87 protein-coding genes and 2 tRNA genes (1 of these 89 cut by a window edge) are annotated in these 88,990 nt (G+C 57.0%); 51 read left to right on the forward strand and 38 right to left on the reverse strand.

What is annotated here, in order from left to right; all coding sequences use genetic code 11:
* The 16 genes from nuoG to dnaE form a co-directional block, all read left to right on the forward strand.
* A protein-coding gene (gene nuoG, locus ACQZ5M_RS15325; RefSeq protein WP_296074893.1) for an NADH-quinone oxidoreductase subunit NuoG crosses the window boundary here: on the forward strand, positions 1 to 1,005 show its 3' end. 1,077 nt of this gene lie to the left of the window's left edge; the window shows 1,005 of its 2,082 coding nt (coding positions 1,078-2,082); its start codon lies beyond the left edge, outside the window; the stop codon is at positions 1,003 to 1,005.
* 12 nt (positions 1,006 to 1,017) lie between these two features.
* Positions 1,018 to 2,061: an NADH-quinone oxidoreductase subunit NuoH gene (nuoH, locus tag ACQZ5M_RS15330; RefSeq protein ID WP_296020962.1), complete on the forward strand. Its 1,044-nt coding sequence runs from the start codon at positions 1,018 to 1,020 to the stop codon at positions 2,059 to 2,061.
* Positions 2,062 to 2,100: 39 nt separating this feature from the next.
* Positions 2,101 to 2,592 (forward strand): NADH-quinone oxidoreductase subunit NuoI, encoded by a 492-nt coding sequence (nuoI, locus tag ACQZ5M_RS15335; RefSeq protein ID WP_296074890.1) that lies wholly within the window; start codon positions 2,101 to 2,103, stop codon positions 2,590 to 2,592.
* A gap of 137 nt (positions 2,593 to 2,729) precedes the next feature.
* On the forward strand, positions 2,730 to 3,344 hold the full coding sequence (locus tag ACQZ5M_RS15340) for an NADH-quinone oxidoreductase subunit J (protein ID WP_296038170.1): 615 nt from the start codon (positions 2,730 to 2,732) through the stop codon (positions 3,342 to 3,344).
* 29 nt (positions 3,345 to 3,373) lie between these two features.
* Entirely contained in the window at positions 3,374 to 3,682 is a 309-nt protein-coding gene (gene nuoK, locus ACQZ5M_RS15345; RefSeq protein WP_296020959.1) for an NADH-quinone oxidoreductase subunit NuoK, read from the forward strand.
* Positions 3,683 to 3,689: 7 nt separating this feature from the next.
* Positions 3,690 to 5,687: an NADH-quinone oxidoreductase subunit L gene (gene nuoL, locus ACQZ5M_RS15350; protein WP_296020957.1), complete on the forward strand. Its 1,998-nt coding sequence runs from the start codon at positions 3,690 to 3,692 to the stop codon at positions 5,685 to 5,687.
* Positions 5,687 to 7,198 (forward strand): NADH-quinone oxidoreductase subunit M, encoded by a 1,512-nt coding sequence (locus ACQZ5M_RS15355; RefSeq protein ID WP_296020955.1) that lies wholly within the window; start codon positions 5,687 to 5,689, stop codon positions 7,196 to 7,198. The genes nuoL and ACQZ5M_RS15355 overlap by 1 nt, the downstream gene beginning before the upstream one ends.
* An 18-nt stretch (positions 7,199 to 7,216) precedes the next feature.
* Positions 7,217 to 8,659: an NADH-quinone oxidoreductase subunit NuoN gene (gene nuoN / locus ACQZ5M_RS15360; protein WP_296020953.1), complete on the forward strand. Its 1,443-nt coding sequence runs from the start codon at positions 7,217 to 7,219 to the stop codon at positions 8,657 to 8,659.
* Positions 8,660 to 8,670: 11 nt separating this feature from the next.
* A complete protein-coding gene (locus ACQZ5M_RS15365) occupies positions 8,671 to 9,426 on the forward strand; it encodes a biotin--[acetyl-CoA-carboxylase] ligase (protein WP_449080250.1) in 756 nt (251 codons plus the stop codon).
* A 192-nt stretch (positions 9,427 to 9,618) separates the two neighbouring features.
* On the forward strand, positions 9,619 to 11,286 hold the full coding sequence (locus ACQZ5M_RS15370; RefSeq protein WP_449080193.1) for a ribonuclease J: 1,668 nt from the start codon (positions 9,619 to 9,621) through the stop codon (positions 11,284 to 11,286).
* A 94-nt stretch (positions 11,287 to 11,380) separates the two neighbouring features.
* Positions 11,381 to 11,785, forward strand: coding sequence for a methylmalonyl-CoA epimerase (mce, locus tag ACQZ5M_RS15375; protein ID WP_296074906.1), 405 nt, complete (start codon positions 11,381 to 11,383; stop codon positions 11,783 to 11,785).
* A 227-nt stretch (positions 11,786 to 12,012) separates the two neighbouring features.
* Positions 12,013 to 12,282, forward strand: a complete 270-nt coding sequence (locus ACQZ5M_RS15380; protein WP_449080194.1) for a DUF1467 family protein — start codon at positions 12,013 to 12,015, stop codon at positions 12,280 to 12,282.
* Between the two features lie 597 nt (positions 12,283 to 12,879).
* A complete protein-coding gene (proS, locus tag ACQZ5M_RS15385; RefSeq protein ID WP_449080195.1) occupies positions 12,880 to 14,202 on the forward strand; it encodes a proline--tRNA ligase in 1,323 nt (440 codons plus the stop codon).
* Positions 14,203 to 14,222: 20 nt separating this feature from the next.
* Complete coding sequence (locus ACQZ5M_RS15390; protein WP_296020942.1) at positions 14,223 to 15,530, forward strand: lipoprotein-releasing ABC transporter permease subunit; 1,308 nt, start codon at positions 14,223 to 14,225, stop codon at positions 15,528 to 15,530.
* 16 nt (positions 15,531 to 15,546) lie between these two features.
* A complete protein-coding gene (locus tag ACQZ5M_RS15395) occupies positions 15,547 to 16,230 on the forward strand; it encodes an ABC transporter ATP-binding protein (protein WP_296020941.1) in 684 nt (227 codons plus the stop codon).
* 409 nt (positions 16,231 to 16,639) lie between these two features.
* On the forward strand, positions 16,640 to 20,137 hold the full coding sequence (dnaE, locus tag ACQZ5M_RS15400; protein WP_296020939.1) for a DNA polymerase III subunit alpha: 3,498 nt from the start codon (positions 16,640 to 16,642) through the stop codon (positions 20,135 to 20,137).
* Positions 20,138 to 20,179: 42 nt separating this feature from the next.
* On the opposite strand, the gene ACQZ5M_RS15405 is transcribed toward dnaE, so the two are convergent.
* The 4 genes from ACQZ5M_RS15405 to ACQZ5M_RS15420 form a co-directional block, all read right to left on the reverse strand.
* On the reverse strand, positions 20,180 to 20,470 hold the full coding sequence (locus ACQZ5M_RS15405) for a hypothetical protein (RefSeq protein WP_449080196.1): 291 nt from the start codon (positions 20,468 to 20,470) through the stop codon (positions 20,180 to 20,182).
* A gap of 163 nt (positions 20,471 to 20,633) precedes the next feature.
* A complete protein-coding gene (locus ACQZ5M_RS15410; protein WP_449080197.1) occupies positions 20,634 to 21,857 on the reverse strand; it encodes a L,D-transpeptidase family protein in 1,224 nt (407 codons plus the stop codon).
* Positions 21,858 to 22,006: 149 nt separating this feature from the next.
* On the reverse strand, positions 22,007 to 23,290 hold the full coding sequence (locus tag ACQZ5M_RS15415) for a DNA polymerase IV (protein WP_449080198.1): 1,284 nt from the start codon (positions 23,288 to 23,290) through the stop codon (positions 22,007 to 22,009).
* A gap of 82 nt (positions 23,291 to 23,372) precedes the next feature.
* Entirely contained in the window at positions 23,373 to 23,681 is a 309-nt protein-coding gene (locus tag ACQZ5M_RS15420; RefSeq protein WP_449080199.1) for a DUF3572 domain-containing protein, read from the reverse strand.
* Positions 23,682 to 23,810: 129 nt separating this feature from the next.
* On the opposite strand from ACQZ5M_RS15420, the gene ACQZ5M_RS15425 reads away from it, so the two are divergent.
* Together ACQZ5M_RS15425 and ACQZ5M_RS15430 are read left to right on the forward strand one after the other, a co-directional pair.
* Positions 23,811 to 24,182 carry a response regulator gene (locus tag ACQZ5M_RS15425; RefSeq protein WP_034854043.1) on the forward strand — a complete coding sequence of 124 codons (372 nt, stop codon included), beginning with the start codon at positions 23,811 to 23,813 and terminating at the stop codon, positions 24,180 to 24,182.
* 18 nt (positions 24,183 to 24,200) lie between these two features.
* The gene (locus ACQZ5M_RS15430) at positions 24,201 to 25,568 is read left to right on the forward strand and encodes a PleD family two-component system response regulator (RefSeq protein ID WP_296020925.1); all 1,368 of its coding nucleotides are present in this window, start codon (positions 24,201 to 24,203) and stop codon (positions 25,566 to 25,568) included.
* A gap of 581 nt (positions 25,569 to 26,149) precedes the next feature.
* Here ACQZ5M_RS15430 and rpmG read toward each other — a convergent pair.
* From rpmG to ACQZ5M_RS15480, 10 genes are all read right to left on the reverse strand, one after another.
* Positions 26,150 to 26,317, reverse strand: a complete 168-nt coding sequence (rpmG, locus tag ACQZ5M_RS15435; protein WP_003496403.1) for a 50S ribosomal protein L33 — start codon at positions 26,315 to 26,317, stop codon at positions 26,150 to 26,152.
* A gap of 89 nt (positions 26,318 to 26,406) precedes the next feature.
* Positions 26,407 to 27,579 (reverse strand): MFS transporter, encoded by a 1,173-nt coding sequence (locus ACQZ5M_RS15440; RefSeq protein ID WP_296082889.1) that lies wholly within the window; start codon positions 27,577 to 27,579, stop codon positions 26,407 to 26,409.
* A gap of 9 nt (positions 27,580 to 27,588) precedes the next feature.
* Positions 27,589 to 28,242, reverse strand: coding sequence for an NUDIX hydrolase (locus tag ACQZ5M_RS15445; RefSeq protein WP_449080200.1), 654 nt, complete (start codon positions 28,240 to 28,242; stop codon positions 27,589 to 27,591).
* A 31-nt stretch (positions 28,243 to 28,273) separates the two neighbouring features.
* Positions 28,274 to 28,708: a DUF983 domain-containing protein gene (locus tag ACQZ5M_RS15450; RefSeq protein ID WP_296020923.1), complete on the reverse strand. Its 435-nt coding sequence runs from the start codon at positions 28,706 to 28,708 to the stop codon at positions 28,274 to 28,276.
* 75 nt (positions 28,709 to 28,783) lie between these two features.
* Positions 28,784 to 31,138, reverse strand: coding sequence for a ribonuclease R (rnr, locus tag ACQZ5M_RS15455; protein ID WP_449080201.1), 2,355 nt, complete (start codon positions 31,136 to 31,138; stop codon positions 28,784 to 28,786).
* Positions 31,135 to 33,825, reverse strand: a complete 2,691-nt coding sequence (topA, locus tag ACQZ5M_RS15460) for a type I DNA topoisomerase (RefSeq protein WP_296074867.1) — start codon at positions 33,823 to 33,825, stop codon at positions 31,135 to 31,137. The genes rnr and topA overlap by 4 nt, the downstream gene beginning before the upstream one ends.
* Positions 33,826 to 34,068: 243 nt before the next feature.
* Positions 34,069 to 35,220: a DNA-processing protein DprA gene (gene dprA / locus ACQZ5M_RS15465; RefSeq protein WP_449080202.1), complete on the reverse strand. Its 1,152-nt coding sequence runs from the start codon at positions 35,218 to 35,220 to the stop codon at positions 34,069 to 34,071.
* Positions 35,221 to 35,252: 32 nt separating this feature from the next.
* Positions 35,253 to 35,870: a glycerol-3-phosphate 1-O-acyltransferase PlsY gene (plsY, locus tag ACQZ5M_RS15470; protein ID WP_449080203.1), complete on the reverse strand. Its 618-nt coding sequence runs from the start codon at positions 35,868 to 35,870 to the stop codon at positions 35,253 to 35,255.
* A 44-nt stretch (positions 35,871 to 35,914) separates the two neighbouring features.
* Positions 35,915 to 37,207 carry a dihydroorotase gene (locus ACQZ5M_RS15475; protein ID WP_296100645.1) on the reverse strand — a complete coding sequence of 431 codons (1,293 nt, stop codon included), beginning with the start codon at positions 37,205 to 37,207 and terminating at the stop codon, positions 35,915 to 35,917.
* Positions 37,204 to 38,145: an aspartate carbamoyltransferase catalytic subunit gene (locus ACQZ5M_RS15480; RefSeq protein WP_449080204.1), complete on the reverse strand. Its 942-nt coding sequence runs from the start codon at positions 38,143 to 38,145 to the stop codon at positions 37,204 to 37,206. The genes ACQZ5M_RS15475 and ACQZ5M_RS15480 overlap by 4 nt, the downstream gene beginning before the upstream one ends.
* Before the next feature lie 129 nt (positions 38,146 to 38,274).
* On the opposite strand from ACQZ5M_RS15480, the gene ACQZ5M_RS15485 reads away from it, so the two are divergent.
* From ACQZ5M_RS15485 to ACQZ5M_RS15505, 5 genes are all read left to right on the forward strand, one after another.
* Complete coding sequence (locus tag ACQZ5M_RS15485; protein ID WP_449080205.1) at positions 38,275 to 39,927, forward strand: acyl-CoA dehydrogenase family protein; 1,653 nt, start codon at positions 38,275 to 38,277, stop codon at positions 39,925 to 39,927.
* Positions 39,927 to 40,541, forward strand: coding sequence for a GNAT family N-acetyltransferase (locus tag ACQZ5M_RS15490; protein ID WP_449080206.1), 615 nt, complete (start codon positions 39,927 to 39,929; stop codon positions 40,539 to 40,541). The genes ACQZ5M_RS15485 and ACQZ5M_RS15490 overlap by 1 nt, the downstream gene beginning before the upstream one ends.
* 130 nt (positions 40,542 to 40,671) lie before the next feature.
* The gene (locus tag ACQZ5M_RS15495) at positions 40,672 to 41,322 is read left to right on the forward strand and encodes a TetR/AcrR family transcriptional regulator (RefSeq protein ID WP_296037930.1); all 651 of its coding nucleotides are present in this window, start codon (positions 40,672 to 40,674) and stop codon (positions 41,320 to 41,322) included.
* Positions 41,323 to 41,524: 202 nt separating this feature from the next.
* Positions 41,525 to 41,701, forward strand: coding sequence for a hypothetical protein (locus ACQZ5M_RS15500; protein ID WP_296020901.1), 177 nt, complete (start codon positions 41,525 to 41,527; stop codon positions 41,699 to 41,701).
* Positions 41,698 to 42,024: a DUF6105 family protein gene (locus ACQZ5M_RS15505; protein ID WP_296084338.1), complete on the forward strand. Its 327-nt coding sequence runs from the start codon at positions 41,698 to 41,700 to the stop codon at positions 42,022 to 42,024. The genes ACQZ5M_RS15500 and ACQZ5M_RS15505 overlap by 4 nt, the downstream gene beginning before the upstream one ends.
* Here ACQZ5M_RS15505 and ruvX read toward each other — a convergent pair.
* Positions 41,967 to 42,455 carry a Holliday junction resolvase RuvX gene (gene ruvX, locus ACQZ5M_RS15510; protein ID WP_449080207.1) on the reverse strand — a complete coding sequence of 163 codons (489 nt, stop codon included), beginning with the start codon at positions 42,453 to 42,455 and terminating at the stop codon, positions 41,967 to 41,969. The genes ACQZ5M_RS15505 and ruvX overlap by 58 nt on opposite strands.
* Before the next feature lie 10 nt (positions 42,456 to 42,465).
* A complete protein-coding gene (locus tag ACQZ5M_RS15515) occupies positions 42,466 to 42,768 on the reverse strand; it encodes a zinc ribbon domain-containing protein YjdM (RefSeq protein ID WP_296074840.1) in 303 nt (100 codons plus the stop codon).
* Positions 42,769 to 42,848: 80 nt separating this feature from the next.
* Here ACQZ5M_RS15515 and ACQZ5M_RS15520 point away from each other — a divergent pair, with 80 nt between their 5' ends.
* From ACQZ5M_RS15520 to ACQZ5M_RS15540, 5 genes are all read left to right on the forward strand, one after another.
* Positions 42,849 to 43,553, forward strand: a complete 705-nt coding sequence (locus tag ACQZ5M_RS15520) for a metal-dependent hydrolase (RefSeq protein ID WP_296020894.1) — start codon at positions 42,849 to 42,851, stop codon at positions 43,551 to 43,553.
* A gap of 125 nt (positions 43,554 to 43,678) precedes the next feature.
* On the forward strand, positions 43,679 to 43,966 hold the full coding sequence (gene gatC, locus ACQZ5M_RS15525; protein ID WP_449080208.1) for an Asp-tRNA(Asn)/Glu-tRNA(Gln) amidotransferase subunit GatC: 288 nt from the start codon (positions 43,679 to 43,681) through the stop codon (positions 43,964 to 43,966).
* Between the two features lie 57 nt (positions 43,967 to 44,023).
* Positions 44,024 to 45,505 (forward strand): Asp-tRNA(Asn)/Glu-tRNA(Gln) amidotransferase subunit GatA, encoded by a 1,482-nt coding sequence (gene gatA, locus ACQZ5M_RS15530; RefSeq protein WP_449080209.1) that lies wholly within the window; start codon positions 44,024 to 44,026, stop codon positions 45,503 to 45,505.
* On the forward strand, positions 45,499 to 45,987 hold the full coding sequence (locus tag ACQZ5M_RS15535; RefSeq protein WP_449080210.1) for a GNAT family N-acetyltransferase: 489 nt from the start codon (positions 45,499 to 45,501) through the stop codon (positions 45,985 to 45,987). Before gatA ends, ACQZ5M_RS15535 begins: the two co-directional genes overlap by 7 nt.
* 65 nt (positions 45,988 to 46,052) lie before the next feature.
* On the forward strand, positions 46,053 to 46,523 hold the full coding sequence (locus tag ACQZ5M_RS15540; protein ID WP_449080211.1) for an SRPBCC family protein: 471 nt from the start codon (positions 46,053 to 46,055) through the stop codon (positions 46,521 to 46,523).
* Between the two features lie 36 nt (positions 46,524 to 46,559).
* Here the strand turns inward: ACQZ5M_RS15540 and ACQZ5M_RS15545 are convergent, their stop codons facing one another.
* Positions 46,560 to 46,817, reverse strand: coding sequence for a YjhX family toxin (locus tag ACQZ5M_RS15545; protein ID WP_296074828.1), 258 nt, complete (start codon positions 46,815 to 46,817; stop codon positions 46,560 to 46,562).
* A 278-nt stretch (positions 46,818 to 47,095) separates the two neighbouring features.
* Between ACQZ5M_RS15545 and ACQZ5M_RS15550 the strand changes: the two genes are divergently transcribed.
* Positions 47,096 to 47,605 (forward strand): GNAT family N-acetyltransferase, encoded by a 510-nt coding sequence (locus tag ACQZ5M_RS15550; protein WP_296020881.1) that lies wholly within the window; start codon positions 47,096 to 47,098, stop codon positions 47,603 to 47,605.
* A 13-nt stretch (positions 47,606 to 47,618) separates the two neighbouring features.
* On the opposite strand, the gene ACQZ5M_RS15555 is transcribed toward ACQZ5M_RS15550, so the two are convergent.
* On the reverse strand, positions 47,619 to 47,903 hold the full coding sequence (locus tag ACQZ5M_RS15555) for a DUF1294 domain-containing protein (RefSeq protein WP_449080212.1): 285 nt from the start codon (positions 47,901 to 47,903) through the stop codon (positions 47,619 to 47,621).
* Positions 47,904 to 48,012: 109 nt separating this feature from the next.
* Between ACQZ5M_RS15555 and gatB the strand changes: the two genes are divergently transcribed.
* From gatB to ACQZ5M_RS15580, 5 genes are all read left to right on the forward strand, one after another.
* Positions 48,013 to 49,515 carry an Asp-tRNA(Asn)/Glu-tRNA(Gln) amidotransferase subunit GatB gene (gene gatB / locus ACQZ5M_RS15560; RefSeq protein ID WP_449080213.1) on the forward strand — a complete coding sequence of 501 codons (1,503 nt, stop codon included), beginning with the start codon at positions 48,013 to 48,015 and terminating at the stop codon, positions 49,513 to 49,515.
* A 137-nt stretch (positions 49,516 to 49,652) separates the two neighbouring features.
* Positions 49,653 to 50,150, forward strand: coding sequence for a GNAT family N-acetyltransferase (locus tag ACQZ5M_RS15565; RefSeq protein WP_296100673.1), 498 nt, complete (start codon positions 49,653 to 49,655; stop codon positions 50,148 to 50,150).
* A gap of 6 nt (positions 50,151 to 50,156) precedes the next feature.
* Positions 50,157 to 50,618, forward strand: a complete 462-nt coding sequence (locus tag ACQZ5M_RS15570) for a GNAT family N-acetyltransferase (protein WP_449080214.1) — start codon at positions 50,157 to 50,159, stop codon at positions 50,616 to 50,618.
* Between the two features lie 105 nt (positions 50,619 to 50,723).
* Positions 50,724 to 51,122 (forward strand): NADH:ubiquinone oxidoreductase subunit NDUFA12, encoded by a 399-nt coding sequence (locus ACQZ5M_RS15575; protein ID WP_296020873.1) that lies wholly within the window; start codon positions 50,724 to 50,726, stop codon positions 51,120 to 51,122.
* A gap of 140 nt (positions 51,123 to 51,262) precedes the next feature.
* Positions 51,263 to 51,700 carry a DUF2155 domain-containing protein gene (locus tag ACQZ5M_RS15580; RefSeq protein ID WP_296020872.1) on the forward strand — a complete coding sequence of 146 codons (438 nt, stop codon included), beginning with the start codon at positions 51,263 to 51,265 and terminating at the stop codon, positions 51,698 to 51,700.
* A 144-nt stretch (positions 51,701 to 51,844) separates the two neighbouring features.
* Here ACQZ5M_RS15580 and aat read toward each other — a convergent pair whose 3' ends face one another.
* From aat to ACQZ5M_RS15605, 5 genes are all read right to left on the reverse strand, one after another.
* On the reverse strand, positions 51,845 to 52,456 hold the full coding sequence (aat, locus tag ACQZ5M_RS15585; RefSeq protein WP_449080215.1) for a leucyl/phenylalanyl-tRNA--protein transferase: 612 nt from the start codon (positions 52,454 to 52,456) through the stop codon (positions 51,845 to 51,847).
* Positions 52,457 to 52,459: 3 nt separating this feature from the next.
* On the reverse strand, positions 52,460 to 53,803 hold the full coding sequence (gene accC, locus ACQZ5M_RS15590) for an acetyl-CoA carboxylase biotin carboxylase subunit (protein WP_449080216.1): 1,344 nt from the start codon (positions 53,801 to 53,803) through the stop codon (positions 52,460 to 52,462).
* 10 nt (positions 53,804 to 53,813) lie between these two features.
* Positions 53,814 to 54,296 carry an acetyl-CoA carboxylase biotin carboxyl carrier protein gene (gene accB, locus ACQZ5M_RS15595; RefSeq protein ID WP_296100628.1) on the reverse strand — a complete coding sequence of 161 codons (483 nt, stop codon included), beginning with the start codon at positions 54,294 to 54,296 and terminating at the stop codon, positions 53,814 to 53,816.
* A gap of 27 nt (positions 54,297 to 54,323) precedes the next feature.
* Positions 54,324 to 54,761: a type II 3-dehydroquinate dehydratase gene (gene aroQ, locus ACQZ5M_RS15600; RefSeq protein ID WP_296037971.1), complete on the reverse strand. Its 438-nt coding sequence runs from the start codon at positions 54,759 to 54,761 to the stop codon at positions 54,324 to 54,326.
* A gap of 146 nt (positions 54,762 to 54,907) precedes the next feature.
* Entirely contained in the window at positions 54,908 to 55,675 is a 768-nt protein-coding gene (locus tag ACQZ5M_RS15605) for a DsbA family protein (RefSeq protein WP_449080217.1), read from the reverse strand.
* A gap of 163 nt (positions 55,676 to 55,838) precedes the next feature.
* On the opposite strand from ACQZ5M_RS15605, the gene ACQZ5M_RS15610 reads away from it, so the two are divergent.
* The 5 genes from ACQZ5M_RS15610 to ACQZ5M_RS15630 all read left to right on the forward strand — a co-directional run bounded on the left by ACQZ5M_RS15610 (position 55,839) and on the right by ACQZ5M_RS15630 (position 61,262).
* Entirely contained in the window at positions 55,839 to 57,002 is a 1,164-nt protein-coding gene (locus ACQZ5M_RS15610) for a pyridoxal phosphate-dependent aminotransferase (protein ID WP_449080251.1), read from the forward strand.
* 25 nt (positions 57,003 to 57,027) lie between these two features.
* Positions 57,028 to 57,732 carry an SDR family oxidoreductase gene (locus ACQZ5M_RS15615; protein WP_449080218.1) on the forward strand — a complete coding sequence of 235 codons (705 nt, stop codon included), beginning with the start codon at positions 57,028 to 57,030 and terminating at the stop codon, positions 57,730 to 57,732.
* A gap of 146 nt (positions 57,733 to 57,878) precedes the next feature.
* A complete protein-coding gene (locus tag ACQZ5M_RS15620; RefSeq protein ID WP_449080219.1) occupies positions 57,879 to 59,897 on the forward strand; it encodes a GAF domain-containing protein in 2,019 nt (672 codons plus the stop codon).
* Positions 59,898 to 59,900: 3 nt separating this feature from the next.
* Entirely contained in the window at positions 59,901 to 60,278 is a 378-nt protein-coding gene (locus tag ACQZ5M_RS15625) for a response regulator (protein ID WP_296018942.1), read from the forward strand.
* A 147-nt stretch (positions 60,279 to 60,425) separates the two neighbouring features.
* The gene (locus ACQZ5M_RS15630) at positions 60,426 to 61,262 is read left to right on the forward strand and encodes a response regulator (RefSeq protein WP_296018944.1); all 837 of its coding nucleotides are present in this window, start codon (positions 60,426 to 60,428) and stop codon (positions 61,260 to 61,262) included.
* An 80-nt stretch (positions 61,263 to 61,342) separates the two neighbouring features.
* On the opposite strand, the gene ACQZ5M_RS15635 is transcribed toward ACQZ5M_RS15630, so the two are convergent.
* Positions 61,343 to 62,899, reverse strand: coding sequence for a phospholipase D family protein (locus ACQZ5M_RS15635; protein WP_449080252.1), 1,557 nt, complete (start codon positions 62,897 to 62,899; stop codon positions 61,343 to 61,345).
* 69 nt (positions 62,900 to 62,968) lie between these two features.
* The gene (locus tag ACQZ5M_RS15640; RefSeq protein ID WP_449080220.1) at positions 62,969 to 63,202 is read right to left on the reverse strand and encodes a hypothetical protein; all 234 of its coding nucleotides are present in this window, start codon (positions 63,200 to 63,202) and stop codon (positions 62,969 to 62,971) included.
* Between the two features lie 188 nt (positions 63,203 to 63,390).
* Between ACQZ5M_RS15640 and ACQZ5M_RS15645 the strand changes: the two genes are divergently transcribed.
* The 3 genes from ACQZ5M_RS15645 (at position 63,391) to recJ (ending at position 67,447) form a co-directional block, all read left to right on the forward strand.
* Complete coding sequence (locus ACQZ5M_RS15645; protein ID WP_449080221.1) at positions 63,391 to 64,650, forward strand: glycerate kinase type-2 family protein; 1,260 nt, start codon at positions 63,391 to 63,393, stop codon at positions 64,648 to 64,650.
* A 33-nt stretch (positions 64,651 to 64,683) separates the two neighbouring features.
* Complete coding sequence (locus ACQZ5M_RS15650) at positions 64,684 to 65,124, forward strand: YqaA family protein (RefSeq protein ID WP_449080222.1); 441 nt, start codon at positions 64,684 to 64,686, stop codon at positions 65,122 to 65,124.
* 520 nt (positions 65,125 to 65,644) lie between these two features.
* Positions 65,645 to 67,447 carry a single-stranded-DNA-specific exonuclease RecJ gene (gene recJ, locus ACQZ5M_RS15655; protein WP_449080253.1) on the forward strand — a complete coding sequence of 601 codons (1,803 nt, stop codon included), beginning with the start codon at positions 65,645 to 65,647 and terminating at the stop codon, positions 67,445 to 67,447.
* Positions 67,448 to 67,537: 90 nt separating this feature from the next.
* Here recJ and ACQZ5M_RS15660 read toward each other — a convergent pair.
* The 5 genes from ACQZ5M_RS15660 to ACQZ5M_RS15680 form a co-directional block, all read right to left on the reverse strand.
* Positions 67,538 to 67,612 (reverse strand) — tRNA-Glu (locus ACQZ5M_RS15660).
* A 25-nt stretch (positions 67,613 to 67,637) separates the two neighbouring features.
* Positions 67,638 to 67,907, reverse strand: a complete 270-nt coding sequence (locus ACQZ5M_RS15665; RefSeq protein ID WP_296076856.1) for a hypothetical protein — start codon at positions 67,905 to 67,907, stop codon at positions 67,638 to 67,640.
* 92 nt (positions 67,908 to 67,999) lie between these two features.
* A complete protein-coding gene (locus tag ACQZ5M_RS15670) occupies positions 68,000 to 68,203 on the reverse strand; it encodes a DUF3126 family protein (RefSeq protein WP_296018955.1) in 204 nt (67 codons plus the stop codon).
* A gap of 184 nt (positions 68,204 to 68,387) precedes the next feature.
* Complete coding sequence (gene cysE, locus ACQZ5M_RS15675) at positions 68,388 to 69,212, reverse strand: serine O-acetyltransferase (protein WP_296037990.1); 825 nt, start codon at positions 69,210 to 69,212, stop codon at positions 68,388 to 68,390.
* A gap of 141 nt (positions 69,213 to 69,353) precedes the next feature.
* Complete coding sequence (locus ACQZ5M_RS15680; RefSeq protein ID WP_449080223.1) at positions 69,354 to 70,133, reverse strand: alpha/beta fold hydrolase; 780 nt, start codon at positions 70,131 to 70,133, stop codon at positions 69,354 to 69,356.
* Positions 70,134 to 70,287: 154 nt separating this feature from the next.
* Between ACQZ5M_RS15680 and ACQZ5M_RS15685 the strand changes: the two genes are divergently transcribed.
* Positions 70,288 to 70,533: a zinc-finger domain-containing protein gene (locus ACQZ5M_RS15685; RefSeq protein ID WP_296018961.1), complete on the forward strand. Its 246-nt coding sequence runs from the start codon at positions 70,288 to 70,290 to the stop codon at positions 70,531 to 70,533.
* Positions 70,534 to 70,556: 23 nt separating this feature from the next.
* Complete coding sequence (locus ACQZ5M_RS15690; RefSeq protein ID WP_449080224.1) at positions 70,557 to 71,726, forward strand: FAD-dependent monooxygenase; 1,170 nt, start codon at positions 70,557 to 70,559, stop codon at positions 71,724 to 71,726.
* Here the strand turns inward: ACQZ5M_RS15690 and ACQZ5M_RS15695 are convergent.
* Complete coding sequence (locus ACQZ5M_RS15695) at positions 71,723 to 72,910, reverse strand: cystathionine beta-lyase (protein WP_296018964.1); 1,188 nt, start codon at positions 72,908 to 72,910, stop codon at positions 71,723 to 71,725. The two genes, ACQZ5M_RS15690 and ACQZ5M_RS15695, sit on opposite strands and share 4 nt — an antisense overlap.
* A 339-nt stretch (positions 72,911 to 73,249) precedes the next feature.
* Between ACQZ5M_RS15695 and ACQZ5M_RS15700 the strand changes: the two genes are divergently transcribed.
* The 4 genes from ACQZ5M_RS15700 (at position 73,250) to ACQZ5M_RS15715 (ending at position 77,524) form a co-directional block, all read left to right on the forward strand.
* A complete protein-coding gene (locus tag ACQZ5M_RS15700) occupies positions 73,250 to 74,272 on the forward strand; it encodes an amino acid ABC transporter substrate-binding protein (protein WP_296084287.1) in 1,023 nt (340 codons plus the stop codon).
* A 107-nt stretch (positions 74,273 to 74,379) separates the two neighbouring features.
* Positions 74,380 to 75,576: an amino acid ABC transporter permease gene (locus ACQZ5M_RS15705; protein WP_296037999.1), complete on the forward strand. Its 1,197-nt coding sequence runs from the start codon at positions 74,380 to 74,382 to the stop codon at positions 75,574 to 75,576.
* Positions 75,577 to 75,581: 5 nt separating this feature from the next.
* Entirely contained in the window at positions 75,582 to 76,739 is a 1,158-nt protein-coding gene (locus ACQZ5M_RS15710) for an amino acid ABC transporter permease (RefSeq protein ID WP_449080225.1), read from the forward strand.
* An 11-nt stretch (positions 76,740 to 76,750) separates the two neighbouring features.
* Complete coding sequence (locus ACQZ5M_RS15715) at positions 76,751 to 77,524, forward strand: amino acid ABC transporter ATP-binding protein (protein ID WP_296018970.1); 774 nt, start codon at positions 76,751 to 76,753, stop codon at positions 77,522 to 77,524.
* 97 nt (positions 77,525 to 77,621) lie between these two features.
* Here ACQZ5M_RS15715 and ACQZ5M_RS15720 read toward each other — a convergent pair whose 3' ends face one another.
* Positions 77,622 to 78,467 (reverse strand): universal stress protein, encoded by an 846-nt coding sequence (locus ACQZ5M_RS15720; RefSeq protein WP_449080226.1) that lies wholly within the window; start codon positions 78,465 to 78,467, stop codon positions 77,622 to 77,624.
* 121 nt (positions 78,468 to 78,588) lie between these two features.
* The gene (locus ACQZ5M_RS15725) at positions 78,589 to 79,362 is read right to left on the reverse strand and encodes a competence/damage-inducible protein A (RefSeq protein ID WP_449080227.1); all 774 of its coding nucleotides are present in this window, start codon (positions 79,360 to 79,362) and stop codon (positions 78,589 to 78,591) included.
* Between the two features lie 406 nt (positions 79,363 to 79,768).
* Between ACQZ5M_RS15725 and wrbA the strand changes: the two genes are divergently transcribed.
* On the forward strand, positions 79,769 to 80,368 hold the full coding sequence (gene wrbA / locus ACQZ5M_RS15730) for an NAD(P)H:quinone oxidoreductase type IV (RefSeq protein WP_296038010.1): 600 nt from the start codon (positions 79,769 to 79,771) through the stop codon (positions 80,366 to 80,368).
* A gap of 572 nt (positions 80,369 to 80,940) precedes the next feature.
* Here the strand turns inward: wrbA and ACQZ5M_RS15735 are convergent.
* The 4 genes from ACQZ5M_RS15735 to ACQZ5M_RS15750 all read right to left on the reverse strand — a co-directional run bounded on the left by ACQZ5M_RS15735 (position 80,941) and on the right by ACQZ5M_RS15750 (position 82,127).
* Positions 80,941 to 81,186 (reverse strand): DUF982 domain-containing protein, encoded by a 246-nt coding sequence (locus tag ACQZ5M_RS15735; protein ID WP_296038014.1) that lies wholly within the window; start codon positions 81,184 to 81,186, stop codon positions 80,941 to 80,943.
* Positions 81,187 to 81,257: 71 nt separating this feature from the next.
* The gene (locus ACQZ5M_RS15740) at positions 81,258 to 81,542 is read right to left on the reverse strand and encodes a hypothetical protein (RefSeq protein WP_296018993.1); all 285 of its coding nucleotides are present in this window, start codon (positions 81,540 to 81,542) and stop codon (positions 81,258 to 81,260) included.
* A 192-nt stretch (positions 81,543 to 81,734) separates the two neighbouring features.
* A tRNA-Cys gene (locus tag ACQZ5M_RS15745) sits at positions 81,735 to 81,808 on the reverse strand.
* A 166-nt stretch (positions 81,809 to 81,974) separates the two neighbouring features.
* Positions 81,975 to 82,127 carry a DUF3309 family protein gene (locus ACQZ5M_RS15750; protein WP_082447214.1) on the reverse strand — a complete coding sequence of 51 codons (153 nt, stop codon included), beginning with the start codon at positions 82,125 to 82,127 and terminating at the stop codon, positions 81,975 to 81,977.
* Positions 82,128 to 82,370: 243 nt separating this feature from the next.
* Here ACQZ5M_RS15750 and ACQZ5M_RS15755 point away from each other — a divergent pair, with 243 nt between their 5' ends.
* Both ACQZ5M_RS15755 and ACQZ5M_RS15760 read left to right on the forward strand, forming a co-directional pair.
* The gene (locus ACQZ5M_RS15755) at positions 82,371 to 83,042 is read left to right on the forward strand and encodes a protein-L-isoaspartate O-methyltransferase family protein (protein WP_449080228.1); all 672 of its coding nucleotides are present in this window, start codon (positions 82,371 to 82,373) and stop codon (positions 83,040 to 83,042) included.
* Positions 83,043 to 83,326: 284 nt separating this feature from the next.
* Entirely contained in the window at positions 83,327 to 84,304 is a 978-nt protein-coding gene (locus ACQZ5M_RS15760) for a PopZ family protein (protein ID WP_449080229.1), read from the forward strand.
* 554 nt (positions 84,305 to 84,858) lie between these two features.
* Here ACQZ5M_RS15760 and ACQZ5M_RS15765 read toward each other — a convergent pair.
* Positions 84,859 to 88,990, reverse strand: a 4,132-nt coding sequence (locus tag ACQZ5M_RS15765; RefSeq protein ID WP_449080230.1) for an apolipoprotein A-IV repeat region-like domain-containing protein, incomplete at its 5' end; no start/stop codon positions are given.

The raw sequence follows: 88,990 nt of genomic DNA on the forward strand, positions 1-88,990 counted from the left end.
GCCAGCTACATCTTCAATACGACGATCCAGGGCATCGAAAAGGCAGATGCGCTGCTGATCATCGGCTCAAACCCCCGCTTCGAAGCGGCTGTTCTCAACGCTCGCATCCGCAAGCGCTGGCGCCGTGGCGGCTTCCCGATCGGCGTGATCGGTGAAGCAGGCGAGCTGCGTTACGAGTACGAGTACCTGGGTGCCGGCACCGATACGCTGACCGATCTGGTTAATGGCTCAGGAAGCTTCGTTGAGAAGTTGAAGGCTGCCAAGAACCCGATGATCATCGTTGGTCAAGGCGCTCTGACACGCGAAGACGGTGCAGCAATTCTGGCTGATGCTGCAAAGCTCGCCGGAAACATCGGTGCAGTCTCCGAAGGCTGGAATGGCTTCTCGGTTCTGCATACTGCAGCCTCGCGCGTCGGCGGTCTCGATCTCGGCTTCGTGCCTGCGGATACCTCCGCAAACGCCGCTTCCATCGTTGCGTCTTCCGACGTGCTCTTCCTGCTCGGTGCGGATGAACTCGATCTTTCGGCCAAGGCCGCAAAGCTCACCGTCTACATCGGTTCGCATGGTGACAGTGGCGCGATGAATGCCGACGTCATCCTGCCGGGTGCTGCCTATACCGAAAAATCAGGTATTTGGGTCAACACAGAAGGCCGCGTTCAACTCGGTAACCGCGCAGGCTTTGCCCCTGGCGAAGCGCGTGAAGACTGGGCGATCCTGCGTGCCCTTTCCGATGTTCTCGGCAACAAGCTGCCATTCGACAGCCTGTCCGGCCTGCGTGCGCAGCTTTACATCGCGCACCCGCACTTTGCGGATACCGATGAGATTGCTGCGGGCAATGTTCACGACCTGACGGCGTTGTCCGGTAAGACCGGCACTCTTAACAAGGCGGCCTTCGCGACGCCGGTTAAGGATTTCTATTTGACGAACCCGATTGCGAGAGCGTCCGCCGTAATGGCCGAATGTTCCGCATTGGCCCGCAACAATTTCAAGGCTGCGGCAGAGTAAGGGTAGGGGATTATGGACTCGTTTTTCTGGAGCTATGTCTGGCCAGCGCTGATTATTGTGGGCCAGTCTCTGCTGCTTCTCGTTATACTTCTGGTCGCGATCGCGTTCCTGCTTCTGGCGGACCGCAAGATCTGGGCTGCCGTGCAGCTGCGCCGCGGCCCGAACGTCGTGGGCCCTTTCGGTCTCTTCCAGTCCTTCGCCGACCTTTTGAAGTTCATCCTCAAGGAGCCGGTTATTCCATCCGGCGCCAACAAGGCCGTCTTCCTGCTGGCACCCCTTGTCGCTGTGACGCTGGCACTTGCCACCTACGCTGTCATCCCCTTCAACCAGGGCTGGGTTGTCGCCAACATCAATGTCGGCATTCTTTATATCTTCGCGATTTCGTCGCTTGAAGTGTATGGCATCATCATGGGTGGCTGGGCGTCTAACTCCAAATATCCGTTCCTCGGCGCGCTTCGTTCCGCGGCGCAGATGGTATCCTACGAAGTCTCGATTGGTCTCGTGATCGTCACTGTTCTGCTCTGCGTCGGTTCGCTGAATTTGACGGACATCGTCAATGCGCAGCATTCCGGTATCGGCACGTCGCTCGGTTTGCCGGCGTCGTTCCTGGACTGGCACTGGCTGCCGCTCTTCCCGATGTTCATCGTCTTCTTCATTTCGTCGTTGGCCGAAACCAATCGTCCACCGTTCGATCTGCCGGAAGCGGAATCGGAACTTGTAGCCGGTCACATGGTGGAGTATGGCTCCACCCCGTACATGATGTTCATGCTGGGCGAATACGCCGCCATCGTTCTGATGTGCTGCCTAACGACCATTCTCTTCCTTGGCGGCTGGCTGCCGATCGTCGATGTGTGGTTCCTGAACTGGGTGCCGGGCATTGTCTGGTTCGTCCTGAAGGGCGTCATGGTGTTCTTCATGTTCGGTCTGGTGAAGGCATTCGTCCCGCGTTACCGCTATGACCAGTTGATGCGTCTTGGCTGGAAGGTCTTCCTTCCGCTGTCGCTTGCCATGGTCGTGATTGTTGCATTCGTACTCAAGCTGACGGCAGGGGCATGATGATGTCCGAACTCCTCGCTTGCAGATTTGGAGGTTGAGATGGCCAGTTTTTCCCAAGCCGTCAATTCGCTGTTCCTAAAGGAATTCGTTGGCGCGATCTTTTTGACCATGCGCCACTTCTTCAAACAGAAGGCAACGGTGAACTATCCTTTCGAAAAGGGTCCGGTAAGCCCACGCTTCCGCGGCGAGCACGCGCTGCGTCGCTATCCGAACGGTGAAGAACGCTGCATCGCCTGCAAGCTGTGTGAAGCGATCTGTCCTGCTCAGGCAATCACCATCGAAGCCGGCCCACGCCGCAATGATGGTACGCGCCGCACGGTTCGTTACGACATCGACATGGTAAAGTGCATCTATTGCGGCTTCTGCCAGGAAGCCTGCCCGGTGGACGCGATCGTTGAAGGCCCTAATTTCGAGTTTGCGACGGAAACCCGAGAAGAACTCTATTTCGACAAGCAGAAGCTTCTCGACAATGGTGATCGCTGGGAGCGCGAAATCGCGCGCAACCTCGCTTTGGATGCGCCTTATCGCTAAGGCTTACTCCATGTCTTCGGAGTTTCACTCCGGGGATGGCAAAAGATGAAATGCCTGTCGGCGATCGCTGGCGGGAACGAAACGGGCAGGGCGGTCTGGAGGCCGCTTTTGCCCGGTGAGGACAAAAAGGCACCAACATGGGTCTGCACGCTGTATTCTTCTACATATTCGCTTTCGTCGCCGTGGCGTCTGCATTTCTGGTCATCGCTTCCAAGAACCCGGTTCACTCGGTTCTTTTCTTGATCCTGACCTTCTTCAACGCGGCCGCGCTCTTCCTGCTGACGGGTGCCGAGTTCCTTGGCATGATTCTGCTGGTCGTTTATGTCGGCGCTGTGGCGGTGCTGTTCCTCTTCGTCGTCATGATGCTGGATGTCGATTTCGCCGAGCTGCGTTCCGGCGTGCTGCAATACGCTCCGATCGGCGCTCTTATCGGTGTGATTCTTGCGGCAGAACTGATCATTGTCATCGGGGGCAGCGTGCTCAACCCGCAGGCGGCCAAGTCCATCACCATGCCGATCCCCAATCCTCTTGAGCGCGCCAATACCGCAGCCCTGGGTGACGTGCTTTATACGAACTACGTCTACTTCTTCCAGCTGGCAGGTCTCGTACTGCTGGTGGCCATGATCGGCGCCATCGTGCTGACGCTGCGTCACCGCACCGACATCAAGCGTCAGGACATTTCAACCCAGGTCGCCCGCAATCCTAAGACCGCCGTTACGACGGTCAAGGTCAAGCCGGGTCAGGGCCTCTGAGGCGCGAACGGATCCAAGGAATATAGAATATGGAAATCGGTCTTTCCCATTACCTGACGGTCAGCGCGATCCTCTTTACGATCGGCATCTTCGGTATCTTCCTCAACCGCAAGAACGTTATCGTCATCCTCATGTCGATCGAGCTCATCCTTCTGGCTGTCAATCTTAACATGGTGGCCTTTTCCTGGGTGCTGAACGATATCGTCGGCCAGGTCTTCGCCCTGTTCATTCTGACTGTTGCGGCTGCTGAAGCGGCCATCGGTCTTGCAATACTCGTAGTCTTCTACCGCAACCGCGGATCGATCGCCGTGGAAGACGTCAATATGATGAAGGGCTGATAAGGCTATGATCTACAAGGCTATCGTCTTTCTTCCGCTGATCGGCTTCCTGATCGCTGGTCTTTTCGGCCGGTCCATCGGCGCCAAGGCCTCGGAGTATGTCACCACCGGCCTGATGATCGTGGTCGCGGTTCTCTCCTGGATCGTCTTCTTCGACGTCGCGCTTCTGACCCATGAGGCCGGCGAGGTCATCAAGGTGCCGGTACTGCGCTGGATCCAGTCCGGCGGCATCGACGTCGAATGGGCGTTCCGCATCGACACGCTGACCGCGGTTATGTTCGTCGTGGTCAACACGGTGTCCTGTCTCGTGCATCTGTACTCCATCGGGTACATGCATCATGATCCGCATCGTCCGCGTTTCTTCGCCTATCTGTCGCTCTTTACCTTCGCCATGCTGATGCTGGTGACCTCCGACAACCTGCTGCAGATGTTCTTCGGCTGGGAAGGAGTTGGTCTGGCGTCCTATCTGCTGATCGGTTTCTGGTTCAAGAAGCCGTCTGCATCGGCTGCTGCCATGAAGGCTTTCATCGTCAACCGCGTCGGTGACTTTGGCTTCATCCTTGGCATCTCCGGTCTCTTCGTTCTGTTCGGTTCGATCAATTTCGAAACGATCTTCGCAACGGCCGGTTCTTATCTGCCTGCCGATGGCGCGGCCGCCACGGAAACGGTGATCAACCTCTTCGGCATGCAGCTGGACAAGGCCCACGCAGTTACCGCCGTCTGCCTTCTGCTGTTCATGGGCTCTATGGGTAAGTCTGCGCAGTTCCTGCTGCACACCTGGCTCCCTGACGCCATGGAAGGCCCGACCCCCGTTTCGGCTCTTATCCATGCTGCAACCATGGTGACCGCGGGCGTCTTTTTGGTGGCGCGCATGTCGCCGATCTTCGAACTGTCTCCGACCGCGCTCACCTTCGTCACGCTGATTGGCGCAATTACCGCCTTCTTTGCCGCGACCGTCGGTCTGGTGCAGAATGATATCAAGCGCGTTATTGCCTACTCGACCTGCTCGCAGCTCGGCTACATGTTCGTGGCGCTTGGCGTTGGCGCATATGGCGCCGCCGTCTTCCACCTCTTCACCCACGCCTTCTTCAAGGCGCTGCTGTTCCTTTGCGCCGGTTCGGTCATCCACGCTGTGGATGGAGAGCAGGACATGCGTTACATGGGTGGTCTTCGTAAGCACATCCCAATCACCTTCTGGACGATGACCGTTGGCACGCTTGCTCTGACGGGCGTTGGTATTCCTGGAACGATGATCGGCTTTGCCGGCTTCTTCTCCAAGGACGTGATTATCGAATCCTCCTTTGCGTCGCATAGCCCGCTTGCTGGTTTCGCCTTCACGCTTCTGGTCGTCGCAGCGCTCTTCACCAGCTTCTACTCCTGGCGTCTGGCCTTCATGACATTCTTCGGCAAGCCGCGCGCTTCTGCGGATGTCATGCATCACGTCCATGAATCGCCGATGGTAATGCTGATCCCGCTCTTCGTCCTGACGGTGGGTGCGATCTTTGCCGGTGTCGTGTTTGAAGGCTACTTCTTCGGCCCTGAATATTCGGAATTCTGGAAGGGCGCGCTCTTTACGCTTCCGTCCAACGAAATACTCGAAGAGTTCCACCATGTGCCACTTTGGGTTAAGTGGAGCCCCTTCATTGCCATGCTTCTCGGCTTCGTCACCGCCTGGTACTTCTACATCAAGTCGCCACAGACGCCGAAGCGTCTGGCAGAGACCCATCGCGGCCTCTACCAGTTCCTTCTGAACAAGTGGTACTTCGACGAACTCTACGACTTCCTCTTTGTTCGCTCCGCGAAGGCGCTTGGCCGCTTCCTGTGGAAGAAGGGCGATGTGGCTGTCATTGATGCCTATGGCCCCAACGGTATTGCAGCGCGCGTGGTTGATGTGACCAACCGTGTCGTCCGTCTGCAGTCCGGTTACCTTTATCACTATGCTTTCGCGATGCTGATCGGCATCGCAGCACTAGTCACCTGGATGATGCTCGGGAGTGCCCTCTGATGACCGATTGGCCCATTCTTTCAACGGTCACCTTCCTGCCGCTCGTCGGCGTGGTGCTCCTGCTTCTGACGAATGAAAACGGCCCGTTCGGGCGCCGCAACATTCTCAACGTCTCGCTTCTGACGACGGTGTTCACCTTCATCGTCTCGCTCTTGATCTGGGTCGGCTTCGACAATTCGAACCCCGGCTTCCAGATGGTCGAGAAGCACAACTGGTTCGGCAGCATCGCTGCCTACCATCTGGGCGTTGACGGCATCTCCATGCTCTTCGTCATCCTGACGACGTTCCTCATGCCCTTCTGCGTTCTTGCAAGCTGGGATTCGATCGAGAAGCGCCTTAAGGAATACATGATCGCCTTCCTTCTTTTGGAAGTCGTCATGATCGGCGTGTTCGTGGCGCTTGATACCGTTCTCTTCTACGTGTTCTTCGAAGCAACGCTGATCCCGATGTTCATCATCATCGGCGTATGGGGCGGCAAGGATCGCGTCTATGCTTCCTACAAGTTCTTCCTCTACACGCTTTTGGGTTCCGTTCTGACCATGCTCGCCATCATGGCGATGTACTGGCAGGCTGGCACGACAGATATGACCGAGCTTCTGAAGCACGGCTTCCCGGCTGGCATGCAGACCTGGCTCTGGCTGGCCTGCTTCGCAGCCTTCGCGGTGAAGATGCCGATGTGGCCTGTTCACACCTGGCTTCCCGATGCGCACGTTCAGGCGCCGACCGCAGGCTCTGTCATCCTGGCTGGCGTCATGCTGAAGCTCGGTGGCTACGGTTTCATCCGCTTCTCGCTGTCGATGTTCCCGCTGGCATCCGAACACTTCGCACCCTTCGTCTTCACGCTGTCGGTCCTTGCCATCATCTACACCTCTCTGGTGGCAATGATGCAGGAAGACATCAAGAAGCTGATCGCCTACTCCTCGGTCGCCCATATGGGTTACGTGACGATGGGTATCTTCGCCGCCAATGTGCAGGGTCTGCAGGGTGCGATCTTCCAGATGTTGTCGCACGGTATCGTATCGGGTGCGCTCTTCCTCTGCGTCGGCGTCGTCTATGACCGTCTCCACACCCGCGAGATCGCGGCTTATGGCGGCCTCGTCAACAACATGCCTAAATATGCTGTGGCCTTCATGGTCTTTACGATGGCCAATGTCGGTCTGCCTGGCACCTCTGGCTTCGTCGGCGAATTCCTGACGATCGTCGGTGTCTTCCGCGCCAACACCTGGGTGGCACTCTTTGCCGCAACCGGCGTCATTCTCTCTGCATCCTATGCTCTGTGGCTTTACCGCCGCGTCATCTTCGGTGCGCTTGAGAAGGAAAGCCTGAAGGCGATGCTCGATCTCAACACCCGTGAGAAGGTAATCCTTTATCCGCTCGTGGTGCTGACGATCTTCTTCGGCGTCTACCCGGCACCGGTCTTCGATGCGACGGCGGCATCGGTAGATCTCGTGATCAATAATTATACAGCCGCATTGCAGGCAGCGCAGAATGTTGCGCTTTCTCTGAACTGACGACAGGACCCGTGGGATATGACCGCTGAACTTCTTTTTGCCAGTCTGCGCATCGCGACGCCCGAACTGATCCTTGCGATCGGTGCGCTGGCGCTGCTCATGATCGGCGTCTTCTCCGGCGACAAGTCGACCAACACTGTGACGGGTCTTGCCGTCGCGCTTTTGGTTGTCGTTGGCCTGTGGATCATCTTCGCCCCTGCAAGCGGCCTGGCCTTCGGCGGCGTTTACGTCGCCGATGCCTTCGGCAACTTCATGAAGATCCTGGCGCTGATCGGCTCGATCGTCGCCATGATCCTTTCGGTCGGCCACAGCCGCGTTGAGCCGATCGGACGCTTCGAATATCCGGTGCTTCTGGTTCTGGCGACGCTCGGCATCCTGCTGATGATTTCCGCCAACAACCTGATTTCGCTTTATATGGCACTCGAGCTTCAGTCGCTGGCGCTCTACGTCATCTGCGCGATCAACCGCGAAAGCCTGCGCTCGACAGAGGCCGGTCTGAAGTACTTCGTTCTCGGCGCACTGTCTTCCGGCATGCTGCTTTACGGCATGTCGCTGGTTTATGGCTTTACCGGCAACACCGGCTTCCAGGAAATCGCAACCGTTCTTTCCTCCGAAACCCGTTCGCTCGGCCTCGTCTTCGGTCTGGTCTTCGTGCTGGCCGGTCTGGCGTTCAAGATTTCCGCCGTGCCGTTCCACATGTGGACGCCGGACGTATATGAAGGCGCGCCGACCCCTGTGACTGCGTTCCTTGCCGCAGCTCCAAAAATCGGCGCCATGGCGATCTTCGTTCGCATCGTCGTTGACGCGTTCCAGCCTGTCTTCACCGACTGGCAGCAGATCGTCGTCTTCGTGTCGATCGCCTCGATGCTGCTTGGCTCGTTCGCTGCCATTGGTCAGAAGAACATCAAGCGCCTGATGGCCTACTCGTCGATCGGTCACATGGGCTATGCTCTTGTCGGTCTTGCCGCAGGTACGCAGGATGGTGTTGCAGGCGTGTTGATCTACATGGCTGTCTACATGGGCATGACGCTCGGTACCTTCGCCTGCATTCTGGCCATGCGTCGCAAGGAAGTCGGCAATGTCGAGAATGTCGATGATCTGGCTGGTCTGTCATCGACAAACCCGTTCATGGCTCTGGTGCTGACGGCTCTGATGTTCTCACTGGCAGGTATCCCACCGCTCGCAGGCTTCTTCGGCAAATACTACGTCTTCCTGGCTGCCATCGAAGCGAAGCTCTATGCCCTGGCCGTGATCGGCGTGATCGCATCCGTCGTCGGTGCCTATTACTATCTGCGCATCGTCAAGGTCATGTGGTTCGACGAGGCCAAGGGTGGGTTTGAAAAGGCTGCGGGCGAGCTACGGATCGTTTACGCACTATCGGGTCTCTTCGTCGTTGCCTTCATCTTCTTCGGTGGCATGCTCGGTAACGCCGTGACAGCTGCGGCGAAGACGTTCTTTTGAGCGAAAACCTTATGAAACAGCGCCGGTTGTCGCTCGATGACTTCCGGCACGAGGCATTGGTGGAAACATCTTCCACCAATGTCGAATGCCTCGCCCGGGCGCGCTCGGGCGACAGCGGCAATCTCTGGATAACCGCTATTCGCCAGACTGGCGGCAAGGGCCGCCGCGGTAGGCCATGGGTCTCTGAAGCTGGCAATCTCTACGCGTCTCTTCTTTTGATCGATCCCGCACCGATGGAACAGCTCGGTTCATTGCCGCTTGCCTTTGCGCTCGCCGTCCATCGTGCGATCCGCGTCGTTTTGCCGTTTGGTGGCGCTTCACTGGAAATCAAATGGCCGAATGATATTCTCATTGGCAGAATGAAGACCTGCGGAATTCTCATGGAGGCCGAGCAGTTGTCAGATGGTCGCCGCGCGATCGTCATCGGCATCGGCATCAACATTGCCCATAAACCGGATAACCCTCTTTATCCCGTCACCATGCTTTCCGAGCATGGCGCGTCCTGCGGACCGGACGAACTGTTTGCCCACCTCTATCGTGAGACGGCTGAGGTTCTCGCCCTCTGGAACGAAGGCCGTGGCGTGACCGAGGTCATGCGGGATTGGCGTGCAGCCGCTTGCGGAATTGGCGAACACATCACCGTCAACTTTCCCGACCGCTCCATCGGCGGGCGCTTTGCAGGAATAGATGATCAAGGTTTTCTGTTGCTGGATGAGGATGATGGCCCCAGACGGGCGATCGCCGCTGGCGATGTATTTTTCGGCTGAAGTAGCGCGCGCTCGATGCGTGCCACTTTGGTCTTCGAGTTTGGAGCATCCCTGTTGCTCGTGAAATCAGGGCGTTCATCCGGTCCGCGTCGGCCCGGTATTTCGACGTTTCGATAAGTCCGGCGCGGTCAGTGCAATCGGGAGCGCGGTCTTGAACCCGCGCCCGTTGCACATTGCAGATTGGATAAAGACATGTCTCAACAAGACGAACTGGTTTTCCTGCCGCTTGGCGGCGTGGGCGAAATCGGCATGAACCTCGCCCTTTATGGTTATGGTCCTGCTGCCAAACGGCAATGGATCATGGTCGACTGCGGCGTGACCTTTGCAGGCCTCGATCTGCCTGGCGTCGATCTCGTGCTGCCCGATATCCGCTTCATCGAAGCGCAACGGGAAAACCTCAAAGGTATCATAATCACCCACGCCCATGAGGACCATTACGGCGCGCTGAACGATCTGCGGCCGGGTCTCAATGTGCCTGTTTACGCCTCCGGCTTCACCGCGGGTATGCTGGAAGCCAAGCGCAACTATGAGGGCACGCGCGCGGAAATCCCGATTTCGCCATTCAAAGCGGGCGATCGCATCAATCTCGGTCCGTTCGAGATCGAGGCCATCGGCGTCAACCACTCGATCCCTGAGCCCATGTCACTCGTCATCCGCACTCCGCTTGGCAATGTCGTCCATACCGGTGACTGGAAGATCGATCATGCGCCGTCGTTGGGGCCGCTGACAGATGAAGCTCGTTTCCGCGCCATCGGGGAGGAGGGCGTGCTGGCGCTGCTCTGCGACAGCACCAATGCTGTTCGTGACGGTGTTTCTCCCTCGGAAGAGCAAGTTTCAGAAGGGCTTCGTCAAATCATCGAGAATGCCGAGGGCCGCGTCGCAATCACGACGTTCTCCTCCAATGTCGGCCGTATTCGATCTATTGCGCAGGCGGCGGAGCGCGCTGGTCGGGAAGTACTGCTCCTCGGCTCGTCACTCAAGCGGGTCGTCAACGTTTCGCAGGATCTGGGCATTATGGAAGGCATCAAGCCGTTCCTGGCTGAGGATGAATACGGCTATATTCCTCGGGACAAGGTTGTGGTCATCCTCACCGGCTCGCAAGGTGAGCCGCGTGCAGCGCTTGCCAAGTTGTCCCGCGATGAAATGCGCAATGTAGCGCTCGCCAAGGGCGACACGGTCGTCTTTTCCTCGCGTGCTATACCTGGCAACGAAAAGGCCATTCTCGATATCAAGAACGGTCTGATAGAGCAGGGCATCCACATCATCACCGATAACGAGGCTCTGGTTCACGTCTCTGGCCACCCGCGCCGCAACGAGCTTTTGCGCATGTATGAGTGGACCAAGCCGAAGATCCTCGTGCCTGTGCATGGCGAAGCAGCACATCTCGTGGCCCAGAAGGAACTGGCAGAGCAGGCCGGTATCAAGCAGGTTCCGAAGGTGCGCAATGGCAATATTCTTCGCTTGGCACCTGGACCGGCGGAGGTGATCGACGATGCGCCGCACGGACGCATTTTCAAGGATGGTCGTCTTGTCGGCGACTTCGAGGAAATGGGTATCGGTGATCGCCGCAAGCTTTCCTTCGCAGGTCACGTCTCGGTCAATGTCGTTCTGGACAGCCGCTACGATTTCCACGGCGATCCGGACGTGGTTCCTTTCGGTCTTCCTGAATTTGACGACGAAGGCGAGGCAATGGAAGACACGCTCTACGATGCCGTCCTCGGTGCCATTGAAAGCATCCCGCGCGCTCGCCGCAAGGATCTGGACCTGCTGCGCGAAGCGGTCCGTCGCGCCGTGCGCGCCGCCGCCAATCAGACATGGGGCAAAAAGCCGATCGTCACGGTATTCGTGACGAAGATTTGACGATAAGTTCGGTGATGCGCGCTGGGATAGACGCGCATCACCGACGATGTCAGCGTCTTAGATGATGTTCGGCCAGGAAATTGGGAGGATGACCATGCTCGGACGGATCAATCACATTGCGATCGCTGTCCCCGACCTTGCGGCGGCAACCACCACCTATCGCGATGTCCTGGGCGCTGCTGTCTCGCAGGTGCAGACTTTGCCCGAACATGGGGTGCGCGTCGTGTTCGTCAACCTGCCCAACAGCAAGGTCGAACTGCTTGAGCCATTGGACGGCAACTCGCCCATCGCAGCATTTCTGGAAAAGAACCCGTCCGGCGGCATGCACCACATCTGTTACGAAGTGGAAGATATCATCGCTGCCCGCGACAGTTTGAAGTCCGCCGGCGCACGCGTTCTAGGCGATGGAGAACCGAAGATAGGCGCCCATGGAAGGCCTGTGCTCTTCCTTCACCCGAAGGATTTCTGCGGTACGCTGGTGGAGTTGGAAGAGAGTTGAACTAGGGTTTGTTTCGAAAACTAACGTCTGCGCCGGGAGTACCAAGCGCATGATGAGATCCACAGAGGACGCTCTATCCTCTTCAAGCTGACGATGCCCCCGAAAATCGATTCCGATTCTGGGGCTTGTGTTGTAGGAATCGTTTACCAGCTCCTCCGTCTGCTTCCAGCGTGTTTCCAGCACCGTGAGGAGACAAGGAACGCCGGTTCTTCAAGGGGAGGTTCCACATGCCGTGGTTGTCGGTCGTTGCTGTTTTTTTCATCGTCTGGTGGACGGTTCTGTTTGTCGTGCTGCCGATTGGCCTTAGAACCCAGATGGATGACGGCGACGTGACGCTGGGCACGGTGGCGAGCGCGCCTACTCGTTTCCAAGGCGCCAAAATCCTGATCCTCACGACCCTGATCTCGTTATTGCTCTGCGCACTCTGGTACGGCGTCACCTTGTACTTTGGTGTCAGTCTTGACGATTTGCCACGTATCATTCCCGTTTATGATTGATCTTATCAGATCGAGCGGGGGGCTGGTGTCCCTATAGGCGTTAGTGTCCGTCATACGAATGTTACATTTCTGTGGGCGAGATTCGCACATCCGCCAAAAGCAAAAGCTGTGTGATCAGGTCTCGGCAACCAACTCGCTGAAATAACACGGATTTTAGGGCAAAAAAAAACAAGGCGGTTAGGCCTTGTTTTTCAGTTTCGCGTGATCTGTTTCCGTTTCCGGGGCAGCGAACAAGCGCGCCTAAGATCTAATCCTCCCAAGACTGACCGCGAAGACGGCAGAAATTTAAACTTCCTGCCTCTTTTGTGAGCTGAAACTAGCCCAAAGATTCCACTTTGTCACCACGTTTTTTGCAATTTTGTTACAGTCGGCAAAAAATTTCCCCACGAACATTATGTCGCAGGTCACCCGCAAAATTATTTCGCCTGAAACCGTGCAGTGACGAAAGACCTATTCTCACGTTCATGTGAATGCTGTGTAGAGCGCCCCGATCGAGCGGGTTTCCTTCTGATGGAGAAACGGTTATGTACGGCGGAAATATCCTTTAATTCTGGCGATTCCCAGTAGATGGCGGGTCGCCGCACCCAGGAAATAGTCATGCGTCTCAGCCGTTATTTTTTGCCCATCCTGAAGGAAAATCCCAAGGAAGCTGAAATTGTTTCTCACCGCCTCATGTTGCGTGCAGGGATGATCCGTCAGCAGAGCCAGGGCATCTATTCCTGGCTGCCGCTGGGCAAGCGGGTGATGGACAAGGTGAACCGCATCATTCGCGAGGAGCAGGACCGGTCCGGCGCAGTAGAGCTGTTGATGCCCACGCTGCAATCGGCTGAGCTCTGGCAGGAGAGCGGTCGATATGACGATTACGGCAAGGAAATGCTGCGCATCAAGGACCGCCAGGACCGTCAGATGTTGTATGGCCCCACGAACGAGGAGATGATCACGGACATCTTCCGCTCCTATGTGAAGTCCTACAAGAACCTGCCGCTGAACCTCTACCATATCCAGCTGAAATTCCGCGACGAAGTGCGTCCTCGTTTCGGCACGATGCGTTCGCGCGAGTTCTTGATGAAGGATGCCTATTCCTTCGATTTGACGAAGGAAGCCGCGATCCACTCCTATAACAAGATGTTTGCAGCCTATCTGCGCACCTTCTCGCGCCTTGGCCTGCGCGCAATTCCGATGCGCGCCGATACTGGACCGATCGGCGGCAATCACAGCCACGAATTCATCATTCTGGCAGACACCGGTGAATCGGAAGTCTTCTGCCACAAGAGCTTCCTGGAGCAGTGCATTCCCGGAGATGATACCAATTTCGATGACGTTGCCGGTCTGCAGAGCATTTTCGATACATGGACGGCAGACTATGCCGCAACGTCCGAAATGCACGACGAAGCTGCCTTCAACGCAATTCCCGAGAGCGACCGTCTTTCTGCTCGCGGCATCGAAGTTGGCCACATCTTCTACTTCGGGACCAAATATTCCGAGCCGATGGGTGCCAAGGTTCAGGGGCCTGACGGCAAGGAACATCCCGTCCACATGGGATCCTATGGCATCGGACCGACACGCCTTGTTCCCGCCATCATTGAAGCATCGCATGACGAGAACGGAATCATCTGGCCGGCGTCGGTTGCGCCTTTCGATGTCGTCATCATCAATATGAAGGCGGGTGATGCGGCCTGCGACGCGGCTTGCGAAAAGCTTTATTACGCGCTGTCCAATGCCGGTAAGGATGTTCTTTACGACGATACGGATGACCGCGCGGGCCAGAAGTTCGCAACGGCCGATCTCATCGGCGTGCCTATGCAGATCATCGTCGGCCCACGCAGCATTGCTGCCGGCGAGGTCGAGGTGAAGGACCGCAAAACCGGCGCACGTGAGAACGTGACGGTGGAAGCCGCAATGAACAGAGTTCTCGGCTGAAAGGCCGACAAGGAGTAGACATGGCAAAAGCCGAGGCTGACAACGGTGCTGTGGCATCCGTGAAGGATGGAGCGGCACGGCCGTTTTCGGCTTTCGAGCGCATGGTGGCCTGGCGCTACCTGCGTTCGCGCCGTAAGGAAGCATTCATATCTGTCATTGCAGGCTTCTCTTTCGTCGGCATTATGCTCGGCGTTGCGACGCTGATCATCGTCATGGCCGTCATGAATGGTTTCCGCACCGAGCTGATTTCCCGTATTTTGGGAATCAACGGTCACATGATCGTTCAGCCGATCGACCAGCCCTTCAACAATTATGATGAACTGGCGAAGAAGTTTGCCGGAGTGCCGGGCGTGACGATGGCCTTGCCGCTCGTGGAAGGCCAGACGCTGGCATCTGGTCGCAACGGTGCGGGCAGTGGCGCTTTGGTCCGGGGCGTGCGGCCCGAAGATCTCGAAAAGATCAAGGAAATTTCTACCAACGTCAAAGCTGGCGATCTCGTCGGCTTCATGTCAGGGCAGGGTGTTCTGGTTGGTTCAAGGCTAGCCGCGCAGCTCGGCGTGACAGTAGGGGACCAGATTACGCTCATTTCACCGGAAGGTGACGTGACACCCATGGGTGTCAATCCTCGCGTGAAGTCCTATCCGATCTCCGGTGTTTTCGAGATCGGCATGTCGGAATATGACGCCTCGATGATCTATATGCCGCTTTCGGAAGCGCAGCTCTATTTCAATTCGGAAGGCATCGTCCAGTCGATCGAGCTTTTCGTCAGCCATCCGGACGATGTCGATGGTATCCGACCTCTGGTGGAGGCTGCTGCCGGTCGCCAAGTCTATATCACCGACTGGCGACAGCGGAACCAGACTTTCTTCTCCGCCCTGCAGGTGGAGCGCAACGTCATGTTCATGATCCTGACACTGATCGTTCTGGTCGCCGCGCTCAACATCATTTCCGGCCTTATCATGCTGGTGAAGGACAAGGGCAGCGATATCGCCATCCTGCGCACAATGGGTGCGACTTCGGGCGCTGTCATGCGCATCTTTTTCATGACAGGTGCGGCTATCGGTATCGTCGGCACATTTGCGGGCGTGGCGCTTGGCGTTGTCGTGTGTCTCAATGTGGAATCGATCCGCCAGTTCTTCTCGTGGATCAGCGGCACGGTTCTGTTCGATCCGCAGCTTTATTTCCTCAGCCAGCTTCCAGCTGAGATGGCTTTGAGCGAGACGATCACGGTCATCGTCATGGCGCTGACTTTGTCCTTCCTGGCAACGATCTTCCCCGCTTGGCGCGCGTCGAAGCTAGATCCTGTCCAGGCCCTGAGATATGAATAAGGACCGGCCTCGCACCATGGCAAAAAAAATGGCTTTACAGCTCTCCGGCGTGGAACGGACCTACGGTCAGGGGGAGACGAGTCTCTCCATTCTGAAAGACGCAAATTTCGAGCTGAGAAGCGGTGAGATCGTCGCGCTTGTCGCGCCCTCCGGAACGGGGAAATCGACGCTTCTGCATCTGGCCGGTCTGCTCGAACATCCGGATGCGGGCGAGGTATTCATCAATGGCAAGCCATGCGGCACGCTGTCTGATGAGGAGCGCACGTCGATCCGCCGCAGCGACATCGGCTTCGTCTATCAGTTCCACCACCTGCTGCCGGAATTCTCGGCGCTTGAAAACATCATGATGCCGCAAATGATCGCGGGTCTCGCTCCGAAGGAAGCGCAGGTTCGTGCCAAGGCGCTGTTGGACTACATGCGCATCGGCCACAGGGCGGAACATCGCCCGGCTGAACTGTCGGGCGGCGAACAGCAGCGTGTGGCGATCGCGAGAGCGGTTGCCAACGCCCCGCTTCTGCTGCTGGCAGACGAGCCGACAGGCAATCTCGATCCTGAAACGGCATCCTATGTCTTCGATGCTCTGGAAGCACTCGTGCGCCAGTCCGGTCTTGCCGCGCTGATTGCAACGCACAATCACGATCTGGCCGCACGCATGGACCGCCGCGTTACCTTGAGCGAAGGCAAGATCGTCGAATTCTAACACTCAAAGTATCTGTCAACCGCACAGGCTGATTCATGACAGGAACCCCGTCTGACCCTTCAGGCGGGGTTTTGTTTTGCCAATGATTCGATCGGCGGAACCCGGACGAGTCTGCGCACGTTGGCAATAGGACAGTCCGAAGAAAGCTGTTGACATGGAAACAAAATGAGAACAAAATTGGAACATAACAAGTAAGGAGAGACAAATGACTGATTTCATCCGTGACCTTGCCGCCTTCACGTCCATCGCTGTCTTCGTTGCCAGCTTCTCGGTTATCCTCACATCCATGTGAGTTTCGACCCTTCGGTATCTTTACGATTGCAGTGTACGGACACCCGTTCGCGGTGGACTTTGCCGCCCGAAGGCACCAAAATAAGCCCGATTCAGAAATGACAGGAATGCGGGCAAAATGGGCGATAATCTTGACGGGCAGAACCTTTCGGGCGTGCTCTTGAAATCTCCCGGCTTCGTCCATCTTCGCGTCCATTCTGCCTATTCGCTGCTTGAAGGCGCGCTTCCTCTTAAAAAGATCATGGCAAAAGCTGTTGGTGATTCTCAGCCCGCTATTGCCATCACTGATACAAACAATCTTTTCGTTGCGCTGGAATTCTCGGAGAAGGCGCGAGATGAAGGACTGCAGCCGATCATCGGGTGTCAGCTTTCCATAGATATGCAGGACGTCGTCGAGGAGAGGCGAGGTGGCAACAGTCTGGTCAAGTTGCCGTCTCTTGTTCTCCTGGCCGCCGATGCTGACGGCTATGAGCGATTGGTTGATTTGATCAGTCGCGCCTATCTCGACGGTGAAGGCAGTGGCCATGCGGTCAATATCGCCAAGTCCTGGCTGGAAGAAGCAAGCAATGCCGGCTTGATAGCACTAACAGGCGCATCCGGCGGTCCTATCGACATGGCAATGAAAGAAGGGCATGCCGCTCAGGCAAAGAGCCGGCTTCTCGCGCTGAAGGAGATCTTTGGCGATCGGCTATATATAGAGCTTCAACGTCAGGGCAATTACGATCGTGCGCATGAGCGCCGCATGATAGCGCTTGCCTATGAGCACGATATTCCTCTGGTTGCCACCAATGAGGCCTTCTTCCCTTCCAAGGCGGATTATGAGGCCCATGACGCCCTTTTGGCGGTTGCTCATAATGCGATCGTTTCGGACGATAGCCGTTTTCGTCTGACTCCCGATCATTATCTAAAGAGCCGCGATGAGATGGTGGCACTCTTCAAGGATATCCCCGAAGCCATCGAAAACACGGTCGAGATCGCCCAGCGTTGTTCCTATGTTCTCAAGAAGCGTGGGCCCATTCTGCCGCGCTTTACCGGCGCCAGTGACGATCCGGAAGAGGCCGAACGCGCAGAATCGCTGGAACTTCGCCGCCAGGCCGTCGAAGGTCTTGACATGCGTTTGGCAGCGCTCGGCATGGCGCCCGGTTATACGGAGCAGGAATACAGGGATCGGCTGGATTTTGAACTCAGCGTCATCGAACGCATGAGGTTTCCTGGCTATTTCCTCATCGTTGCCGACTTCATCAAATGGGCAAAGCAGCAGGATATTCCGGTCGGCCCCGGTCGTGGCTCGGGTGCGGGATCACTCGTCGCCTATGCATTGACAATTACAGATGTGGATCCGCTCCGCTTCTCGCTACTTTTCGAACGTTTCCTTAATCCCGAACGCGTTTCGATGCCCGACTTCGATATCGACTTCTGCCAGGATCGCCGCGAAGAGGTGATCCGCTATGTGCAGCGTAAATATGGTCGCGAGCAAGTGGCGCAGATCATCACCTTCGGGTCGCTGCAAGCCCGTGCAGCCTTGCGCGACGTCGGTCGCGTGCTGGAAATGCCCTACGGTCAGGTGGACCGCATCTGTAAGCTGGTGCCGAACAACCCGGCCAACCCCACGCCACTCTCCAAGGCGATCGAAGAGGAGCCGCGTCTGCAGGAGGAGGCGGACAAGGAACCGGTCGTCGCAAGGCTTCTGGATATCGCCCAGAAGATTGAGGGTCTTTATCGCCACGCCTCTACCCACGCCGCCGGTATCGTTATCGGCGACCGTCCTCTGTCGAAGCTCGTGCCGATGTATCGTGATCCGCGATCCGACATGCCTGTCACCCAGTTCAACATGAAGTGGGTTGAAAGCGCCGGGCTGGTGAAGTTCGACTTTCTCGGACTGAAAACGCTGACGGTCCTGAAGGTTGCGGTCGACTTCGTCGCCAAGCGCGGCATCCATGTCGACCTTGCCGCCATTCCGCTGGATGACCAGAAGACCTATGAGATGCTGTCGCGCGGCGAGACGATCGGCGTCTTCCAGGTGGAAAGTGCCGGCATGCGCAAGGCGCTCATCGGAATGCGTCCGGACTGCATTGAGGACATTATCGCGCTGGTCGCGCTCTATCGTCCTGGCCCGATGGAAAATATTCCGGTCTACAACGCCCGCAAACATGGCGAAGAGGAAATCGAGTCGATCCATCCGACCATCGACCATCTCTTGAAGGAAACGCAGGGCGTTATCGTCTATCAGGAACAGGTGATGCAGATCGCCCAGGTTCTGTCTGGATATTCTCTCGGTGAAGCCGACCTCCTGCGTCGCGCCATGGGCAAGAAGATCAAGGAAGAGATGGACAAACAGCGGGAGCGCTTCGTTGAAGGCGCGATCCGCAATAATGTCTCCAAGGCCCAGGCCGACACGATCTTTGATCTACTCGCCAAGTTCGCGAATTATGGCTTCAACAAGTCTCACGCCGCCGCTTACGCCATCGTTTCCTACCAGACCGCCTATATGAAGGCGCACTACCCGGTGGAGTTCCTTGCCGCTTCGATGACGCTTGATATGGCGAATACCGAAAAGGTCAATGATTTCCGCCAGGATGCTGCGCGTCTGGGAATCGAGATCGTCGCACCATCTGTCCAGACATCCTTCCGTCGTTTCGAAACGGGTGAGAACCGCATCTATTATTCGCTGGCAGCCTTGAAGGGCGTGGGCGAGGGTGCCGTCGATCATATCGTCGAAGTGCGCGGCGATACGCCTTTCGCAAGTCTCGAAGATTTCTGCCTCCGGATCGATCCCAAGCAGATCAACCGCCGCGTTCTGGAAAGCCTGATCAATGCGGGCGCATTCGATTGCTTCGGCAAAGACCGCGCCGAACTGATCGGCGGTCTTGATCGCATTATTGGCTACTCCCAACGCGCCCAGGAAAGCCGTGTTACCGGCCAACATGACATGTTCGGCTCAGGCGCGGCAACCGGTCCGGAGAAGCTGGTGCTGCCCGCCTACCAGCCGTGGCTGGCCTCCGAAAAGCTACTGCGCGAATATCAGGTGCTGGGCTTCTATCTCACTGCCCACCCGCTCGATACCTACCGGACCGTGCTCGACAAACTTCGTGTTCAGAACATCGCTGATTTCTCCGCAGCGGTGAAACAGGGAGCAACGGTTGGTCGTCTTGCAGGTACAGTCACTGGCAAGCAGGAGCGTAAGACCCGCACCGGCAACAAGATGGGAATCGTGACTTTCTCCGATGCATCCGGCCAGTACGAGGCCGTGCTGTTTTCAGAAGGACTTGGCCAATATCGCGATCTGCTAGAGGTCGGAAAATCGCTGGTCATTACCGTTCAAGCGGAAGAGCGACCGGAAGGTATCGGGCTGCGCATACAGACGGCGCAATCGCTCGAGGAAAAATCCGTGCAGATGCAAAAGGCGTTGCGCGTCTATGTTCGGGATTCCGGCCCGCTTAAAACCGTGGCGCGACATCTGAATGCCAGAGGTGACGGGTCGGTCTACTTCATTGTGATAAAGGATGAAGGGCAACGTGAAATCGAAGTCGAACTGACCGATAAATATCGCATTTCCCCGGAGATAGCAGCTGCTTTGCGCTCCGCTCCCGGTGTCGTCGATGTCGAACTCGTGTGAGGTGATGAGGGAGCGGGTGAGATACGTTCACCCGCTTTCCCATCAAAACAGGCTGTTTGCCGGATAGGCATAGGCACCGTTATCGATAAATCCGTGCCGCGACAGGCATGCGCGCAAGGCTGCGTTATAATAAAATGAGTTGGTGAACGTGGTGCCACGTTGCGGTACGCTTGCCTCGACGCTGCAGCGCGCGAGCGCATGGTCGAACACGTTCAGGATGATGGGATCGCTCTCAACCGCCGGTCCGCCATAGACGCTATAATTTTTCGGCGCTTCCGCGGCGGAAACGCAGGCCAGCGCAACAATCGCTGCTGCAAGATATTTCATGTTCATAGTCACGGCTCCCCAAGCGAATTGATGAGCTTCTAAACGTTGCCGGGGCAGAAGTGGTTCCTAAGCATGGTCGCACGCAAAGGTGCGCAGCCGTTTTGCGAGGACGACACGCTTCAGATTGTTACGCCCGCCTGTACTGCTGTCCGAACTCGGAGCCGGCGTGTCAATCACGCGTAACGGTGACGAAGTCCGTGCCCTGACCCGTTTCAAGTCCGTGGCTTAGATCGGATACCGTGATCGAGCTTCCGACGGAAAGCTGCTCTTCCAATCTCTCGCGGATATCTGCCGGAATATCGATGCGATCGAGTGCTGCCGTCAGCTGGTCGTATCCGCCCGGTGCGTCGGAAACGTCAATACCAAGGCGCTTGCGTGCTGCATTTGGAAGATTGTTCTCGAGTGTCAGGCCGTTCCACTCTGCTTTCTCGCCGTCGATATCGATGACCTCGAAGAAATGCGTGCCGAGCGCGACCTGCGGATCTTTTATGTGGATAGGGGCTTCGAAGAGCGGCTTGAAATTCTGCCGCACCATCAATTGTCCATTAGCTGGCGTATCCGCGCCAGCCGATGCATAGACAGCATCGACAAACTCGGCGGTCAGAAGCGGGCCAGTGGTTTTCATCCCCTTCCACCGCTTGTAGCCATTCACGGCATTGATGGTCATCTGTCCCGCGTATCCGTCTGCCGAACCGGCGTCAAAACCCAGGCTCGTCAAGAGGCGCTGCACATCCATGGTTTTCTCCCGGTCACCGCGACGGGTGATCAGGATGCGCAAAGGCGCTCCGGTTGACTTTCGTTGCGTGACCGACGCAGGAACAGAACTGGTCTTTTCATTCACCGCAACTTCGACCAGCTTTAGCGAGGTATCGAAAGTGGCGGGGCGCATCTCGACATCGGAGAGTAGGCGCCCTTCATCGGCAGACTTTGGCTGGAGAAGGGCAGGGTGGTCGATCCGACGCAGGGCAACATCCTTACTGGAGACAATCACGTGGACGCCCCTGCCGGTCATGCCATAGAGCGACTTTGCGAATTTGGCCGGCAGGCGAATACAGCCGTGAGAGGCCGGGTAGTTGGGGACGTGGCCTTCATGCAACGCAATTCCCGACCAAGTCAGCCGCTGCATGAACGGCATGGGAGCTGCCGAGTAAATATTGGACTCGTGATATTTGCGCTTGTCCAGGATAGAGAAGATGCCGCTCGGCGTTTCGTGTCCGGACTTGCCGGTAGACACAAGCGATGTAGCGATGACGTTGCCATCCTCGTAAAGGGACAGCGTCTGCTCGTTCTTCGAAACGACGACTTGTAAGCTACGCGCATCACCGGCAATCGCCGCTTGCACGAGGACGGAGGAGGAGAGGAGGCAGGCTCCTACAAGGCTACGCAACATCATGTTTGCTCCAACGCGATACACAACATGCCGCCAATTGACGGCGGGCAAGGGAGACTTGAAGCGCACGATCCGCGCCAGTCAGATCGTTACATTTAAGGCAGCTCATTTAAGGAAGCTTTTAACCGCGATCACGAAGTCGTGTAGCGGAGTCATTTTTTGGCGCCGAAGGTATAGCCGGTTTCCACCGTGCCCTTTCCGAACTTCTCTCTCAGCTTGTCCATCGCCGCCTCCGCTGCTGCCCGTCTGCCAGCCGATTTGTCCACGAGGTCGGGAGGGTCGGCTTGAGCCGGATCACACAGATCGGTCACGCCGATACCGATGAGACGAAATTTTGTCCCGTCAGTTTCCTTTTCGAGAAGGGAAAGCCCTGTTCTGAAAATTTTGTCGGCCAGTTGCGTCGGATCTTCCAGCCGCTTGTTGCGGCTGCGGGACTTGAAGTCCGCCGCCTTCATCTTCAGCACGACCGTCTGTCCGGCAGTGGCGTTCTTCTTCAATCGCCAGGCGACTTTCTCTGAAAGCGCCCGCAAGATAGGCACAAGATCGTCGTACCGCGATATGTCATTGAAGAAGGTCGTCTCTGCCGAAACGCTCTTTGCCGGGTCGTTGGTGTGGACGTCACGATCATCGATCCCGCGGGCAAGCCGGTACAGGCGTTGCCCCATGCTGCCGTAGCGGCGCATCAGCTCCGTTTCTTCCATGTCCTGCAGCTGGGAGATCATCCGTATACCATCTGCCTCCAGCGTGGCGGCGAAGGCCTTGCCGACGCCCCATATTGTGGTGACTGGACGTGTGGCGAGAAAGCGCGTTGCTTCCTTCTCGCCCACTACAGAAAAGCCGCGTGGCTTTTGAAGATCGGATGCCACCTTCGCCAGGAACTTGCAGTAAGAAAGGCCGACCGAAACCGTGATGCCGATTTCTTTTTCGACCCTACGAGCGAAATGCGCCAATACGCGTGCGGGTGGATCGTGATGGAGCCGCTCTGTGCCGGAGAGATCGAGAAAGGCCTCATCGATCGACAGCGGTTGGACCAGCGGCGTCAGATCCTGCATCATGGCGCGGATCTGGCGACCGACCTGGCTGTACTTCTCCATGTTCGGCTTGACGACCACGGCGTCAGGACAGGCTTCCAGCGCCTTGAACATAGGCATAGCGGAGCGCACGCCATGGATACGGGCAATATAGCAGGCGGTCGATACCACGCCGCGTTTGCCGCCGCCGATAATCACTGGCTTGTCGATGAGCTCCGGATTATCGCGCTTTTCCACAGAAGCATAAAAAGCGTCGCAATCGATATGGGCTATTGTGAGATCGTAGAGTTCGTCATGATAGAGCAGCCTCGGGCTGCCACATGCGAGGCAACGCCCTATTCTCTCCGGCTGACCAGCCAGGCAGTCACGACAAAAACCGGGATGGTCGCTCGAAATCAAAGGCATGGCCACGAAACAAAAAGAGAACGGCCCTGACTTTAGTCGTGGATCTCTTGAATCTCAAGAGCGCGGTCTGTCGCTTTGGATGTCAATAAACGCCGGAATCGAGACCGGGACCGGAGTATCTGTGCCAGGCAGCCTGAACATCTTCCGGGTTGAACCCGGACGCTTCGCAGAACGCCATCAGATCAGGCTCGTGATTCATGACGAAGTCGGTCAGGCCAGCCAGAAATCCTGGATCTTGTATGGCGGCGCGCAGCATGTTGGGCTGCAGGCCGCTCAATGCCAGAAACCGGGCAAGAATATCCGGTGCGTTCGCCAGCCATCCCAGTATGGCCGCGACTGTTTCCTCGGGGTCCTTGACCAGTGACTTTCCGTTTTTCATCGAGCGCTGCATTTCTTTCCGGAAGTTACCTATTTTTCAACCAAATCGCATTAGCCTCCCTCGGCAGGGGATAATGGAATCGGTTCTGTGGCAACTTATATGCCCAGGGGAAGGTTTCAAAGCGTAACAAGGACTGCGGCCATGCCCAAGCAGGTCATGATAGTTGAAGACAACGAGCTCAATATGAAGCTCTTTCGTGATCTGATCGAGGCATCCGGTTACACGACCATACAGACGCGTAACGGCATGGAAGCTCTCGAGCTTGCCCGCAAGCACCGTCCTGATCTCATTCTTATGGATATTCAATTGCCCGAAGTCTCGGGACTTGAAGTCACCAAATGGCTCAAGGAAGATGACGAACTGCATGTGATTCCCGTGATTGCCGTCACGGCTTTCGCCATGAAGGGAGACGAGGAGCGCATTCGCCAGGGCGGTTGCGAGGCCTATGTTTCCAAGCCAATATCCGTTCCGAAGTTCATAGAGACGATCAAGACCTATCTCGGCGATGCATAAGGCAACAGGGGCGACCGAATGACTGCTAGAATACTGGTCGTCGACGACATAGAAGCTAATCTGAAGTTTCTTGAGGCCCGCCTTCTGGCGGACTATTTCGATGTGGTCTGCACCGATAATGGTCGCGATGCTTTGGCAATCTGCGCGGGCGGCCAAGTCGACGTCATTCTTCTCGACGTCATGATGCCGGAAATGGACGGCTTCGAGGTATGTGAGCGGCTGAAAGCCGATCCGGCGACAGCGCATATCCCTGTGGTGATGGTGACAGCGCTGGATCAGCCAGCGGACCGCGTGCGAGGACTGAAGGCGGGAGCAGACGATTTTCTGACGAAGCCCGTCAATGACCTGCAGCTGATTTCCCGCGTCAAAAGCTTGGCACGTCTCAAGACCATGAGCGACGAGTTGCGTGACAGGTTGAAGACAGCAGGATCGATCGATATTCAGGAATCCATCGGCGCAGACGGTCACATAGAAAAGCCTGGCCGCATCTTGTTGATCGATGGACGAGCCAGTTCGCAAGAGCGGATCGTCAAGGCATTGAAGCCGGTTGCCGAGGTTTGCGCTTGGAGCGATCCTTCAAACGCGATTTTCGAGGCGACCGAAAATCCCTACGATCTCGTGATCATCAACTCCAATTTCGACGACTTCGACCCGTTGAGGCTTTGTTCTCAACTGCGCTCGCTCGACAGAACGCGCTTTCTGCCGCTTCTGATCGTCACCGAACAGAACGACGATGCCATGGTGGTCCGCGCGCTTGATCTCGGTGTCAACGACTATATCATTCGCCCCATCGATCCAAACGAACTCGTCGCACGCACACTCTCGCAGATCAAGCGAAAGCGCTTCAATGACAGGTTGCGTGAAGATCTGGCACAGACCATGGAGCTTGCGGTCATCGATGGACTGACGGGTCTTAACAATCGCCGCTATCTCGATCTTCATCTGAAGACGCTTTTCAACCGCGCAGCGCTTCGTGGACGAGACATATCCGTTTGCATGACGGATATTGATTGCTTCAAGCAGGTGAACGATCTCTACGGCCACGAGGCAGGCGACGAAGTGTTGAAGGAATTTGCCAGCCGATTGCGCTCAACAGTGCGCGGTGCCGATCTTGCCTGCCGCTATGGCGGCGAGGAATTCGTCGTGGTGATGCCGGATACGTCGCTGGAGACCGCTGCCGTGGTCGCAGAGCGTTTGCGTTCGATTATTGAGGATCGCCCCTTCGTTCTGCGTTCGGGACAGCACTTGCAGATTACCGCATCCATGGGCATTGCCTCAAACCTTGCCGGTGTCGACAGTCCCGAGCAATTGATGCGTCAGGCAGATCGTGCGCTCTATGAAGCGAAAAGAAGCGGTCGCAATCGCGTCGTTGCTGCCGCCGCCTGAGCGGAAGGCATGATGTATAGATCAAAGCCGATAGAGCATTGGTAGTGCGTCAACAGTAAGCGCGGCGCGCTGTACCTCGCACTGCGCCAATCGCAGTTTGTATCAGCACGCTACATTTAACCATATTTCAAAGCGGAAATTGTCTCGCATTAATAAAGTGTTGAACTTTTAGGTCGCTTGAGCGAGTATTTGTTCAGACAGATAATTTTACGCCAATGCATTCAATGGGAATGCAGAGCGCGAAAATTAGTCATGACGCGGTCAGTCTTACGGTAGGCCGTGTATGGATACCCCTTGATGCTCAGGTCCGCCGCATCTCCTGGGTCTTGGGGTCGGTCGGCCGGCGATACCAATAGACGGTTCCTCGTGCCGTCGTGGAAATCTCGGCCGACCCCATCCTTCCGATCTTTTAGTCTCATATGTTTTGATCTGATGCGCCATGGTGCGCAGCACTTTTGGCGCGCACGCTGAGGTGGGTATGTGACGCACCGAAGCGCTTTGGCAAACTCTATTCAGCGTACCGCTCAAAACAAAAAAAACGCGCCTCGAGGGCGCGTTCTTTAAGGTCGAGATCTAGCCGATTACTTGATCTTGGTTTCCTTGAATTCAACGTGCTTGCGAACGACCGGGTCGTACTTGGTCTTCGTCATCTTGTCCGTGAAGGTACGGCTGTTCTTCGTGGTGACGTAGAAAGTACCTGTGTCGGCCGTCGACAGCAGCTTGATCTTGATTGTTGTAGCTTTCGCCATGGTCGTCCTGCCTTTAACAAGTAAGTGAGCCGCGGACCTGTTCGATCCCGGCTAAATCTGGCGCGAAACTACGGATCGCGCCCGAAAAGTCAAGCATGTTTTGAGCCGAAAACCGAACGCCCAATGGAAAGAACGACATAGAAGCCGAAAAACAGCGCTAATGCCCAGGCAAAGCCATGGCTTCCTGAGATATCCATGGCGATACCCACCGTCTGCGGCCCCGCGATCGTACCCGTCGCGTAGCAGAATATAAAGGCTGCATTGGCGGCAACGAGGTCGGAGCCGGTGAGTCGCGAGCCAAGATGGGTCAAGCCTACCGTATACATGCCTGACACGAGCCCGCCCCAGAGGAGCAGCAGAATCGCCACCAGCATCCAGTTGCTAACGAGGAGCGGCAGCGCAAGCGTGCCGCACAGACCAACGAACGCCATCAGGCCAAGAAGAAGGCGTCTGTTGGTCATCCTGTCCGATAGCAGTCCGATAGGGATCTGGAACGCCATGTTGCCGATCGCCATTACTGTCAGCAGGAGCGCCGCTTGCGATTCATTGAAGCCTTCACGCGTGGCATAGATTGGGAAGAGCGAGAGCCCGCCCGCCTGCACGGAGCCGAAGACGAAAGCTGCGGCAGAAGCCATAGGAACAAGCCAGATGTAGCGCACGAAGTGATGGGCCGGCTTTTCATCGAGCGCGGGACTTTCCTTGCGCGCCAGAAAGATGGGGATGGCAGCAAGAAGGATAATGCCGCAGCCGACAAGGAAGGGTGTAATTCCCTCGCTTCCAACCGTGGAGAAGAGGAGAGGCCCCACGGCGAAGCCGACCGCAAGGCCGGTCGCGTAAACCCCGAGTACAAGCCCGCGCTTGCGCGGTGGCGCCGCCGCATTGATCCAGAATTCCGAAAGGATGAAGAGCGTGGTGGTTGCCCCGTGAAAGACGATTCTGAGCGGAAACCACATCCAGAAGTCGGCTGCGTAGTAAAAACCCATAGCGCTGACTGAGGAGATGAGCACCGCCGTCATCATGGTGCGAGCAACACCGAAATCATGCGCAAGCTTGCTGGTTATGGGCGCTGCGATCATGGCGGCCACGCCGGCCATGGCCGAGTTGAGGCCGATCATGCTCGACGAAATACCGCGTCGCTCCAGAATGAGGCTCAACAGCGGCAGTCCGAGACCGATGGCGATACCAACGGCGCTAATAGCGGATATGGCAGCGACAAGTGAAGGCCAGTGGATATTGTCGGCGTCGCAATTGGGATGTGACATGAAGACCTTTTAAAGAAAGCCGCGTATGAATGTGCCGCGACGCTCGAAATACAGTCGCACCGGGCTTTCAAATTTTATTGGCTGATCACCTATCATGAAGTTTGTGACATCTTCGAGAACCATCCGTGTAATCGCAGCCATGTTCACACCGGAATAGTCGCGAATGTCAAGCCATTGGAGGTTTTGCAACTCCTCGGAATCCTTGACTGCCACGGGATCTATGCCAACTTCATCGGCGAAACAGAAGAAGAAGCGCGTATCGAAGCGTCTCACGCGCCCGGGCGGCGTGATTGCCCGTGCCACATAGCGCAGTGCAGCCAGGTCCGGCCGCTGATGCCCTTCAGTGCCGAAGGTCAAGCCGGTTTCTTCTCGCAGCTCGCGCACTGCCGCCAGCGCCAGCGCGCGCGCTCTCGTATTGGTTATGGGGCTTGACGCCGATTGTCTGAGTTTTTCAAGGACGACCGGATTGAGATCGTCACCAAATGGCAATGCGTAATCGCCAGGATCTCGACGTCCACCGGGAAAGACATAAACATCCGGCATAAAGACGTGCTGGCTGCTGCGCTGACCCATCAGAACGCGCGGACTGCTGTTCGAGCGGTCCGCGATGATCAGGCACGCTGCATCCTTCGGGCGCAGATAGGATATTTTTTCGGCGTCCACGTGAGCACACAAGAGAGCAGCGACCCGCCCGTCAGTGGGACGAGCCGTCGATCTGCGGCTTGTCCGGCTCGCTGCCAAACCCGTGCATCCTGAGCGCCCATTGCAACCCGATTACGCCGCCCTTGATTGGCTGGATCGTCAGAAGCGCTACCAGGATGGTGATCGGCACCCATATGGCGAAATGTACCCACATCGGTACCATCAAGACGAGATCGGTCATCATGAAGCCACCGACGGCGACGTGGCCGAGGATCATGATCGAAATATAGGGTGGCAGGTCGTCCGAGCGTTGATGATGCAGATCCTCGCCGCAGGCGGCGCACTGGTCCACCGGCTTCAGCCAGGCTTTGAACAGACGACCGCTGCCGCAGGCCGGGCATCGGCAGGAGATTCCGCGCATGATCGAGCGACCCAGCGGACGCTCCTGCTTTTCGCCGCCATATTGCACTGTCTGTATATCGCTCATACCAATCCCTCCAAGACGTTCTAACCGAACCATTCAACCGCGATATCGTTGCCGATATTGCTATTCGAAAATGCTTCAGCGTTTCCTGCGCGGCGGCCTTGTTCCCGGTGCCGCCGTACGCCCTCCACTCCGGCGCGCCGTCTTGTGGAAGGATCGTGTGCCTGCCGGCATCTTGCGCCCTTCGCTCAACATCTCGAAGCGAAGCGCGCCCGCCAGCGGTACGGCTTCGGCCAGACGAACCTGAACGGTATCGCCAAGCTGGAAGCCAAGACCGGTCTTCTCACCCGTTAGTGCCTGATGCGCTTCGTCATAGATGAAATAATCGGTTCCGATCGTAGATATAGGAACGAAACCGTCTGCGCCAAACTGTGGAAGCGCGACAAATAGTCCCGCCTTGGTGACACCGCCAACCCGGCCTTCGAATTCCTCGCCGACGCGCTCGGAAAGATGGTGCGCTATCAGCCGGTTGATGGTGTCGCGCTCGGCTGCCATGGCGCGCCGCTCGAAAGTGGAAATCTCAGCGGCGATATCGTCGAGTGTGGCTTCCTCCTGTGGCGTGATACCACCTTCACCAAGTCCCAAAGAGCCAACCAGCGCACGATGCACGATCAGGTCCGCATAGCGGCGAATGGGCGAGGTGAAGTGTGCATACTTCATGAGATTGAGGCCGAAGTGGCCGATATTCTCTGGGCTGTAGATCGCCTGGCTCTGCGAGCGCAACACCATCTCGTTGACCATGATCTGATGCGGCGTATCTTCCGCCCGCGCCAGGATGCCGTTGAAGGAGTTGGCGCGCACCTGACCGCCCTTGGCCATAGTGATGCCGAGCGTTGCGAGGAATTCGCGCAACGTCTCCTGCTTTGCAAGTGTGGGGGCATCGTGAACGCGATAGACAAGCGGCTGCTTCTTCTTTTCCAGCGTCTCGGCCGCGGAAACGTTCGCCTGGATCATCATTTCCTCGATCAGCTTATGAGCATCGAGGCGTTCTGGAATGATGACCTTGTCGACAGTGCCATCGTCGCGCAGAACGATCTTGCGCTCCGGCATGTCGAGTTCAAGTGGCTGGCGACGATCGCGCCCGCGCTTCATCACCTCATAGGCGTGCCAGAGTGGCTTCAGAATCGGCTCCAGCATCGGGCCGGTCTTGTCATCGGGCTTGCCGTCGATGGCCGCCTGCGCCTGTTGGTAGGAGAGCTTGGCCGCACTCTTCATCATGATGCGATGGAAAGTATGCGACGCCTTGCGGCCCTCCTTGGAAAACACCATCCTCACCGCAAGAGCAGGGCGGTCGACGCCTTCCTTGAGCGAGCAGAGATCATTGGAAATTCGCTCCGGCAGCATCGGCACGACGCGGTCTGGAAAATAGACGGAATTACCGCGCTTCAGCGCTTCGCGGTCGAGCGGCGCGCCGGAGCGGACATAATAAGACACATCTGCAATCGCCACGGTGACGATCACGCCATCGGGATTGTCAGGCGATGTATCGGGTTCGGCATAGACGGCATCGTCGTGGTCCTTGGCATCCGCCGGGTCGATCGTGATCAGCGGCAGATCGCGCCAGTCTTCACGGTGCGCCATAGTAGCGGGCTTTGCTGCATCCGCTTCCGCCAGAACATTCTGCGGGAAGATGTGCGGAATACCATGTCCATAAATCGCGATCATGGATATGGCTTTTTCAGACGCCACCGAGCCAATGACGGAAAGGACCTTGGCACGCTTGAGGCCGTAGCGCCCACTATTGCGCGAAACTTCCACCTCGATCAGATCGCCATCCTTGGCGTCGCCAACGCCATCGGGATCGATCACCAGCTCTTCGCCGCGCCGATCGACCGGCATCAAGCGCCCACCAGCGCCGGGCTGCTCCTTGAAAACGCCGATCAGCGCGCTCTGGCGGCGATCGATCAGCTTGATGACGCGAGCGGTATAAGCAGGGCCGCTACGGTCCTTGGAGGGGAAAATCTTGGCCAGCACGCGGTCATTCAAGCCAGCTGCCGGTCCCTTTTTGCCACGGTCCTGCGACGACTGGCGGATCAGCACGGCGGGTGCTGCGCCTTGATCTTCCGGCCATTCGGCGGGACGGCCGATCAGTTCGCCATCCTTGTCGCGGGTTGTAATATCCAGAACCGTCACGGGAGGCAGGCCACCGGGTCGCATCAGCGACTTGCGGTTCTTCTGCACCATGCCGTCAACTTCCAATTCCTTTAGTAGAGCTTTCAGCACCACGCGGGTGTCGCCCTTCAGGCCGAACGCCTTGGCGATTTCGCGCTTGGACGCCTGTTGCGGATGTTCGGCAATGAACTTCAGCAACACTTCGCGCGAAGGCACTTCCCCATGGACGATGCCTTCGCTTTCATTCACGCGCTTTGAGCGGGCGGTGCGTCCGAAACCGTCATTGGCGGAATTCTGTTTCTGACGCGGTGCTTTGCTCACGATTCTGCCTTTTTGGTTTTCGCTGCTGTCTTGGGCTTCGCCGCAGCCTTAGGCTTGGCGGCCGCCTTCGTCTTGCTTGCCGCTTTCGCCTTTGCGGGCTTGGCGTCTGCCTCGCCTTCGGTCTTCTTTTTTGCCGGAGCCTTCTTGGCCTTGACCGGCTTGCCGCCGGTCTTGGCAATGCGCTCGGCAATCAGTACCAGCGCCTCATCCAGCGTCACCGTATCCGGAGACTGTGCCTTGGGGATCGTCGCATTGACCTTGCCCCAGTTCACGTAAGGACCAAAGCGACCATCGCGAACGGTAATCGCGCCACCATCCGGGTGATCCCCCAACGACTTCAGCGCGGCAGGCGTCGCGGCGCGGCCACGACCGGGCGCTGCTTTCTTTTCCGCAATCACGGTCACGGCGCGGTTTAGGCCGATGGAAAACACGTCTTCGACGCTCTCCAGATTGGCATAACCACCATCATGCATCAGGAACGGACCATAGCGACCGATGCCGGCAGAAATCATCTTGCCGGTTTCTGGATGCTTGCCGATATCGCGTGGCAAATTGATCAGTGCCAATGCCTTCTCATGGTCGATCTCTTCCGGCTTCCAACCCTTTGGCAGTGAGGCCCGCTTGGCTTCCTTGCCATCGCCACGTTGAATATAGGGTCCGAAACGGCCAGAACGAAGCGTCAGTTCTTCGCCGGTCATTGGATCGGCGCCAAGCGCCTTCGGCTCATTCAGCGCTGCGGCTTCGGCTTCCGCGCCATCGGAGGTCAACTGACGGGTGTAGTTGCAGTCCGGATAGTTGGAGCAGCCGACGAAAGCGCCGTATTTTCCGAGCTTCAGCGATAGGTTGCCGGTGCCGCACACCTGGCAGATGCGCGGATCGGAACCATCTTCGCGCTTGGGGAAGACCAGCGGTGCCAGCACCTCGTTCAGAGCGTCCAGAACGTTGGTGACGCGCAGTTCCTTGGTGTCTTCGATCTGGGCGAAGAAGTCCTTCCAGAAGTCGCGAAGAACCTGTTTCCAATCGAGTTCACCTGCCGAGATCCGGTCGAGCTTCTCTTCCAGATCGGCAGTGAAATCATATTCCACATAGCGGGTGAAGAAGCTTTCCAGGAAGGCCGTCACCAGCCGGCCGCGCGAATGCGGGATCAGTTTGCGCTTGTCGACGACGATATACTCGCGGTCGCTCAGTGTCTTCAGCGTCGCCGCATAGGTGGAGGGTCGGCCGATACCGAGCTCTTCCATCTTCTTGATCAGCGATGCTTCCGAGTAACGCGGTGGCGGCTCGGTGAAATGCTGGCTTGCATTGATCTTCTGCCTGGCAAGATTTTCGCGGGCATTGATCTGCGGCAGGCGTCCACCGTCTTCGCTATCGTCGCTCTGCTCGCCATCTTCCTTCTGATCCGTATAGGCGGCAATGAAGCCATCGAAACGGATGACGGAGCCGACAGCGCGCAGACCTGCCTTCTCGCCCTTGTTGTCGGCAAGAATTTCAACTGTCGTGCGTTCGATCTCTGCGGAGGCCATCTGGCTCGCAATGCCACGTTTCCAGACCAGATCGTAGAGACGAAGCTGATCTGAATCGAGATAACGCTTTACCTTGTCCGGAGAGCGATTGAAGTCCGTCGGACGGATAGCCTCGTGGGCTTCCTGAGCGTTTTTGGCCTTGGTGGAATAGAAGCGCGCCTTTTCCGGCACATAGCGCTCGCCGAACTGCTCGCCGATCGCGCGCCGTGCGGCGTCGATCGCTTCGGGCGCCATCTGCACGCCATCGGTACGCATATAGGTAATGAGACCGACTGTCTCACCGCCGATGTCGATACCTTCATAAAGTCTCTGCGCTACCTGCATCGTGCGCGATGCCGAAAAGCCAAGGCGTGAAGAGGCTGCCTGCTGAAGCGTCGATGTCGTGAAGGGAGGGCCCGGATTACGCTTGACTGGCTTTGCTTCGACCGTATCGACGACGTAGCTTGCGCCTTCCAGCAATGTCTTCAGCCGCGTTGCATCGTCACCGGTCTTGATCGACTTGCCCTGAAGGCGCTTGCCATCGGCCGAAACGAGCTTCGCTTCGAACTCGTCACCGCGTGGTGTCTTCAAGAGTGCGGAGATGTTCCAGTATTCCTCCGAGACGAAGCGCTCGATCTCCGATTCGCGGTCGCACACCAGCCGGAGCGCCACAGACTGCACGCGCCCGGCGGAACGAGCGCCCGGCAGCTTGCGCCAGAGAACCGGCGACAGGTTGAAGCCAACGAGATAATCCAGAGCGCGGCGAGCGAGATAGGCATCGACAAGCGGAACATCGATATCGCGGGGTTCTGCCATAGCATCCAGAACGGCCTTCTTGGTGATCGCGTTGAACACCACGCGCTTGACCGGCTTGTCGCCTAGAACCTTCTTCTTTTTCAGAAGGTCCAGAACGTGCCAGGAAATCGCTTCCCCCTCGCGATCAGGGTCGGTCGCCAGAAACAGGCCATCGGATGCCTTCACGGCATCGGCGATATCCTTCATGCGTTTCTGCGACGCAGGATCGACCTCCCAGGACATTTCAAAATCCTGGTCTGGAAGAACAGAACCATCCTTGGCGGGAAGGTCCCGCACGTGGCCGAACGATGCAAGGACCTGATAGCCGGGGCCAAGATACTTGTTGATCGTCTTGGCTTTTGCCGGAGACTCTACGACGACGACATTCATATTTTTTTCTCTGGGAACATGTCCGTTAACCGGCATCGTCGCTTCTTGCGCATGCAACGACGCCATCCTTTTATTTCGACATGGACAGGTAATGCGCTCCGGTCAAGGGGGAGAGCCCCTTTTTCTGTCTTCGCAGACGCATGCAACTTCTACAATTTTCATCAGAAGGAGACAATTTCAGATAGGCGTGATGCCGTCGCTTGCAGCTCCGCAAGTCCTCCGCTTTAGCGGTGCTTCGATGCGTCACTCTGCCATGATCATGGAAATGCGCCCGCCTGAATGCCGGTTCAATTTACCAGCGATATCGAGTTCGAGTAGCAGAAGATAGACGGTTGCCGCCGGCAGGCCGGTGTGGCGAATGATGTCGTCGGTTTCTACCGGTGAGGGGCCAAGCGCTTGTGCGAGGATGGCGCGCTCATTGTCTCCGGCTCCGGACATCGAGTGGGTGGGGGGACCGCTACTGTCTTCTCTCGCCACCTGCTGAAGATTGAGCCTCGGCTCAATCATCGGTGAAATTGAATCCAGAATATCGGCGGCTTCAGTAACCAGTGTCGCGCCGTCCTTGATGAGGCGGTTGGTGCCATGGCAGCGAGAGTCGAGCGGTGAACCTGGGACTGAAAATACGATGCGGCCGAACTCGCCTGCAAGTCTGGCAGTGATCAGAGAGCCGGAGCGCTCGGCAGCCTCCACGATCAGCACGCCAAGCGAGACGCCGGCAATCAGCCGGTTTCGCCTCGGAAAATCGCGCGCACGCGGCTCCCAGCCAAAAGGCATCTCGCTAATGGTCGCGCCGCCATTGGCATAGATGTCATCGAGGAGGCGGAAATTCTCAGATGGGTAAGGCTTATCCAGACCACCTGCCAGCATGGCAACGGTGCCGGTCGAAAGACTGGCGGCGTGAGCGGCTGCGTCGATGCCGCGAGCAAGACCCGAGGCAATTGTATAGCCAGCCTGTCCGCACTGGCGTGAAAGCATCGCGGCGAATTTCGTCCCGTTGATCGAGGCATTGCGAGAGCCGACTACTCCGAGCGAAGGACGGATAACCGTGGCACTGTTGCCTTTCATAGCGATCAGCGGCGGAGCACCATCGATCTCTCTCAAGGCGGGCGGATAGTCCGGTTCTCCAATGCCGACAAAGCGTGCGCCAAACCGTGCCGCAATCTCCATCTCGCGTTCGGCTTGATCGAGCGTGGTGATGCGTGGGCTGCGCGCCGCTCCACCGCGGCGGGAGAGATCGGGGAGGGCCTCCAGTGCCACTTCAGCACTACCGAAGTGATTGATCAGGTCGCGGAAGGTAACGGGGCCGATATTGTCACTGCGGATCAGCCGCAGCCAGGAAAGCTTTTGCTTCTCCGACAGGACAATGCCGCGTTTCGTTTCTTCATCACGCGACATCGCTTCCTCCAAACTTGCCGGACGATCCTGTCTCAGCCCTTCTTGCCGATCTTGCTTTCGGTGCCTGCCAGCAGCCGCTTGATGTTTTCGCGATGCATATACCAGGAAATGATGCTGAGGACCGTCACCAGCAGTGCTGTCTTCTCCGGTCCCAAGATCCAAAGGACGATCGGGATGATAAGCATGGCGACCAGCGCCGAAAGTGACGAATACTTCGTGACGAAGGCGGTGATCAGCCAGATGGCGGCGAAGGCCAGCATTATGAGAGGAGCTGCACCGAGCAGTACGCCGATATAGGTCGCGACACCCTTGCCGCCCTTGAAGCCGAGCCAGACCGGGAAGAGGTGGCCGAGAAAGGCGAAGAAGCCCGCCACCAGCGATGCTTCATATCCCCAGAGTGCATTGGCGATCAGCACCGCAGCCGTGCCTTTCAGCGCGTCGCAGAGAAGCGTGGCGGCGGCCAGCTTCTTGTTGCCGGTTCGAAGCACGTTGGTTGCGCCGATATTGCCGGAGCCGATCTGGCGAACGTCGCCCAGCCCCGCGGCCCGCGTCAGAAGCAGGCCGAAAGGAATGGAACCGAGGAGGTAGCCGATGATCGCCGCAAGAGCGAGAAATGCGGGCGCTGTGTCCCAAACGGTCAATGCAGTCATGTCTTAGGTCCCCTCTCTATGTGCGTCTTTGCGCACTAACATTTCTACTGCAGTGAATGAACGAGCTTGCCCGCAACATAGGTCGCAACGGCTCGCCCGCTGAAACGCGCATCCTCGAATGGCGTGTTCTTCGAACGCGAGACCAGACCCTTTTCCGAAACCAGCCACGGCTCATCAAGATCGATCAGGGTGATATCGGCCTTGGCACCAGGCTTCAGCGTTCCGGCCTCCAGTCCGAAGATCTGCGCCGGTCGCGTCGATAGCGCATCGATCAACCGCATCAGCGGCACCTGATCGCTGTGATACAGGCGAAGCGCTGCAGCCAGCATCGTTTCCAGTCCGATTGCGCCACTCGCCGCATCCGAGAATGGCAGACGCTTGGTATCGACGTCCTGCGGATCATGCGAGGAGACGATGATGTCGATCGTGCCGTTTTTCAACGCCTCGACCATGGCGACGCGATCGTCTTCGGCGCGAAGTGGCGGCGAAAGCTTGAAGAAAGTGCGATACTCGCCGATATCGTTTTCGTTGAGCGTCAGATGATTGATCGAAATCCCGCAGGTTGCCTTCGCGCCACGGGCCTTGGCAAGCTTGATGGCTTCCGCCGATTCCGGCACGGAAATCTTGGCGGCGTGGTAGTTGGCGCGCGTCAGCGCCGCGATGCGCAGGTCTCGTTCCAGCGGAATGACCTCGGCTTCCTTGGGGATGCCGGGAAGGCCGAGCCAGCTCGCGAGCAGCCCTTCATTCATATCGCCATTGCCGATATATTTGTCGCGGGTTTCAAGCGAGATGACCGCACCAAGTTCGCGGGCATAGGTCATGGCGCGGCGTAGCACCAGTGTATCGGACAGCGCCTTGCGGCCATTGGTAAAGGCCACCGCACCCGCTTCCTTCAGCATGCCGAACTCGGTCATCTCTTCGCCGAGCAGACCTTTCGTCAGAGCCGCGGCCGGGTGCACGTTGACGACGGCCTTATCGCGCGCAGTCTTCTTGACATACTCCACCAGCGCGATGTCATCGATAACTGGGTCGGTATCCGGCATCATGATGAAGCTGGTAACCCCACCTGCGGCAGCGGCACGCGAGGCCGACTCGATCGTTTCGCGGTGTTCGGCGCCGGGTTCTCCGACGAAGACGCGGGCATCCACCAGCCCGGGAACGGCAACGAGGCCTTTGGCGTCACGGACCGTTGCGCCATCCGGCGTCCCTTGGTTCTGCGCATTCTTGCCCGCAGCCAGAATGGTGCCATCGGCACCGATGATGATCGTTCCGGTCTCGTCAAGATTGCGCGACGGGTCGATGATGCGGACATTGTTGAGGACGGTCGCGGCACTCATACGCGCTCTCCCATATTCTGCGAAAGAAGAAGGGTTTCCATCACCGCCATGCGCACGGCAACGCCCATTTCCACTTGGGCTTCGATGACGCTCTGTGGACCATCTGCCACTTCTGAGGCGATTTCCACGCCGCGATTCATCGGGCCGGGATGCATGACAAGCGCGTCTTCCTTGGCAGCCTTCAACTTTTCCGCATCAAGACCGTAATAGTGGAAATATTCGCGCACCGAAGGCACGAAAGAACCTGCCATGCGCTCGCGCTGGAGGCGCAGCATCATCACCACATCGGCACCTTTCAGGCCTTCTTTCATGTCGTGATAGACTTCCACGCTCATATCGGCAATGCCGGAGGGTAGAAGCGTTGGTGGCGCGACGACACGCACACGCGCGCCCATCTGGTTCAGAAGAATAATGTTGGAGCGAGCAACGCGCGAATGCAGCACATCGCCGCAAATAGCAACGGTCATTCCGGAAATGGTGCCCTTGGCGCGGCGGATCGTCAGCGCGTCAAGCAGCGCCTGCGTCGGGTGCTCATGCTGTCCGTCGCCGGCATTGACCAACGAGCAGGCGACCTTTTGTGCCAAAAGCGCTGCCGCACCGGCGGACGAGTGACGCACGATAAGAACATCTGGGCGCATCGCATTCAGCGTCATTGCCGTGTCGATCAGCGTCTCGCCCTTCTTCACCGAAGAGTTACCGACGGACATGTTCATCACGTCCGCGCCCAGGCGTTTTCCGGCCAGTTCGAAGGAGGATTGCGTGCGGGTTGAGGCTTCGAAGAACAGATTGATCTGTGTCAGCCCACGAAGCGTGGACGTCTTCTTTTCACGCTGGCGGCTGATCTTTACGGCCTCATCGGCCTTGTCGAGAAGAAGCGTGATATCCTGATGGGAAAGCCCCTTGATGCCAAGCAGATGGCGATGGGGAAAATAGACCATGGAACTGTCCTCCGGGCCGGAATAGTCAGTCGCGGTCTATAAAGACAGGTGGCTTTGTCGGCAAGCATGGGATAAGCCGGGAACGAGCCTATATAGGCAATTAATTGCAAATCCCGACAAAAGTACACGATGACAGATATGAACCGGACTGAAGAACAGCTTGCCGAATTAAACCAGCCTAGCCTCTGGTCCGGGATCAATGCCTATCGGTCCGACCCGCTCATCGTCGATCTGACCTCAAATCTCTCGCGCCCGCTTCGCGACGAACTGGATCAGATCGGTCGCTATGTTACCTCGGCGGAAGCCCAGGAGCTGGCTCGCATGGCAAATCGCAGCACGCCGCAGCTTCACACCCACGGTCCTCGCGGCGAACGTCTCGATCAGGTGGAGTTTCATCCCGCCTGGCATGCGCTGATGCGCCGTTCCATGTCGTCCGGCCTGCACAGTGCTGCCTGGGAAAACTCCGCCGATACGCGCGGCAACGAACACAAGGCGCGCGCCACGAAATTTTATCTCACGGCGCAGCTGGAAGCCGGCCATCTCTGCCCGCTGACCATGACCCACGCGTCGATCGCAGCGCTGATGGCATCACCCCGCGTGCAGAATGAATGGGCGCCGAAGATCCTCTCGCGCAAATATGATTCGTCGCAGAAACCCGCTATGCAGAAGACAGCCGTCACGGTCGGCATGGGCATGACGGAGAAGCAGGGCGGCACGGATGTGCGCGCCAACCGCACCACGGCAGAGCGGGTGGGCGAAGGTATCTATCGCCTCTCCGGCCACAAGTGGTTCCTGTCGGCCCCGATGAGCGACGGCTTCGTCATGCTGGCGCAGATGGGCGATGGCATGGGCTGCTTCCTCGTGCCGCGCTTCCTTGAAGACGGCTCGGCGAACGGTTTGCATTTCCAGCGCTTGAAAGACAAGCTTGGCAACCGCTCGAATGCGTCTGCCGAGGTCGAATTCACCGACGCCTTCGGCTATTTGCTGGGTGAACCCGGTGCCGGCGTCCGCACCATTCTCGACATGGTGACATTGACGCGGCTCGATTGCGCCCTGGCATCTTCGGGCATGATGCGCGCTTCGCTCGCCGAAGCGGTTCACTTTGCCCGCGGTCGTTCGGTCTTCGGCAAGCCGCTCGTCAACCAGCCGGTGATGACACGCGTGTTGGCGGACATGGCGCTGGATGTTGCTGCTGCAACCGCATTGTCCTTCCGCCTCGCCAGCGCCTTCGACAGCGCCCGCAGCAATCCGGCGGAAGCGGCCTATGCCCGCGTCATGACACCCATCGTCAAGTACTGGTGCTGCAAGATCGCGCCGGCCTTGATCTATGAGGCTATGGAAAGCCTCGGCGGCAATGGGTACGTCGAAGAGCGTCCGATTGCTCGCCACTACCGCGAAGCTCCGGTCAACGCCATCTGGGAAGGCTCCGGCAATGTCATGGCGCTCGACGTGCTGCGCGTGCTTCAACGCGGCAAGGATCTCTTCGATCTCGTTTTCGAAACACTGGAGCGCGACCTCGGACCGTCCGGCAAAAAGACCACCGACGTTCTGCGTGCAGCGATTGCGCTTTGCGAGCGCGACGAAGGTGCCGCCCGCCTTCTGGTGGAGCAGTTTGCACTTGCTGCTGCCGCCGCCGAACTCTGCCGCATCGGGGCAGGGCGCATTGCAGACGCCTTCCTCGAAACGCGCCTGGCTGGCGGCTGGCGACATACCTACGGCATGCTAGACAGCCGCTTCGACCCAACCTACATCATCGATCTACTTTATCCGCCGGTGTCGTGATGCTGACCTTCCGCAAAGCCGTTCCACAAGACGAAGATGCGCTTTACGCCATCTGCCTTGCAACGGGCGATTCGGGGAAGGATGCAACGCATCTCTACGCCGACGACAAGATCGTCGGTAACATCTATGCCGTTCCCTATCTCCATCTTTGTCCAGACAGCGCTTTCGTTGCCGAAGACGGAGAGGGCGTCTGCGGCTACATCGTCGGCGCTACTGACACCGCAGCCTACGAAAAACTGCTGGAGCAGGCTTGGTGGCCGAAGCTGCGCGAACGTTATCCAATCGCGGAAGAAGAGGGTAATCTTCTGCCCGAAGAACACCGCAAGCGCGTTGCCTTCATTCACCAGCCGTCGCAAATGCCGGCTGCGGTGCTTCAGAATTATCCCGCTCATATCCACATGAACCTGTTGGAGAGGGCTCGCGGTACCGGTGGCGGTTCTCGTCTTTTGTCGATGTGGGTAGAGATGGCGCGGGGCAGGGGTACTCCCGGCATTCACCTCGGCGCCAATCCTGAAAATCACACTGGCATCGCTTTCTGGCAATCACGTGGCTTCGCACCGCTTGCCGGGATGCCAGCCGGCACCGCATGGTTTGGCATGTCCTTGGGGGACTGAGCCCAAGAAACAGCCGTCTTTTCCACCATCCACAGGAAAGCCACGGCTGCTAGGTTTCATCTCGATTGTCGCGTTGTTAACTCTTTGCTAACCGCGCAAGATAGTCATCAATCGGAGATTCGGAAAAGCCATGCTCGCCATCGATGGCACTGCCGCCCTTATGTCGCCCGCGCCGGAAAAGCGTATCAAGGATCGCGCAGCGACGGAGAAGGCGATCTTTGCTGCGGCGAAGTCCCTGCTGGCGGATGAAGGCTTTCAGGGTTTCGGTATCAATGCCGTGGCGCGTCGCGCAGGTTGCGACAAGCAACTGATCTATCGGTATTTCGGCGGTCTCGAAGGGCTGGTCTCGGCCATTGGCGAAGATTTGGCATCCTGGGTGCAGGAGCGCATTCCGCAAGATACGGGCGGCATGTTCCTGCTGACCTATGGCGATCTGATGGAGAGACTGATGCTCTCCTATCTCGATGCGCTGCGCGCCGATCCGCTGGTTTGCAAGATAATCGCCTGGGAAGTCTCCGAGCAGACGCCGCAGGTCAAACAACTGGCAGAAGCGCGTTCCAAGGCTCTTGCAAAATGGATAGACCGCATGCGCGGTTCGCTCCAGCCGCCGAAGGGCGTCGACGCTTCGGTGATGAATGCCATGCTCTTCGCCGCGATCCAGCATCTCGTAATTGCAGGTGGCACGAATGGCCAGTTTTCCGGTGTGTCGCTGAAGAGTGACAAGGACTGGGACAAGATCGCAACTGCGGTAAAGCGCGTGGTTCGAGCGCTTTACGGTTGATCCAGGTCTCCTGAAACCAGTTTCTGCATCAAACCGGTTCCGGCTTTACCTGTGCGCTGCGCGTGGTGGGCATTTCATTATCCACAACGTTTCTCTCTCGTTAACCATAGATGCAGGTTTCGTTTGCAAGGCGTTAACGACAGGATCATTCTGTTAATGATTTGTTAACCACGAAATCCGAGCTGGATGAGAAGGAAGCGCTGTGAGCCGCTGGATACCTTTGAGCGTCATGATGACGTTTTTCGCCCTTCTACCACTGGATCTGAACGCCCCGACGCTGAACCTTTGCATCATGGCGTTGGTCCGGTGGAGTGTCATTTCGGTTCTTCCTGATGGCGAGTTCGCCGGAGCCAACCTGGCAGGGGAGCGGATGGCATGAAGTGGTTTCTGATATTGTGGGCGGGTCCCGTGCTTTTTCTCGGAACCTGGTATGGTCTGTCCTATTACGACATGAGCTTTGGCTTCTTCATGCTGACGCGGCAGAGTCATGATCTGGTTTTCCAGATTTACGGCAACGTGCTCGGCATCCCGCCCGAGACGATACCGCCGCTTGTCGCGCGCGCCATCATGGTCGATAGCCTGCTCGTCTTTGCGCTTATCGGGTTTCGTAAACGCAAAGCGATTGCAGCGTGGTGGCGGTTGCGTCAGCCGTCCGTAGACGCCTCTCTTGCGAGCATGGAGAGCCGGTCCAAGGCGCCCTGAAGGATGAAGCTCGCGGCGGCGGAATCGATCCGCTCGGCGCGCTTGGCTCGAGAGACGTCCATTTCCAACAAAGCTCGCTCGGCAGCGACCGTGGACAGCCTTTCGTCCCAGAAGATAAAAGGAATATCTGTCTTCTCGCTCATGGAGCGCACGAAGGCGCGGGTGGCCTGAACACGTGGACCGGCGGAGCCGTCCATGTTCATCGGCAGGCCAATGACGAACGCCGCAACCATTTCTTTCGCGGCGAAATCCAGGAGAAGTGCAGCATCCTGGGTAAACTTGATGCGCTTGAGAACCGGGCGAGGGGTGGCAAACCGCCGGGACAGATCCGACATGGCAAGACCAATCGTCTTGGTCCCGAGATCGAGACCGGCGATCGCCTGTCCGGACCCCAAGGTCTCAGCGAGTTCTTCTATCGTCAACGTCGCCATTCGGTGACCTTTATCTTTTGCGGACGAATTCCGTGCGCAGCACCAAGCCCTTGACCGCATCGCTCTTGCAGTCGATTTCTTCAGGGTTTTCGGTCAGCCGGATCGACTTGATCACGGTGCCCTGCTTCAATGTAGTGCTGGTACCCTTGACTTTCAGGTCCTTGATCAGCGTGACAGAATCGCCATCTGCAAGCAGGTTGCCTGCGGCATCGCGAACCTCATTGGCCTTGGCCGCTGCGGCTGCGACTTCCGAGGCAGGGCGCCATTCGCCGGTTGCCTCGTCATACACATAGTCGTCATTATCTGCGGCCATCCTATCACTCCAAAGTAAGGTTTTGGGTTTTATGGGTGGTCCTATCTCATAAGATCGCAGGAACACAAAGGAGAACTTCGATGAAAATCACCTGGCTAGGCCATTCCGCTTTCCGTCTTGAAACAGGCCACGCAAAGATCCTGATCGATCCTTTCTTCACCGGAAATCCGGGCTTTGCCGGACAGGACGCCAAGGATGCGGCAAGCGGCATCACCCATATTCTCCTCACACACGGTCACGGGGACCACGTCGGTGACACGGTGCGACTTGCGGCAGAGACCGGCGCAACAGTGCTGGCCAATGCGGATCTTGCCGCATGGCTCGGCTCCAAGGGCGTTCAGAAGCTTGAGATGGGCAATACCGGCGGCACGGTGGGTTTTGAAGGATTTTCCGTCACCTTCACCAATGCGCTGCACTCCTCCGCGCAAATTACCGAAGATGGCGTGTCCCATTCGCTTGGTAACGCCAATGGCCTGATGCTGCATTTCGAAGACGGCCCATCGGTTTATCATATGGGCGACACGGATATCTTCTCCGACATGGCCCTGATAAACGAGTTGCACGAGCCGGAAGTCGGCCTTGTTCCCGTCGGCGATCGCTTTACTATGGGCGGTGCGGTGGCAGCTCTTGCCTGCCAGCGCTTCTTTAAGCTCCGCCATGCAATTCCCTGCCACTACGGTTCGTTCCCGATCGTCGACCAGACTGCCGACAAGTTCGTGTCCGGCATGGACGGTTCGCAGACGCGGGTGGATGTCCCCAAGGTTGGACAAGTCCTGTCGTTCTGATGACCCGGCATCAGCGTGTCACGGCCCAAAACTGCGCCGCAGAGGGCCGCGACACGCTTTCTACCGTTGCGAAGGGCGGATATGGTCATTATAGCGGGTAGAAAATTCTTGACTGGAGTAGAACCATGTCCGTCGATCTTGCCACCGTGAAGCGCGTCGCACGCCTTTCCCGCATTGCCGTCAGCGAAGAAGATGCCAACACCATGCTTGGCCAACTGAATGGCATTCTCGGTTTCGTGGAGCAACTGTCGGAAGTGAATGTGGATGGCGTAGAGCCGATGACATCGGTAACGCCGGTTGCCATGAAAAAGCGCGCCGATGCGGTGACCGACGGTAACAAGGCCGATGACATCGTTGCCAATGCGCCAGCTACCGAGCGCAACTTCTTCATGGTTCCGAAGGTGGTCGAGTAAGCGCTCGCCGTTTGCTCCCACATTGAAAATTCAAAAGTTTCGAAAGCCGTTGCCGATATGACCGAACTGACAAGCCTCACCATTGCCGAAGCGCGTGACAGACTGAAATCCAAGGATTTCTCCGCCGTCGAATTGACGGATGCCTATCTGACTGCCATCGATGCCGCCAACGAGAAGCTCAACGCCTATGTCGTGACGACGCATGACAAGGCGCGTGACATGGCGAACGCCTCCGATCAGAAGCTGGCAGCCGGTAATGGCGGTGCGCTCGAAGGCATTCCGCTTGGCGTGAAAGACTTGTTCGCGACCCGCGACATCCATACCCAGGCCTGCTCGCATGTGCTCGACGGCTTCAAGCCGAAATACGAGTCCACCGTGACCCAGAACCTGTGGGATGACGGTGCGGTGCTTCTTGGCAAGCTCAACATGGACGAATTCGCCATGGGCTCGTCGAATGAGAGCTCCTATTACGGTCCCGTCGTGAACCCCTGGCGCGCTGAAGGCTCCGAAAAGAGCCTCGTTCCCGGCGGTTCCTCCGGCGGTTCTGCTGCCGCGGTCGCGGCGCATCTCTGCGCCGGCGCTACCGCAACCGATACCGGTGGCTCCATCCGCCAGCCAGCAGCCTTCACCGGCACGGTCGGCATCAAGCCTACCTATGGACGCTGCTCGCGCTGGGGCATCGTCGCTTACGCCTCCTCGCTCGACCAGGCTGGTCCAATTGCCCGCGATGTACGCGATGCTGCAATCCTGCTGAAGTCCATGGCAAGCGTCGATGCAAAGGACACCACCTCCGTCGATTTGCCTGTGCCGGATTATGAAAAGGCCATCGGCCAGTCGTTGAAGGGCCTGAAGATTGGTATTCCGAAAGAGTATCGCGTCGAGGGCATGCCGGAAGAAATCGAAAAGCTTTGGGCACAGGGAATTGCCTGGCTGAAGGATGCCGGCGCGGAGGTCGTCGATATCACTCTGCCGCACACCAAATACGCGCTGCCGGCCTATTACATTGTGGCGCCTGCCGAGGCTTCGTCAAACCTCGCCCGCTATGACGGCGTTCGCTATGGTCTGCGCGTCGATGGCAAGGACATTGCCGACATGTACGAGAAGAGCCGAGCTGCCGGTTTCGGCTCGGAAGTGAAGCGCCGCATCATGGTCGGCACCTATGTTCTTTCTGCCGGCTATTACGACGCCTATTACCTCAAGGCGCAGAAGGTCCGCACGCTGATCAAGCGCGACTTCGAAAACGTCTTCCATGACGGTGTCGATGCCGTTCTCGCTCCTATCACGCCGTCTTCGGCCTTCGAAATTGGTGACAAAGAACTGGCCGCAGATCCGGTCAAGATGTATCTGCAGGACGTGTTCACCATCACGGTGAACATGGCAGGTCTGCCGGGTCTTTCCGTTCCTGCCGGTCTGGACGGCAGGGGCCTGCCACTCGGCCTTCAGCTGATCGGCAAGCCGTTTGAGGAAGAAACGCTGTTCAAGACTGCGCACGCCATCGAGCAGGCAGCGGGCAAGTTCACGCCCGCCAAGTGGTGGTAACGGGTCTTATCATTAGAGCCATGGCCGAGGCCGATCGCGATGCGGTCGGCCTCATCGGTTTTTGCGCCTGGCAATCGAGCAGCGCGTTCGAAGATACCTATCTCGACCCGGTCGTGATCGAACGGGTGCGCGGTGAATTTGAGGTTTTCGCAAAAGAGACCACCTGTGATGTCGTCGTGGCTGAGGTCGATGGCGTGACGGTTGGCTGGGGTGCCCGCGCTGGAGAGCCTGACTATATTTCCGACATCTGGATTGATCCTGATTATCAGGGCAGAGGCATTGGTCGGATGCTAGTCGAGCATTTCCTTGGGGAGATGCGCCGCTCGCATATCTCGACAGCCAAAATCTCGACCCATGCTAGAAACGTCTACGCTATTCGCGCCTATGAACGTTGCGGTTTTCGCCTGATTTGGCAGGGCAAGCAGTGGTCCGAAACTATGAAGGTTGAGCTTCAAAAGGTCCGCCTGGAAAAAGTCATCTGAAGCATCTCTCGCAAAGCGGTGACGCTCTGCTATGCTGCAGCCCGGCTCGATAAAGGGAGGCAAACATGGCAGCGGATAATGCACGACATGAACTGTTCCTGATGCGCGAAATCGATGCGCCAACAACGAAAATCTACCGCGCCTGGACTGATCCTGAATTGTTGAAACAATGGTTCTGTCCAACGCCCTGGGGCGTGTCTCACGCTGAACTTGACGTTCGTGCAGGCGGTTCAAGCTTCATCGTCATGAAAGGACCAAATGGCGAAGAGGTTGAAAACCGCGGCGTTTATCTCGAAGTCGTGCCAAATGAGAAGCTCGTCTTTACTGACGCTTTCACAACGGCCTGGGTACCGTCGGAAAAACCCTTCATGACGGGCATCGTCGTACTGGAGCCATTGGGCGACGGCAGGACTAAATATACGGCGATCGCACGACATTGGACTGAGGAAGACAAAAAGACCCATGAAGCGATGGGCTTTCACGAGGGCTGGGGCGCCGCGACGGATCAGTTGGTTGCATTGTTAGCCAAGATATAAGGTGCGGCGGCCAAGTCTGACCGCCGCATCTAATTGTCAGCGATTGTCGAGTTCGCCTCTCACCAGCTCCAGCCCGCGTGTGGTGATGCGGTAGGGCTGGCTTCTGGACGAGGAGATAGCCCTTTTGCGCTTCAGCTTGCGAAACGTGATGAGGTCGAGGCCGCTGAACACCCAGCCGTCGCGCGTGTACAGCACGAGGGTTTCAATTCTGCGGTTTTGGTCTCGGATAAGTTCGATTCTGCCGCCCTGGGCGAGCAGATGGAGAATGCGCTGTTCCGCGCGGGAAATGTCCATGATTTGGAATCCGGCTTGCATCCAGATGGACGCGTGAAAACAATCCGGTTGCCAGTGGCATCCGGTTCGGTTTCAGTATGGCCCGGCGCGCAAGACACTTGCGGGCAGGGCCTTTACCGGGACTCCGATTGAGAGAACATAAAAACTCCAAAGATCACATCTTTTGCTTAAAAGCTCGACGCGTTACGGTCAAGAAGAGGCGGAGCCTTGCTACCGTGGACAAACTGGCCGGAAGGACCGGCCAAAGCTTTTCACGTTCGCCATTATGGAGGTTGAACTTGGTCGTCATTCGCAATGCGCAGGAACAGGAGGCCTCCCATCTCGCAGCCATCGGTCTGGAGGCATGGCGGGTGGCAAGCTCTGCGCTGGGTCTGACAGCAGTTCTGGAATCCAATGCCCAGGAAGCCTTTGCGGGTTTCACCGAGTCGTCTTGGCACCGTATCCTGGTGGCGGAGAAACACGGTATTGCTGTCGGCTGGTCGGCAAGGGAAAATTCTGGTGACATGATCTCGGATTTTTGGGTTGATCCGCGCCTTCATGGACAAGGGATTGGCGGCGCTCTACTCAAAGCGGTTGAGGAGCAGGTGTTAGCGGCTGGCTTTCCCTCCATAAAGCTCGAAAGCCATGCTGATAATGAGAGAGCAATTTCCTTCTTTCGCAAGCATGCCTACGGCGTCAGCTGGCTGTCGATGAAATATGCGCGCAAGCTCGATCGCGAAGTGCAGACCATCGGCCTTCGCAAGCAACTGAAGGATGTTGAGCTGATGACATATGGCCCCTCATTCTGATGGCGCGCCGCTATCAGAACAGTTGCGTCAGAAACATAAGCGAAGCGACGAGTCCGACTTGAGCGATGACAATGCCTAAAAGCAGGCTGCGAAACGGCTCTTTGCGTGTCTTGTGCCGCAGGAGATCTTGCGCTGTCACCGCTCCGAGACTTCCACCCAGCAAGGCCAGTAGGAGCAACTTGCGTTCACGAATGCGCCGATCGCCTTTTCTGGCAGCTCGCTTGTCCTGCCAGAAGGCGATGAAGACAATGAGGTTGAGCGCGAGATAGGCGATTAGCGCGATAACGATGAATGTCATGACCGCCTCTCTGATCCAAACAGACACGAAGCGCCTCAGAAGTCTTGCACCTCCGGGCCATTTGCTCTACCTCACCACGAATAGAAATTCCGTATCGTATGAGCTTGATATGACCCTTGTAGACGTTCGCACACCCGACCCGAAGCGTTTCATCCCCGGCGCCACTGGCGACTGGGAAATCGTCATCGGCATGGAGGTTCACGCACAGGTTCTGTCCAATTCGAAGTTGTTCTCCGGAGCTTCCACGACCTTCGGCAATGCACCCAATTCCAATGTGTCTCTGGTCGACGCGGCCATGCCGGGCATGTTGCCCGTCATCAATGAAGAGTGCGTGGCGCAGGCGGTACGTACTGGTCTCGGGCTGAAAGCCAAAATCAACAACCGCTCCATCTTCGACCGCAAGAACTACTTCTATCCCGACCTGCCTCAGGGTTATCAGATCTCGCAGTTCAAGGATCCGATCGTCGGCGAGGGTACGATTACAATTTCGCTCGGGCCTGACCGTCAGGGCAATTTCGAGGATATCGAAATCGGCATTGAGCGTCTGCATCTGGAACAGGACGCCGGCAAGTCGATGCATGACCAGCATCCGACGATGTCCTTCGTCGATCTGAACCGTTCAGGCGTTGCCCTGATGGAAATCGTCTCGAAGCCGGACATGCGCTCTTCCGATGAGGCGAAAGCCTATCTGACCAAGCTGCGCTCCATCGTTCGCTATCTCGGTACCTGTGATGGCAACATGGATGAAGGCTCCATGCGCGCTGACGTTAACGTGTCGGTGCGCCGCCCCGGCGAAGGTTTTGGCACGCGCTGCGAAATCAAGAATGTCAACTCCATCCGCTTCGTCGGCCAGGCCATCGAATATGAAGCCCGCCGCCAGATCGCCATTCTGGAAGATGGTGGCGCAATTGACCAGGAAACCCGTCTCTTCGATCCTGGCAAGGGCGAAACGCGCTCCATGCGCTCCAAGGAAGACGCCCATGACTATCGCTACTTCCCCGATCCCGATCTGCTGCCGCTGGAATTCGACGATGCCTTCGTGGAACGCCTGAAGGTCGGTCTGCCGGAACTGCCCGACGACAAGAAGGCACGTTTCGTGGCTGAACTCGGCCTTTCCGTCTATGACGCCTCCATCCTCGTTTCGGAGAAGGCCATTGCGGATTATTATGAGGCCGTCGCGGCGGGCCGCGACCCGAAGGCTGCCGCCAACTGGGTCATCAACGATCTCCTTGGTGCGCTGAACAAGTCCAGCAAGTCCATCGAGGAAACGCCCGTTACGCCGGACCAACTTGGCGGGATCATCGACCTCATCAAGGCGAACACCATCTCTGGCAAGATTGCCAAGGATCTGTTCGAAATCGTCTGGAACGAAGGCGGCAACCCGGCAGACATCGTCGAAAGCCGTGGCATGAAGCAGGTGACCGACACGGGCGCCATCGAAAAGGCCGTGGACGAGATCATCGCTGCTAACCCCGACCAGGTGGAAAAGGTCAAGGCAAAGCCAACGCTTGCCGGTTGGTTCGTTGGCCAGGTGATGAAGGCAACCGGCGGCAAGGCCAACCCGCAGGCCGTACAGGAATTGGTCAAGGCCAAGCTCGGCCTCGAGGAATAAAGTCTCATCGCTTTTCAATAAAAGAGGCGGAAGACAGTCTCCTCCGTCACTCCGATCTCAATCGAGGTTGACGTCGAGATAACATGAGCAACGCCGGGATCGCTCCCGGCTTTTCTTTTTTGATGGGAGTCACAATGGTGTTCTTCATTCGCACCGCAAGCGAGCGCGATATCGAGCCAGTCCGGTCTTTGCTGATGAAGACCTGGCACGCGACCTACGATCCAATCTACGGCACGGACAAGGTCAACGACATGATTGCTCTGTGGCACACGCCGGCGGCCTTGAAGGAGCGCGTGGAGAAAAAGGGCGGCGAGTTTTTGGTGGCAGACGATGGAAAGCGTATAGGCGGCATGGCCTATGCCGTCATGTCCACTAGCATGGCTAAAACCGCGTTGCTCTATCAGCTTTATGTCGATCCGCAGTTCCAGCGTCAGGGGGTGGGGCGGGATCTCTTCGCCGAACTGGAAACCTGCTTTCCCGACGCGGAAATCATGCGCCTTGAGGTCGAACCTAAAAATACTGTCGCAATTGCCTTCTATGAAGGCGTAGGCTTTTCCGAGGTAGATCGAATCGAGCGCATGGCTGGCGTAGAGGGGATGCCCGGAATTGTAATGGAGAAGAGCCTGAGGCGGTAAAACACAATGGACGGTCTGATCATTCGTGAAGCGCGCGAAGAGGACGTTGCAGCAATTGCTGCGATGTTCGCCGCTGACGATGTGGGTGGGCACGGTGATACGGCCGATGACGTGGCCATGCCCGATTATCTCAGGGCTTTCAGGGCGATCGCCATGTCACCGCTTGAGAAGTTGTACGTCGCTGAGTTTGAAGACCGAGTGATCGGTACGTTCCAGACCGTGGTTCTCACCAAGCTTGCCGGGCGCGGCGCCGTATGGATGGTCGTCGAAGGTGTGCAGACCAGGGAGGATATGCGAGGCAGAGGTATCGGTGCGACGATGATCCGGTACTGCATCGCTGAGGCTGAAAAGCTTGGCCTCGCTGGGGTCCAGCTCACCTCCAACATGGCGCGCACCGATGCTCATCGCTTCTACGAGAGGCTTGGTTTCGAGAAGCGCCATTTCGGCTTCCGGCTGAAGCTTAAATAATCGCCGGCACGTTGGAAAAGCTGGACAATCGTTGGTGAGAACGTCATAAGCTTGTGGCCGTGCGAGTGCGAAAGCGACGCATGTGAAAAGCCCGAGGAACGGATAATGAAGACTCTTCTGCTGCAAATCTTCACCTGGTGGAACGGCCAGACGATCGGAACGCGCTTCCATACATGGCGCTTCGGAAAGAAGGTGGGGCAGGATGAGTTTGGCAACACCTACTACGAAGGTGGCACCACCTCCTGGGGCATGCCGCGTCGTTGGGTGATTTACAACGGTTACGCTGAAGCGTCTGCAATTCCGCCCGGCTGGCACGGCTGGATGCATTATCGCACCGACACGCCGCCGAGCAAGGAAAGCTATGTCGCACGCGACTGGCAGAAGCAGCATCAGCCGAACCTGACGGGTTCTGCCCAGGCGTACCGTCCTCAAGGCTCGCTGGCCGTTCCTGGTGAGCGCCCCCGCGTCACCGGCGACTATGATGCCTGGACGCCTGGCGGCTGATTCACTTCGCTTCGTGCTCCTTGCATGTAGGAGCAAAAGGGGCGGGCATTCATCATGGCCGCCACCCGCTTTTGCCACATTCGATCTTTAGGCGTGATGGGCGCTTTGATGAGCGGGCAGTTTTCTGGAGACGGTTTGATATGAGAACATTCACGCGGGATCTATCTTTGCGTGCACTGGCGGTTTCGCTTCTGGCGCTTCTTCCGGCAGTGGGTCTCGTGTCACCGGTGTCTGCGGCCCGCCTTGAAAATAAGGTTGCGGTCTTTTCCGGCATCGACAAGATCACCGGTCGCATTACCTCTTTCGACGTCTACATCAACGAAACGGTTCAGTTCGGCGCGCTGCAGGTCACGCCGAAGGTCTGCTACTCGCGCGACGATACCGAAGCGCAGAAAATCGATTCTTTCGTCGAAGTGGATGAAATCACCCTCGACAGAAAAATCCGCCGCATCTTCACGGGCTGGATGTTTGCCGATAGCCCCGGCCTGAACGCTGTCGAACACCCGATCTACGATGTCTGGCTCACCGGTTGCAAACAGGATTCGGACGTTCCGCCTCCATCGACGGCAAGTAAGTAAAAGAGCCTGATTCGGCGCACACAAGCCTTTCCATGCGTTGCCGATGTCTGGCTTGATGCAGGTGGTGGTTTAACCTGTAGTGCTGGTTTGCGGCGAGTTGAACCGCAATGATCCCGCATGCAAGCGAAACTCTTTATCGCGAAATCAGAATTCCAAATCCGGCTGGTTCACTGCCCGGTCCAGCATCTTTGAGTATTCATCCTTTGGAACGTCGATCGCGCCGAAGGTTTTGAGGTGGTCCGTTGTGAACTGCGTGTCGAGCAGGATGAAGCCACTATTGCGCAATCGCTCCACCAGATGAACCAGGCAGATTTTTGAAGCATTGGTGCGACGGGAGAACATGCTCTCGCCGAAGAAGGCAGCGCCTAGCGACACGCCGTAAAGACCGCCGACCAGTTCATCACCCTGCCACGCCTCCACGCTATGAGCGTGGCCGATCTCATGCAACTCGGTATAGAGCTTGCGGATCGTCTCGTTGATCCAGGTGTTCGGGCGGTCCGGCGCTTCTGCGGCACATCCGGCCATGACGGCGGTGAAAGCAGTGTCGAAGCGAATATCGAAGGGTTTCTTTCGAATGGCTTTTGCGAGACTTTTTGAGACGTGAAAATCGTTCAGCGGGATGATGCCCCTGAGGTCCGGCTCGACCCAGAATAACTCCGGGTCGTCAGCCGCCTCGGCCATCGGGAACAGGCCGATGGAATAGGCGCGCAGCAGCATATCGACGGTGATATCGCGATCTCTGCTGCGCCGACCCATTCCTTAGTGCGCGTCGCCGGCCAGATATTTTTCCAGCCAGTGGATGTCATAATTACCGTTCAGGATATCTTCGTTCTGAAGCAGGTCCTGGAACAGCGGAAGCGTCGTTTTGATGCCATCGACGACGAATTCGTCGAGCGCACGGCGCAGGCGGCGAATGCATTCGTCACGGTCGCGACCATGGACGATCAGCTTGCCGATCATGCTGTCGTAGTAAGGCGGGATCTTGTAGCCTTGATAGGCACCCGAATCCACGCGCACCCCCAGACCGCCGGGTGTGTGGAAGTAAGTGAGCGTCCCGGGCGAAGGCACGAAAGTCCGTGGATCTTCGGCATTGATGCGGCATTCGATGGCGTGACCATGGAATTCGATATCGGCCTGCGTAACCGAAAGACCTTGGCCGGAGGCGACTCTGATCTGTTCCTGCACGAGGTCCATTCCTGTGATCGCTTCCGTGACCGGATGCTCCACCTGAAGACGGGTGTTCATTTCGATGAAATAGAACTCTCCGTTTTCATAGAGGAACTCGATGGTGCCGGCACCACGATATTTGAGCTTGCGCATGGCGTTTGCACAAATTTCGCCGATCTCCATGCGCTGCTCAACGGTGAGAGCAGGGGAGTTGGCTTCTTCAAGAACCTTCTGGTGGCGACGCTGCAGCGAGCAATCGCGCTCGCCAAGATGGACGGCATTGCCTTCGCCATCACCGAAAACCTGAACCTCGATATGGCGCGGTTTTCCGAGGTATTTTTCCATATAGACGGCGTCGTTACCGAAAGCGGCAAGTGCTTCGGAACGGGCTGTGGAAACGGCTTCGTCCAGATCGGCTTCGGTCTTGGCAACTTTCATACCGCGGCCGCCACCACCTGCTGTTGCCTTGATCAGGACAGGAAAGCCGATTGAACGCGCGATTTCCATCGCGTTTTCAGGCTTCACCTCGCCATCGGAACCGGGAACGACAGGAATGCCGAGTTCCTGCGCCGTCTGCTTGGCGGTGATCTTGTCACCCATGATGCGGATATGATCGGCAGTCGGTCCGATGAAGGTGATTCCGTGGGCGTCGAGAATATCGGCAAACTTGGCATTTTCCGAAAGAAAGCCGTAGCCGGGGTGAACCGCGTCCGCGCCGGTGATTTCGCAGGCTGCAACAATCTGATGAATGTTGAGGTAGCTGTCACGCGACGGCGGTGGGCCGATGCACACGCTCTCGTCGGCGAGGCGCACATGCATGGCATCCGCGTCAGCCGTGGAGTGAACGGCAACCGTCGGAATACCGAGTTCCTTGGCGGCGCGAAGCACGCGAAGGGCGATTTCGCCGCGATTGGCAATGAGGATCTTGGATACCATGGGAGCCGCCTTATTCGATGACCACGAGGGCTTCACCATACTCCACGGGCTGCGCGTCATTGACGATGATTTCCGTCACCTTTCCGGACTTGGGCGCCGGAATCTGGTTCATGGTCTTCATCGCTTCGACGATAAGGATGGTCTGGCCTTCCTTGACGGTGGCGCCGACTTCGACGAACGCGCGCGCGCCTGGTGCTGGAGACAGATAGACCGTGCCGACCATCGGGGAGGTTACGGTATTTGCCGGGTTGCGCGCCGGAGCAGCCGGTGCAGCGGAAGCGGCAGGCGCTGCTGCGGGTGCTGCAGGCGCTGCGGCTGGCGCGGGGGCATACTGCGGAGCCGCGGCATAAACGGTTGCAGGCGGTGCGGAGCGCGAAACGCGGATACGCAGGTCGTCCTGCTCGACTTCGATCTCGGAAAGATCGGTGTCGTTGAGAATGTTCGCGAGGTCGCGGATCAGTTCCTTGTCGATACCGTTTTTCTTTTCAGACATGACAAACCCTATTCTGATTGTTTCTTTTTATGCCGTGATGTTCTTCAAGGCGTTGAGCGCCATGATGTAGCCATATGGCCCGAAGCCGCAGACCATGCCTTTTGCAGCGGGCGCTATCATCGATTTGTGGCGGAATTCTTCGCGGGCGTGGATGTTGGAAATGTGAACTTCCACAACGGGAACGGAAATCGCGCGAATGGCATCGTGCAGAGCAATGGATGTATGGCCATACGCACCCGGATTGATGACGACACCTGCAGCGCGTTCGCCCGCCTCGTGCAACAGGTCCACGAGAACGCCTTCATGATTGGACTGATGGCACTCGACGCTGAAGCCAAGCCCTTCACCTGCCGCCATGCAGTCGTTCTCGATATCCTTCAGCGTCTTGCCGCCGTAGATGCCCGGCTCCCGCTTTCCCAACATATTGAGATTGGGGCCGTTCAGGACGAAGATCGTGTTGCTCATTCGCTGTTCCGTCAAAAATCAGCGACACCTATAGACTGCGCGACTGACGAGGAAAAGCCCCCGGAGCTTCGAAAGAGCCCATGGAGTGGGTTAAGCCGCAGTTATTCAGCAGCTTTTTGGGCGTCGTGACTGTGATATCTTCCAACTTAGGAGCAGCTTGCCTTGCCGCAATTGCGCATATTGGCAATCTTTTCCTTCAAAGGTTCGGCGCCGACTGCACCAAACACGGCCTCGTTGCCGATGACATAGGAAGGCGTGCCGGAAATGCCGAGGTTCGTGGCAAGCGTATAGGCTTCCTGGACCTGTGCATCATTCGGATTCTCCGCCATGGATTTGCGGATATCGGCTTCTTTGAGGCCAAGCGAGGTCGCCACTTCGATCGCTTTCGCTTCATTGGCGCGACTGCGGCCGCCGAGAAGCGTGCGTTGGAATTCCGGGTACTTCTTCGGTGCGAGGAGTTTAACCGCGTTGGACACCTTGTGTGCCTCAACCGACTCCGGTCCAAGGATCGGGAACTCCTTCAACACGACACGAACGTTTTTGTCCTCTTTGAGGATCTTGTCCATATCCGCCATGGCGCGTTTGCAGTAACCGCAATTGTAATCGAAGAACTCGACCAGGGTCACGTCGCCGTCGGGATTTCCGATCGCGAGATCGTATTTCGAATCGAAGATGGCTTTGGTGTTGTCGGTCACGGCCTCCGCCGCTTTCGCGTTGCGTGCCGCATATTGTTTCTTCTCCAGCGCATCCTGAACCTCCAGCATGATTTCTGGATTTTCGATCAGATACTCCTTGATGAAGGCACCGATTTCTTTTTTCTGGTCGGCATCCAGCGCATGAGCTGGAAGGCTTGCGCCGAACGTGGAGAGGGCCGTGACACAGGCGAATGCGGCTGATCGGATGGAAAGTGCCATTTCGGTCCTCATTGGGTTTTGTGGTGATTCATGTTGCAGGCAATTACCCTAATTTAATTCAATTGCCATACCGGAAATAAATTGCGTGCGTTGCTCTCGCGTCATTGTGAAGAGCGCAACAATGCGGCAAATCTCCGTCATAGCATATAGAAAGACCATGCCTTTGATCACACTGTCCAAGCGAAGCGCCGTCGAGCCCTTTCACGCCATGGATATTCTAGCGGAGGCCAATCGGCGCAAACAGGCGGGGCGGCCCGTCATTTCCATGGCAGTTGGGCAACCTTCCCATCCTGCGCCGAAGGCTTCGTTGGAGGCTGCCGAGGCTGCTCTCAAACACGGCAGGATCGGTTACACCGACGCGCTTGGATTGCGGGAATTGCGTGAGGCGATCTCCTCGCATTACCGCTTGCGCCATCAGGTCATTGTCGATCCGGCCCGTATCGCAGTAACGACCGGATCGTCCGCGGCGTTCAATCTTGCTTTTCTTGCGCTGTTTGATGCAGGCGACGCGGTAGCGATCGCCAGGCCTGGCTATCCTGCCTATCGCAACATCCTGAAAGCCCTCGGTCTCACCGTGGTTGAAGTGCCGGTCACGGCGGAAACGGGTTACACGTTGACGCCAGCAAGCCTTGAACGGGCTGAGGCCAAGGCAGGCTGCAAGCTCAAGGGCGTGCTCCTTGCAAGTCCCGCCAATCCGACCGGAACAGTCACAAGCAGAGATGCGCTGAAGCGCCTTGCAAGTTATTGCGACGGGCGCAACATCGCCTTCATCTCTGACGAGATCTATCACGGACTGACTTTCGTCGGCGACGAGTCGAGTGCCGTTGAAGTGACCGACAACGCCATCGTCATCAACTCTTTCTCGAAATATTACTGCATGACCGGATGGCGCATCGGTTGGATGGTGCTGCCGGAGACACTGATCCGTCCGGTCGAATGTCTTGCGCAAAGCATGTATATTTCAGCGCCTGAACTGTCGCAACTCGCAGCGATGGCCGCGTTTACTGCGGAGGAAGAGCTCGATATCTACAAGGAAAGCTACCGCACCAATCGCGACTTTCTGATGAGCCGTCTGCCGGAGCTTGGCCTCCCGTTGGCATCCCCCATGGACGGCGCATTCTACGCTTATGTCGATACCAGCCGCTACTCCAATGACAGTATGGAGTTTGCCAGACGCATGCTGTCGGAAATCGACGTCGCGGCCGCACCGGGCCTGGACTTCGATCCACTGGAAGGACATCGTGCCATGCGCTTTTCTTATGCTGGCTCGGTTTCCGATATTGCCGAGGCCGTCGGACGCATTGCAGGGTGGCTGAAACAGGACTGAGATTAAATCGCCGGGGAGAGAGGCTATGACGATGAGCAAGGTAGCGGTAGTGACGGCGGGTGGAAGCGGCATGGGTGCCGCCGTTGCCAGGCGCTTTGCCGAAGATGGCTATGGGGTCGCGATCCTGTCCTCCTCGGGTAAGGGCGAGGCCCTGGCGAGTGAACTCGGCGGTGTCGGTATCACAGGCTCCAACCAGTCGAATGACGATATCCACAAGCTGGTTGATCTCACCCTGGAAAGCTTCGGCCGCATTGATGTTCTGGTCAACAGTGCCGGACACGGTCCGCGCGCACCCATTCTCGATATCACGGATGAGCAGTGGCATACCGGGCTCGACGTCTATCTCATGAACGTCATTCGTCCCACACGCATCATCGCCCCTATCATGGCCGCGCAAAAGAGTGGCGCCATCGTCAATATCTCAACGGCCTGGGCTTTCGAGCCAAGCGATATGTTTCCGACGTCTGCCGTCTTTCGCGCCGGTCTGGCGGCGTATACAAAAATCTTTGCCGATAAATATGCAGCCGACAATGTCCGCATGAACAATGTTCTGCCGGGTTGGATCGACAGCCTTCCAGCGACCGAACAACGCCGAGAGATGGTTCCGATGCAGCGTTACGGCAAAAGCGAGGAGATCGCTGCGACAGTGGCCTTCCTCGCATCTGAAGGCGCCGGCTACATTACCGGGCAGAACCTTAAGGTGGATGGCGGTCTGACCCGCTCCGTATAAGTTTTCTTGATCGCTTGGAACCGATCCATCTCTCGAGCGTTGCATGAGGGCGGGGGAGTGCCTTTTTTTATGTTGGTGCGCATCTCGATGGCGCAGGACACCGAGGGGTCTACCCTTCGATACCTTGGGGAATGGACTTGGTTCACATGACGAGCGATCCCGAGTCTGACGTGTTCGTCTTCTCGGCGTCGGACATGGAGCGGCTGGAGGCTCTGGAAGAACTGCAGATCATCGACACCGGCCCTGAGCCGGTCTTCGATGATATCGTCCAAGTGGCAAGCACAGTTTGCAAAGCACCGGTCGCCCTCATAAGCTTCGTTCAGGAAGAGCGCCAATGGTTCAAGGCGCGTGTTGGTTTTCAGCCCTGCGAAACGCCCATTGATCAGTCTGTCTGCCGCTATTCGCTCGGCTGCGACGATCTTCTTGTTATTACGGACCTGACGAAAGATCCACGCACGGCGAGGAACGCGCTCGTCACCCAGGAGCCGTTCATCCGCTTCTATGCGGGCGCACGCCTCATTCTGTCTGACGGTGTTGCCGTTGGCGCAGTGTGCGTCATCGACCACGTTCCGCGGCCAGAGGGGCTCACCCAAGAGCAGCGCTCCGTGTTGAAAGCGCTCGCCGGCCAAGTCTGTGCGCATCTTGAACTGCGGCGGACCGTGAACAGGCAGCGTGAGGTTATCGAGCGACAGAAGCAGATCAATGAAATGATGCGCGACGGCGTTCGCACCGCACTGACTGCGCAGGAGGCTGGCCATATCGGTACCTTCGAACTCGATATCATAACGGGCAAGATCAAGGTGTCGGCTGAGTTCTGCAGGATCTTCGACGTGCCGCAGACAGGGCAATACCACGCACGCGATTTCGAGCGGATGCTTCACCCCGATGATCGTGGACAGGAATCGTCCGAGAGCACCCGCAAGAATGGAACGGCGGTCATGGCGGTGCAATATCGCATCGTAACGCCGACGCGAGGTATAAGGTGGGTTTCTCGCAAGGCAACCTTTGAGCGGGATGAAGAGGGCAATCCTGTCAAGCTTCTCGGCACTGTCCAGGATATCACCGTTCAAAAGCGCGCCACCGAGCGCATAAAGGTACTGTTGGAACTCGGCGATCGACTGCGTGACCTTACCAATGTCGAAGATATCGCTTTTACGGCTGCCGAGCTCATGGCGCGGGCGCTTGACGCTACGCGGGCGGGTTTTGGCGTTGTCGATCCCGCACAGGAAACGGTGATATTACAACCCGAATGGCGCGCCCCTGGCGTCTCATCGGTCGCAGGAAAACATTATTTTCGCGACTACGGCTCCTATATCGATGACCTGAAGGCAGGTATGAGCGTCGTAATTTCGGATGTGATGACGGATCCGAGAACGACAGACAAGGCAGATGCCTTGATTTCGCTTGGCATTCGTCAGCTCGTTAACGTTCCAATCTTCGATCAGGGCAAATTTGCGCTCGTCGTCTTCGTTCACCATAGCGATCTGTTCGAATGGATGGAGGATGATCTCGCATTTGTCAGGAGTTTTGGTGATCGCATTCAAAGCGCGATTGGTCGCCTCCGTGCGGAGGCGGAGCAAAATCTGCTCAACCGTGAGATTGGCCACCGATTGAAAAACGCTTTTGCCATGGTGCAGGCGCTTGCGAAGCAGACACTAAGGCCTGTCCAAGAGAGAGGAGCCGTTTTGAATTTTGAACAACGGCTTCAGGCCCTCAGTTCAGCTCACGACATTCTCCTCGGCAACAATTGGGCGAGCGCCGATGTGCGCACGGCGCTCATGCGTGTTGTCGATACACTGGGTATGAAGGAGCAGGTCGATATTGAAGGAGAGGATATTTCTGTCAATCCCAAGGGTGCCCTGTCGCTGTCGCTCCTGCTGCATGAACTGACCACCAACGCGGTAAAGTACGGCAGTCTCTCGTCTGTCCAGGGCCGTGTGCTGGTGTCGTGGGAGGTGCAAGGAGACAGGGAAGATGCCGTTTTCCGCTTGATATGGAGGGAAACTGGCGGACCGGCTGTCCTGCAGCCACAATCGAAGGGCTTCGGATCACGCCTTATTTCCATGGGGCTTTTAGGAACCGGCGGTGTATCGACGCGTTACTTAGATCAAGGACTGGAGGTCGAAATGACTGCGTCTCTGGTTCAATTGCAACAGGTATCGTGAACCATGGCTCAAGAACAACTGGTCGCCAAACAGGTCGTCCTCGTCGTGGAAGACGATCCGCTTCTGCGCATGATGGCAGTGGATATGGTCGAAGATGCGGGGTTCAGTGCAATAGAGGCTGGCGGCGCCGATGAAGCGCTGACGATCCTACGTGCCCGGCCAGACGTTGGGGTTCTGTTCACCGATGTCGACATGCCGGGCAGCATGGATGGCGTTCAACTCGCGCGAATAGCCTGTCAGACTGACAGGCAACTCGGAATTCTACTGACGTCCGGCCATCACCGCCTCGAGAACGACGCGTTGCCGCCGCGGAGCGTTTTCTTTCCGAAGCCTTACGATACACAGATTGTTACTGAAGTGCTGAGGAAGTTCGCAGCATAGAAATGTGTCGGCGTTAGATCGAATTCTGTGGGCGACTTAATTTCAATTCATCTTTCATAAACCAAGATAATTGTGGCTCATTCTTATTAATTTTTCAGAAAATAAAATTTTCTATTGTCTTTCCATGATTTGGCTCTGGGGGACTACATGAATTTTCTTGGCATTACGGGCATGCAATATTCCGGCGTTCCATTCCACGATACGAGAATATTGCTCGCGGAGGACTCCAATGTCTTCACCCAGATGATCGGTGCCCGTCTGATGGAATTGCTTGGCCTTACCGTGGAAGTCTGCCGCAATTTCGAAGAGCTTCAGGAATGCTATGAGCATTCGACTGAAAAGGTTACGCTCGCGATCTCGAACATCAATCTGCCCGGTGCAGAGAACGGCGAAGCGCTTGAATATCTCATCGATCTTTCCATTCCTACAATCGTCTTCACCAGCACCTTCCATGAAGACACGCGAGAGAAACTGATCACCAAGGAGGTGGTCGACTATATTCTCAAGGACAACGTCTTCGCAGTCGATATGTTGACGGAATCGGTTTGCCGTTTCCTTACCAATCACCGCCATCATGTTCTGATCGTGGACGATAGCCCAACCGCTCGAGCGCTGCTCTCCAGTCGTTTGAAGCGCTATAATTTCCGTGTAAGCCTTGCCGATAGTGGGGCGAAGGCCCTGGAAATCCTTCGCAACAATCCCGACATCGGTCTAGTCGTGACTGATTACAACATGCCCGATATTGACGGGTTTGAGCTTACTCGGCGCATTCGCACAATGCGCGGCTCCCATGAGTTGCGCATCATCGGCGTGTCATCATCCAATAACCGGTTGCTGTCGGCACGCTTCCTGAAGGCTGGTGGAAACGACTTCATGCTGCGCCCCTTCATCGAAGAGGAGTTTTATTGCCGCGTGAACCAGAACCTCGACACGCTGGTCCAGATCAAGAGCGCGCGCGGCGCCAGTTCGAAAGCGGCGGCCTGACACCCGACTACACTCTGTCCGAGCGTGCTGTTTTCATACGGAGGCAACGTCAAACCGCCTGCGCTCCGCAGGCGGTTTGTCTATAGCTGGGACTCCAGCGGCAAAATGCCCAAGATCAACGAAACGCAGCGGCGGGACAGGCTTGCATAGGGTTCCTTGCCGTAAAAGCGAGGTCTTCCTTTTACCAATCCATTCCAGATCAACCGCTTCTTCGGACTCAATGCCAATTCAAAACTCATCTCGCGGCTGGTTTCCTGGGTGAAGATCTCGTCCATCTGTACGGCAAGCGTTTCGGACGTGAACAGCACCCCCATCTCAGTGTTGAGAGACATTGAACGCGGGTCGAAGTTCAGCGAACCGACAAAGCCCGTTTCACCGTCGCAGGTAAATGCTTTGGTATGGAGACTTGCCTGCCCGGAGCCACGTAAGGACAGTGCGTTGTGCTGATCGGCCAGTGCGCGTAACTCGTGGATCTTGATTCCATTTAACAGAAGAGGGCGTCGGTACCGCGCGTAGCCGGCATGAACGGCGGCCACATCGGTCGCTGCCAGCGAATTGGTAAGAACCGATACGCTGACGCCATCGGCAGAAAGCCGCGATAGCGTTTCGACACCCTTTTGTCCGGGGATGAAATAGGGAGACGTGATCTTCAGTCTCACCTTAGCGCCCTCCATGATGGGCAAAAGATTTTCCATCAGGTAGTTATGGCCGCTACGACGCTTGCCCGCCGCCTTTTCAGGAGGGTCGGCGAGCACGCTCGCGGACGCCACCCACTCAAGTCGGTCGGACATAAGAAACCCACCGTGATGATGCAGACTTTCCACTTTCTGAAGATACGGTCGCGCAGCCTCGCTTGTAGCCAGACGATCTAGCTTCCGACGAAGCCGCGCCAACTTGCTCGGCCGTCGCGCAATGAGTGAGCGAACGGGGATGGCAACCGCACTGTTCCAATAGTCGTCGAATATGTCTTCGGCATCGCTGACCGATTTGCCATGTGCCAGTACATCGAAGTCGCGGAAGTTCGCTGCCTCTGCCGCGTCGAAATAGGCATCCCCGATATTGCGTCCGCCAATGATCAATGCCCGACCATCTGCAATCCAGGCCTTGTTATGCATCCGCCTGTTGACGCTGCGAAACCGCAAGACGAGTTCGATGCCGCGCCGAAAGATGTTTTCCCGCGCCTTGGTGGGATTAAAAAGACGCAATTCGATCTGGGGATGGCTATCGATAGCGTGATAGATTCTGTCCGACATAGTCACGCCGAGGTCGTCCAGCAACAGACGAACCCTCACGCCACGATCTGCGGCGGCCAAGACCTCACGCATCATCAATTGCCCGGTCAGATCGGCGTTCCACATGTAATACATGAGGTCGAGGCTGCGGCCAGCAGCGCGAGCCGAAGAAACTCTGAGTGCGAAGGCATCCATGTTCGACTGGACCAGCGCAAGAGCCGTATAATTACTGTGGTGATCGTTGCCGATATCAGACCAGTGCCGGTCGAGCGCTGTGCTATCTATGCCTTTAGGAAGCGCCGTAGAAGCGATCTTCGTTATTGCGCGTTCCTGGCGACGGGAAAGAATGGCAAGCGCGAAAACACCGCAGACAATGAGGACGATTGCTATCAGAATGGTACCGATCACTTCGCCTCATGCCCCCAACATAGTTTCGCTCGTGCGTATCGTGCGTTTGCCGTCTTAGGCCGCTTTTTAAGGCGTGGTCTGCGTTTCAATTCCAGGATTTGGCTCCGGCATACCCGGATGCGAGGTCACTAGATAGGTGATGGCAATGGCGCTTGCGGCCACGATTAGTGTTCCGATCACAGCGATTGTCAGTCCCCACGGCTTGGACTTGCGACGCGACCATACGAAAGGCCTTCTGCGAAGAAGGTTCTTTTTGCTGTGGTGATGATACTCTGGGCCAAGATTTTCGGTATTGGTCATCGTTCAACTCCCCGCGCCTGTCAAAATGCAAGCTCTAATTTACCGAACGCTTCAACCTCGCTTGAAGTTTCATCAGGCTTCAAAGATGCCCAAATAGGGACTGCTTTTGTCGCACATGGCCTTGTCGCCGTAGCCCATAGAAGACATTGTCGGCGGTAATGGAGCCTTTCGCTCCACCGGAGTAAGTGATGACTGCCACGTCGCGTGCATTTTTAGAAGATCTGTTTTTTGCAGCTGTTCGCGCAGCAGACCCTTACGAGGCAATCCGCGCACATCTTCCGCGAAGGCCGAAAGGTCGCACTGTCGTGATAGGGGCTGGTAAGGCTGCGAGCCAGATGGCGGCAGCCTTCGAAAGGGCTTGGCATCATCCGCTCGAAGGAGTCGTGGTGGCCCGTCACGGGCCTATCGCTCAATGCCAGTCCATCAAAGTGTTGCAGTCTGCGCATCCCGTTCCGGATGCGGCAGGATTGGCCGCCTCACAGGCATTGATCAGCGCCGTGGAGGGGCTGAATGAGGATGATCTGGTGATCGCGCTCATTTCCGGTGGCGGCTCGGCGCTGTTGCCTTCGCCACCGCACGGTTTTTCGCTGGCCGACGAGATAGCGCTGAATGAAGCACTCCTTGCATCTGGTGCGCCGATCTCTGCGATGAATGTGGTGCGAAAACACTTTTCCCGGATAAAGGGCGGGCGTTTGGCGGCTCTTGCCCATCCGGCCCGCGTCGTCAGTCTGATCGTGTCCGACGTGCCGGGGGATCATCCTGCCTTTGTCGCTTCCGGCCCAACCGTGCCTGATGAAAGCCGTTCGGAGGAGGCATTACGGGCAATCCGCGATTATCGCATTACGCTTCCGCAACACGTCATCGACTCCATCACCCGCGAGGCGGCTCCGATGCCGTCCGATCCGTCATTTTCCTCAGATGAAGTTCATGTCATCGCCTCTGCCCGCGTGTCACTGGAAGCTGCTGCACAGCGCGCCAGGGAGCGGGGAGTTGACCCCCTCATACTGTCGGACTGCATCGAAGGCGAAGCCAAGGATATCGGAAGGATGCATGCCGCATTGGCGCGGGAATTTTCAAGCCGTGCTGCCAGACAAAGGCCTATGGTCCTTCTCTCGGGAGGGGAAACGACGGTGACGATTGGCTCTGGAAGCTACGGCAAAGGCGGGCGTAATTCCGAGTTGCTGCTATCTGCCGCGCTCGACTTGCAGGGAACTGACGGTATAACGGCGCTGGCAGCGGATACGGATGGAATTGATGGATCGGAGAACAATGCGGGTGCTTTCTGTGATGGGAAGACTGTTGCCCGTATTCGCGCATCTGGCGGGGACGCTCGCTCGCTTCTTGCCGGTCACGATGCGTGGTGGGCTTTTCATCTGGCTGGCGATCTTTTTACACCCGGCCCGACCGGCACCAACGTCAATGATTTTCGGGCCTTCCTGCTGGAATAGGCCGGCGTTGCAAGCTATGCCGAAAGCGCACTGATGGGGGGCGAGCTAGGCGCATATTTCGGGTTGTTTGCATCTGCCTTTCTGGCTGCAACGCTTGTTCCGGCGCAGTCTGAATCCGTTCTGGTCTATCTGACGATGACAGGACAATATTCGCCTGTCCTGCTCGTTACCGTGGCCAGTCTTGGAAATATATTGGGCTCCGTCGTCAACTGGTATCTGGGGCGAGGGGTGATGCTGTATCGTCACCGGCGATGGTTTCCCGTATCTTCCCAGAACCTCGACAAGGCCCAGAACTGGTATGCGCGCTATGGACGATGGTCGCTGTTGGCGAGCTGGCTACCGATCATTGGCGACCCCTTGACGGTCGTTGCTGGCGTCATGCGCGAGCCGTTCGCATCCTTCATCGCCATTGTCACACTCGCCAAGTTCGGGCGTTATCTGGTCCTGGCCTTGGCGACGCAAGGTATAGGTTGAGCGACATCTATGTCGCTTGGTGGTGATACGCCATCCGAAACCTCGGCTCAGTGTGAGGCCTTTGCAAAATCCATCGTGCTGATGATATGATTCTTATGAATTCACCAGGCGAAGGGAGGCGCTGCCGTGAAATCGAAGATCAGTTTCAAAAGCGATCATCGGCAAGGGCTCGGTTCGGGCCGCAGGATTCGCCGATCTGGAGCAAACGATAATTTTCCTGGATTGGAATTTGAAACGACGAGCGAGACACGTGACTGGCGTCTCGTCTGCCTCATTGCAGCGATTGTGTGCGGGCTTGCAGCTTTCATCTTCCTGCCGCTTTGGTAGGGCGAACGCGTTTGTGTCGCGAGTAAAAAGCCTGATCGCCTTGTCAGAACGCCGTGCCCTGGAACGCCCCGAGGAGGCTGAATTTTTAAAGCTGTGAATGGCGCTTTGCATAAAATCGATTCCGATTGCAGGTCCGATGCTATAGGCCGTTAAGGTATGGCGAAAAAAAACACGATATGGGCTGGCAATGGCAATGATTGAAACGGTCGATACCGTTCCAAGGGCGTTTCTTGGAGTGGAGCGGTCAGCGACAGAACAGCGATGGATGTCACGGCTCGATCAGGCCGCTCAGAACCGTGCGCTCGCCATGTCGCAGGTCCATGGAATTCCGGAGCTGATTGCACGCGTTCTAGCAGGACGCAATGTCGGCGTCGATGACGCACTGGCTTTTCTGGATCCGACGATAAGATCGCTGATGCCTGATCCCCGCACGCTTACCGATTGCGAGAAAGCCGCCCAGCGTATTGCCGATGCCATCGAAAAGCATGAGAAGATCGCAATTTTCGGGGATTACGATGTGGATGGAGCTGCGTCTTCGGCGCTGATGTATCGCTTTCTCCATCATTTTGGCCTCGAGCCGGAAATCTACATTCCCGACCGCATTTTCGAAGGATACGGCCCCAATCCCGCTGCGATGCAGCAGCTTGCTGCTAAAGGCGCGACCTTGATCATCACGGTCGATTGCGGCTCCACCAGCCATGAGTCGCTTGGCGTCGCGCGCGATGCCGGAACAGATGTACTGGTCATCGACCACCACCAGGTTGGAACCGAACTTCCTCCTGCGGTCGCTCTCGTGAACCCTAACAGAGAAGACGATCTGTCGGGGCAGGGACATCTCTGCGCTGCCGGCGTGGTGTTCCTCGTTCTTGTCGCAACACTCCGCGTCCTGAAAGAGCGGCACAACCGTCAGGCTTTCATGCTGGATCTGTTGACCTATCTGGACATCGTGGCTCTTGCGACGGTTTGCGATGTCGTGCCGTTGGAAGGCCTCAACCGCGCCTATGTGGTAAAAGGACTGGTTGCGGCGCGGCATATGAATAACGTGGGGTTGGCCGCACTTTTCAAGAAGGCGGGTCTTGGCGGTCCGGTGACGCCCTATCATTTCGGCTTTCTCATCGGGCCGCGCATCAACGCCGGTGGACGTATTGGCGATGCCGCCCTGGGCAGCCGGCTCCTCACCCTCGACGACAGCACGCAAGCCGAAGTCATTGCGGAAAAGCTCGACGAATTGAACCGAGAGCGTCAGGCCATGGAAGCGGCAATGCTTGCCGAGGCTGAAGCGGAAGCGCTGTTCGAATATGGCGATGGCTCTGGCGCAGGCGTCATCGTGACAGCCCGCGAGAACTGGCATCCCGGTATTGTCGGTCTTCTGGCGTCGCGGCTGAAGGATCGCTTCCGCCGCCCGGCTTTCGCCATAGCATTCGATTCGCAAGGGCGAGGCACAGGCTCCGGTCGTTCCATCAACGGTTTCGATATGGGGCGCATGGTGCGCAACGCTGTCGAAGCGGGACTGTTGGTGAAGGGTGGCGGTCATGCCATGGCTGCGGGCCTCACGGTAGAACGCGCCAATCTCGGACGGCTCCGTACCTTTTTTGAAGAGGCGGCACAGAAGACCGTCTCGCAACTGGTCGAAAACAGCGTCCTCAAAATCGATGGCGCCATCGGCGCTTCTGGCGCAACGCTGGAACTGATCGACCAACTCGAGCAGGCGGGGCCGTACGGTTCGGGCCACTCGCAGCCGATTTTCGCCATCCCTTCGCACAGGCTGCGTGATGTCCGAATCGTCGGCACGTCGCATATCAAGATCACGCTGGAAGCACTGGATGGTTCACGCCTCGACGGCATAGCCTTTCGCGCAGCGGATGCACCACTTGGGCAGATGCTGATGAATGCTCGTGGACGTCAGATTCATGTGGCGGGCACGCTGGGTGCGGAGCATTGGCAGGGGCAGAAAAGGGTGCAACTGCGCGTCCTGGATGCTGCTTTCGCGCCGTAGGCAAAAGACATCACACCGTAAAAAAGTGCAAGGCCTACCTATTACGGTACTTCAATAAAGACTTGTAAAACACTGATTTAAGAAGGGAAGTGGCACGCCCTAGGGGAGTCGAACCCCTCTTTTCAGAATGAAAATCTGACGTCCTAACCGATAGACGAAGGGCGCGTGCGCTGTGGTGGGGGCCTTATAGTCAGGCATCGGATTCTCCGCAAGCGCCAATTTGGGTTTTTTTGAATTTATGCGAAATTTTTTGGATCAAGCGGTCGCTGCCCAGGGGAGAACTCTGTAAATCCGTCGATGTCGCGGAAATGAGAGGGGGAAGCGTGAGGTGGCGTGGGATCAGGGGTTCCCGTTTGATCGCCGCCTCACGCTTCATCGGGGGGACAGCGAAGAAACGAGCGGCGCAGATTTTGGTTCCAGCGATCAAAAAGAACTGTGAAAAATCAAGTCCGCGGGTCATGCGCTAATGCACGCAGCATAAAAAACGCCCGGTGACGGATGTCCCGGGCGCCAATATCGTCAGGCTTCGATCTTGATTATCGAGCAGTGCGATCAGAGATCGACGTCGAGGATCGCCATGGAGAAGTTGTAAGAACGATCGCCGTCTTCATCGTCGATGTAAACGACTCCGAGGAACTCATCGCCCATGTACACTTCGGCAGAATCGTCCTTGCGGGGACGTGCCTTGACGACCATCTTGTCGTTAAAAGTGCGCTTGAAATAGGCGTCGAGCTTTTTGATTTCGTCGGCTTTCACCAGTCTTCTCCTGTGCGGTTCTCACGGCGTCGGTCGACCTTCGGGGCCAACCATCGGGACGTCGTGATTTTCAATCTGCGCCGCTTTTGGCACGGGTTAAAGGCGAAAGTAAAGTCGAAGCAGCAAATCCCCCGCGTGACGCATTATGCGATCCACGCAGGCTACGTTTTTGCTTTCGAAAGTGTCAGATATCGGCTCCGATGATTTGGTCCATGATCCGGGACGGCTCGTTGCAACCGCCTTCGCCAACGATCCGCGCTGGTACGCCTGCAACGGTGGTATTGGGCGGAACAGGCTTCAGAACCACCGATCCCGCCGCGACGCGAGAGCAACTTCCCACCTCGATATTACCAAGAATTTTTGCGCCCGCGCCGATCAGCACGCCGCTTCTGATCTTGGGGTGCCGGTCTCCGGTTTCCTTGCCTGTGCCACCCAGAGTGACACCCTGAAGAATGGAAACGTTGTCGCCGATGACAGCGGTCGATCCAACGACGAGACCAGTTGCGTGATCGAGAAACAAACCTTTTCCGACGGTGGCCTGCGGGTTGATGTCGGTCTGGAACACGCTTGAGGATCTGCTTTGCAAGTAAAGGGCGAAATCCTTCCTGCCCTTTGACCAAAGCCAGTGGGCGAGGCGGTGCGTCTGGATGGCGTGGAAGCCTTTGAAGTACAAAACCGGCTCCATGAAACGCGTGCAGGCCGGATCCCGGTCGTAGACGGCCTGAATATCGACGCGCAGGATTGCGCCCCATTCCGGCCAGTCGTGAAGCATCTCCGAAAACGTCTGGCGCAAGAGGACGGCCTGCATATCAGGATGATCGAGACGCTCGCAAATGCGATAGATGACGCTATCTTCCAGCGAATGATGATTGAGGATCGTGGAATAGAAGAACGCCGACAGCAGCGGATCCTGAGCAGCAGCCGTGCGCGCTTCGTTCAACAAACTGCCCCAGATCGGATCGACGACTGCGATCTGATCATTCTGGCGGGTCTCTGTGCGTGCGACCATGTCAGCTGTCCTTAAAACCGGTTTGCGTCACTATATCGAAAAATACGTTGCACAGAAATAGGTATCCGCCCATGCCGTTAAAGGCGGTAAAGCATCAGTTTTTCTGAAAGCTTTGTGGAACGAATTTTCTTGATCAGCCAATCATGTGAGATCGGCGTAGAACTCCAGAACCGCTGCCTTGAAGACACGGTCGCCGACCGCCAGCATGTGATCGCGATTGGGAATGTCGATGGCTCGTGCGTCGGGCATCAGATCTGCCAGTTCCTGGCCGGAGCCGGCGATATCGTCTTTGGTTCCGACGGCAATCAGAGTAGGGGCGTCGATCTTTCTGGCCTCGTCCCGTGTCAAGAGGACACGCGAGGTCTCGATGCATGCAGCAAGCGCCACGCGGTCGCTCTTGGTCTGTTCGGCAAAGGCGCGAAACATGCGGCCTCGTTCATGTGTGACCACGTCGAGGGATGGCGCCCGAAGCGCATCCGCGATCGGATCCCAGTCTCCCACACCATCGACCATGCCGATACCGAGACCACCGAACACCAGCGATCGAACACGCTCCGGATGAGCCACCGCCATGAAAGCGGAGATGCGTGCGCCCATGGAATAACCCATAATATGCGCTTCCGGGATGCCGAGGTGATTGAGCAGTCCGACCGCGTCTTCAGCCATCACCGCCGGATAGTAGGCCTCCGGATCATGCGGCTTGTCGCTGGCTCCGTGGCCGCGATTATCGAGTGCGATAACGCGATAACCGGCATCGCCAAGGGTCTTTACCCAACCTGGATGAACCCAGTTCACCGCGGCGCTGGAAGCAAAGCCGTGAATCAGCAAGACGGGTGCGCCGGACGGATCACCCTCATCGAAATAGCTCAGTTGCAGTCCGTCGCGCTGGAAGGACAAAAATTGCGGCAGGTTGAGATTCATCAAGGACCTCCTGTTTTGCCGACCATATGTCAGGAAATGGACGTGTTGGAAATATTCCGCGCTCTTTTCTATGGAGGTTCGACCGATTTAACGCTACATACTCGAACAATTAGAGCGTTGGCTCAGAGACGATTTTGCATTCTTGGAGAAGAACATGGCTGGCCACACAATTCCTCACTTCCAGAACGACGGCGGACACCGCATGATCGAAATCGGCGTCAAGGAATTCATGTGTACCGGAGCATCGGTGCCTTTTGATCACCCTCACATTTTCATCGATATGGGCGACGAGAACGAAAAGGTTTGCTCCTACTGTTCAACGCTCTATCGCTACAATCCGTCGCTGAAAGCCACGCAGACCAATCCTCCCGGCTGCGTCTTCCATGTGAAGGCAGCGTAACCCCTTAGAAATCGGGGCTCTACATGCCCATCAAAACAGTGGCGATCATCGGTGCTGGCATAGCTGGTCTCACCGCAGCTCTTTCTTTCGCCCGATATGGCATCGCAACTGATATCATCGAGCAGGCGTCCGAACTCGCTGAGGTCGGCGCCGGGCTACAGATTTCGCCCAATGCAGCGCATATCTTGTTGGCGCTGAATGTCCTGCCTCAGATTGAAGACATGTGGCTGGAGCCGCTGAGCGTCGATCTTTCCTCCGGTCTGTCTCTCAAGACGCTCATGTCCCTGCCTATGAAAAGCGTGGCAAAAGCGCGCTGGGGCGCGCCTTATGGCGTTCTTCACCGGGCAAGTTTGCAGCGGGCGCTTCTTGCCGCCGTTAGTTCCAATCCACTGTGTCGTTTGCATCTGGGAAAGAGGCTGGATAACGTCGACACGCACACGATCGCACGCACGATTTTCACGCAACCGGATATGATTGTCGGTGCCGATGGAGTTTGGTCAGCCACGCGCTATTGCGTGCCGAATGCACCGGCCGCGACCTTCTCAGGCAATGTCGCATGGCGATTTACGTTGCAGGAACGAGATGCACCCGGTTTCCTCAACCGTCATTCGGTGACCGCCTTCCTCGGGCCGTCTGCCCATATCGTCGCCTATCCTCTGACGGAAACCGGCGATTTCAACATCGTCGCCATCTCCGTTGGCGCAAATCCCGGCGACACCTGGAAGGCCGAAGCGCAACGCCAGCAAAAGGCGTTTCTCTTGCAGCAGTTTCGCCACTGGAATCCGGCCTTTGCACAATTGCTGGACGGCGCTGCAAACCCGACCTTCTGGCCGCTGTTCCAAGCCGGTGCAGGTCAGTGGCAAGATGGCCGCCACACGATACTGATCGGAGATGCCGCTCATGCCATGATGCCTTTTGCCGCACAGGGCGCCGCTATGGCCATCGAGGATGCTTTTGAACTCGCGACTTTTGTGTCGCGTAGGGAAATCCTTGGCGCATCGCTAGACAGTTTCGCAGCACATCGCATGTCCCGTGTCGATAAGGCAAGAAAGCGGGCGAAGCTCAACAGCTTCGCCTACCATGCACGCGGCCCCATGCGCATTGGGCGCGACATCCTTCTCTCTTTGCGGCCGCCAGAGCAATTCCTGGCGGACTTCGATTGGCTCTACGGCTACAAAGCGGAAGGGCTTTAGGCTTTCGCCGCGGCAGCGAAACCCGCTTCCAGATCGCGTTTAATGTCTGCTACATCCTCAAGCCCGATCTGAAGCCGGATGACGGGGCCTTCGGTAGGCGCTTTCGCGATCGTCCGGTCGGCAAGATTGACGGGGATCGCGAGGGATTCGTAGCCACCCCACGAGAAGCCCAGACCAAAGATAGATAAGGCATCAAGGAAGGCGTGCGCCTTTGCCGTGGACTTGGCGTTGTCCGCCTTCAGGACAAAAGAGAAGACACCGCTCGAACCCTTGAAATCGCGCTTCCAGATGTCGTGTGTCGGGAAACTTGGCAGGGCAGGGTGCAGTACACGGGCGACATCGTCTCGCGCCTCGAGCCATTGCGCAATGTCGAGGGCGCTCTTTTGGTGATGCGCGAGCCGGATGCCCATCGTTCGCATGCCGCGCAACACCTGATAGGCGTCGTCGGACGTCACGCACATGCCGAGATTGGTATTGGCGTCATATAGCTTTTTCCAATGCTTTTCATTGGCGGACACAAAGCCCATCAAAATGTCGGAATGGCCCGCAGGATATTTCGTTGCGGCATGGATCGAGACATCCACGCCGTGGTCTAGGGGCCGAAAATAGAGCGGCGTCGCCCAGGTGTTATCTATTGTCACGACGCAGTCATAGCGGTGGGCGATGGACGAAATCAGGCCGACATCCTGCATTTCGAACGTGTTCGAGCCTGGCGCCTCAAGATGAACGAGCCGGGTGTTCGGTCGGATCAGAGCTTCTATTCCCGCGCCGATCGCCGGATCGTAATACTCGACCTCGACGCCATATTGCTTCAGCATCGTGTTGCAGAAACGCCGAGTGGGGAAGTAGACCGAATCGACGACGAGCGCATGATCGCCAGCGCTTAGATAGGCGAGAAATGGCACGGTCACCGCCGCAAGGCCTGACGACAGAAGGATCGTACCGGCGGAGCCCTCCAAGCTATCGATCATGCTGCAAAGCGCAGCCGTCGTTGGCGTTCCGTGCGTGCCATAGGTGTAGGGCTGATCGCCTGACATCAAGGTTGCAGCATCCGGGAACAGAACGGTAGAGCCGCGGGCGATGGGGGGGTTGACGAAGCCGAAGAACTCGGTCGGATCATTTCCAAGATGCGCGAGGCGCGTGTTTACACCCGAGCCGCCGAGGATCTCGTTCTTGTCTTTCATGCTGCAAGTCTCTCATTATTGTGATGCGCGAAGATGCCGAGGATTTGCTCTTAAGGTCAAGCCGCTTCTCCGGACATAGGAAAAACCAGTCTACCTGCCTGACAGGATGAGTAGATTTTGAGCGAGTTTCGCGCAAAAAATAGTCATATGCTCACTTAAAGGACGGAAATTTGAAAATTCCGTTTTTTAGACACAATTGCTTCGCGAAAGTCTTGACCATGGCAGCAATTGCGATTGTGATAGGGACGCACACCGGGAGGTGAAGCGGAGAGACTGTTGCAGGCCACGGCGGGTGCCAGTCCTCTCCAATCGAGAAAAAAGAGACAAAGGTTGGGAAAAATGAAAAAGGCACTTCTGTCAGCCGCTATTGGCGCAGCAGTCTTGGGAGCTGCAACGGCTGCATCTGCCGGTACTCTTCAGGATGTGAAGGCAAAGGGTTTCGTCACCTGTGGCGTCAGCTCCGGCATTCCGGGTTTCTCGAACCCTGATGACAAGGGCGAATGGTCCGGCATCGACGTCGACTATTGCCGCGGTATCGCTGCCGCCGTGTTCGGTGACGCTTCCAAGGCGAAGTACGTTCCGCTGACCTCCAAGGATCGTTTCCCGGCACTTCAGTCCGGCGAAATCGACGTTCTGACGCGTAACACCACCTGGACGATCAGCCGCGACACGTCTCTCGGCTTCAACTTCCGCACCGTCAACTATTACGACGGCCAGGGCTTCATCGTGAAGAAGAGCCTCAACGTGAAGTCTGCTCTTGAGCTTTCCGGCGCTGCCGTCTGCGTTCAGCAGGGCACGACGACCGAACTCAACCTCGCCGACTACTTCAAGACCAACAACCTTCAGTACAACCCCGTCGTATTCGAAAAAGAATCCGACGCAACCTCCGCTTATGACTCCGGTCGTTGCGACGTCTACACCACGGACCAGTCCGGCCTCTACGCTATCCGTCTGAAGATGAAGAACCCTGATGAAAACATGGTTCTGCCTGAAATCATCTCCAAGGAGCCGCTCGGACCAGCCGTTCGCCAGGGTGACGACCAGTGGTTCGACCTCGTCAGCTGGGTTCACTACGCCATGGTCAATGCTGAAGAACTCGGTATCACCTCCAAGAACGTCGATGAGCAGAAGGCTTCTGCCAACCCGGACGTCAAGCGTCTTCTCGGCACGGAAGAAGGCACCAAGATCGGTACAGATCTGGGCGTCGCCAACGAGTGGGCCTACAATATCATCAAGAATGTCGGCAACTACGGTGAAGTCTTCGACCGTAACGTCGGTCCTGGCTCCCCTCTCAAGATCGAGCGTGGCCTGAACTCTCTGTGGAACAAGGGCGGCCTGCAGTACGCACCTCCGGTTCGCTGATTGCTTTAAAGCCTAAAAAGCTTTTGCAGGAGGCGGGGATATTCATCTCTGCCTCCTTCTTCTTCATAAAATAAGCTCGAAAAGAGCATATAGAGGGAAAGGTGCCTATGGCAGGCAAGACGATCCGTTCTGGACCGTCCGGCGCATCCGGCGCGACGTCCATGATCAACGATCCGCGCATGCGGTCCATCTTCTACCAGACCGTTACGCTCATCATCCTGGTGCTGGCCGTCTGGTTCATCACCAACAACACGATCCAGAATCTTCAGCGCGCCAATATCGCCTCTGGCTTCGGCTTTCTGAACGGTCGCGCCGGTTTCGATATCGGCCAGACGCTGATCGATTACAATAACGACAACACCTTCGGTCGCGCGCTGATCGTCGGTATTTTGAACACCTTGCAGGTGGCGGTTCTTGGTATCATCACCGCCTCGATCATCGGCTTCCTCGTCGGCATTGCCCGGCTTTCCAGAAACTGGCTCGTATCGAAGCTCGCGCAGGCTTATGTGGAAATCTTCCGCAATCTGCCGCCGCTTCTCGTCATCTTTTTCTGGTACAAGGGCGTCATCACAATTCTTCCGCAGGCACGTGAATCGCTTGCCTTGCCGTTCGATACCTACTTGAACAATCGCGGTTTCTTCTACCCTAAATTCGTTTGGGGTGAGGGCACCTGGATGGTTCCGGTGGCTTTTCTCGTCGGTATCGTCATCACCTTCTTCGTCTATCGATGGGCGAAGGCACGCCAGATGCGCACCGGCCAGCCGTTCCGCACTGGTCTCGTGGGAGCTGCGATTATCATCGGTTTGCCGCTTGCCACGTTCCTGGCGCTCGGCGCACCGCTGACCTTTGATCTGCCAGTTCTTGGCCGCTTCAACCTGGCTGGTGGTTCGGTCATTGCGCCAGAATTCATGTCGCTTTATCTGGCTCTGTCCTTCTACACCGCCTCATTCATCGCTGAAATCGTCCGCGGTGGTATCAAGGCTGTGCCGAAGGGGCAGACAGAAGCCGCCGACGCGCTTGGTTTGCGTTCCAGCACCACGACGCGCCTGATCGTCGTTCCTCAGGCAATGCGCATCATCATCCCGCCGCTCACCAGCCAATATCTCAACCTGACGAAAAACTCGTCGCTGGCTGTTGCTGTCGGCTTCTCCGACCTGGTTGCGGTTGGCGGCACCATCCTCAATCAGACGGGTCAGGCTGTCGAAGTCGTGGCGATCTGGATGATTGTCTATCTGACATTGTCTATCACCACCGCGCTGTTCATGAACTGGTTCAACGCGAAGATGGCATTGGTGGAGAGATAAGAGACATGGCTACTACTCCCGTTTCCTATATCCGCCGCGAATTGGTGCCGGCTCAGCCGGCGCCATCCAGCCAGGTCGGCGTGGCGCATTGGCTCCAGACGAAACTCTTCGCCACGCCGAAGGATGTCGTGATGACCGTGCTGTCCATAGCGCTGCTCGCCTACATCATTCCGCCGCTGCTGCAGTTCCTGTTCGTCGATGCCGTTTGGACCGGTACCGACCGATTGGCTTGCCTCACTGTCACTCAGGGTGGTGCCTTGCCGGACGGCCAGGCAGGCGCCTGCTGGGCGTTTGTTGGTGCCAAGTTCCAGCAGTTCATGTTCGGACGTTATCCGTTCGATGAGCGCTGGCGGCCGCTTCTGGTCGCAGCAATGTTCGTCATTCTGCTGATCCCGATGTTGATCCCGAAGGCACCGTTCAAGACGGCCAATGCAGTGTTGCTCTTCCTGGTTTTGCCCTTCGTCTCCTTCTTCCTGCTGGTCGGCGGATACTTCGGCCTGCCACGGGTGGAAACGCAGCTCTGGGGCGGGTTGATGGTGACGCTGATCCTGTCTTTCTTCGGGATCACCGTGTCGCTGCCACTTGGCATTCTCCTGGCGCTTGGTCGTCGCTCGACAATGCCGGTGATCAAGACGCTGTGCGTGACGTTCATCGAAGTCATTCGCGGCATCCCGCTGATCACGGTGCTGTTCTTCGCCAGCATCATGCTGCCGCTGTTCCTGCCCGAAGGTGTTACCTTCGACAAGTTCATGCGTGCTCTGGTCGGTGTGTCGCTATTTGCCTCTGCCTATATGGCGGAAGTCGTTCGCGGCGGTCTTCAGGCCATTCCGAAAGGACAGTATGAAGGTGCCGACTCGCTCGGCCTTAATTATTGGCAGAAAACCCGGCTGATCGTTTTGCCGCAAGCGCTGAAGCTGGTCATTCCAGGTATCGTCAACACCTTCATTGGTCTTTTCAAGGATACCTCGCTCGTGTCGATCATCGGCATGTTCGATCTTCTTGGTATCGTCAACCTCAACCAGTCAGATGCGAACTGGGCGACACCGGTGACACCCGTCACAGGCTATATTTTCGCTGGGTTCATATTCTGGATATTCTGCTTCGGCATGTCGCGTTATTCCTTGTTCATGGAGCGCCATCTCGACACCGGACATAGAAAATAAGGGAAAATCTCATGGCAGAAACCCAAGCAAAGAAGCTGGAAGTTTCCGCGACCGATGTCGCGATTGAAATCACCGGCATGAACAAGTGGTACGGCGATTTTCACGTGCTGCGCGATATCAATCTGAAGGTCATGAAGGGCGAGCGCATCGTCATCGCCGGTCCATCTGGTTCCGGCAAGTCGACGATGATCCGCTGCATCAACCGTCTGGAAGAGCACCAGTCTGGTAGCATCGTTGTCGACGGCATCGAGCTTACCAACGACCTGAAGAAGATCGATGAAGTGCGCCGTGAAGTCGGCATGGTGTTCCAGCACTTCAACCTCTTCCCGCATCTGACGATCCTGGAAAACTGCACGCTGGCTCCAATCTGGGTTCGCAAGATGCCCAAAAAGGACGCCGAAGAAATCGCGATGCATTACCTGAAGCGTGTCAAAATCCCTGAGCAGGCGCACAAGTATCCGGGCCAGCTTTCTGGCGGTCAGCAGCAGCGCGTGGCGATTGCCCGCTCGCTTTGCATGAAGCCGAAGATCATGCTCTTCGACGAGCCGACATCCGCGCTCGATCCGGAAATGGTCAAGGAAGTGCTCGATACGATGGTGAGCCTTGCCGAGGACGGAATGACTATGCTCTGTGTGACGCACGAAATGGGCTTTGCCCGTCAGGTCGCCAACCGCGTCATTTTCATGGACCAGGGCCAGATTGTTGAGCAGAACGCCCCGCAGGAGTTCTTCGACAATCCGCAGCATGAGCGCACCAAGCTCTTTCTAAGCCAAATCCTGCACTAGAAAGCCTTTGTGTCTTTCGTCGACGCGAAACATGGCTTGAAAACACAAAAACCCGCCGGGCGACCGGCGGGTTTCTTTTTGCATTGCATCCAAGTGGTCAGCGAGACATCAGCGTCATTGCCGTCATAGAGTCCAGCAGAGTGCGGGTGACGCCGCCGAACAGCATTTCCCACCAGCGGGAGTGCCCATACGCGCCCATAACCAAAAGATCGATGCTATTATCCGCCAGCCGATTTTCGATTGCTGTGTGTGGAGCGATGCCTTCGATCTTTTCCTGTGACGTAACAGTTACGTTGACGCCGTGGCGCGCAAGCGTTGCGGCAATCTCGGACCCCGCCAGCGCTGCCTTCTCCGAATCGTTGTCCTCCATGTCGACAGAGAACACCTCCACGCTTTCTGCCGCCTGGAGGAAGGGCAGGGCATCGAAAGTGGCGCGTGTGGCCTCCCTGGATCCATTCCACGCAATCAACACCCGACGGATCGGGGCTGGTGCTTTCAGGATGTGAGGAATGAGAAGCACCGGGCGTCCGCTTTCATAGAGAAAATTGTCGATATCGGCGCGGCTGTCGGACAGAGCGGATGAATTGTGCTGTCTTGCGACGATGAGATCGGCGCAGCGCGCGCTCTGAAGCGATGATTGGGACGAGTAACCGACAGACGAAACGAAGCTGCGCCATTCACTGGAAATTCCATTGGCCGCCATGCTGTCGGAAAAAATCCGGCCAGCTTCTGTCGTTTCCTTGTGAGCCACATCCTGCACGGCTTGGATGGTCGCTGGATCGGGCATTTCCATGGGGGCAATCAAAGGAACCGCCGCTAGGGCCTCCATATGAAGACCAACGACGTGCGAAGAGAACTGCTGCGCCAATGCCGCAACGAAAGCGTCCAGTTGACGTGTGTTTTCAGCGGTATCGACAACAGCGAGGATGGTTTTATAGGCCATGGCCTTTCTCCTTGTGACGCATCAGTGGCAGGACTAAACATGTCCCCGTCATTTGCCCGCCGCCTTGATCTCTATCAAGGCGATGGGTTCAAGAGATAAAACGTAGTTGGGCCTGAGGAGTTCATGCAACCGTCGAGGTGGCCTTTGCTTTCGCGATGTTTTCTATCATGGCAGTGACATCGCGCGTTGCAGCCGCAAGAAGCTCGGCATCACGCGCGCGAACAACGATCTCGGTGGAAAAACGCTGTCCGTCATACTTCGGATAGGAGCCTATGCTGGTTTGAGGGTGTGCCTTCTGCACCTCGCTCAAGGGCGTGCCGATGTCGCCTTCCCCGTAGGGTGAGCGTACCGACTGCGACATCATCTTAGTGCCGACCTGCAGCGTTGGAACGACGTTGTCCAGCATCGCCTGGAAGACCTGCGGCACGCCTGCCATGACATAGACGTTCTCCACAATAAAACCCGGCGCAACCGAGACGGGATTGGCTATGTGCTTCGCCCCGCGTGGCATACGGGCCATGCGCTTGCGTGCGTCAGTAAACTCCATCTCACGGGCATGATACATCTCACTGAGAAGGCGCATTGCCTCGCTGTCATGTTCGCAAGGAAGGCCGAAAGCAGCAGAGACCGCATCTGCGGTGATGTCGTCATGGGTCGGACCGATCCCGCCCGAGGTGAAGACGTAATCGTAGCGCGCACGCAGGGCGTTCACCGCTTCAACGATTGCCGGCTCTTCGTCGGCAACGATTCGCACTTCCTTCAAGTCGATCCCGGACATCGTCAGAACATCGGCAAGATGTCCGATATTCTTGTCCTTCGTGCGACCCGATAAAAGTTCGTCGCCAATGGCGAGCATGGCGGCAGTGACCGAAGATGGAGAAGGGGATAATGACATGGGAAACTCACGCGATGCAGGGTAGACAGACGTTAAACCCGCTGACAGCGAATGCAATACGCGCGATGAGAAAATACGACGGCTGTTGGATGAACTCGAAATGGCTAAAAGCGATTTTTGTGTTGAACGGGACGCACGGTTTTCAGTCCATTGCGTAAAGCGTGCCGCGATCCTTGAGATTTGCATCACACGCGTCGGCCTCTCGTTTTGCAGGTCTTGATCACAAAACCGCTGCACATTTTTTGCGTGGATCATGCGTTAGCGTAGTTGTTCGCTATTCGCGAACGGTCCGTCTTTTCTCCTTCTATCGCTCTAATGCAACTCCTCTGTTAGCCTCCCGTTACATCGGCGGCGTATACTGCGCTGTATCGTGATGATCAAAGAAAAACATGAGGAAAAACCAACGATGGCAAAAGTTCTGGTGCTTTACTATTCGTCTTACGGTCACGTGGAAACAATGGCTTATGCCGTTGCAGACGGTGCGAAGTCCGCAGGTGCGGACGTTGTCGTGAAGCGTGTTCCTGAACTCGTTCCCGAAGACGTCGCCAAGTCGTCTCATTTCAAGCTGGATCAGCAAGCCCCGATCGCGACCGTCGACGAGCTGGAAGAATACGACGCGATTATCGTTGGCGCAGGCACGCGCTTCGGTTCCGTTGCATCGCAGATGCGTAATTTCTGGGATCAGACTGGCGGACTGTGGTTCAGTGGCAAGCTCGTCGGCAAGATCGGCTCTGCCTTCACCTCAACTGCTACCCAGCATGGTGGTCAGGAATCGACGATCCTCAGCTTCATCCCGACTTTCCTGCACCACGGCATGGTCGTTGCTGGTCTGCCTTACGCGTTTCAGGGTCAAATGGGCGTAGATGAAGTCAAGGGCGGCTCGCCTTATGGCGCCTCGACCATTACCGATGGTGACGGCTCTCGCCAACCGTCTGCCATCGAACTCGAAGGTGCGAAGTTCCAGGGCGCGCACGTCGCGAAACTGGCAGCCAAGCTTTCGGCTTGACCTTGTAGTCAAAACGAAAATGCGGCCCTTGAGGCCGCATTTTCATCACCTCCATTGAAGGCGACTTATTCGTAAATACTTTTTTGGCTTTAGACCGGCGGGTTGACCATAATCAGGCAGGTCACAACAACAAAGCCCAGAAGCGATATTTCAAGCAGACTGTTCAGGCCGTCACGCATTTTATTACCCTCCAGATTTCCGTGCCAGGAAAACGTGGAAAACATAACGTAGTTCCGCGACAACGATGCAAATCTTAATGGATGGTAACGAGAATCGCTTATCCGATATTTTTGTCAGCCCGTGATGACAAAGGCAATGATGAGATGGCCGACAATGCCCACAATAAGGCATGTCATCAAAAGCAGGAGCAGGGGCTTCTTCATCGTCTCTTGCACTTTCTAAAGAGGAGTGGCGATCAATCAGAAACGACCGTCGCGCTTGATTAACCGTTCCCTCGGCACGGTATGATCACGCAACCGACCAAGCAACGGCCGACGAGCCTTGGTCAAACGCTTGCCATCTTTTACACAGCGGAGGCGTACAGGTTAACCCGTATCTTCGCTGTTGCGACATTATGCCTTGATGTCGAGGCCAGCTTCGACTGCAGCGGCAATGAAAGCCCGTCTGGCGTCTTCTGGTTTCTTCTTGCCTGCACCGACGGCGGCACAGACGAGCAGGGCGTGGTCGAGCGCAGCTCCGTCTTCCGCAGGCCAGTCCTCGATCATCGCCCAGGATGCGGCCTGTGTTGTTTCAATGCTGGTGTAATTGCCCGGCTCTTCCAGCGCCACAAGAACCGGCTTGGTCCATTTCGTATCCATCTTCGCGCTTACTCTTCATTAGATCGAAAGATGCCTCTAACCTGAGAGCGTGCATCATTCAATGTTCTGGATCAGTCGTCGCTTCCGAATGTCAGCCAATCGCGGATGATGCGACGATCAATGATTTTCAGCGAGCGATCCGGCTGTATCTGATAGGTTTCGATTACCCGGTCGCCGTTCCATCGCCGGAAGTTATGCGTGAACGTGCTGCCAACCGGCGATTTCGTCAGCTTGGTACGCGGCTGTCCATTATAAGTGATGCTACCTGGAATCGGCTCGAGGTTGGCATTCGAAAGCCCCGTCGTACAGCCTGCGAGCGCCAGAGCAACAACGGTTACTGCGATGACGGACTTCATTTTCATGATGTGCTCCATAGAATCAGACGGGAAATCGTCACGATGTCATCGCCGTAAACTATAAGCCTGGGAGGCGGTTCCTGTGCCTTTTGATATCCGGGTGAGCCTGGTCGCAACAGAGCCTTGCGCGCAAAGCTCTAAGGCTCACGCCGGCGTCACATAAAGCGTAACTTTACATCGTGGAGAATTTTTTGGAGGCCTCGCCCGGAATTGAACCGGGGTACAAGGATTTGCAGTCCTCTGCGTCACCACTCCGCCACGAGGCCTCACACGCCCGTCTGTTTGAGCGATGGCGGGGATTTAGAACGAATCCATTTTCCACGCAATAGGAGAGTTTGAAAAACACCCGATAAGTTTGTGTGAGCGACTTAATGCTCATGAAAAATCCCCGCCAGACCAGTGATCTCAGCGGGGATTTTTTTGTCTGTGTGATCAAATTCGCCCAAGCAGTACGAGGATCAGGACGATCACAAGCACGAGGCCCAGGCCGCCCGACGGGCCCCATCCATAATTGTGGTAACCCCAGTTCGGAAGAGCGCCGACCAGGAAGAGAATAAGAAGGATGACGAGGATTGTACCGAGCATTTTTACCTCCAGCCGTTGATGACGTCTCAGTAACTCAATAATGATTAGGCGGATAAAAAAGTTCCCGAGCCCGGTATCAGAGGATGTAATCTGGTGAGCTCTGAGTGCTGGGGCGCAGCACCGTTTCTTTTTAGCTTCGCTGATGCATGCTTGTGCTTGAAAGCGCAGGCGGAGCCGATTAAGACGATTAGCAAAAAGCGGACACACCTGTGTTCGTAGGCTTTTACGTGAGGCAAGCACGACATGATGGATTATGAAACCGCACGCGCGAAAATGGTGGACGGCCAAGTGCGCACCACCGACGTAACGTCCCATTCGGTGCTCAAGGCGTTTCTCTCCGTTCCTCGTGAGGCTTTTGTCCCGCAAAGTGTCAAGCAGGTAGCGTATATGGACGAAGACCTGCAGATCTGTCCTGCAAAAGATGGGCTTGGCGCTCGCTACCTGTTGAAAGCGTCGCCGATTGCCAAGATGCTGCAGCTTGTAGCCGTCACCAAGGATGATCTCGTTCTGGAGGTCGGTGGAGCAACTGGATATCTCTCGGCCATTCTGTCAGAACTCGCGGGCTCTGTGGTTTCTTTGGAAAGTGATCGCGAACTATCCGCCAAAGCGACTGAGACGCTTGGCGCACTCGGCTATGATAACGTCGTGACCGTTGCCGGCGAGCTTGAAAAGGGCCACACAGCGCAGGCGCCTTACGATGTGATTTTCATGAGCGGCTCTGTTGAGGAGGTGCCTCAGGCACTTCTGGATCAGCTTGCCGATGGCGGTCGCCTGATTACCGTTGTCGGCTATGGCAATGCCGCCAAGGTCACTGTTTACCGTCGCGACGGAAAGGGGATTTCTGCCGCAACCTTCTTTAACGCATCGCTGAAACCGCTACCGGGTTTTGCCAAGTCGAAGGAATTCGTCTTCTAAGCATGTAGCGTAAAAGTATGGTGCGCTCTGCAGCTCCAACGCGCGACTAAAAGCGGAAGGCAAATTTGCAGGATTTCGACACGCTCTAAATGCTGAAAAAGCTAATGGTTAACAGATGGTCCGGTCAATCCCGGGCCATTTTCATTTCGAAATAAAGCTGTGCATCGCGCAAATCCCCTGGCCGCATGGATTCTCTTCTGACTGATGGTGTCCTACACTCTCGATGATTCGGAGCAGGCGTATCGTGCTCCGGCCCGTCTTGAACGTGAAAATCGGGGATAAAAATGGCTCAGCCGAGTGTAGCGCGTGAACCATCTATGGAAGAGATTCTGGCGTCGATCCGCAGGATCATCGAAAGCAATGAACCTGCGCCAACCGATGGCTACCCGGGTCAGCGCGCATCTCAGTTCGATTCTGATGATGCGGATGAGGAAATGAGCTTTGATGGAGATATCTCCACTGATGTTCATACTCCACCGCCGCATGTTCCGCCCGCTGCGAATCAAGGCCACGGCGCGCGGCAGTTCAATGAGGCTATCCCGGCTAGCGAGAGTCAGCAGCCTGCGATGGATCCCGCGCTTGAAAAGACCCTTTCACTCGCAGACGTGGCAGCACGAGTTCGCGCCGCCGCAGATCGCAATGCGACACTCGGGCCGCAGGCCGCTTTTGCACATGGTACCCGTGAACAAGCAGCTTCCGCAGCCGGCTCTAAAGCTCCTGCGACCATGCAGCCCCAACCGTACGTGGAGGTAGAGAGAACTGCAGCCGCCCCCAGTCGTCCGACGGATGTGCGCCCTCTGATGGCCGCTGTAGCACAGCAGCCGATGAGGGAGATGCCCGTATTCAATCCAGCGCCACAAGCGCAGCAGGCTCCTCAGCCCGCGCCATCTGCGCCTGCGCCCCAAGCAGTAGCCCTGTGGGAAACGATGGAGCTGCGCGGAGCTGTTGAGGAAGACCGGCCCGTCGCTCGTCCTGCTGAGATCAGACCATCCCCGGTTATCGACACCGTCGCGCCTAAAAGCGAAGCCAAGCTCGACCTGCCGCTAAGTCTGGTTTCTGCCGAAGCAGGCGAGCAGATCGCGCGGTCCTTTGGTGCGCTTGCCGAGGTTTTCGATGGTGTTCATCGTCCTACCATCGAGGACGTTGCACAGGATATGTTGCGTCCCATGCTGCAGGAGTGGCTGGAGGACAATCTGCCGACGATCGTGGAACGACTCGTTCGCGAAGAAATCGAGCGCGTAGCGCGTGGCCCTCGTCGTTGATACGTTGCGAGTTAAGGGGTTTACCCTTATTCGCGCTCGTATCTTTCGACGGCCCTTGAGGTCATGAAGACCTTTCGTTGATGAAGAAAGCCGCTGTGGAGATGAACTCCTCAGCGGCTTTCATTTTTCTATAGAATGGCGGTTTCCGGATTTGCGCTGGACAACACGCCGCAATAACGCCTGTCGCACAAAAGTGCTTAGCGGTATTGCGATGACAGCCTGCGACAAATCGGCCGCTAAGATCGGTTCCGGGTGAGATGGAAACATCCGGAGGCAGGCGAGCGACGAAAAAAAGACTGGCTTCGAACGACAAGTGCCGCTTTAAGGGCGCCGACGCCGCTATTTTTGGCTTGATCCTTGCGCAATTGCACGGTGATTTCGATCCTCAGTCTCACGATCGGGATGATTGGCGCTGAGCGGCAGATATGAAACCGTGGCTTGCCCAAAACACGTTCAGTTCTTCCACGTGACTTGTGGACCCCGGCAGCGCAAACGAAAACGCCCCCGGTAATGATTCCGGGGGCGCTCTTACTTCAGTTGTGATGACGGTATTTTTAGCTGAAGCGTCCGGCTGCGTGAGCCAACATGGTATAGACCTTGCCGGTGTCTGAAGTCAGATAGGATTGCGTCACCGTACGGTCGCGATCTGTTCTAGCAACATCCGCCAGAAGCTTCTCGAAGTCCGAAATGTAGCGGTCGACCGCCGTGCGGAACTCCGATTCGCGGTCGTATTTCCGCTTGATCTCGTCAAAGGTCTGCTGACCCTTAAGCGTATAGAGGCGGCGCGTGAAGACGTCACGCTCGCCGCGCTGATAACGGCCCCACAGTTCCACTGATGCATCGTGATCGATTGCGCGAGCGATATCGACGGACAGTGAATTCAGCGACTCGACGACATGGCGTGGATTGCGGCTGTCGGCGGCACGGGTCTGCTGCTCGGCAGCGGGACGAGCGGGAGCGGGCGGGGTAGCCTGCCGCGTTGCGCCGTCTTGCGTATCGCGAGATGCGCCACGTAGCAGATCGCTGATCCATCCGCCACCTTCTTCACGGCGCTGCAGCGGCGCCGAAACACCTGTCTGCGATGGTGCCTGGCGCTGCTCGGGCGCAGTGTTGCGGATGACAGGCGCGGCTGGTTGCGGTTGTGCCGGGGCTGTCTGCGCTGGTGGAGCGGACAGCGGTTGTTGCGGCCGCGCTTCTGCCCGTGGCTGTTGCGGGGCAGACGGCTTGGTGGCCGCAATAGCCCGTGCAGCAGGCTCAGAGATTTCCAGTTGCTGAGTGGAGCGTCCCACAAGCTGAGAAATATCCTGAAGGGCCTTGATCTGCTCGGAAACGGCGCGACGCATGGCCGCCGCACTTTCCTTTGCTTCCTCTGGCAGATCGAAAGCCCCGCGCTTCAACTCTGCGCGTGTCACGTCAAGTTCCTGACGAATATCCTGGCTCGAACGGCGGATCTCCTCCGTAGCGCCAGCGAAGCGATTGACGGCGTCCTGTACTGCCTCACGCAACGTCTCACGCATGACGGTTGCCGCAGCGTTCGATTTGTCCGTAGCACTGTTGAGCAACTTGTCGACGTCGGACAGTGAGGAGGAGACACTGCTGCGCAGGCGGCCTGCCAGTTCTTCAGAATATTTCTGTGCTTCTCCCATGGTTCCTTCGATAGACCGGTTTGCCTCCTCGCTGGCCGCCAGAAGCGATCCGCGCATGTTCTGCGCCGCATTGCGTGCGCGCTGTTCGGTCTCATCCAGAGACCGGCCAATATCCTCGAAGGACGAGTTGAGGTTCTGGCGAAGATTACCAGCTACATTGGTAGAGCGTTTCTCGGCTTCGCCCAGCGTCTGCTCGACGACGGACATGACGCTGCGCATGGAATTCTCGATCTCCTCCGAGCGTTGCAACAAGCCCACCGACAGCGAGCGAAGCGCTTCCTGACGCTCTTCCAGCGTGCCGACCAGATTTTGTTGAGCCGAATTCAGCAGATCGCCTGCCTGAGACAGCACAGAGGAATGCTCGTCGAAGCGAGAAACGATGCCCGCGACCTGAGACAGCGTGCTGCCGGAAATCTGGGCGAGGCGATCGACCTTGTTTTCCAAAAGGCGGCTGGATGTGGTGATGAGATCCGAAGCGCGAGACGCCGACTCGGAGAAGCTGGTCGTAGCGCTGCCAAGGGCCGCATCCGCCTGCTTGAACTCTTGGCTCGCTCGAGCCACGGCCACATTCAGGCTGTCGGTTGCGCCCGTGACCACGTCCGTCATGCTGGTATGGGTCTGCGACAGCATATCGGTACTTTGACGGGTCGCGGCGACCAGCTTGTTGGCGGCATCGCTGCTGGCGCGTGAATAATCCTCGATGGCCTGTTCGACCATGCCCAGCATGCCGCTGTTGCTTTCCGACAGAAGGTTTGCGCTCTGCTGTGCCGCGGTCACGATTTTCTCTGCGGCATCCTGGCCGACCGCGGCATACTCGTTGACGATCGGCTTTGCCTTTTCCTCGATGAGGCGGGACAGTTCCGCGGAACGACTTGCCAGCATGGAGTTGAGTTCGCGGGTACGGCTGTCGAGCGTATGGCGAATGGATTCGCCACGGGCATCGAGCGCGCTTTCGACACTCGTCAGCGTTTCGGAGATTGCGCCGACCTGAGAGCGAACGACGGCTTCCGCTTCGGCAACCTTATTGACGATGGCATTGCCTGCGTCGGAGAAGGTCTGCGCGACTGCCGCCGCCTGGCCTGAAAGCCTGCTTTGTGCGTCGGAAATACGGCCGACGATCTCATCGGAGCGATGTTCCAGTGCGCGGGTGAATTCGTCGTTGCGCGCCTTGATCTGCTCGGCAAAGTCGAGGCCGGTCTTGCCGATGAACTCGGTGGAGCGAATGGCCTCATGATCGATGCTCTGTGCGGCGTCGGCGACGGCATCGCGCAAGCTGTGGGCCAGACCCGCAGCCTTGCCTTCGATCGTGCGATTGACGTTTTCGAGACCGATGTTGAGCGCACGGTCCATCGTGCCAAGGCGCTCATCGATCCTTGCTGTACCGACTGCAAATACGCCTTCGATCTTCTGGGTCGCATCATCAAGCGTTACGTTGACGTTGGTCAGATCGGATTGAAGCTTGCCATGGAGCGCTTCGATGCTTGTCTCGAGGCGTGCGCCCGTCTCGCCAAGGCGCGTGGAAACGGTGTCCACGGAGGTCTCGATGCGCGAGGAGAGGGAACCCGCTGCATTATCTATGGTCTGCTGCAAGGCCTCCTGCTGCGTTTCGAGCGACATCTCCAGCATGCTCGCGCTGGAAGCAACCGTGGTCGCGATGGACATGGCCTGTTCGGAAAGAATATTACCGATCTGCTCCCTGGCAGAGCCCAGCGTTTCCGACAGCGTGGCTTGATGCTGTTCAAGTGTGCCGCGGAGCGCGTCGTGCGATGTCTGCAGATTGTTTTCCATCCGCGAGACGCCGGTTTCCATTGTGTTGGCAAAGTTTCCGGCGCCGGCTTCCACTGCGGTTTCGATGCGGCTGGCTGCCGACGATACCGTCTGCTCGATGAGGGTGCTGGTGCGCTCCACCGTGCGGCTGATTGCGTCTGCCTGAGTGCCGAGCATCGTATCGAGACGAAGGTGACCCACGGCCAGTGTCTCTTCGATAGCAGAAGTGGTGGAGGCCAGTCTCTCTTCCGCACTCGTGACAGTCCGCGCAATGGTCGACGCGCGCCCATCGAGAGTATCTGCGAGACGTTCTTCTGCAGACGAGATCGCCATATCGATTGCCAGTGTGCGGCTATCGAGCGTGTCGGCCAAACGCTCTTCCACGCCGGAAACGACGGAGGTCAGGATGCTGGTACGTCCATCCAGGGTCTCGGCCAGACGTTCTTGCGCACTGGAGAAAGCGATGTTGATCGCCATCGTCCGGCTATCCAGCGTATCGGCAATCCTCTCCTCGACGCCATTGACGGCAGTTGTCAGCGCCGATGTACGGCTGTCGAGCGTGTCGGCAATCCGCGTTTCTACACCGGCAACGGCGAAGTTAAGGGCTGCTGTCCGGCTATCCAGCGTTTCCGCGATACGTTCTTCGGCGCTAGAGAATGCCATGTCGATGGCCATGGTGCGGCTGTCGAGCGTATCCGCGATGCGCTCTTCCACGCCGGAAACCACGCTGTTGAGCGCAGACGTCCGGCTGTCCAGTGTCTCGGCCAGACGACCTTCTACGCCACTGACGATATTGGTGAGATTCGAGGTTCTGGTATCGAGCGTTTCCGCGATGCGCTCTTCAGCGCTGGAGAATGCCATGTCGATGGCCATTGTGCGGCTATCGAGCGCATCCGCGATGCGCTCTTCGACACCAGCGACCACATTGCCGAGCGCCGATGTACGGCTGTCGAGCGTGTCGGCAATGCGCGTTTCTACACCGGCAACGGCGAAGTTAAGGGCTGCTGTCCTGCTATCCAGCGTTTCCGCGATACGCTCTTCCACGCCGGAAACCACGCTGTTGAGCGCCGATGTACGGCTGTCGAGCGTGTTGGCGATCCGGTTTTCGACACCATCGACGATATTGGTGAGATTGGAGGTTCGGCTATCCAGCGTATCCGCGATGCGTTCTTCGGCGCTGGAGAATGCCATGTCGATGGCCATTGTGCGGCTATCGAGCGCGTCTGCGATGCGCTCTTCCACACCGGCGACAACATTGCCGAGCGCTGACGTA

The sequence above is a fragment of the Rhizobium sp. 22-785-1 genome (assembly GCF_053521965.1).

Coding starts and splice junctions, on each gene's coding strand:
- nuoH (WP_296020962.1), top strand. CDS start 1,018: ATGGACTCGTTTTTCTGGAGCTATGTCTGGCCAGCGCTGATTATTGTG.
- ruvX (WP_449080207.1), bottom strand. CDS start 42,455: ATGGCGACGTTGACGATAGAAGAACTCGCTGAGACCTTGGGGTCCGGA.
- ACQZ5M_RS15495 (WP_296037930.1), top strand. CDS start 40,672: ATGCTCGCCATCGATGGCACTGCCGCCCTTATGTCGCCCGCGCCGGAA.
- dprA (WP_449080202.1), bottom strand. CDS start 35,220: ATGTCGCGTGATGAAGAAACGAAACGCGGCATTGTCCTGTCGGAGAAG.
- ACQZ5M_RS15390 (WP_296020942.1), top strand. CDS start 14,223: ATGGCAAAAGCCGAGGCTGACAACGGTGCTGTGGCATCCGTGAAGGAT.
- ACQZ5M_RS15380 (WP_449080194.1), top strand. CDS start 12,013: ATGCCGTGGTTGTCGGTCGTTGCTGTTTTTTTCATCGTCTGGTGGACG.
- ACQZ5M_RS15630 (WP_296018944.1), top strand. CDS start 60,426: ATGAATTTTCTTGGCATTACGGGCATGCAATATTCCGGCGTTCCATTC.
- ACQZ5M_RS15480 (WP_449080204.1), bottom strand. CDS start 38,145: ATGGTCTATTTTCCCCATCGCCATCTGCTTGGCATCAAGGGGCTTTCC.
- ACQZ5M_RS15750 (WP_082447214.1), bottom strand. CDS start 82,127: ATGCTCGGTACAATCCTCGTCATCCTTCTTATTCTCTTCCTGGTCGGC.
- ACQZ5M_RS15410 (WP_449080197.1), bottom strand. CDS start 21,857: ATGATGTTGCGTAGCCTTGTAGGAGCCTGCCTCCTCTCCTCCTCCGTC.
- ACQZ5M_RS15725 (WP_449080227.1), bottom strand. CDS start 79,362: ATGTCATTATCCCCTTCTCCATCTTCGGTCACTGCCGCCATGCTCGCC.
- ACQZ5M_RS15420 (WP_449080199.1), bottom strand. CDS start 23,681: ATGCAGCGCTCGATGAAAAACGGAAAGTCACTGGTCAAGGACCCCGAG.
- topA (WP_296074867.1), bottom strand. CDS start 33,825: ATGAATGTCGTCGTCGTAGAGTCTCCGGCAAAAGCCAAGACGATCAAC.
- ACQZ5M_RS15715 (WP_296018970.1), top strand. CDS start 76,751: ATGGCAGAAACCCAAGCAAAGAAGCTGGAAGTTTCCGCGACCGATGTC.
- accC (WP_449080216.1), bottom strand. CDS start 53,803: ATGGTATCCAAGATCCTCATTGCCAATCGCGGCGAAATCGCCCTTCGC.
- wrbA (WP_296038010.1), top strand. CDS start 79,769: ATGGCAAAAGTTCTGGTGCTTTACTATTCGTCTTACGGTCACGTGGAA.
- ACQZ5M_RS15720 (WP_449080226.1), bottom strand. CDS start 78,467: ATGGCCTATAAAACCATCCTCGCTGTTGTCGATACCGCTGAAAACACA.
- ACQZ5M_RS15475 (WP_296100645.1), bottom strand. CDS start 37,207: ATGAGTGCCGCGACCGTCCTCAACAATGTCCGCATCATCGACCCGTCG.
- ACQZ5M_RS15580 (WP_296020872.1), top strand. CDS start 51,263: ATGAGAACATTCACGCGGGATCTATCTTTGCGTGCACTGGCGGTTTCG.
- ACQZ5M_RS15570 (WP_449080214.1), top strand. CDS start 50,157: ATGGACGGTCTGATCATTCGTGAAGCGCGCGAAGAGGACGTTGCAGCA.
- ACQZ5M_RS15680 (WP_449080223.1), bottom strand. CDS start 70,133: ATGAATCTCAACCTGCCGCAATTTTTGTCCTTCCAGCGCGACGGACTG.
- ACQZ5M_RS15395 (WP_296020941.1), top strand. CDS start 15,547: ATGGCAAAAAAAATGGCTTTACAGCTCTCCGGCGTGGAACGGACCTAC.
- accB (WP_296100628.1), bottom strand. CDS start 54,296: ATGTCTGAAAAGAAAAACGGTATCGACAAGGAACTGATCCGCGACCTC.
- ACQZ5M_RS15615 (WP_449080218.1), top strand. CDS start 57,028: ATGACGATGAGCAAGGTAGCGGTAGTGACGGCGGGTGGAAGCGGCATG.
- gatA (WP_449080209.1), top strand. CDS start 44,024: ATGACCGAACTGACAAGCCTCACCATTGCCGAAGCGCGTGACAGACTG.
- ACQZ5M_RS15575 (WP_296020873.1), top strand. CDS start 50,724: ATGAAGACTCTTCTGCTGCAAATCTTCACCTGGTGGAACGGCCAGACG.
- cysE (WP_296037990.1), bottom strand. CDS start 69,212: ATGGTCGCACGCACAGAGACCCGCCAGAATGATCAGATCGCAGTCGTC.
- ACQZ5M_RS15515 (WP_296074840.1), bottom strand. CDS start 42,768: ATGGCCGCAGATAATGACGACTATGTGTATGACGAGGCAACCGGCGAA.
- ACQZ5M_RS15640 (WP_449080220.1), bottom strand. CDS start 63,202: ATGACCAATACCGAAAATCTTGGCCCAGAGTATCATCACCACAGCAAA.
- plsY (WP_449080203.1), bottom strand. CDS start 35,870: ATGACTGCATTGACCGTTTGGGACACAGCGCCCGCATTTCTCGCTCTT.
- ACQZ5M_RS15740 (WP_296018993.1), bottom strand. CDS start 81,542: ATGAAGTCCGTCATCGCAGTAACCGTTGTTGCTCTGGCGCTCGCAGGC.
- ACQZ5M_RS15605 (WP_449080217.1), bottom strand. CDS start 55,675: ATGGCACTTTCCATCCGATCAGCCGCATTCGCCTGTGTCACGGCCCTC.
- aat (WP_449080215.1), bottom strand. CDS start 52,456: ATGGGTCGGCGCAGCAGAGATCGCGATATCACCGTCGATATGCTGCTG.
- nuoL (WP_296020957.1), top strand. CDS start 3,690: ATGATCTACAAGGCTATCGTCTTTCTTCCGCTGATCGGCTTCCTGATC.
- mce (WP_296074906.1), top strand. CDS start 11,381: ATGCTCGGACGGATCAATCACATTGCGATCGCTGTCCCCGACCTTGCG.
- ACQZ5M_RS15690 (WP_449080224.1), top strand. CDS start 70,557: ATGCCCATCAAAACAGTGGCGATCATCGGTGCTGGCATAGCTGGTCTC.
- ACQZ5M_RS15440 (WP_296082889.1), bottom strand. CDS start 27,579: ATGTCACATCCCAATTGCGACGCCGACAATATCCACTGGCCTTCACTT.
- ACQZ5M_RS15425 (WP_034854043.1), top strand. CDS start 23,811: ATGCCCAAGCAGGTCATGATAGTTGAAGACAACGAGCTCAATATGAAG.
- ACQZ5M_RS15760 (WP_449080229.1), top strand. CDS start 83,327: ATGGCTCAGCCGAGTGTAGCGCGTGAACCATCTATGGAAGAGATTCTG.
- ACQZ5M_RS15540 (WP_449080211.1), top strand. CDS start 46,053: ATGGCAGCGGATAATGCACGACATGAACTGTTCCTGATGCGCGAAATC.
- ACQZ5M_RS15645 (WP_449080221.1), top strand. CDS start 63,391: ATGACTGCCACGTCGCGTGCATTTTTAGAAGATCTGTTTTTTGCAGCT.
- dnaE (WP_296020939.1), top strand. CDS start 16,640: ATGGGCGATAATCTTGACGGGCAGAACCTTTCGGGCGTGCTCTTGAAA.
- ACQZ5M_RS15755 (WP_449080228.1), top strand. CDS start 82,371: ATGATGGATTATGAAACCGCACGCGCGAAAATGGTGGACGGCCAAGTG.
- ACQZ5M_RS15555 (WP_449080212.1), bottom strand. CDS start 47,903: ATGACATTCATCGTTATCGCGCTAATCGCCTATCTCGCGCTCAACCTC.
- nuoK (WP_296020959.1), top strand. CDS start 3,374: ATGGAAATCGGTCTTTCCCATTACCTGACGGTCAGCGCGATCCTCTTT.
- ACQZ5M_RS15365 (WP_449080250.1), top strand. CDS start 8,671: ATGAAACAGCGCCGGTTGTCGCTCGATGACTTCCGGCACGAGGCATTG.
- ACQZ5M_RS15620 (WP_449080219.1), top strand. CDS start 57,879: ATGACGAGCGATCCCGAGTCTGACGTGTTCGTCTTCTCGGCGTCGGAC.
- ACQZ5M_RS15545 (WP_296074828.1), bottom strand. CDS start 46,817: ATGGACATTTCCCGCGCGGAACAGCGCATTCTCCATCTGCTCGCCCAG.
- nuoI (WP_296074890.1), top strand. CDS start 2,101: ATGGCCAGTTTTTCCCAAGCCGTCAATTCGCTGTTCCTAAAGGAATTC.
- ACQZ5M_RS15430 (WP_296020925.1), top strand. CDS start 24,201: ATGACTGCTAGAATACTGGTCGTCGACGACATAGAAGCTAATCTGAAG.
- ACQZ5M_RS15505 (WP_296084338.1), top strand. CDS start 41,698: ATGAAGTGGTTTCTGATATTGTGGGCGGGTCCCGTGCTTTTTCTCGGA.
- ACQZ5M_RS15625 (WP_296018942.1), top strand. CDS start 59,901: ATGGCTCAAGAACAACTGGTCGCCAAACAGGTCGTCCTCGTCGTGGAA.
- ACQZ5M_RS15705 (WP_296037999.1), top strand. CDS start 74,380: ATGGCAGGCAAGACGATCCGTTCTGGACCGTCCGGCGCATCCGGCGCG.
- rpmG (WP_003496403.1), bottom strand. CDS start 26,317: ATGGCGAAAGCTACAACAATCAAGATCAAGCTGCTGTCGACGGCCGAC.
- aroQ (WP_296037971.1), bottom strand. CDS start 54,761: ATGAGCAACACGATCTTCGTCCTGAACGGCCCCAATCTCAATATGTTG.
- ACQZ5M_RS15685 (WP_296018961.1), top strand. CDS start 70,288: ATGGCTGGCCACACAATTCCTCACTTCCAGAACGACGGCGGACACCGC.
- ACQZ5M_RS15735 (WP_296038014.1), bottom strand. CDS start 81,186: ATGGATACGAAATGGACCAAGCCGGTTCTTGTGGCGCTGGAAGAGCCG.
- ACQZ5M_RS15450 (WP_296020923.1), bottom strand. CDS start 28,708: ATGAGCGATATACAGACAGTGCAATATGGCGGCGAAAAGCAGGAGCGT.
- ACQZ5M_RS15415 (WP_449080198.1), bottom strand. CDS start 23,290: ATGCCTTTGATTTCGAGCGACCATCCCGGTTTTTGTCGTGACTGCCTG.
- gatC (WP_449080208.1), top strand. CDS start 43,679: ATGTCCGTCGATCTTGCCACCGTGAAGCGCGTCGCACGCCTTTCCCGC.
- ACQZ5M_RS15370 (WP_449080193.1), top strand. CDS start 9,619: ATGTCTCAACAAGACGAACTGGTTTTCCTGCCGCTTGGCGGCGTGGGC.
- ACQZ5M_RS15665 (WP_296076856.1), bottom strand. CDS start 67,907: ATGACCCGCGGACTTGATTTTTCACAGTTCTTTTTGATCGCTGGAACC.
- gatB (WP_449080213.1), top strand. CDS start 48,013: ATGACCCTTGTAGACGTTCGCACACCCGACCCGAAGCGTTTCATCCCC.
- nuoN (WP_296020953.1), top strand. CDS start 7,217: ATGACCGCTGAACTTCTTTTTGCCAGTCTGCGCATCGCGACGCCCGAA.
- recJ (WP_449080253.1), top strand. CDS start 65,645: ATGATTGAAACGGTCGATACCGTTCCAAGGGCGTTTCTTGGAGTGGAG.
- ACQZ5M_RS15490 (WP_449080206.1), top strand. CDS start 39,927: ATGCTGACCTTCCGCAAAGCCGTTCCACAAGACGAAGATGCGCTTTAC.
- ACQZ5M_RS15340 (WP_296038170.1), top strand. CDS start 2,730: ATGGGTCTGCACGCTGTATTCTTCTACATATTCGCTTTCGTCGCCGTG.
- ACQZ5M_RS15485 (WP_449080205.1), top strand. CDS start 38,275: ATGACAGATATGAACCGGACTGAAGAACAGCTTGCCGAATTAAACCAG.
- proS (WP_449080195.1), top strand. CDS start 12,880: ATGCGTCTCAGCCGTTATTTTTTGCCCATCCTGAAGGAAAATCCCAAG.
- ACQZ5M_RS15355 (WP_296020955.1), top strand. CDS start 5,687: ATGACCGATTGGCCCATTCTTTCAACGGTCACCTTCCTGCCGCTCGTC.
- ACQZ5M_RS15710 (WP_449080225.1), top strand. CDS start 75,582: ATGGCTACTACTCCCGTTTCCTATATCCGCCGCGAATTGGTGCCGGCT.
- ACQZ5M_RS15700 (WP_296084287.1), top strand. CDS start 73,250: ATGAAAAAGGCACTTCTGTCAGCCGCTATTGGCGCAGCAGTCTTGGGA.
- ACQZ5M_RS15650 (WP_449080222.1), top strand. CDS start 64,684: ATGGGGGGCGAGCTAGGCGCATATTTCGGGTTGTTTGCATCTGCCTTT.
- ACQZ5M_RS15405 (WP_449080196.1), bottom strand. CDS start 20,470: ATGAACATGAAATATCTTGCAGCAGCGATTGTTGCGCTGGCCTGCGTT.
- ACQZ5M_RS15520 (WP_296020894.1), top strand. CDS start 42,849: ATGAAAATCACCTGGCTAGGCCATTCCGCTTTCCGTCTTGAAACAGGC.
- ACQZ5M_RS15695 (WP_296018964.1), bottom strand. CDS start 72,910: ATGAAAGACAAGAACGAGATCCTCGGCGGCTCGGGTGTAAACACGCGC.